This is a genomic window from Pseudomonas sp. 8(2025), from assembly GCF_052665325.1.
Genome location: NZ_JBQOIE010000007.1, coordinates 166,445 through 281,787, shown reverse-complemented (window position 1 = coordinate 281,787; position 115,343 = coordinate 166,445). Strand labels below are relative to the sequence as shown.

Here is a 115,343-nt window from a genome sequence, read left to right as displayed (position 1 = left end):
CATCGGCTGTTTCCCTGGATGACCCTGGCCCAGAACATCGCCCTGGCACTGAAGAACCACCCCTTGTCCGAAGCCGAGAAACAGCGCCGGGTGGCCGAGCACATCGCCCTGGTCAACCTGCAAGGCTTCGAGCAGGCCTACCCCCATCAGCTCTCCGGCGGCATGGCCCAGCGCGGCGCCATTGCCCGGGCGCTGATCAACCAGCCCAAGGTGCTGTTGCTGGACGAACCCCTGGGGGCGCTGGATGCCCTGACCCGGGTGCGCCTGCAGCACGAACTGCAACGTATCTGGGTGCAGCAGCGCTGCACGGTGATCATGGTCACCCATGACATTGAAGAAGCCCTGTACCTGGGGGACCGGGTAATCGTGATGGACGCGCATCCGGGGCGGATCAAGCATGAGATCCGCGTCGACCTGCCCCATCCCCGGGACCGCTCTTCACCCGTGTTGCAAGGCTACAAAGAGCAGTTGCTGGAGGAACTGGTGGGGCATTGATCGTCCAGGCACCCCGGCGCTGCGCCGGCTCCTACGCAGGTAGCGCCGCGATTACGCCGGGGCCGTAGGAGCTGGCTTGCCAGCGAAGGCGCCCGCAGGGGCGGTGCAAGGCTTGAGGGCCTATTCGCCGGCAAGCCGGCTCCTACGGGGGCTCCACCGGTGTCGCGCCGGGCCCACCGGCGGGCCTCAGGCGTGGGACCAGCGGCGATGCAGGCCACGGGCCAGGGCGTCGAGGGCAAAACCCAGCACGCCGATCAGCAGCACCATGGCCATCAGTTCCGAATAGGCCAGGCGGTCCCGGGTGTCGAGGATGAAGTAGCCCAGGCCGGCGCTGACCCCGAGCATTTCGCAGGGCACCAGGACGATCCACAAGATGCCGATGGACAGCCGTACCCCGGTCAGCACATGCCCCAGCACCCCGGGCAGGATCACCTTGCGCAGGGTCTCCCAGCGGGTGGCGCTGAGGCTGCGGCTCAGTTGCAGCCAGCGCGGGTCCAGCTGGCGCACGCCGGCCGCGGTGTTGAGCAGGATCGGCCACAGCGCGGCGAACGCCAGGAGGAAGTAGATCGGCTGGTCCCCTACCCCCATCAGCATCACCACCACCGGCATCCAGGACAGCGGCGAGATCATCCGCAGAAACTGGAACGCCGGGGTGGTGGCTGCCTCCAGGTGCCGGTAGCTGCCCACCAGCAGGCCCAGGGGCACGCCGATCAGCAAGGCCAGGAGCAAACCCACCAGGATCCGCTTGAGGCTCACCAGCACATGCTCGTACAGCTCGCCACGCCCCAGCAGTTCCAGCAGGCTGGCGAAGGTCGCCTCGGGGGAGAAACGCGCAGCCAGGCCGTTGCCATCGCCCAGCAGGTGCACCCCCAGCCACCAGCCCAGCAGCAGGCTCGACAGCCCGGCAAGCCCCAGGAGCCAATGGCTCAGGGAAGAAGGTTGCTTGCCCATCAAAGACCGAACTCCTCGCTGCGCTCGAAGCTGTCCGCCAGGCCGAAGGCCTTCAGCCCGCCCACCGAGGCGATGGCGTTGCGCACGAAGCGATCGTCCACCAGGTCCTTGGCGGTGTGTGCCGGGTCAAGGCCGGCCAGAAAGCCCTTGTCGCCCTCGATCAGGGTGTCCTTGAGACGCTTGACCAACTCTTCGGTGTAGCTGGGGAACGGATACGGCTGGAAGTCGATGCGCTGCTCGTCCCAGTGGCTGTGCTGGATCGCGCCGCTGGCCAGGTAGGCCTCGCGGTCGGCCGCCGCCGGCGCCAGCACCCGGTTGAGCACCTGGGGCGCATGGGGCGTGTAGCGGTTGGCGCCATCCTTGGACAGCAGTTGCGCGGCCTCGGCGCGGTGGTCGCGGGTCCACAGCTGGGCCTTGACGATGGCGTTGACCACCTTCTGCGACCATTCGGGACGGTTGTCCAGGTCATGCTCGTGCATGAACACCACGCAGCAGGCGTGGTTGCGCCACACATCCCCGGTAAAGCGCTGCACCCGGCCCACCTTGAGTTCCTCGGCCAGGGCATTGAACGGCTCGGCGACGATGTAGCCGGCAATCCGCTTGCTGGCCAGGGCTGGCGGCATGTCCGAAGGCGGCAGCACCACCAGGTTGACCTCGTTGGCCCCCAGGGCACTGCCGGCGGCCTTGCTCACCGGCACCAGGCCGTTGTCGCGAAACAGTTGCTGCACCACCACGTTATGGATCGAATACCAGAACGGGATCGCCACCGACTGCCCCGCCAGTTGCTTGACCTCGGTAATGCCCGGGGCCACGGTCAGGCCGGAACCGCCGACGTGGTTCCAGGCCACCACCTTGGCCGGCACCCGGCTGCCGTAGCGGGCCCAGACGGTCATCGGCGACAGCAGGTGAATCACGTTGACCTGCCCGGAAATGAACGCCTCGATCACCTGGGCCCAACTGCGCAGCAGCACCGGGCGCTCGGCCTTGATGCCCTCGGCCTCGAACAGGCCGTTGTTGTGGGCCACCAGCAAGGGCGTGGCGTCGGTGATCGGCAGGTAGCCGATGCGCACCGGCGCGTCCGGTTCCTGGGCGGCGCGGGCCTGCAGGCTGTTGAGCAGCGGCAAGGCGCCGCCGGCAGTCAGCAGCGCACTGAGCTTGAGAAAGTCACGACGGGTATGAGTGAAGTCGTCCAGGCACATGGTCAATCTCCGACGGTGCAGGCAAAGGGGAAGTGTGGGGGTTGCGGCTCGCCCGCCGAAGGGTCTTGAGAATCTCGATGCGCAGCGCGCCCAGTTCCTCGATCCGCTCGGCGCGCGGCGCCGGCAGCTCGATGTGCCACTGGCCGAGGGTGCGCGCCGGGCTGTTACCCAGTAGCAGCACCCGATCGGACAGCAGCAGGGCTTCGTCGATGTCGTGGGTGATCAGCAGCGCCGCGGTGCGGTGCTGGCCGATCACCTTGAGCAGCAGTTGCTGCATGTCGGCGCGGGTCACCTCATCCAGCGCGCCGAAGGGTTCATCCAGCAGCAGCACCTGGGGCTGGCGCGCTAGGCAGCGGGCCAGTGCGGTGCGCTGGGCCATGCCGCCGGACAGTTGGGCCGGATAGCGCTGGCGGGCGTGTTCCAGGCCCACTGCGGCAATCGCCTGGTCGATGCGTTCCTTGCGCTGGCGCGGGCTCAGGTGCGGCTGGCGGGCAAAATCCAGGCCGAAGGCGACGTTGTGCTCCAGGTTCAGCCAGGGCAGCAGGCTGGGGTCCTGGAATGCCACCGCGACCCGCGGATGAGGGCCGTCGAGGGGCTCGCCCAACAGGCTGACCTGCCCGGCGTGGGGCTTCTGCAGGCCGGCCAGGACCCGCAGCAGGCTGGATTTGCCGACCCCGCTGGGGCCGAGAATGGACACCACCTCGCCGGCCTGCAGGTGCAGGTCGAAATCCTCCAGCACCGTGTGCCAGCCTTGCGCCGCGGGGTAGCCGAGGCTGATCGCCTGTGCGTTCAACAGGCCGTTCATGCTGCCGCATTCCGCGCCTGGCGTTGCAGTTCGGCGCGCAGTTGCACCAGGCTCGGGGTGACGATGGGCACGAAGGCCGACTCGCGCCAGCGCCGGGCAAAGCCGCTGCCGAACTCGCTGAGGTAGGCCTTGCCGCCGCTGGCCTGCAGCTCCAGTTGCACGGCGTTGGCGGTGGCTTCCGCCAGGGCGATGCGCACCCGGAACAGCGCCCCGGGCTGGCTCAGGAAGCGCCCGTCGAGCAGGCCGCTCTTGAGTTCGCCGACGGTCTGCTCCAGGTGCTGGCGTTGTTCCAGCAAGGGTTCGTGGAGGATCGAACGGGCGCCCTCGACATGCTTTTCCACCTCGCTCAGGGCCCGGCGCGCCAGGCCGATGGCCAGGGCGCATTGCAGGCCGAGAAAGGCCGGGCGCACCGCCGGCAGGAACACTCGGGCATCCTCGTGCAGCAGCCAGTCACGGGCCACCGCCACCTGGTTCAGTTCCAGGGCAGCGGTGTTGCTCGATTGCAGGGCCATCAGTTGCAGGTCATCGGAGCGCTGCAACCCGGGCAAGGCATCGGGGATCGCCAGGATGAACGGCGCGCCGCCCTCCTCGCGCTCGATGGCCGCCGCCACCACGAACCCGCTCTTGCGCAGGTTGGTGACCCAGTGCAAACGACCGTTGAGGCTCCAGCCCTGCTCCTGTTCCCGGGCCCGGACCTGCAAGGCCTCGATCCCCGAGAGAAACTTCATGGCATTGGACAGCCCGGTGGCACCGGCCAGCTCGCCGCTGAGCAACGAGGGCAGCAGGCGCTGGCGCAAACCGGCATTGGGGCTGTGCAGCAGGTATTCGATAAAGGCTCGCTGGCCCCAGCAGACAAAGGCCGCCGCCAGGGAATGGCTGGCCACGCTGGCCATGACTTCCAGAGCATCGGTCAGGTCGCCGCCGCTGCCGCCCTGAGCCGGGTCGATACCGACCCGCAGTACCTCGGCGCCCGCCAGCCGGGCGAGGACCTGCTGCGGGTCGCACTGGCCCTGGTCGAGTGCCTGGGCCTGGGCATCCAGCCATTCACTCAATTGCGCATCGAGCATGTGGTTTTCTCCTTGAAAGGGGGCGCCGCGCAACCGCCGGCGCCCTGGCTCATTGACCTTGCACTGACCAGCGATACTTGGCCAGCTCGGGGTTCAGTTCAGTGCCGGCGAACACGTTGGCGAAGTTGCACAGGGTGGCCAGGCTAATGCCCAGGATCACTTCCAGGGCATTGCCTTCGCTGTATCCTGCCGCCTTGAACTGGGCATAGCCGGCGTCGCTGACCTTGCCCCGGGTGGCGATCACCTCCCGGGCAAATGTCGCCAGGGCTTCCAGCCGGGCTTCGGGCAAGGTGCTCTGCTCGCGCAGGGCGCTGACCACCGGGTCCGCAAGTTTGGCCTTGTTCAGGGCCACCGAGGTATGACCTGCGACACAGAAATCGCAGCCATGGGTGGTGGCGGCCACCAATTGCACCACTTCACGCTCCGCCAGGCTCAACTCGGCCTTGCCGTTGAGGGCGGACACCGTGACGTAGGTTTCCAGGGCCGCCGGGGCATTGGCCAGGATGCCCAGCAGATTGGGGATAAAGCCCGAGTTCTTCAGCGCGTTCTCAAGAAAGGGCCGAGCGGCTTCTGGAGCCGTGTGCAAGGTGTGTAGAGTGACGCGGGACATGGAGTGGACTCCTGCTGTGTAGGTGTGCGTCAAGTCTGTTGGTTATAAGAATTCCGATCCATATTCTAAAGTAGCGATTACTTGCTTCTGAGTGTTTCCCTTAGATGATTTCGTCAAGCCCACTGGTTGATTGGTTATTAGAAGGCCTGGAACTCGATGCCAGCCTGTTTCACGTCGGACGCTACTGCGGAGGCTGGCACGCCAGCACCCAGGGCCTGGCCCGGGCCAGCTTCCACCTGATCGTCCAGGGCCATTGCTGGCTGCATATCGACGGCGCGCCCCAGGCCCTGCGCCTGGATGCCGGGGACGCGGTATTCCTGCTGCAGGACCTGGGCTACCGGCTGTCCAGTGCCCAGCAGGCTGAAGCGGCGCAGCAACTGCCGCGCACGCCCATGGTGCCCCTGGAGCCGGGAGCCCAGGACGGTGTGGGGCTGGTCTGCGGCTTTTTCCATTTCAAGCCCGGGCTGTCCTCGCTGATCATCGACAGCCTGCCGGGCTGGCTCATCCTGCGGGCCGGCGACCCGTCCCTGAGCGCCGCCCGGGCGCTGTTCCAGCTGATTCTCGAAGAATGCCAGCGCACCCCGGCGCCCTCCTCGGCGCTGCTGGAACGCCTGAGCCATCTGCTGTTTTTGTATGTGCTGCGCCAACAGGTCAACGCCAACCAGGACCTCGGCGGCCTGGTGGCCCTGGCCCGCCACCCGGGGTTTGCACCGCTGCTGGAGCAGTTGATCCAGCGCCCCGGAGAAGCCTGGCCCCTGGAAAGCATGGCGGCCCTGACCGGGCTTTCGCGCTCGGCGTTCTTCAAGCGCTTCAATGAACTGGCCGGGCAATCCCCGGGGCAGGTACTGCTGGCCCTGCGCATGCGCCACGCCTGCCAGTTGCTCAAGGCCAACCAGACAGTGGAGCAAGTGGGCGCCGCCGTGGGCTATCAGTCGATCGCCGCCTTCACCCGGGCCTTCACCAAGGCCGTGGGCCTGCAGCCCGGGGCCTATCGCAAGCAGCACGAAGGGCGCTGAAACGCGCCCCGAATGTACTCAGCGGCGATGGGCCAGGGCCCGCACCAGGCGGTCGCCGCAGCTCTGTACCCCCTGTACCAGCAGCACCAGGACCAGCACCGTGGCCACCATGATCTGGTTGTTGAACCGCTGATAGCCGTAGCGGATCGCCAGGTCCCCCAGGCCGCCACCGCCGATGACGCCGGCCATGGAGGAAAAACCGATCAGCATCACCAGGGTCAGGGTCAGCCCTGCCAGCAGGGCCGGCAAGGCTTCCGGCAGCAGCGCCTTGAAGATCACATGGCCGATGTGCCCGCCCATGGCCAGGATCGCCTCGACCCGACCGCGGTCCACTTCATCCAGGGCGTTCTCGACAATCCGCGCAAAAAACGGAAAGGCGCCGATGGTGATGGGCACCACCGCGGCAGTGCTGCCCAGGGTGGTGCCCACCACCAGCCGGGTCAGGGGGATCAGCGCAATCAGCAGCACCACGAAGGGCAGCGAGCGCCCCAGATTGACCAGCCCGCCCAATAGCCGGTTGAGCCTTGGCATGGGGTACAGGCCGCCCTTGCGGCTGATGAACAGCAGCACCCCCAGGGGCAGGCCGATCAACAGGGTGAACAGCGAGGCCAGCAGCACCATGTACAGGGTTTCACCCGTGGCGGTCAGCAGCAGCTGCGCCAGTTCCTGCCAATCGAGACTGCGGTTCACAGGCGTTCACTCCGAATTCCTCGCTGGGCCAGGGCCGTCAGCAGTTGTTGGAATTTGCCGGCGTCGGCGGGGGCGGCAGCGATGCGCAGGCGCCCTACCCGCCGGCCGCCTACCGCTTCGACACCACCGGCCAGGACCTTGAGCTCCAGCGCCTGCTGGCGGCTCAGTTGCTCCAGCAGCGGCGCCGCGCGCTGGTTGTCGAAAAAGGTCAGTTCGGCCTGGGGCTGGCTGCCGTTGAACGGCAGGTTGTAGCCCGGCAACAGCGCCCGGCCCAGGGCCGACTGCGGGTTGCCCAGCAGCTCGGCCACCGCCCCGCTCTCCATCAGCCGGCCGCCCGCCAGGGACGCGGCGTGGCTGCAAATGGCCTTGACCACTTCCAGCTCGTGGGTGATCAGCACAATGGTCAGCCCCAGCTCGCGGTTGATCTGCGCCAGCAATTGCAGGATCGACGCCGTGGTTTCCGGGTCCAGGGCGCTGGTGGCCTCATCCGACAGCAGGTAACGCGGCCCGGCGGCCAGGGCCCGGGCGATGCCCACCCGCTGCTTCTGGCCACCGGACAGTTGCGAAGGATAGGCCTGGGCCTTGTCGCCAAGACCCACCAGTTCCAGCAGTTCCAGAACCCGCGCGCGGCGCTGGCTTTTGCCCAGGCCGGCAATTTCCAGAGGCACCGCGACGTTGTCCTCAACCGTGCGCGAATGCAGCAGGTTGAAGCCCTGGAAGATCATGCCGATGCCCTGGCGCTGCCGGCGCAGCTCGCTCGCGGACAAGGCGCCAAGGTCCTGGCCGTCCATCAGGATGCGCCCGCTGCTGGGCCGTTCCAGCAGGTTCAGGCAGCGCAACAGGGTCGACTTGCCGGCGCCGCTGCGCCCGAGAATGCCGTACACCGCCCTGTCGGGAACCGTCAGCGAAACCCGATCCAGTGCCGCGGGCTGGCCTTCGCCGTAGACCTTGCAAAGCTGCTGGACCTCGATCATGGCTGGCGGTCCGTGACGGGAATCACCGAGCCCGAGTAGGTGCGGGTAATGAACGCCGCTACTTCCGGCGAGTTGAGGTCCTTGGCCAACTGACGGATGCGCGGGTCATCCTGCAGCTTGGGGGTGGTCACCAGGATGTTGGCGTAGGGATTGTGCTCGGCCTTTTCCAGGCCCAGGGCATCCTTGGCCGGCACCAGCCCGGCCTCCAGGGCGTAGTTGCCATTGATCACCGCCAGGTCCACGTCGTCCAGGGCCCGGGGGATCTGCGGCGATTCGATCTCCAGGATCTTCAGCTGTTTTGGGTTGTCGGCGATGTCCCTGGGGGTCGCCTGATCCCGGGCCGGGTCGGTGAAACCGGGCTTGAGGCGGATCAACTGGTAGCTCTGCAACAGGTACAGCGCGCGGCTGAGGTTGGTGACATTGTTGGGCACCGCGACGCTGGCGCCCTGGGGCAACTGCTCGAAGCGCTGGTGACGCTTGGAATAGATCCCCAGGGGCTCGATGTGCACGCTGGCAGCCACGGCGAAGGGCTGGCCCAGGGCCTGTTCCTGAGACTTGAGGTATGGCAGGTGCTGGAAGTAGTTGGCGTCCACATCGCCGTGGGCCAGCAGTTCGTTGGAGTTCACGCCATTGGGAATCTCGATGATCTTGAGCTGCAATTGCGGGTCGAGTTTTTGTACGTAGGCGAGGATCTCGGCATGGGGCACCGGGTCGGCGGCTACCCGCAACGGCTGCGCCGCAGTGGTCGGCAGGGCCGCCCCCAGGCTGGCCAGCAACGCCAGGGTCAAGACGGTGTTCTTCAGCATGGCAGTGTCCTTGAGCAGCGGATGAAGGTCAGGCACTCAGTGCCTTGGGCACCAGGGCATCGGGGTAGAAACGCCGGGCCACGTCCGGATGCGAACGCAGGCGGCCCTTGAGGTAGTTCCAGCCCACTTCGCGAAACAGCGGGTTGTCGGGGTCGCTGGCCGGGCCCCGGGCTTCGCGCAACAAGGCTTCGGGCAAGGGATACAGCGGCACCCGGGCATCGAGTTGGGCACCGAGGAAAAACGCGATGGACAGCCGCTGGCGATCCGCGGGCGGCGACTGCACCCGGTGCACGGTAGCGCGCAGATAGCCGTGGGTGGCCAGTTCCAGCAGCTCGCCGATGTTCACCACCAGGGTGTTGTCCCGGGGCGGCGCGTCGATCCAGCGGCCCTCCTCCACTTCCACCTGCAGGCCGGCCTGCTGGTCCTGCAGCAGAAAGCTGAGGAACCCGGAATCCTTGTGGGCTCCCACGCCCTGGTTGCTCTGCCCCGGCGCGCGGCCAGGGTAGCGGATCAGCTTGATGTGCTCGTTGGGCCGTTCGCCGTACAGCCCATCGAAGGCCTGTTCCGGCAGTGACAATGCCTGGGCAAAGCCGCGCAACAGGCGCAGGGACATGGCGGTCATTGCCTGCTGCCACTCCAGCAGCACGGGCTTGAACGCCGGCAGTTGCGCCGGCCATTGGTTGGGGCCCTGCAAGCGGGTCCAGGGCGGGCTGTGGGGATCCAGGGGCAAGGCCTGGCGCTCGGCCCCCAGGTCGAACTGTTCCCGCAGGTCCGGCTGGCCCCGGGTGATCTCCGAAGCCGCCTGGTTATAGCCGCGAAAGTGCGGCGAGTGGATCATGCCCACGGCCGCCTTGTCGGCCTCGGGCAAGGCAAAGAACGCCCGCGCCTGGTCCTGCACCCGGCGCAGCAGGCCGCTGTCGACTCCGTGCCCGGTCAGGTAGAAGAAACCCACGTCCCGCGCCGCCTGGCGCAAGCCGTCGAGAAAGATCCGACGCTGCTCCGGGTGGCCCTGCAATTGGCTCAGGTCCAGGACCGGCAGCGCGGTGATATCCAGCGAGTGCGGCATGCTTCACTCCCCTGTGAATGGACGATGTCCGCAGGTGCGGCTCAGAGCTTGGCGATGGAGACTTCGGTGGACTTGACGAAGGCGATCACTTCGCTGCCGACCTTGAGTTCCAGGTCGCGCACCGAGCGGGTGGTGATCACCGAAGTGACAATGCCCGAGGCGGTCTGCACGTCGATTTCCGAAACCACCTGGCCTTCGTGGATCTCCTTGATCACGCCCTTGAACTGGTTGCGTACGTTGATCGCTTGAATGGTCATGCTGAAAAGTCCTTTGCTGGCACCGGGCTCAGGAGTTGAGCGGCTGGGGCTAAACATGCGCCTTTGGCAAAAGCCTTAAAAGGAATAAATAATTAGATAGTTATCTCTTTTAGAAATATAAAAGACCCAGCCTCCCGCCCTCGCGCAGCCTTGACCCTGCCCGCCGGCTTTGCTTCCCTGTGCCCTGCACTGATCACTCTCGATAGATACCAGGAGGTAAGCATGCGCACGTTGATGCTGGCAGACACGCAGGTTCCGGTGATTGGCCAGGGCACTTGGCGGATGGGCGAGGACCGCCACCTGCGGGATCAGGAAGTCGCTGCCCTGCGCACCGGTATCGACCTGGGCCTGACCCTGATCGACACCGCGGAGATGTACGGCGAAGGCGGTGCCGAGGAAGTGGTCGGCCAGGCCATTGCCGGGCGTCGCGACCAGGTGTTCCTGGTAAGCAAGGTCTACCCCCACAACGCCAGTCGCAAAGGCCTGCCCCTGGCCTGCGAGCGCAGCCTGAAACGCCTGGGCAGCGACTTCATCGACCTGTACCTGCTGCACTGGCGCGGCCAGTATCCGTTGGCGGAAACCGTGGACGCCCTGGAGCGCCTGCGCGAAGCCGGCAAGATCCGCCGCTGGGGAGTCTCCAACTTCGATGTGGCCGACCTGGACGAACTCGACTCCCCGGCCTGCGCTACCAACCAGGTGCTGTACAACCTGGAGTCCCGGGGTATCGAGTTCGACCTGCTGCCCGCCTGCCAGCAACGGCGGATGCCGCTCATGGCCTATTGCCCGATCGGCCAGGGTGGCGCCTTGCTGGCCGAACCGGTGCTGCTGCAGGTCGCCCAGCGCCATGGGGTCACCGCGGCCCAGGTGGCACTGGCCTGGCTGCTGCGCCAGGACGGCGTGCTGGTGATTCCCAAGGCGGTGCGCCCGGCACACATCCGTCAGAATGCCCAGGCCGGCCAATTGCAATTGCCCGACGAGGACCTGCAGGCCCTGGATCAGGTGTTTGCTCCGCCACGGCGCAAGCAGCGCCTGGAAATGGTCTAGGCACAACATCGACGCAACGAGCATTTTTCAAACCGCGAAGGCTGCACGATAGTCATTGAAAAAATGAACAGGCGAGGAAAGTTGCGAGGTTCGACGGATAAGGAAGTGCCTGAACACTGTAAGTGCCACAAACCTACTTTGTACCCGGCGATTTAAGAATTGTCTGATCCCTGCTTGGCATGCCCCCAATTACAGTTGGCGCATGAGATTAAAAAGCTACCTGCATCAGATCAATCCCCTATTTTCCAGTCCTGAAGCAGCCCGCCGGCTGCTTCGTGTCGTGGCGCTGATTTTTCTGGTCGGCCTGTTCGGCGCGGTCTACAACTTTCTTCGCTCCAGCCTGCACAACGAACTCTCACAACGGCAAAGCTACATGAGCAGCGCCATTGCCGAGGCCCAGGCATTCTTCACCAGCCGCTCGGCCCTGTTGGAAAGCCTGAGCCTGGCGGCGGTCTACGACCCTGGGGAACATATCAGCCCCCCAGGCGCCAGCGGTGCCTCCCAAGAAGAGACGTACCTGCAACTGGGTGGACCGCAGGGCAACCAGTGGGGGATCTGGCTGACCCTGCGCATGCGCAACTACCTGCAAAACAAGCAACTGAACCTGCTCTACATTCCCGGCACCCGCGATCTGCAGGTGCAACGCCTGTTCAGCACCCGGCCACAGACCAGCGATCTGCCCGGCGGGTTGCTGGACAAGCTGATCGCTCTGAAGCCCGAGCAGATCCCTGTCGGCGAAGAACTTTGGCTGATGGACAACTCCGCGGCGGGCGCCCATCTGTACATCTTCACTCGCCTTGACGAACGCTTCGCCCACTCCGGCTGGCTTGGACTGGAGATGGACGGCAAGAGCGTCTCCGCCGCCCTCAGCGACCAGAGCGCCGGGGATTTCATGATGTTCAATTCCCAGGGCGGGCTGATTTTCAGCAGTGCGCCCAGTGCCCGACTGAGCGCCGACGTACGCCACGTCCAGGGCGGCAGTTTCTTCGGCTTTCTCGGCGGCCGCTGGTGGCCCGACCATCTGGTGATCCGCAAGCAGCTGGGGGCTACCGACTGGCAGCTGGTGTACTCCTTCGACCTGCAGAACCTGCTCAAGAGCCTCTGGCCGCAGTTGCTGGCGGCGCTGCTCATCAGCCTGACCGGCATGGCTCTGATCGGCCTGCTGACCCACTGGGTCGAAGTGCGCCTGATCGCCCCCGCCCTGCACCGGATCCAGGCCCTGGTCGAAAGCGAGGCCTTCAGCCGCGACGTGATCCAGATCGCCCCGGTGGCACTCTGTGTATTGCGCCGCAGCGATGGCCGGGTGGTGCTGGAAAACACCCTGTCCCAGCAATGGCTGGGCAACGGCAGCGAACGCGACCAGCTGTGTTCCGGGTGGATCGAGCAGGCCTTCGACCCGGCCCGCCCCAACAGCTCGGACTACTTTGAAACCGCCGACGGGCGCCATCTGTACCTCAGCTCCGCCCCCACTCGCTACAACGGTGAGGACGTGCTGTTCTGCGCCTTCAGCGATATCAGCGCTCGCAAGCAGATCGAGGCGGCGCTGGAAGAAGCCAAGCGCCTGGCCGATACCGCCAATGAAGCCAAGACCCTGTTCCTGGCCACCATGAGCCACGAGATCCGCACGCCACTGTATGGCGTGCTCGGCACCCTGGAGCTGCTGTCGCGGACCCAGCTGGACAACCAGCAGAAGGATTACCTGCAAGCCATAGAAGGCTCTTCCGGTACGCTGCTGCAGTTAATCTGCGACGTGCTCGACGTGTCCAAGATCGAAGCCGGGCAACTGGCCCTGGAGCTCAGCGAATTCTCCTCCCTGGATCTGGTGCACGAGATCATCCAGGGCTACGCGGCGGCCGCCCAGGCCAAGGGCCTGCAGTTCTATGCCTGTGTCGACCCGCAGTTGCCGGAGATCCTGCTCGGCGATGTCACCCGGATCCGCCAGATCCTCAGCAACCTGCTGAACAACGCGGTCAAGTTCACCGATACCGGGCGCATTGTCCTGCGGGTCCGCACCGAAAGCCGCGATGGCGAGCGCAGCAACATCCTCTGGCAGGTTTCCGACACCGGCCGGGGCATTGCCCAGGACGACCAGACACTGATCTTCGAGCCCTTCTACCAGACCGAAGGCAACACCAACGTGATCGCCGGCACCGGCCTGGGCTTGCCGATCTGCCAGCGCCTGACCCAATTGATGAACGGCAATATCCGCATGGTCAGCGAGCTCGGCCTGGGCAGCAGCTTCACCCTGACTCTGCCGCTGGAGGCCTCTGCCCTGCAGGGCGACACCCCGCTGATCAGCCCATTGCTGCCGGAGATGGTCTATGTCGTGTCCCCGGTGCGTGAACTGGCCGAATCGGTGGCGGGCTGGCTGCGCCGCTGGGGTGCCCGGGCCCAGTTCAGCCTGCCGAGCCCGTCCGACCGGGCCCGGGGCAACGTACTGATCGAACTACACCCCGGCAGCGTGGAGCAGCGCCTGGAACCCGACTGGCAGGGCCCCCTGGTGCTCGCCAGCGGCGATGGCCATAACGAACCGCGGATCGACGGCGGCAGTTGGCAGATCAACACCAACAACCTGCGGGCGATCCATCAGGCCGTCAGCCAGGCCCAGGGGGTCTGGGTGGCCCAGAGCGAGGATCACTCCGATCACCGCGAGCTGAAAAAGCTCAGCCTGCATGTCCTGGTGGCCGAAGACAACGTGATCAACCAGTTGATCCTCAAGGACCAACTGGAAGAACTGGGGTGCAGCGTGGAGCTGGCCTCGAACGGTGAAGAGGCCCTCTGCATCTGGAAGGCCGGTCGTTTCAACGTTGTGCTGACCGATGTGAACATGCCGAAACTCAACGGTTATGAACTGGCCCAGGAGCTTCGGCGTCAAGGCTGTTCGATCCCCATCATCGGGGCAACGGCCAATGCAATGCGCGGAGAAGAAGAGCTCTGTCTTGCAGCCGGGATGAACCACTGCCTGGTGAAGCCCTTTGCATTAAGAGCGTTGTTCAACTATCTGGCGCCCTATGAAAGAGCCCCCCATGAAGTCCTGTAGCATTTTGATCGTCGAAGATCAGCCGTTTCAGTACATGTACCTGCAACACTTGTTCAACGAGCTGGGGCCCTACCAGCTGGAGGTGGCAAGCAGCGGCAAAGAAGCGCTGGAACGCCTCAAGCAGCGGCACTTCGACCTGGTACTGACAGACCTGCTGATGCCCGGCATGGATGGCGTGCAGTTCATCCAGAGCCTGGCCACCCATCGCGTGCGCCCGGCCCTGGCCATCATGAGTGCGTCATCCCGGCGCATGCTGATGGGCGCCAGCCTGGTGGCCCGCAACCTGGGGCTGAAGGTCATCGGGTTGATTTCCAAACCCGTGAACCTGGCTGCACTGCGTGCACTCACCGCTCAGTTGCCAGGGCTCGCCAATGACAGCAGCCCCCCACAGATCGGGGTCGAATGCAGCCCAGAGACCCTGCGTGAAGCCCTGCGCAACGGGCAGATCCAGGCCTGGTTCCAACCCAAGAAAGCCTTGAACAACGGTCGCATCGTCGCCGCCGAAGCCCTGGTGCGCTGGATCCACCCACAACACGGCATGCTCCTGCCTTGCGACTTCCTGCCGGCACTCACCGTGGCCCGCCTCGAAGAAGAACTACTGTGGCTGATCCTGGAGCAGGCCCTTGAGGCCCAGGTGCACTGGCGCGAAGACGGCTATGACATCCCGGTGTCCATCAACCTGCCGACCCACCTGCTCAACAGCGCCGACCTGGCCGACCGCCTGTACGACTTCGTGATCCAGCACAACGGTGTGCCGGCCAGGATCTGCTTCGAACTCATGGAATGTTCGACCCCGGAGCACATCAGCAACTTCTACGCCGGAGCCTGCCGCCTGCGCATCAAGGGCTTCGGCCTGTCCCAGGACGACTTCGGCAAGGGCTACAGCTCCTACATGAACCTGGTATCGACACCCTTCACCGAATTGAAGATCGACCGGGGGCTGGTCCAGGGCTGTCACAACAATGAAGAAATAGCCCAGGCCCTGACCTGCATCATCGCCCTGGGCCGGCAACTGGGCCTGACGGTCGTCGCCGAAGGCGTGGAAAGCGCCCACGAACTGGCTCTGTTGCGCAAGATCGACTGCACCCAGGTGCAGGGCTTCCTGATTTCCCATGCGGTCTCCTCGCAACAGTTTCAGCAACTGCTGGCCCAAGACGGGCCGGCCACGGTGTATTAACCGATGAACCCATTGCCTGCCCGCGCAACAGTCACTCATCGCTGACGGTCCTGCCCCAGAGATAGGAATCTCGGCAGGGCCCTTATATGTGTTTGGAAAATCAGTGATGAAAGAAAGCAGCACCTTGCTGCAGAACCTGGCTCGCAGCTTGCCCCGATTGAACACGGGCATACTGTTGGGCCTGGCGCTGCTGCTGTTCGCCACCCTGTACTGGACCCTCGAGCGTCTGTTCGATGAACAGAACAGCAACGTGCGCTTACATTTCGCCCAACTGATGGAGAACATCCAGGAGCAGGAACTGTTTCTCAAACGCCTGGCCGCACGCCATTCGATCGACGCCTTGAGCCTCGATGCCCCTCATCACCTGACCCTGCAAGCCTTCCCGCCCACCGCAGGCCAGCAATCCCCCTTCGCAACGCCCTTCAGCCTGAGCTTGTCCCCCCAGCAGCCAGCGGCCGGCGAGCTGCCCAGGGTGTTCGCCCTGGGGCTACAGCTGTCGAGCTTCTACAGCGCCTTCTGGTCAGGCTCGCAGCATGTCGCTCCGCGAACCTTTGTGTTCAACACCTTCGGCCATTTCGACATCAGCCACCCCGAGGGAAACACCGCGCCCGACACCAAGGTGGCAGACCAGGTGCTGCACCAGCAGCTCGTGAAGAGCGACGGCTTTGCCGACCACCAGATCCATTGGCAACAGTACAGGCCGCCCGCGTCGGAAGCTCTACCGACCAGGTTCCTGGCGTACATCAACCTGCATGAGCCGGCTCCACCGCTGGATGTCCAGGGAGGCAACGACTGGAGCGTGGTCGCGTCACTGCTGAGCCTGGATGACCTCAATCACCTCGAGCACACCAGACACTGGTCGATCTACGACGACTTCACCCTCATCGAGCCTTCCGGCACCGCCCTCACCGGCGACCCGGCGCCTGCCGACGTGCTGGGTGAAGGCCTCAACTTCGGCCTACAGGGGATGATCGTCAAGGTGACCAGCCAGACTCCCCAGCTGTGGACCGGGCTCTATGCGATCAGCTACAGGAACTACCTCGACTACGCACTGTGGGCCATGCTGAGCCTGTTGGCCCTCGGGGTAGGCAGCATCGCCTGCGGCTGGGCCGCCAGCCGCTGGTACCGCAACAAGGTGGTGGTCCCGGCGCAACGGGCACAGCAATGCCTCAATGAAAGCGAAGACTTCAACCGTGTGGTCATCGACACCGTTCCCTCGGGGCTATGCGTGGTGAGCCGCGACAACCTCCAGGTAATCCTGCAGAACCGTCAGGCCGAGCAATGGCAAGGCACGGCGCAACTGCTGTCTCGGCTGGCACAGGACCGCAGCCTGATCGACGGCGGCGAAACCAGCCTCGACATCGACGGGCGCTACCTGCAGGTAGAGTTCGTCTCGACCCGCTACCAACGCCAGGATGTGCTGGTGTGTACCTTCAACGATGTCACCCGGCATGTGGAAGATGCCAAGGCGCTGGACCGGGCCAGGCGCTCGGCGGACGCCGCCAATGCCGCCAAGACCCTGTTCCTGGCCACCATGAGCCATGAAATCCGCACCCCGCTGTACGGCGTGCTCGGCACCCTGGAACTGCTCGGCCTGACCCGCCTGGACAGCCGCCAGAGCGACTACCTGCAGACCATCCAGCGCTCCTCCAGCACCCTGTTCCAGTTGATCAGCGATGTGCTCGACGTCTCCAGGATCGAGGCCGGGCAAATGAGCATCGATCCGCTGGAGTTCTGCCCGCTGGACATGCTGGAGGATGTCTTGCACGCTCACGCTGCCTCTGCCCAGCGGCGCGGCCTGCTGTTCTATGCCTGCATCGACCCCAACCTGCCGGATCTGCTGCTGGGGGACGCCGCGCGAATCAGCCAGATTCTCAACAACCTGCTGAGCAATGCGATCAAGTTCACCGAAAGCGGCCGGGTGGTATTGCGGGTCCGGTTGCTGGAGTTGCGCGACCAGCAAGCCCGTATCGAATGGCAAGTCACCGATACCGGGATCGGCATTTCAGCCCAGCAACAACCCCAGCTGTTCGTCCCCTTCTTCCAGGTACGCGACGCCTCCAACGAAGCCGGGGCCGGCCTCGGGCTGGCGATCTGCGAGCGCCTGTGCCAGATGATGGGTGGGCAGATGCAGGTGACCAGCGAGCCGGGGCTAGGCAGTAGTTTCTCTTTGCGCCTGACGCTGCGCTGCCTGCCAGGAGGGCTGCCGCCATTGCTGCCATGGCCCGAAGGTTCGCCAGTGCATGTCCGGGCTCCGGTGCCGGAGCTGCTGAAAAACACCTGTGACTGGCTCGGCCGCCTGGGAGTCCCGGCCCATCCGGCCCCCCCTGGCTGGAGCGACGAGCCGCAGACTGGCGTGCTCATCGACATGCTGCCCCGGGATGGCCTGGCCTCCTGGCCTGGCCCATGCGTCAGTGCCGTCTCCGGGGGCGGTAGTGGCCGCCTGCCGCAGGCCACCTCCTGGCAGGTCGACGCCCACGATATTCGCGCCATCGCCCAGGCCGCGGTGCTGGCCCACCAGGGCCTGCCCCTGTGCCAGGCACAGGCACAGCACAGAGCCGGCCGCATGGGCCAACTGAACCTGCGCATCCTGGTGGCCAAACATAGCCCGATCAATCAGGCAATCATCAAGGAGCAACTACAGGCCCTGGGCTGCCAGGTGACCCTGTCGGCCAATGGCAAGCAGGCCCTGGAACACTGGCAGCCACAGCGCTTCGACATCGTGATCACCGACGTCAATATGCCACTCATGAACGGCTACGAGTTGGCCAGGGAACTGCGTCGCCGCGACCCGCAACTGCCGATCATCGGTGTCACCGCCAATGCATTGCGCGAGGAAGGCATCCGCTGCCTCGCCGCCGGCATGAACACCTGGATAGTCAAACCCATGAACCTGCAGACCCTGCGGGGGCATCTGTCAAAGTTGTGCCCGACCAGCACCGCGACCGCACCACCCACCATTCCGCCGGCCGCACCGTCCCGGCCTTCCCCCGACACAGCGCAAGGCGACCGGATTCAAGTCACCGAGAAAATGCGCCCGCTGTTTCTCAGTACCATGCACGAGGATCTGCGGCGGCTGGCCGAGGCGCTGGACAGCGGCGCCGGCAAGACTGCCGCCGCACGACTGCACAGCATCGCCGGTGCCATGGGGGCGGTGCAGGCAGCCCCACTGGCCAAGGCGTGCGTCGAACTGGAGTGCCGATTGCTGGACGGTGCTCTGACTGCGGATTTGCAAGCCCAGGCCAGGCAACTGATGCAACGCTTGTCCAGACTCCTGTTGCCCCTTGAATAATGGCCTGCTGGGTTTAATGTACCGACGGTCCCTAGCTCCTTTACTAAATTGCGTATTGCACGGGTGTGTTTGCCATGGAAAAACTGAAAGTAGTCATCGCTGACGATCACCCTATCGTGTTGCTCGGTGTGCGTGAGCTGATGGAGCGTGATGAGCGCTTCGAGATCGTCGGCGAAACCCTGTCTTCCCAAGGCCTGATCCAGAAGCTGGAAAGCTGCCAGGTGGATGTGGTCATCACCGACTACAACATGCCCGGGGACTCGCCCTACGGTGATGGCCTGAAGCTGGTGGAATACCTCAAGCGCAACTTCCCGCACGTGCAGATCCTGATCCTGACCATGATTTCCAATCAGTTGATCCTCACCCGCCTGCGGGAGCTGGGTGTGGTCGGGGTGATCCAGAAGAGCCAGTTGCACGAGGAAATCCAGGTCGCCCTCAAGGCCATTGCCCAGAAAGCCGTGTATCGCAGCCTGGAGCCGGCCCCCAATTCGGTGCTGGAATCCAATGTCGCCATCGACGAGCGCATCTCCACCCTGTCGCCCAAGGAATTCGAGATTCTGCGCCTGTTCGTTTCCGGCAAGAGTGTCAGCGAGATCGCCCGCAGCCAGAACCGCAGCGCCAAGACCATCAGCGCGCAGAAGATCTCCGCCATGCGTAAACTGGAGGTGCAGAGCGACCAGGACCTCCTGACCTACTGCATTGGCCGCAATATATTCAACTGATTCCCAGCCCAAGGAACTGCCTGAAAATGGATTTGATTTCACCCGAAGCCGCCGACCTGCTGGAGCTGCAACGCTTGCAAGGGGCCTGGGAACAGATCGCGATGGAAGACAGCGGCGTGCTCAACCCACCGGACGAACACAGCGCCCCCGGCGCCCTGACCTTTATCGAAGGGCAGGATTTTCGCGTGGTGACCCCGGCCGGTGAACTGCTGCTGGCCGGCACCTTTACCCTCGACAGCAGCACCCATCCCAAGTCGATCACCTGGACCGACTCCATGGGCGCAGACGCCGGCCAGGCGCTGCCGGCCAGCTACCAGCTGAGCGACGACGAGTTCGTATTCATCGCCGCCGATGCCGGCCAACCCCGGCCAAGCTATTTCCGCACGGGCCCGGGCCAGACCCTGCGCCGCTTTGTCCGCGCTCGCCAGGCCTGAACCGGCGCCCCCCTCCTGCCCGGCCTAGCCGCCAGCGGGCGGCGCGTCCAGGGCCCACCAGCTCGGCAGCAGCTGGCGGACCCTGGGTTCGGCAAAGCGATCATCGATCAGCACCAGCACCCCACGGTCGGACTGGCCACGGATCACCCGTCCTGCCGCCTGCACCACTTTCTGCAGGCCCGGGTACAGGTAGGTGTAGTCATAGCCGGAGCCGAACAGCGCCGCCATGCGCTGCTTCATCTGCTCGTTCAGCGGGTTGAGCTGGGGCAGGCCGAGGGTGGCGACAAAGGCCCCGATGAGTTTAGACCCCGGCAGGTCGATGCCCTCGCCGAAAGCACCGCCGAGTACGGCGAAACCGATACCCTGCCCCTCTGGGCGAAACTGCTGGAGAAAGTCCTGGCGCGAAGCCTCGTCCATGCCTCGGGACTGGCACCAGAGCACAATGTCCGGGTGCTCGCGCGCCAGTAACCCGGCCACCTGTTGCAGGTAGTCGAAGCTGCTGAAGAACGCCAGGTAGTTGCCCGGGCGCGCCGCGAACTGCCGGGCCATCAGCTCGACAATCGGCGCCAGGGAAGCCTGCCGGTGGGCATAGCGGGTAGAAATGCGGCTGACAATCTGCACTTCCAGCTGCCCGGCGTCGAACGGCGATTCCACATCCAGCCACACGGTGTTGTCCGGCAGCCCCAGCAGGTCAGCGTAGTAACCTCGGGGATTGAGGGTGGCGGAGAACAGCACCGTGCTGCGGGCCGCCGCCAACCGGGGCCCCAGCAGCGCCGCCGGCACCACATTGCGCAGGCTCAGGCGCGACAGGCTGCGCTTGGCGCCCAGGGCGCGCTTGCTGATGTCGAAGATGAACTGCTGCTCATCGAACAGCTCCGCCACCCGGGCAAACTGCAGCAGTTCGAAATACAGGCCCTGCAAACCGCTGTCCAGGCCCCGGGGCTGTTCGTTGAAATAGTCCCCCAGGGCCGCTACGCACAGGGCCAGGGCCTTGAGCAGCGCGGCAGGTAGCTGTGCATAGGCCTGATACTCGGCCACCTGCTCCTTGTGCAAGGCATTCCACTCGCGATTGAGCCGCTGCAACGGGCTCTTCAAGGCCTGGGGCGCGCTGCTGCGCACGCTCGCCAATTGCTGCTGGTCCAGGCTCGCGCTGTACATGCCACGCCCGCGCTCCACCAGGTTGTGGGCCTCGTCCACCAGCACCGCCACCTGCCACTGGTTGGCCTGGGCCAGGCCGAAGAGCAAGGCGCTGAAGTCGAAGTAGTAGTTGTAGTCGGCCACCACCAGGTCACTCCAGCGAGCCATTTCCTGGCTCAGGTAGTAGGGGCAGACCTGATGCTCCAGGGCCACCTCGCGCAGCGCCTGACGATCCAGCAATGGCACCTGGCTGGCGGCCTGGCGTGCCGCCGGCAGGCGGTCGTAAAAGCCCTTGGCCAGCGGGCAGGACTCACCGTGACAGGCCTTGTCCAGGTGTTCGCAGGCCTTGTCCCGGGCCACCAGCTCCAGCACCCGCAACGCCAGCCCCGGCACCCCGGAGAACAGCACCCGGGCGGCATCCAGGGCCAGTTGCCGGCCCGGGGTCTTGGCGGTGAGAAACAGCAGTGTGTCCAACTGCTGCGCAGCCATGGCCTTGAGCATGGGAAAGATCGTGCCCAGGGTCTTGCCGATGCCGGTGGGGGCCTGGGCCAGCAGGCAGCGCCCGGTGCTCACCGCCTTGTACACCGACTCGGCGAGCGGGCGCTGGCCGCGACGAAACTCGGCGTGGGGAAAGCGCAGGTCCCGGGTGACCTGGTCCCGGGTCGCGCGATGGTGCATTTGCTGTTGCGCCCAGTGCAGGAACAGCGCGCACTGGCGATTGAAGAACTCTTCCAGCGCCTCGGCGCTGTGCTCTTGCACCAGCGCGGTTTCGCCTTCGCTGAGCACATCGAAATACACCAGCGAGACACGGATGCTCGGCAGTTGCAGGCTCTGGCACAGCAGCCAGCCATAGACCTTGGCCTGGGCCCAGTGCAATTGCCGATGGTTGTCGGGCATGCGCTCAAGGTCGCCACGGTAGGTCTTGATCTCCTCCAGCAGGTTCTGCGCCGGGTCGTAGCCGTCCGCCCTGCCCTTGACCAGCAGCTCGGCGTATCGCCCCTCCAGGGCCACTTCACTCTGGTAGCCGGGGTTGCGTCGCGAAGCCACGGTACGGTGCCCGGCAATGCCCTCCAGCGCCGTGGGCGATGGGGTGAAGCGCAGGTCCAGATCGCCGGCCTTGGCGCTGAATTCGCACAGGGCGCGCACCGCGATGCGATAACTCACGCGCAGGGGTCCTGCCACTGCACGTAGCACACCGCCACCGGCATCCGGTGTTCCTGGCAGAAATCCAGCCAGCGCAGCTGGTTGTCCTGCAAGCGATCCCCCGGGCCCTTGACCTCGATCATCCGGTAGCGCTTCTGCTCGGGCCAGAACTGGATCAGATCCGGCATGCCGGCGCGGTTGGCCTTGATGTCCAGCAGCAGGCGCTGGAACCAGTGTTTCAGGTGCTCGGCGGGCAGGCAGTCGAGGGCCTGGTCGAGCAACTCTTCGCTCAGCGCACCCCAGAACACGAAGGGCGACTGCAACCCCCACTTGGCCACGAAGCGCTGGCGGATGCTCTGCCGGTAACGGCCATCGTCGAGTTCTGCCAGGCAGGCCTGGAACAGTTCGCTGCGCCGCTGATGGAAGTCTTCGCTGAACAGGTCCACCGGCCCACGCTGGAACGGGTGGAAAAACGCACCGGGCAAGGGGGCAAAGATCGCCGGCCAGCACAACAGGCCGAACAACGAATTGATCAGGCTGTTCTCCACGTAGTGCACCGGCGCCTGGGGCTGGTGCAGATGGGCCTGGACATGCAGTTCCACCGCCAGGCCGTCGGCGTCACGCGCCAGGCACAGGTCCAGGCGCTGCACCTCGCGGTTGGCCGCCCGGGGCGCCGGCGGCCCGCCCAGCTTGCGCCGCAGCCGGGGCATGATCCGCAGCAGATGCTGGGCCTCGGCGGCGCTCTCGGGCGCGGCAGCGGCCTGCTCGGCCAGCGCCAGGGCGGCCTGGTATTCGGCGCTGCGCTCCAGCACCCGGATCAATCGCGATCGCGCGCCCGGGTAGGCGCACTCCTGGTAGATCTGCCGGGCCAGCGCCCACTGCGCCAGGCGCTCGCACTGCTGGCCGAGCTGAAACAGCAGCTTGGCCCGGCGTTTTTCCAGCCAGGGGTTGAGGGTCTGGAAGCGGGCAATGTGCGCCAGCACCTCGGGCAATTCGGCGCCGGCCTCGAACGCTTCCTGGCACTCATGCAGATAGAGGAAGCCGTCCACGTCTTCGCGGCTGCGCAGGCCACGGGCATCGGCACTGATCTCGACCTTCTCGTAGCTGTAGATGCCCAGGTCCGCGAGGACGAATTCCGACCAGTCCTGATACAGGTTGCCAAAGAACATCAGGCGCAGGCGATCGCACAGCGGCATCAGCGTCAGGCTCAGGAGCCGGTCTGACAGCGCCGGGCACCACTGGGCGAATGCCTGGGGCGCCAGGCCCTGCTGGGTTAGCTCTTCCAGCCACTGGTCTTTCCTGGCCTTGGCCGCAAGCCCGTTGAAGCACTGCAGGATCTCGGCCTTTTGCAGCAGGCCGAACAGTTCCTCCAGGCAGAGCGGCGCCTGCTCATCGACCCAGCCCAGCGCCAGCAACGGCTCCAGGGCCGCGGCGCTGTCGCCGATCTCCGGGTAGCTGAGCTTGCTCAGGCGAAAGTGCCGGCCCTTGCGCATCACCATGCGCACCAGCAAGGCCTGGGAAGGCTCGGCCAGTTGCGCGAAATCAAGGATGAAGCGCTGTTCATCGGCGCTCAGCACATCGGCATAGCGCAGCTGCAGCCAGTTCAATACCTGGCGGAAGTTGTGCAGGTAATAGAGGGGGTTTTCGAGGGGATTGGAAGTCACTGAACGCAAGCGCCACGGCTGATCGGATACTGGTTATGCATACAGATAACAGCCGGCGACCGGGTCTGGCAAACACTATTGGATAAATGGCACAGCGAAGTTTTTTACAATTCCCTGGCGAACTTTCGTCGTCTTCACTACACCAAGGGCCCATGGCTATAGTGTCCGGCGCCAATGCGCGTGCGCATCATTGATGAGAGGTCTGTATGAAAGTGAAGAACCTGGGATTGTTTCTGGCCGCTTGCGGCGCCATGGCCTTGGCCGGTTGCGCCTCGCCCACTGTGGTGACCCTGCAGAACGGCACCCAATACCTGACCCGGGACCAGCCCAAGACCAAGACCGCCGACGGCTTCTATGAATTCCAGGACATTTCCGGCAAGACCATCCGGGTCAAGGCGGACGATGTGGCCACCGTCCGCCAGGAAAAATGATCCGCTGCGGTTGAAGTCAGTGCGACCAGGGAAAGGGCCCCTGCCCTGGCTCGCAGAAAATCCCCAGGGGCTTGCCGCGCCTGGACAATTCGTTACGCACCTGCTGGCAACGCTCGCGCTCCCGGGCCTCGGCGTTGTCGATGCTGATGTTGCCGGTGGTATCCGGCCTCTTGTCGTCCCCCAGACGGACCTGGGCCCAGGGTTGTTCGGGTTGCACATGGAAGCGGCTCGGGGCCGGCTCCTCCTTCACTTCAGGCGCCGGCTGGCCGGCCGGCAACTGGTCCGGGGTCACCCCATAGCGCTTCAAAATCGAGCTGTGAGGCAATTCCTCGGCGGATGCCATGACCACCCACAGGGCCAGCACCACACCGCTCGCATACCTCTTGCTGTTACTCACCGTCAAAACTCTCCTGTCATTGCCGTAGCGTGAATGCCTGCCTGTACTAACGAGCTGACACGTTTCAGCTTTACCGTTATTGGAGTCGCAAATCGACTGGCAGGTCACTTCCCCCCGGCAATGAACGGTGCGAGGCCCATTGCAGGCCTCGCGCCGCGCCGGCATCAGGCGAGAACGATGCCGGAACCGTTGAGGTGCTCCAGACTGACCCCCACCAGGGTCACCGAGTCCTGGCCGAAGGTCAGCACCGTGTCGTTACCACTGCTGCTGGCATGAGCCCGATAGTCCTGGTCCGGCAGCACGCCGCTCACCCCCATGAACACCAGCTTGTCGCCACCCTGGTAGCCGAGGATGCGGTCCTGGCCGAAATGCCCGGTGAACAGAAAGGTATTGTTGCCGCCTCCGGCTTCCATCAGGTCGTTGCCGGCACCGCCAACGAACACGTCGTTGCCCTGGCCGCCGATCAAGTGGTCGTTGCCGTCCAGGCCGAACAGCCAGTCGCCGCCGGCATGGGCCTTGAGCACGTTGTCGCCCGCATCGCCCCTGACCGACGAGGCGTACTGGGTAAGCTGCCCGCCGGCCTTGAGGCCCTGGTCGGTGACCTGGTGGATCACATCGTCCTTGAACAGGCCCCAGAGAAAGCCCGGCTCCTTGCTCTGGATCGCGCCAATGTCGCGGGTCATGCTGATACCGCCATTGGCGTCACGCAGGTACAGGGTCCCGGCGCCGTCGCTGGCAAAGCTGTAGTTCTTGACCGACTGCTGCAGGTCCAGGGTGTTGCTGCCCTGGCCGCCGAGGATGATGTTGTAGCCGCCGCTGTCGCGGAACGTATCGTTGCCGGCCCGGCCTTCCAGGTAGTCGTTGCCGCTGCCGCCCTGGATCAGGTCGTTGCCGTCGCTGCCGATGATGAAGGTGCTGCCCTTGTGGGTCTCGGCATTGCGGTTGAGGTCCTGGACCCAGGTACTGGCCCGGGCCGGGTCCGACAGATTGGCTACCACGATGGTGGAGTCCTTGCTGGTGAAGTCGTAGAACTTCGACTCCAGCACCCGGGTCAGGCCGTCGCCGTAGCCGGTGGGCAGGTGGGAGAGCCAGGTGGGAATGTTGAGGATCGAGAACGGCAGCACATTCCACAGGGTCGAGGCGTAATGGTCGTTGAAGTTGACGATGTTGTTGGTCGCCGAGTCCTGGTGGGCGTCATGCACCCCGAGGGACGACAGGTTGAAGGTTGAGCCGTCCAGGGCGCGGAACACCGGGTCGTTCTCGTAGCCGATGTTCAGCACCTTGTCGCTGGCGCTCTGGGTCGGCGAGGCGTAGGCGATGTAGTTGGAGTCCTTGTAGAACCCCGACCAGCGTTCGCTGCTCAGGTCCGCCAGGCTGTTGACCCCCAGCCCGCCCAGGCTGTGGCCGCTGACCAGGACATCCTTGCCCGACAGGCCATTGGCCTGGGCGAAGGCCGCGACATCTCCCAGCAGCTTGCCGAATGCCTCGCCGGCATAGTTCTTCGCATAGTCCTTGGGGCCCAGGGCCGCCAGCAGGTCGTTGATCACATCACCGATGGTGTCACTGATCACCGATTCCCGTGGCCCGCTGGTGCCGCGAAAGGCAATGCCGATGGACTCCAGGTGGCCCTGGGCATCGTACTTGCCGAGGATTTCCACCTGGGCCGTGCCGTAGCCGGCCTTCTCGCCAAAGAAGGTTCCCCGGCCATCGACCTTGCCGTCGTAGCCCAGTTGCTGGGCGCTGATGGTGGACCAGCCGGCCTGGTGCAGGGCATCCAGCGCGGCCTTCTCGGAGTCGGGGTTCCAGGGAATGCCGGGGATTACCCCCTGGGAATTGCCGCTGCCGATCAGCGCCGTGACCAGGGTCGCCGGCAGGCCCAGGCCGAAGCCGTTGTGCTGGTAGCCCTCGGCAAAGCCGTTGTCGATGTTGTGGTAGGAGTACAGGGTGATCGCCAGCGCATCGGAAAACAGCGCCTTGGAGTCACTTGCAGTGAAGTTCTTGTAGTCAAACACACCCATGGTATTGCCTCTTCTGTTGTTGGAATTGTCAGAGCAAACGCATGCCGCCCAAGCCCCATGGCGGGACTCGGGCAACTCGGTGAAGGGCCGGGGGACTGCTGGCTACCCGGCCTTCAGAACTGCCAGTCCAGGGTCAAGCCGACCCCGTGACTCTTGTCCCGGGCCCCCAGCAACCCGTTGTAATCCAGGTTGACCCGAGTCCCTCGGCCCACGGCCATGCCGGCCCGGGCGCCAATGACCGCGGCGTCGCGATCCAGGGACAGGCTCTGCACCTTGAAGCCCTGCCCGCCCTCGACGAACCCCAGGTTCATCGTGGCGTCGGTGGGGCTCAGGTGGTGCTGCCAACCCAGGGTAGCCGACAGCTCCAGGCTTCGGGTCGAGCTCAGTTGCAGGCGTTGGCCAGCGCGCAGGCCCAGGGTCGTGAGCCAGGCCTCGCGGTGGTCAGCCGCGCCCCTCAAGGCCGCGTCGCCGCCCTTCTCCTTGAAGCTGTCGCTGGCCACATTGACATAAGCCAGGTTAGCGAAGGGTTCAAGCGCCAGGGGTTGCAGGTCCAGGCTCCAGGCGGCCTCGGTGAACAGCTGGGCGCTCTGGGCGTCACGCTTGGTCTTGAGCCGCTCGGATTCCCCGGCAAACTGCAACTCGCGCTTGACGTCGATGCGGTGCCAGCTGTAGGAACCGCCCACACTCAGGCGCACGGCATCCAGTTGTTGGCCGACATAGGCCCCCAGGTGGTAGCTGTCGACCTTGGCCGAGGAATGGGTACCGTCGCCCATGTTCAGGGAACTGTCGCTGTAGCCACCGAACAGCCCCAGGCGCCGGCCCTCGCCCACTTCACCATCCACTCCGGCCAGCAAGCCGCCGATGGAGGTGTTGTAGCCGGCCTGGGAATGCCCGCCGTCGGCCTTGCCCCAGGCGCCCAGGACCTTGAACCAGGCGCCTTCATCAAGGCTCTGGGTGCCGTTGCCGACAGCCCCGGCGTCCTGGCGCAGGCGCTCGCCCATGGTGTCGCGCAGGTGACGGCCCTGGTTGATCAGGACACTGGCCACCGCCGGGTGGATCTCCCCGGACAATTGCTGGAAGGCCTGCTGGGCACTGGCGGCAGTCGGCGCCAGCAGCAGGCTTTCGAACAGCGGGCTGCCGGCCCCCAGTTGCTCGGCGGCAGCCGCCACCGACACCTGGTTGTCGGTCAGGCCGACACTGGCGAACGAGCGCGCACTGCGCTGCACCGCCAACTGCACACCAGTGGCCGAGTAGTCCAGGCTGCCGGCAAGAAACAGGTAGCTGGGCAACACCGTGCCGAAGCTGCCCTGGACCCCGCCCGCCGCATCGAGGATGTCGAACTGGCGCCCCAGCACGCTGCCGCTGCCAGTGCTCGAAGGCTCCAGGACCATGGCCAGGTTGGCCCCGGCAATGGTCACCTGGCCGCTGCTGACGATCCGGTCGCTGGCGGTCGGCGACACCTCCACGGCGTAGGTCGAGCCCGGCTGGAAGGTCACGTCGCCGGCCACGTTCAGGGTGCCGATGGAGTTGCCCGGGGCCACCGTGGCCCCGGCGTTGGCCGTCAGCCTGCCGATCCGGCCATTGCCGCCGAGAGTTGCGCCCTGGTTCACCGTCACCGCCGACGTCAGGCTGCCGTTGACCGCCAGGCGGCCCTGGTTGACCAGGGTCGGGCCGGCGTAGCTGTTGTTGCCGCTGAGCACCAGGGTGCCGATGCCCTCCTTGGTCAGGCCGCCATGGCCGCTGATGTCGTTGCTCCAGATGTCGAAGCCGCAGTTGAACTGGGTACAGCGCCGCTGGGTGGGCTTGCCGGCGTCCAGCAGCGCTCCCACCCCCGGCAGGTTGGCTACCCACTGGGACGAGCCATAGGCGCCATCGATCCGCAGTTCCTGGGGGATGTCCTGCTCGGTGACCAGCATGCCCGGGCCGCGAATGCCCTTTTGCAGGTCGATCATGCCCCAGCCATACAGCTCGTCGATGCCCGGGGCGCCCATGTCCCGGGCGGTGGTGCGCAGCACCCCGGCGATCTGCGCCGCATCCATGTAGGGAAAGCGCTCCATCAGTACCGCTGCCGCACCGGCGGCATGGGGCGCGGCCATCGAGGTGCCGTTCTTGTTGGCGTAGCCGACCGTCATGTCTTCCAGGCTGGTGCCACCGATCACGGCGCTGTAGATCCGTGTACCCGGGGCCGAGACACAGAAGCTCGCGGTGTAGCCGCAGCGTGAGGAAAAGGTACTGATGGTGTAAGGCTCTGCGCTGCTGGTGTCCGGGTTCTGCTGCAAGGCCGCCACTGTCAGCCACTGCGGGGCGATTTCCGGGACGAAATAGCCCAGCCCGGCGATGGCGTCCGGGTTGTTCAGGTTGTAGTCGTTGCCGGCGGCGAAGATGGTCAGCACGCCACTGCGGGCCGCATTGATGGCACCGTCATAGGCACCGCCTTGCAAGGTGCCGAGCAAGGGCCGGATCTGGCTGAACTGGGCCTGGGCGTCACTCAGGCCGAAGTGCGGGAACGCCGGATCGCGCCCGCCCTTGGCGAATGCGTCGGTGATGCCGATGCCCCAGCTGTTGTTGATGATCCGCGCGCCACTGGCTACCAGGCCGTCCCAACCGGCCTTGTACACCGCCCCATCGTTGCCCAGGATGATGCCGTCCTCGGGGCCGGGGTCGCCGTTCTCGGCACTGATGATCTGGGCGTCGAAGGCCACCCCGTGCATGGCGCCGCCATCGCGGCTGCCGGCGGCGATACCGCCCACGTGAGTGCCGTGGGAACCGAGCTTGCCGTCCGAGCCCACCGAGGGCGTGCCGTCATAACGGAAGGCGTCTCCAGCCTTTACCGGAATGTAGGGATCGGTGTACTGGCGGATGCCGCTGGTCACCAGGGTGATGACCTTGTCGCTGCCGGCGAACTCGGGGTGCTGGGCATACACCGGCTGGTCGAAGATCCCCAGCTTGATGCCCTGGCCGGTGTAGCCGGCGGCATAGGCACTGTCGGCATGTATCGCCCCCAGGCCCCAGTCGGCCTTGAATTCGGCGCTGCGCCAACTGGCGGCGTCGCCGAGCTTGCCGGTTTCCACATAGGGCGCCGCCTGGGCACCAGTGGCCAGGGCCAGGCAACCGGCCAGGGCGCTGGCCAGCGGGCTGTACGCCCAGGGTAGCTGCCGGCAGCGAGGCCATCCGGAGCGGGGATTGCGAAGATGCGGTTGTCCAGGTTGAAACTGCTTCACTACGACCATCCTTAGTTGTATGGGCAATCGACCGGCGCGACGACGCTCTGCGCCGGGGTATGGCGACCGGCGCTTCAGAAGCGCCAGTCGAGGTTCAGCCCCACGTTGTGGAACTGTTCGGCATTGCCCAGCCGGCCCTGGTAATCCAGGCTCAGGTCCAGCTGGGCGGTGACTCCAAGGCGCGCCTGAAGCCCCAGCAGCGCCGCATCCCGGGACGCGCTTGCACTGTCCACGGCAAAGCCCGGGCCGCCGCTGGCGAATGCCAGGTGCTGGCTGGAAGTGTCATGCCCCAGGCGGTGCTGCCAGGCCAGGCTGCTGGACAGCTCCAGGGGCTGGCCGCGGCTCAGGCTGAGCCGCTTCAGGCCCCGGGCCCCCAGGCTGCCCAGCAGGGCCTCGGCGCTGTCGTCCCCGGCGCGCAGGGCCGCGGCGTCGCCCTTCTCGTGGAAGGCGTCACGCTGCAGGTGCAGGTAGGCCAGGTTGGCGAAGGGCTCCAACGTCAGGGCCGGTAGCTGCAGCCGATACGCCGCCTCGCTGAACAGCTGGTTGCTGCGACCGTCGATCCGGGCCTTCTGCTTGGCGCTGGCTTCGGCGTATTGCAGGTCGCGGCGCACCTGGGCGCTATGCCAGCTGTGGCTGGCCCCCAGGCTCAGGCGCAGGTCGCCCAGGTCGCGCCCGGCATAGGCGCCCAGGTGGTAGCTGTCGATCTGCGCGCTGGAGTGGCTGGCGCCGCCCATGCGCAGCGTGGTGTCGCTGTAGCCGGCGGCCAGGCCGACCCGCGTGTCCGCGTCCAGGTCGCGGTCCAGCCCCAGCAGCACCCCACCGCCCTTGCTCTGGTAGGAACTGTGGCCCGAGTCGCCGTCAGTGCGCGCCTGCCCACCCAGGCCCTTGATCCAGAAACTCGCCTCGCCCTCCCCGGCATTTGGCCCCGGGCGCTGCAAGCGCTGGCCAAAGGCCTCGCGCAGGTCGCGGCCCTGATTGAGCAGGGTCTGCTCCAGGGCCGGGTAGATCTCCCCGGACAACTGTTGCAACGCCCCTTGAGCCGAAGCCGGCGAGGCCGACAGCAGCAGGCTTTCGTAGACCGGGTCGGCCGTGCCCAACTGCTCCACCGCCGTGGCCACCGCGCGCTGGTTGGGGCTGGCGGCCACGCTGGCAAAGGTCGCGGCGCTGCGCACCAGGCCCAGTTGCACGCCGCTGGCGGAGTAATCGACCACCGCGCCGAGAAACAGGTAGTTGGGTTGCACCAGGGCGAACTGGCCATCGATACCGCCTGCGGCCTGCAAGATATCGAACTGGCGCCCGACCAGCCCCCGGACCTGCCCGGCGCTGAGCAGGTTGGCGTTGTGTTCCAGGCTCAGGCTGAGCTGGGCGCCCTCCAGATGCGCCCGGCCGCCGGCGACGATACGGTCGCTGGCGGTCGGCGACAGCTCCACGGCGTAGGTCGAACCTGGCTGGAAACTCACATCGCCGGCCACATTCAGGGTGCCGATGGAGTTGCCCGGGGCCACGCGCGCGCCGCGGGTCGCGGTCAGCGCCGCGACCTGCCCGCTGCCACCCAGGCTCGCGCCACTGTTGACCGTGACCGCGGATGCCAGGCTGCCATTGACCACCAGCAGCCCGCCATCGACCGTGGTCGGCCCGCGATAGCTACTGTCACCGCTGAGCAACAGCCAGCCGGCCCCGGACTTGACCAGGCTGCCCTGGTACAGGCGCTGCGCGGCCGCCGCATCCCGGGCCATGCCGACCGCGTAGTCGGTCAGTTCCTGCTGGCTGGCCTGGGCCCCCGGGCCCTGCTCCCAGCCACGATCCTTGAGGGTCTGTTGCCAGGCCTGGTGCTCGGCGGCATCCTCCGCCTGGCGCTGGGCCAGGGCCTGGTCGGAGATGCCGTTGCTCCACACATCGCCCTGCCCGGCCTCCAGGTTGACCTTGAATTCCCCCAGCAACTGCCCGGGCCCGTGCAATGCCCGGCCCAGGTCCGGCACGCCCCAGCCCACCAGGCTGCCTGGGGCCTGGGTCAGCGAGCCATCGAGCTGGCGGGCGGTGGTCAGCAGCACCTGCAGGGCCTGCTGGTTGTCCAGATAGGGGTAGCGCTCCATCACCAGGGCCAGGGCCCCGGTGGCATGGGGCGCGGCCATCGAAGTGCCGTTGTAGGTGGCGTAGCCGCCCCCGGGCACAGTGCTGGTGATGGCCGCGCCGGGCGTGGCCAGGCACCAGTACTTGGCGATCCCGCACTGGTTGTATTTCTGCTGGTTGTTCTTGTCCAGGCCCGAGACCGCCAGCCAGTGCCCTTCCAGCTCCGGCTGAAAATACGGCAGTGCCGATCGCACGCTGGCATTGGCATAGCCGCTGTTGCCGGCGCTGAAGACGTTGATCACCCCCTGGCGCGAGACCTGCGCCGCCGCGTCGAGCCAGGTGTCCTGGCCGAAGTGCTGGGCATAGGCGGCGTGCAGGCCCTGGAGGGTCTGGTAGCTGACGTCCTTGGGCTGGCTGCCCCAGCTGTTGTTGATGACCCGCACCCCGGCGTCGGCCAGGGCACCGTACACCGCCTGGAAATAGCGCGGGTCGGGGCCCGGGCCGAAGAGCATGCTGTCGTTGCCGTTGGTGTTGCCGACGTAGACCTGGGCATTGAAGGCCACCCCGTGCATGCCGTTGCCGTCGCGGGCGGCGCCCATGGTGCCGGTGACGTGAGTGCCGTGGGTGTCGTTGTTGGCGTTGAGCACCCCGGACACCTGGAACCCGCTGCCGTCCTGGTAGCTGCCGCTGGCGATCACCGGGTGAAAGCGCAGGGACGAGGCTTCGGCATGGGCCGCATCGAAGCCCGAATCCAGGGCACCGATCTTGACCCCGCTACCGGTAAGGCCGGCGGCGTAGGCCTGGTTCGCCTGCATCCGGTCCAGGCCCCAGTCCTGCAGGTATTCGGCGGAGCGCCAGCTGGCGGCATCACCGGGGCGACCGGTTTCCTGGTAGGCCGCCTGGGCCCCACCCGGCAAGTTCGCGGCAAACGCCAGGAACACCCCGGCCGCCAGCACATTGAGCTGATGAACATTCACATCCATGTTGATGACTTCTCTTGTTGTTGTTCTGGGATCGACTTTCCGTAACCGATCAGCAACCACGGCTTACTTCATGGGACTGGCTCCTTGAGGGTTCGCGCCCCACGCCCAGGGGCGCCTGCTGCGGGCAAAGCTGTCGCCGCCGCAGCCCTTTTCAGGGGGCTGCGGGGCCTCTAGCGCTGGATATCGGTGAGGGTCAGGCGAAGACCAGGCCCGAGCCCGAAAGGCTGTCCATGCCGACCCCCACCAGGGTCACCGAGAACTCGCCGACACTGAGCAGGGTGTCGTTGCCGTTCTGCGACAAATGCTGGCTGTAGTCGTAATGGGCGTCGACCCCGGGCACGCCCATGAACACCAGCTTGTCGGTGTTCTGGTAGCCGTGGATCAGGTCGAAGCCGAAGTTGCCGCTGAACAGGAAGGTATTGCCCCCGCCACCGCTGGAGTGCATGACGTCGTTGCCGGTGCCGCCGACGAAGGTCACGTTGGCCTTGTCGCTGCTCAGCAGGTCATCGCCGCCATGGCCGAACAGCCAGTCGCCATCGACGCTGGCTACCAGCGCATTGCCGTAGGCATCGCCGTTGAGGGAATGGTTGTAGGCGGTCCACTGGTTGCCGTTCTGCAAGCCGTCGGCGGTGACGCTGTGGCTCACGTCCTTGCCGAACAGTTGCCACCAGCTTCCGGTCTCGTGGCTGACCAGGGCGCCGACGTCCCGGGTCATGCTGATGCCGCCGTAGGCATCACGGATATACAGGGTGCCGTCGCCGTCATTGGCGATGGAAAAGTTCTTCAGCGGCTGTTGCAGTTCCAGCACGTTATGGCCCTGCCCGCCATGGATGATGTTGTAACCGCCGTCATCGCGGAAGCGATCATCGCCGGCCCCGCCATCCAGGTAGTCGTTGCCCTTGCCGCCGTGCAGCAGGTCGTTGCTCTGGGTGCCGATGATGAAGGTGCTACCGGTGTGTTTTTCCGCGTACAGGTTGAGGTCCTTGACCCAGACCTGATCGCGCTTGCCCTCGGACAGGTTGGAAATAACCACGGTGGAGTCGCGGCTGGTCAGGTCATAGAAATCCGAGTTGATCAGGCGGTTGAGGCCGCCGGCGTAGTCCACCGCACTGTGGGCCGACCAGGACTGCGGATTGAGGATGCTCTGGGGAATCAACTTGCCCAGGAACGATGAATAGTGATCGGTGAAGCTGACGATGTTGTTGGTCGCCGACTCCTGGGGCTTGTCGTGGGTGCCCAGGGACGAGGCGTTGAAATGAGTGCCGTCCAGGGCGCGGAACACCGGGTCGTTTTCATAGCCGATGTTCAGCACCTGCGAGCTGTTGGCGCTCTGGGTCGGCGAGGCGAAGGCCACGTAGCTGGCGTCCTGGTAGAAGCCGCCCCAGTGATCGCTGCTCATGGCCGCCAGGCTGTTGACCCCAAGGCCGCCCAGGCTGTGGCCGGTGACCAGCACATCGCTGCCGCTCAAGCCCTGGGCCGCGGCGAAGGCCGCGACCTTGCCCAACAGGTTGTCGAAGGCCAGGCGGCTGTAGTTGTCGGCAAAGCCGGAAACGAAGGCCGCCTGCAGGTCGTTGATACCGTCCTTGAGGCTGTCGGTGCCGCGAAAGCTGATGCCGATGGACAGCAACTGCCCGCTGGCGTCGTATTTGCCCAGCACCTCGACCTGGGCGTCGCTGACAATCGCCTGCTCGCCGGAAATCGTGCCCTGGGCGCTGACGTTGCCCTGGTAGCCCAGCTGGCTGGCGCTGATGGGGCGCCAGGCGGTGCCCGGCAGCGCCTCGCCGGTGGGTGTGGAGGCGTACAGCGCCAGAGTGATGGCTTCGCTGTAGAGGGCCTTGCCGTCACCGCCAAGGGCGGTCTTGTAATCGAAGATACTCATGCTCGTTCCTCTTTTTTATTGTCCCTGAGCCTGCGGTCGGCAAGGCCTCCTAAGGCTGCGCGCGCTGGCCGAAAGCCTCGTCGACCCTGGCCAGATCCTCTTCCCGCAGAGTGCCTGCGTAGTAGTGCAGCTTGGTCCAGGCCATCAAGTAGTCATAGCGCGCCTGGGCCAGGTCGCGGCGGGTGGTGTAGAGCTGCTGTTCGGCGTTCAGTGCATCGAGGTTGACCCGTTCGCCCCCCAGGATGCTCTGCTTGGTCGAGACCACCAGGGCCTCGGCCGAAGTCAGGGCTTTCTGGTAGGCCCGCAACTTGCTCACCCCCGATAGACAGGCACTGAATTGGCGGCGGAGTTCAATCAGGGTTTCCCGGGTCTTGCCGTCCAGTTCGTACTCGGCCTGTTCCATGGAGCGGCTGGCCTGGCGGGTCGAGGCCGAGACCCCGCCCCCGGCATACAGCGGCACGCTGACTTCGATACCGATGGTGTTGGTGTCGTAGCGCTGGTTGTAGGTGTTGCCGCTTTCCGATTCGTTCTGGCGCATGGTGGCGTAGGCGCTGAGCTTGGGCAGGTGCCCGGCGCGGTTGCGTTCCACCTCGTAGCGCGCGACCTCGACCCGCTGGCGCTGGGAAGCCAGCACCGGGTTGTTGCTCAGGGCCATCTCGTGCCAGGTGTCGTAGTTGGCCGGGGTCAGGGAGAAGGACTGGAAGTCTTCCTGCAAGGGGTCCAGATCCCGCACATCGAGGTTCGGCTCGCCGGTCAGGGCCGCCAGCTCGCGCAAGGCCGCGTCCTGCTCGTCCCGGGCTTCGATCTCTTCGGCGGTGGCCAATTCGTAGCGCGACTCGGCTTCGAGGATGTCGGTGCGGGTGCCCTCGCCCTGCTGGAACATGTGCCGGTTCTGCTGGAACTGCTGCTCGAAGGCCTTTTTCTTGGCCAGGGCGATGTCGATCTGGTCCTGGGCGAACAGCGCCTTGGTGTAGTAGCTCAGCACCCGCACCAGCAACTCCTGGCTCTTGCCGCGAAAGTTCTCGTCGGCAAACAGCGCCTGGGCCACGCCCTTGCGGTAATTGGCGTAGGCCTCGTAGTCGATCAGCGGCTGCTGCAGGGTCAGGGACGAACCGTAGCTGTCGTAGTTGCGTTTTTCGGTAATGGTGCCGCGCACCGTATCCAGGTAGCTGACCTTGGAGTTGTTATGGCCCTTGTTGTAGCTGTAGCCGACCTTGGGCAGCAGCCCGGCACGGCCGATGGCGCGGTTTTCAAGGCCCGCGTCGCGTTCCTTGATGGCGCCGAGGAACACCGGGTCGTTGCGCAGGGCCTGTTCGTAGATCTGGAACGGGCCCACCGCCTGGGCCGTCTGGCAGGCCAACAGCGCCAGAGCCGCCGCGAGAATGGAAAGCTTACTCATACGACGCGACATCCTTATTCTTCGGTCAGTGCAGAACCTGCCCGGTCGAGCAGTGGCTTGAACAGGTAATTGAGCAGGGAACGCTCGCCAGTGCGCACGAACATTTCCGCCGGCATGCCGGGCTTGATCACCAGGCCGTTGAGCTTCTCCATGGCCTGGTCGCTGACACTGCTGCGCAGCACGTAGTAGGGCATGCCGGTTTTCTCGTCGAGCATCTGGTCGGCGGAAATCAGGCTGACTTCGCCCGGCACCCGTGGCGTGCGGCTCTGGTTGAAGGCGGTGAACAGGATGTCCACCGGCAAGTGGGTGCCGACCTTGTCCACCAGGTTCACCGGCAGCCGCCCTTCCACCTCCAGGTGAGTGCCCTGGGGCACGATTTCCAGCAGGGTCTCGCCCTGGCGCACCACCGCGCCCTCGGTGTGCACCCCGAGGTTGACCGCGATGCCGTCGGCGGTGGCGATGATCTCGCTGTGCTGCAGGTCGAAACCGGCAGAGGTCAGTTGCTGCTCCAGGGTCTGGGTCTTGAGCTGGGCTTCGGCCAACTGGCTGCGCACCTCTTTCTGGTACTCCTCGCTGTGCTGTTGCAGCTTGAGCCGGGATTCGAGGATGCCCTGCTCCACTCGCCCGCTTTCCCCGGTGTTCTGCGCCAGTTCCTGCTGCACCTGGGACAGTTGGCGCTGATATTCCAGCAGGCGATTGCGCGGGATGTAGCCGTTGTCCGCCAAAGGTTGCAGGTTGCTCAGTTGCTGGCGCAGGGATTCGGCCTGGCTACCGAGGTCGGTGCGGGCCCGGCGCATGCCGGCCAGTTGCGCGGTGGCGCCTTCGATATTGGCACGGATGCCCGCCTGCTCCCGGGAGAATGCCTCGCGCCGGCTGCTGAACAACTGGCGCTGGCCCTCCAGCACCAGGGCCAGGCGCGGATCGTCGCTGTCGCTCAGGGGCGCGGGGAAATCCACCTGCTTGAGGTTGTCGCGCTCGCTGCGCCAGCGCGCCAGGCTGGCCATGGCCATGCGGTACTGGGCTTGCAGCGATTGCACGTCCGCCGCCACCTGGGTCTGGTCCAGGCGAAACAGCGGCTGGCCCTGCTTCACGCTTTCGCCCTCGCGCACCAGGATCCGGCTGACCACCCCGCTGCTCATGGACTGCACCGCCTTGCGCTTGCCGGACACCACCACCGTGCCTTGCACCGGAATGCCCTGGTCCAGGGGCGCCAGCGCCGCCCAGACGAAGAAACTGCCCGCCCCCACCAGGGCCAGGATCCAGCCCATGCGGGCGAAAAAGCCCGCGTCACGCTCGACCCGTTCCGGCGCGTAACCCTCTTCGATCATCATGTTGCTGTCCTTGCTCATGCGCCTGAATTCCGTGTCGGAGCCTGGTATTGCCGGCTCATGCTGAGGCCGCCGGGTGCCGCTGCAACGGGCTTGGGCGCCTCCTGGGCCTGGGCTTGCTGGCCGCCGGCCAGGGCCTTGAGCACTTCCTGGCTCGGGCCGAAGGCCTGCAAGCGGCCTTCGTTGAGTACCAGCAGTTTGTCGGCCAGGGCCAGCACCGAGGAACGGTGGGTCACCAGCACCACGCTGGTGCCCCGGGCCTTGAGCTGGGCAATGGCCGCCGCCAGGGCACTTTCGCCCACGGTATCGAGGTTGGAATTGGGTTCGTCCAGCACCACCAGGCTCGGGCTGCCATACAGCGCCCGGGCCAGGGCCACCCGCTGCTTCTGGCCACCGGACAGGCCGCTGCCGTCATCGCCGAGCACGGTGTCGTAGCCCTGGGGCAGGCGCAGGATCAGCTCATGCACCCCGGCCATCTGCGCGGCCTGGACCACCTGCTCCGGGTCGGCCTGGCGAAAGCGTGCGATGTTCTCGGCGATGCTGCCGGTAAACAGCTCGATATCCTGGGGCAGATAGCCGATGTAGGGCCCCAGTTCGTCGCGGTTCCAGCGATGGATATCGGCCCCGTCCAGGCGCACGGTGCCGCCCAGGGTTGGCCATACGCCCACCAGTACCCGGGCCAGGGTCGACTTGCCGGAACCGGAGGCCCCCAGCACGCCAAGCACTTCGCCGGCATTGATGCTGAAGTTCACCTGTTGCAGGGTCGCCATCCGCCGTCCGGGCGGGCCGGCGCTGACCTGCTCGAAGCTCACCTGCCCCTTGGGCGCCGGCAAGGACATCGCCGTATCGCTGGGCGGGAACTCGCGCAGCAGTGCATCCAGGCGGCCGTAGGCCAGCTTGGCCGAACTCCATTGTTTCCACACCGCGATCAACTGGTCGATGGGGCTCAGCACCCGGCCCATGAGGATCGAACCGGCAATCATCATCCCGGCGGTCATGTCGCCCTTGATCACCAGCAAGGCACCCAGGCCCAGCACCAGGGATTGCAGGCACAGGCGCAAGGTCTTGCTCAGGGAGCTGATCACCGAGCCGGTATCGCTGGCCTGGTTCTGCAGGCCGAGGAAGCGCGAGTGCACGGCGAACCAGCGTTTGCGCAAGGCGCCGAGCATGCCCATGGCCTGGATGGTTTCGGCGTTGTGCAGGTGGCTGGTGGCCAGCTGGGTGGAACGCTGCGAAAAACCGCTGGCCTCGGCCAGGTCCTTCTTGGTCATCGCTTCGTTGAGGTACGCCAGGGCAATCAGCAACAACGCGCCTACAGTGGCGAACACTCCGAGCCAGACGTTGAAGGCGTAGATCACCAGCAGGTAGATGGGGAACCAGGGTGCATCGAAGAAGGCGAACAGTGCCGGCCCGGTGAGGAACTGGCGAATATGGGTCAAATCCCCCAGGGACTGCCCCGCATGGCCCTCGCCCCGGGACAGGTTGCGCTCGAACGCGGCCTGGTAGACCCGCAGGTTGAAGCGGCGCTCCAGCTGGCTGCCGATGCGGATCACGATAAAGCTGCGCAGCACTTCCAGAAGACCGATAAAGACGAAGAAGCCCACCACCATCAATGACAGCATCACCAGGGTGGTTTCATTCTGCGACGACAGTACCCGGTCGTAGACCTGCAACATATAGATGGAAGGCACCAGCATCAGCACGTTAATCAACGCAGTGAAACAACCGACACTGATGAGGATGCCCTTATATTCGCCCAGTGCCTTGAACAGTGGTGCAGGATGATTGTTCTTCACCATTTCTAACATTTTCCCTGAGCTGTTAATCCGCGCCCGCTAGCGTGGAACCAATGTAGCCTACAACTAACAACCCGCACTACTTAGTTGCTGAATCCTGCGGACACGAATAATTCGGACAGCTGTATCCAACAGCAGCCCGAACATGTTCCTGCCGGCCAAGAGAGTGGCGATATAATGGCAGTCGTTTATTAGACGAACACACTCATCGCTTAATTAGCGGCGCGTTGTAACACAATCAGACCGTCGGCTTTCAGGCGGGCTTCGTAGAGGCCCTCTTTCTGGCGACTGAAGAAAATGATTTTCGAGCCTTCGCGGCCGGTAATGGCAATGCCATCGGGCTCCGGGAACCAGCCCACCGCGGCTTCCCCGAGCCATTTCGACAGGCAGTCGGCGCCGTCGCCCAGGGCGGCGTTGTGCAACAGGTCCAGGGTGCAACCTTCAGCGGGTGCGGCTGCCTGTTGCAGCTGCCAGTGTCCAACCAGTTCCGAGGGGTCCGCCAAGCGCAGGCTGCTTGCCATGGTGATTGCTCCATAAAAGATCATCAGTGTCGCCAGCAGCCATCGGGCCGCCCGGCAACAGGAAATATGCAGGGTCATAGGGTGCTCCGTTCGCCCGGTAGACTCGCTCAGGCCAGGGCCCAAAGCAAGAACGCAGAGCCGCTCGACTGCGCGGCCCTGTGCTCATTTCACTCAGGCGACGATGTCGCTGACCGCTGCCTGGCCCACGGTGCTGACCAGGAAGTCCGCCACGCCATGCCCGGAGAAGTCCACGGACAAGGTGCTCACACCCCCGGAGGTGGTGAGGATCGCGTCACCCGCCGCGCCGGTGAAGGCGTTGACAAAGTGCAGGCCGGCGCCCTTGGTGATCCCGGTCAGATCGATCTTGTCCAGGCCGCTGACAAAATCCATGATCTGGTCGGCCGCACCCGGCTTGGAGTCGGTGCTGGCGGCGAACACGAAGGTGTCCGAGCCCGAGCCGCCCCACAGCTGATCTGCACCGCCGGCGCCGTAGATGATGTCGTTGCCGGCACCACCCTTGAGCACGTTGGCGGCGTTGTTGCCAATCAACAGGTCGTTGCCCGAACCGCCGATGGCGTTCTCCACGGTCACGCCCTGAGCGATGGAAACGTTACCCACCATGCCGCCAACGTCGGAGAACGAGGCTTCATTGAGGTTGATCTTCTGGTTCTGGGTGAAACCGGAGAAGTCCAGGGTATCGTTGCCGCCACCGTCCCACACCGAGAACACCAGCTTGTCGGAAGACGAGCTGGCGCTGTAGAAATCACGCCCGGTGTTGGAGTTGAAGCCGTAGGTGGTATCGCCGGCACGGGTGCTGTAGTTGGCACCGTAGAGTTTCTGGATAGCCGCGATATCGTCCATCAGCGGGCCGGACGAATAGGCTTCGACCCCGCCCTTACTGAAGTTCTGGCTGGTATTGCTTTCACTCCAGTAGCTCATGACGCTGTAGCCACGGGTGTCCTGACCGTAGCTGGCGTCCTTGTAGCTGGGGTTGCCTTCGCCGGCGTTGTAGTCGCCAGGGTGAGCCAGGCCCAGGGTGTGACCGATCTCATGGGTCAGGGTCTGACGGCCATAGTTGTTCAGGTCGGGGTTCTTGTTCTGGGTGTAGCTGCTGTTGATCAGGTACCACGAGGTGCCGTCGTAGCCGGCGCCGGTACCTGGCAGGTAGGCAAATGCCGCCGCGCCATCCTGGCCACCGCTGTAGTTGCCGAAGGTCATGTGGGCGTCGCCACCCGAGGCTTTCTCGGTAAACACGACGTTGGCCACGTCCGCCCAGGACTGCATGGCCAGGACTGCCTGGGCCTTCTGCTGGGCGCTGAACTGGCTGAACCCAGAGATGCCATGCTTGTACATGGTGCTCGAGGAAGCCGAGGTCAGGAAGGTATAGGTCAGATCGATCTTGCCGTTACCGTTCAGGTCCTTGTAGGCAGCGCCGTCACGCAGCAGTTGCGTGGCGGCCTGGTCGACCGAGAACGAAGGTTTGCCATTGACCGTGAGATTGCCGCCACGATCGTATTGGTGGCTGAAGCTATTGATCTGGTTATACGCCGAACTTGCTGCGGCCAAAGGCACCAGTTGTTGTTCGGCAGATGCAATAGCGTTCTCTGTTACTTTCGACATAAACACACTTCCTTGTAATCAATGGAACAGTTTTTGTCAGATAGCGACAATCCCTGGCGAGATCGTCCTATCACTCGCCCTAAGCAGGCGCAAGAAAACTGACACAATTTGAAATCAGGCGTCCACTACTTTTTTGACGTCAAATCTCACTGTTCCAGCGAACTCCAGCAAACAATGACTGTACAGTCGAAAGATTCTTTTCCAACTGATTAACGGCAGTCATTGTCCGACAATCTACAATTTAATTATTAAATATCCATATAAACAGTTATGTCGACCGCGTCGCACTTCTTAGTCCGTTAACTTCTGTTCCAACCAGTTAGTTCCAATGTTTCCAGCAACACTTGCGCAGTCAGGGCCGGCACTTGCACGCCGTCGGCGCTGGTCATGGGCACCCCCGCCAGCAGGGCGTTGATGATGGCTTCCTCCACCGCTTCGGCGGCTGCGCTGAACAAGGGCGAGATGTGATCGTTGTTGAGCATCGCCAGCGGTGTGCTGAAACCCAGGCCCTTGCGCCCGTAGTCCGCCGTCGGCAAGTCCCGGTTTCCCGTGGCAAAGGCCAGGAAGATATCGCCGCTGGAATCCTCGGTGCCTCCGCCGGTGCGGGCGATGCCGATGGATGCGCGCTGGGCCAGGCGCTGGCACTGGTGCGGCAACAGCGGCGCATCGGTGGCCAGTATCACCACGATCGAGCCCATGCCCGGGGTCCCGCGCTCGGCAAACGGCGAAGGGATATGCCCCAGCCGGCGCCCCACTGGATAGCCATCGACCCGCAGTTCCTCGCGCTTGCCGTGGTTGGCCTGGACCAGGGCGCCGACGGTGTAGCCGCCCTGCTCGGCCGTCAGCCGCCGCGACGCCGTACCGATGCCGCCCTTGAACTCATGGCAGATCATCCCGGTGCCGCCGCCGACCGCGCCCTCGGTCACCGGCCCGGACTCGGCGCAGGCCATGGCTTCGCGCACCTGCTGCACACCCACATGCTGGCCCCAGATGTCATTCAACAGGCCGTCGTAGGTTTCCATCACCACTGGCATGCACCAGTACACCGCCGGGTCTTGCAATGCCTCGCGCTCCAGGGCGATCAAGGCATCGCGCACCACGCCCACACTGTGGGTGTTGGTGATCGCCAGCGGCGTGGTCAGGGTGCCGGCCTCGCGAATCCACTCCAGGCCCGTGGCATCGCCATTGCCGTTGAGCACATGGCAACCGGCAAAGCACGGCTGCTGGCGGGCGTGGCCGGCCCGGGGCTGGACCAGGGTAACCCCAGTGCGCACCTGCTTGCCGTCCACACTGGCATTCAAGGTGCTGTGGCCGACCCGCACCCCGGGAACATCGGTGATCGCATTGAACGGGCCTGGCGTCCCCAGGCCCAGGTGGATGCCCAATTGACGTGCTCGCATAACCACTCCTTACAGTTTCTGAAACGCCGGGCTGTACCGGCCGTTGGTGCCATAGAGGATCACCGACAGCGCCAGCAGCCCGATGATGACCATGATGTCCCGCAGGGACGCTTCGAGGAACAGATTGACCAGCAGGTAACCCGCACCGAGCACCGCCAGCAAGGCCGGCAGCGGCCACAGTGGCATGCGGTAGGGATGCTCGCGGTCGCGCAGCAGTACCCGGCTCATCAGCGCGCTGAGGGCGACGATCAGGTACACCAGCATGATCAGCAGCACGCTGAAGGACGTCAGGTCCGCCAGGTTCGAGCTGAAGCTCAGCACCGCCGAGGGAATGGCCAGGAACAGGGTCGCCAGCCAGGGTGAATCCCAGCGCGGGTGAATGCGGGTGAACAGGCGATTGATAGTGGGCGTCCACAGCGCATCGCGGCCACTGCTGAACACCACCCGACCGATCTGGATGACGATGGCGACAATGGCATTGAACACCGAAAGGAAAATCCCGCCGCTGACCACCCGGGCCAGGGTCTCGTTGCCATGGCTGGTGAGCAGGTAACCGATGGGGTCGGGGCTGGCGAGCATCGCGCTCAAGGACGGCGCGCCGATCAGCAGCGCGGTGAGCGGCACCAGTTCGATGATCACCACCAGCACCAGGGACCACAGCACCGCCTTGTGCACCCCGCGGCCCTTGCATTTCATGTCTTCGGCCAGCAGCACCGCCGGGCCGTAGCCGTTGTAGGAAAACAGGCCGATGCCCACCGCGCCGATCACCAGTGCCCAGGGCGCCAGTTGCAAGGCGCCGTGATCGACGATCTGCGGTTTCAGCAGAATGCTCACCGGCTGCGAGGCATTGCCGAAGCCGAGCCAGACGATCACCAGCAAGGCCGCCACTTCCAGCAGCAGGCACGTGCCGGTGATCCAGGCATTGAGCTTGATATTGAGGATGCCCAGCAGGTAACTGCAGACCACGATCACCAGGGCCACGGTCTGGGAATCGAAGTTCGTGCCCAGGGCGTTGTTCAGGTAGGTGGCGGCACCAGTGGCCAGCACCGGCGGAATGAACAGCAGCATCACCAGCACCGTGAGGAAGGTGGCATAGCCGGCCATGCCGCCGAACACTCGCTTGGCGTATACATACTCGCCGCCGGCGCTGTTGTGGGCGCGGCCCAGCTCGGCGTAGCAAAAGGCGAACATCAGGGCCAGCAACCCGGCCATGACGAAGGCCAGGAACACCCCGCTACCGGCCTGATGGATGGCGAAGGGGGCGATCACGAACACTGAACTGGCGGGGGTCACACCGGACACGGTGATGGCCACCACATCGAACACACTCAAGGTAGGTTTCAGCGCACCGTCGGGCGCAGAGGGAGAGCTCATATCGTTATCCTCGTGTTTATTGTTGGTCTGAGGCAGAAACGAAATTCATCGGGCGGGTGCGTTCTGGGGCGCACTTGCCGGGAGCTACTCTAGGCAGATGCAGACCATCACCCAATTCCCCTATTGGAGTACTCCCCTTGACGACGGCGGTTAAATCGACGAAACCGGGCCACGACATTTCAGCGGATCAACGGAGCAACGCCTTTGAGTAACCTGTTCAGGGAAGTGGGCCTGCATGCCGGCCTGGGCCGCACCCTCACATTGATCGGCAATCCACGCTTCTGGAAACAGCTGATCCTGCTGCTGCACCAGGCTACGCCGTTCGACAACGCCCTGGCGATCTTCTACCCGCTGGACGGCCCGCCCCGGGCCCTGGAGGAATATGACGCCGAACCCAGCAGCAAGCCGGCGTCCATGCTCACCTACCTCAACGGCCTGTACCTGCTGGACCCCTTCTTCCAGGCCTGTCGCGAAGGCTACCCCAGCGGCCTGTACCGCCTGGAAGAAGTGGCCCCGGACCATTTTCGCCAGAGCGAATACTTTCTCAGCTACTTTCACGACAACGTCCTGGAAGACGAAGTGCAGTTGATTCTGCAACTGCCCGAGGCTGGCACCCTGTCGCTTTCCCTGGGCAGCCAGCGCGTCTTCAGCCACGACGAGATCGGCCTGCTCACCACCTTTTCAGCCTGGGTACTGCCGCTGATGGAGCAGCACTGGCAACACAGCCAGGCCCGTCCCCAAGGCCCTGCGCCCCAGGAAATGGCCAGCCAGATCCGCGACGCCCTGAGCCATTTCGGCAGCGCCGTACTTTCGGAGCGGGAGCTGGAGATAGCCCGCCTGATCCTCCGGGGATTTTCTTCAAAGGCCATGGCGGAACGGCTGAAGATCTCGCCGGACACCATCAAGGTCCACCGCCGCCACCTCTACGCCAAGCTGGATATCTCCAGCCAGCCGGAGCTGTTCTCGCTGTTTATCCAATCCCTGGGGCACGACCTGGAAAATCCGTGATTGCCGGTCTGCCAGCAGCCATCCGCCGCCCGTCATCCGCTATCTGCTATCTGCTATCTGCTATCTGCTATCTGCTATCTGCTATCGGTAGGAGCTGGCTTGCCAGCGAAGGCGCACTCAAGAGCGACGCATGCCTTGCGGTCCTTTTCGTCGGCAAGCCGGCTCCTACAGACGAAGGCGCACTCAAGAGTGGCGCATGCCTTGCGGCCTTCTTCGCCGGCAAGCCGGCTCCTACAGACGAAGGCGCAATCAAGAGCGACGCATGCCTTGCGGCCTTATTCGCCGGCAAGCCGGCTCCTACAGACGAAGGCGCACTCAAGAGCGGCGCATGCCTTGCGGTGCGGCCGCCGGCAACGACGGCGGCCGCAAGGGCCATGCCGTCAGGCGTTCAGGGACCGGGCGCGGAAATCCCGGGGCGATTGTTCGAAATGCTTCTTGAAGGTGCGGCTGAAATGCGCCGAATCGGTGAAGCCCCATTTGAAGGCAATGTCGGTGATGGATTCGTTGCGCAGGTGCGGATTGCTCAGGTCCGCGGCGCTGCGCTTGAGCCGCGAGCGCTGGATGAAGCGGCAAACGCTGTCCCCCTGCTCCTCGAACAACCGGTACAGCTGGCGCACCGAGATATTCAGCTGGCCGGCCAGTGATACCGGAGTCAGGCCCGGCTCATTGAGGGACTGGCTGATCAACTGCCGCGCCTGATCACGCAGGCATCCGCCATGCAGGCCCTCGTCAAAGCCGTCCAGGCTGTTGACGGTCTGGCGCAAGGTCGGACCGAGCAGAGCAATCAGGGCTTCCTGCAAGGCCTGCCCTTCCTGCTGGGCCGCACAACCCTGCAATTCGCCGGCGCAGATCTGCTCCACCAGCAAACGCATCAGGCGCCCGCTGGCGCAATTTTGCGACAGCTTGCCGAACTTGCGCTGCTGGGCCGGCAGGTGGCGGTAGACCTCCTCCCGGCACAGATGGAACGAAGCATGCTCGATCAGGCCATGGGGCACGATCTCGCAGGCTCCGGCGGAGTCCAGCAGCGCCATGTCCCCCGGGGCCAGTTCGACACTTTCGCCGCCCTGGCTCAAGCGCGCATGGCCGCTGCGCTGGATGATGAGGAAGCAATGGCGATCGTCCTCATGATCGACCTTAGTGCTCTGGCGGGAGATCAGCCCGGCGTTGGTGCGGATCTGCGCCACCTCCAGCCCGGCGTAATCCTGCATGCCCACTTCACCAATGAACAAGGCGGGATTGCGCGCCGGACGGGCATCGAATCGACCGCAGACGCCCTGCAGGGCGCCCACCCAGGAACTGAAACTATGCGAAGCAAGCACTGTGCACCTCCAGAAGCCGGTTCCAACCGCCTTTGTTGTTATGGCGATATCATTAACATGTTATCTATTTGCCAGGCAAGGCGCCTGACAGCATGGATAGTCTGTTATGGCTTAAGCAGGCTGTATGCCAGCGCTTACGGTTATGTCCCTCAGAAATCTCGCAGTAGCTTGTACAACTCAGTGAAGCTGCCCAGTAGCGCCGCCCGCTGTTCAGCGCTCAAGCGGATATAACGGCGGAACCCGGGCAGGCGGTTGACCACTTCGCTGGCGCCGAAATGCTCCAGGTGCACCTGCCAGCCCTGGGCATCGCGCCGCAATTCCAGGTGTTTGAAATCCAGGGGCAACAGGTGCTCCAGCAAGCGCTGGTCACTGCACAGGCGCTGTAGCAGCGGCGCCCATTCAGCGTCCTCCCCCGTGAGCAGCCGAGCTGCGACGCCCTGGCGGCGGATCGTGCCAGTGTGACGCAGACGGATCCGCGCCTGCCGGGCCGTGTCGCAAGGCACCGGCAGGCGCCACTCACAGGCCACGATATGCATCAGGAACTGCGCCTGGGCGCGCTCTTGCACCTCGAACCTCAAACCGTTTTGCGGGCAATGAAAACCGCCCTGCACCTGGCTCTGTGCAGTGAAATCGAGCCCCGCCAGATCCCGACGCAACTGCCCCAGGGTCAGCCCCGGGCGATAGCCCGATGGCGCGCGGTTCCACAGTTCAAAGAGGTTTTGCCGCCAGCTTGAAAGATTCATCAGGCGCGCTCTCCCGTAGGTTATGGGCGGTATCCGGGTTCAGGCCCAGCGCCTGTTCCAGCACCTCCTCCACCGGCACCGGGCGAAACGGATTGACCTTCTGCACCAGCAGGGTCCAGACCAGCGCATAGATCGCGGTCAGGCCCAGCATGCTGCCGAAAGGCACATAGATGTCCCGCGGATTCATGCCCGGCGGCGTGATGAACCACATGCCCAGCAGGATGCCCACCGAAGACAGGATCTGCGGCAGCGGAAACCACGGCGACTTGTAGGCCCGGGGCAGGTCCGGCCGGCGAATGCGCAGCATCACCACTGACAGGGTGACCAGCAGATAGGCAGTGCTCCAGGCACAGACCGCCGCCAGTACCAGGTGCATGATGCTGTCGGTGCTGCCCCCCAGCCACCAGGCATGCAGGCAGGGAATCAGCACGGCTACGGCAATGCACAGCAACGGCGTCTTGAAGCGCGGGTGCAGGTAAGTGAAGACCTTCGGCAACGCCCCATCCAGAGCCATGCCGTAAAGGATCCGCGGCAAGCCGGCCATCAGCGTGTTGATGGTGGCGGCGCCGGCGAACAGCAGGCCGATGCCCAGCCAGATACGGCCGAAGGGCCCCATGATCTGCTCGGCAAAATGCGGAATGGCCATGGGCGTATCCAGCAGGTGCACGCTGCCATCCTCGCTCAGGGCGATGTTTTCCACCTGGCGCTTCATCGCCGCGCCGTAGATGAACATGCACACCGCTACCCCCACCAGCCCCAGGGCCATGGCCCGGGGAATGGTCTTGGCGGCCTTGCGCACATCCGGCGTCAGGGGCGTGACGAATTCACAGCCGACGAACATGAACATGGCCATGCCCACCAGGGACAGGATGGTCGGCAGGTCGGTACCCACCATTGAGGCGCCGAACCAGCCATCGAGCTGCACCGCCGGTGCCTTGAGCACCCCGAGCACGCCAAAGATGATCAGGGTGGTCCACATGCCGAAGGTCAGGATCACCTCGGCACGGCTGAAGGCGGTGATGCCCACGGCGTTCAGCGCACCGAAGAACAGCACCAGCCCCACCCCCACCAGCCAGGCACTGCCGCTCTGCTCCAGCAGGGTGTTGAGGGACTCGAAGTTAACCAGGGCCATGACTCCACTGAGAATGGTCTCCGCGGTACCGGCGAACACGTGCACGATCAGGTAGGCGGACAAGGTCCCGGTGATGGCGAAAAAACGCCCCAGGCCACAGGCCAGGTAGTCATAGACCGAACCGTTGGTGGGCAGCAGGCAGGCCGCTTCGGCGAAGGTGGTGGATTGCGCCAGCATCATCACCAGGGCGATCACCATCGCCATGGCAAAGGCGCCGCCGCCGATACCAAAGCCCGTGGTGGCCGTGAGGATCACCGGGCTGGCCATGATCAAGCCCACGGCACTGGCCAGGGCCGTGGGAAAGCCGACTACACCTTGATCCAGGTGGCGGCTGAGTCTGTCGTTGAGCGACATGGTGGTAAACCTCGAAAGCATGGGTTGATGATTGTTGTTCTAGGCATTTCAAGGGCACGCCTGATGGCGGAGTGCTTGGCTGTCTGACGCAGCTGTCTTCATGTTCACACCCTGTAGGCGCTGGCTCGCCAGCGAAGGCGCCGGCAGGATCACCGCCCAATCCAGGGGCCTCTTCGTCGGCCAGCCGGCTCCTACAGTAAACCGGTTGGCCCTGCCCCCGCAGGGGCCGGCTGGCCGGCGAAGGCGTTCGGCTCAATAAGCGATGCACACCGACTTGTTCTCGGTGTAGGCCTCGATGGCCGCATGGCCCATCTCGCGACCGATGCCCGACTGCTTGTAGCCACCGAAGGGCATCGACGGGTCCAGCATGTTGTGGGTGTTGACCCAGACAGTGCCGGCCTTGATCTGCGGAATCAGCTGCATGACCCGCCCCAGGTCGTTGGACCAGATGCTCGCCCCCAGCCCGTACTGGTTGTCATTGGCCAGGCCCACCACTTCGTCCAGGGTGTCGAAGGGCGTGGCCACCACCACCGGGCCGAAGATTTCCTCGCGCACCAGTTGCTGGTCGGCGTGCACATCGGCCACCACCGTCGGGCGCACATAGAAGCCCCGCTCGCCATGGGCGACACCGCCACAGAGCAGCCGGGCGCCCTCTTCGACTCCGCGCTGGACCATCTGCAGCACGCGCTTCTGCTGCTTGGCGGAAATCAGCGGATTGATCTGTGCCTGCTCGTCCAGCCCCGGCCCGATGCTCAGGGACCCGGCAATGGCCACCAGGCGCTCCAGCACCTCGTTATAGATACGGCGCTGGATGTACAGCCGCGAACCCGCCGTGCACACCTGCCCCTGGTTGAAGAAGATCGCCCCGGCGGCGCCGGCGGCGGCGGTCTGCGGGTCGCAGTCGTCAAGCACGATCACCGGCGATTTGCCGCCCAGCTCCAGGGAAAAACGGGTCATGTTGTCCACCGCGGCATGGCCGATCAGCTTGCCCACCTGGGTCGAGCCGGTGAACGCCAGCTTGTCGATTCCCGAATGCGCGGCCAGGGCCGCGCCGGCCTGGGCGCCACTGCCGGTGACCACGTTGACCACCCCGGGGGCGATCCCCGCTTCCAGGCACAACTGGCCCAGGCGCAACGCGGTCAGCGGGGTTTCGTCCGCCGGCTTGAGCACCACGGTGCAGCCACAGGCCAGGGCCGGAACGATTTTCCAGATGGCCATCAGCAGCGGGAAGTTCCAGGGCACGATGGCCCCCACCACGCCCACCGGCTCCGGCACGGTGTAGGCCCGGTACTGCGCCCCGGGCACTGCGGCGATGGAAACATCCAGGCTCTTGCCCTCGATCTTGGTGGCCCAGCCAGCCATGTAGCGGGTGAACTCTGCGGCCGCTCCCACCTCCAGGGCCCGGGCCAGGTGGATCGACTGGCCGTTGTTGAGGGTTTCCAACTGCGCCAGTTCCTCGCCATTGGCTTCCAGCAGGTCCGCCAGCTTCAGCAGCAGGCGCTCGCGGTCGGCGGGGCGCTGCGCCTTCCAGCTACCCTCGAAGGCCCGACGTGCGGCGTTCACCGCCAGGTCGATATCGGCCTGGGCAGCTGCCGCGACCTCGGCCAATTGTTCGCCACTGGCGGGGTTGTACACCGCCATCCGCGCACCGCTGAGGGCCGGCTGGCTGTGACCGTCGATCAGCAGGCCATGCTGACTGTCTATGAATGCAGCGACACGTGGGTCGATGGCAACGCTCATCTTGAATCCTCGCAGGTAGACCTAGTTCGAGATGGACTTTGAGCGCAAAGGCGCACGCCGTCTTGACCCTGGCTGCCGCGAAACTTGGCCCTGGCTGCCAGCCCCGCCAGGGCCTTCGCTGGCAAGCCAGCCCCCGCAGGTGCGCGCCATTGGCCGGCGAACAGGCGCGCAAACCCGCCACTGGCAGCCTGGGTCAAGTGCCCTGGCACACAGAGGCAAGCCAGGGGCGCATAAATGACGCACTAATATCTCCACGCTGTCCGTGCGTTATCAGGAGACTCAACGTGAGCGAACCAAGCCGTTTCTGGCACCCCATGCTGCACCCCAACGAAATGAAGCAACGCGAGCCGATCCGCATCGTCCGTGGCGACGGCTGCTATGTGTATGACGACAAGGGCCACCAGCTGGTGGATGGCGTTGCCGGGTTGTGGAACGTCAACGTCGGCCACAACCGTAAGGAAGTGAAGGCGGCGATCACCGCGCAACTTGATGAACTGGAATACTTCCAGCTGTTCGACGGGGTCAGCCATCCCCGGGCCGAAGAACTGTCGCGGGTGGTGATGAACCTGCTGGAACCCGAGGACATGCGCCGGGTGGCCTTCAGCTCCGGCGGCTCGGACGCCATCGAAAGCGCTTTGAAGCTGGCCCGCCAGTACTGGAAGCTCGAAGGCCAGGCCGACCGCACCAAGTTCATTTCCCTGCGCCAGGGCTACCACGGCACCCACTTCGGCGGCGCCTCGGTCAACGGCAACACGGTGTTCCGCCGCAACTACGAGCCGCTGCTGCCGGGCTGCTACCACATCGATACCCCCTGGCTGTACCGCAACCCCTACAGCCAGGACCCGGAAGAGCTGGGCAAGATCTGCGCCGACCTGCTGGAGCGGGAAATCCAGTTCCAGAGCCCGGACACCGTCGCCGCCTTCATTGCCGAGCCGATCCAGGGCGCTGGCGGCGTGATAGTGCCACCGGCCAACTACTGGCCGCTGATCCGCGAAGTCTGCGACAAGTACGGCGTATTGCTGATCGCCGACGAAGTGGTCACCGGCTTCGGTCGCAGCGGCTCGATGTTCGGCAGCCGCCTGTGGGGCGTCAAGCCCGACATCATGTGCCTGGCCAAGGGCATCACCTCGGGCTACATCCCCCTGGGTGCCACGGTGGTCAACCGGCGCATCGAGGAAGCCTTCGAGAAGAACGCCAACTTCACCGGGGCCATCATGCATGGCTACACCTACTCCGGGCACCCGGTAGCCTGCGCCGCCGCCCTGGCGTGCCTGGACATCGTGGTCAAGGAGGACCTGCCGGCCAACGCCGCGAAAATGGGCGACTACATGCTCGACAAGCTGCAGCCCTTCGTCGAGCGCTTCGACACCGTCGGCGAAGTGCGCGGCAAGGGCCTGATGCTGGCCCTGGACCTGGTGGCGGACAAGACCACCCGCGAACCCATCGACCCCATGAGCGGCTACGCCAATCAGGTGGCACAGATCGCCCGGGACAACGGGGTCATGGTGCGCCCGGTGGGCACCAAGATCATTCTCTCGCCGCCCCTGGTGATCCAGCAGGCACAGGCCGATGCCATAGTCGACGCCCTGGCCGAAGGCTTGAGCAAGGCCCGCCGCTAACCCCGGCAGCAGGCTGCGATCGAGGCAATCACGATCGCAGCCTGCGGCGCTGGAGGCTTGCCAGGCACGCCCAGCAGGGTTTCACTGTGGCAGTCCGGGTTCCGGACAGGATCAATCCACGTCCTTGCGCCCCTTTCACCGAGCCACTGCCCCAGGTGCAGCCAGGAGCCATCCGATGAACGCACCCGCCTCCCTGCCCGGCCCCCATGAACTGGGCCACCGCTGCATCGCCGCTTTCACCCGGGTAGTACCCGCCAGCCTCTGCGCCTTCTACCGCATCGATGCCCAACTGCAGGCCCGGGATTTTTCGCTGTACCGCATGCCGGAGCAGATGCACCAGGCCTACCTGCAGCACTTTCGCCACTACGACCCCCTGCAACCTCGTCACTGCGCCGCGGCGGGGCGCCCGGTGCTGTCTCTGCACATGGGCATGGCCCACCAGGGCCATCACGAGAGCGAGGTTTATCAGGGGTTCCTGCAGCGCCATGGGGTACTGGATGTGGTGGAAATCCTGGCCTGCGATGGCGAACGACCGGTCGCCGGCCTGTCGCTGCTGCGCGACGTCGGGCTGGGGCACTTCAGCGTGGAGGAACTGGGCACCCTGCATGCCTTGCAAGGCCTGCTGGAGATTGCGGCCCTGGCGCCCTGGTCCCAGGTCGATGAGCGCCTGTCGGGCCTGACACCCCGGGAGCGGGAAATCGCCTGGCTGCTGCGCGACGGCGCAGACAACAAGACCATCGCCCGGCGCCTGGACCTGGGCCTGCCCACGGTCAAGACCCACTTGATCAACCTGTTCCGCAAGGTCGGCGCCAGTAACCGTACGGAGCTGGTCAGGGCGCTGTTCCTGTAAAGCCCGGGCACTTCAACCATAAGGTTGATGGGCAACCCGGGGCTGGCGGCCGAACATGCAGCTCTCCTTGCTGACAAGAGCCTTGCCATGAACCCGCAACCTGAATGGATCACCGTCGGAGCCCTCGCCGACGGCTTTGCCGAAGACAATCACATCCTCCCGGCGGTCGACGACCTGGCCGGTCGCCGCCTGACCCTGCACTTCGACAACCACTGGCAGATCGAACACCATTACGCCGCCCACACCCTGCGCTGGAACAACGTCGGGGAAGCGGCCGGCGCCGAGTTGCCCTATCGCGCAACCTGCCTGCGCCCCGGCATCTACCTGGTGGACTTCCTCAAGCACGAACAGGGGCAGATCCACTCGGTGAGCCTGGTCCTGGACCTTGAGCAGCAATGCTTCAGCGCCGTCATCGGGCAGATGCCCAGCCAGGCCGAATCCAGCGTCGACCTTTTCAGCCGGGCCCTGGCCGGTGGCGAGCTGACCTCGGTCAAGGCCCAGTTTCTCCACGGCGCCATCGACACGCCGGTCACCGCCAGCACGCCACGCCATGAACCCACCGATGAACTGGTGGGCCTGCGCAACCGGTACATCTACAGCGCCAGCGAGGCCTACGAGCACATCTACCTGAATGCCAACTTCTACAGCTGGCAATGCCTGCGGGGCGTCGAACAGGGGCTGGCGGATACCGACCGCTGCCACTACTACAAGATCGCCGAGCAGCTGTACCTGTTCGTCTGGCGAGAAAAGATCGTCCCGACCCTGGGCCTGGTGCTGATCGACCTCAAGGCCGGTCGCAGCGACGGCAAGATCTTCGGCTACCAGGGTGCCGACTTCAGCAGCGCCGCCAACTTTCCGGTGGGAGCCCTGGCAGAGGTGCTCAACCGTACCCGGCACCGCTGATACCCGCCCCCTGGCTCCAGGCTGCCGGCCCAGGCCGGCACCTGGGCCAGCCAGCCCTCTTCCTCACAGGACACTGCCATGACTCTGGGCCTCGATCTGCAACGCGTCGCCAGTTGCTACCAGACCGAACTGCAACTGTTTGCCGAGAAACACCCGCGCTCCGGCGCTTTCTACCAGGAAAACCTCCAGCATTGGCTGTACGGCGCGCCCTTGCACTGGATGCAGCAATGGCCCGGCTCCTACCCGATCATGGTGGCCGACGCCCAGGGCGCGACCCTCACCGATTGCGACGGTCATCACTACGTGGACTTTGCCCTGGGTGACACCGGAGCGATGTTCGGCCACGCCCAACCGGCGGTCGCCGCTGCCATCGCCGAACAGGCACTGCATGGTTCGACCCTGATGCTGCCCACGGCCGACAGCCTGTGGGTCGGCAAGGAACTGACCCGGCGCTTTGGCCTGCCCTACTGGCAGGTCACCACCTCGGCCACCGACGCCAACCGTTTTGTCCTGCGCCTGTGCCGGATGATCACCGGGCGGCAGAAGGTCCTGGTATTCAACTGCAACTACCACGGCAGCGTCGACGAGTCCCAGGTGGAGTTCGACGCCCAGGGCCAGATGATCCCGCGGGACGGCGTGCACGCCAACGGCCTGCAGCACCAGGCCACCACGCGGCTGGTGGAGTTCAACGACCTGCCGGCCCTGGAAGCGGCCCTGGCCCATGGCGACGTGGCCGCGGTACTCACCGAACCCTTCATGACCAACGTCGGCATGGTGCCGCCAGCCCCGGGCTTTCATGATGGCCTGCGGGAGCTGACCCGGCGCTTCGAGGTGCCGCTGATCATCGACGAGACCCATACCCTGTCCTGCGGCCCCGGCGGCTATTGCGGCGAGCACGGGTTGCAGCCGGATTTCTTCGTTCTCGGCAAATCCATCGCCGGTGGCATTCCCACGGCGGTCTGGGGCGCCAGCCAGGCCATGGCCGAACGGATCTGGCAGGTGCTGCCGCATTTCCAGCCGGGCCAGGCGATCAACCATTTCGGCTTCGGCGGCACTCTGGCCGGCAACGCCCTGCAGATGGCGGCCATGCGCGCCACCTTCAGCGAAGTGATGAACGAGGCCAGCTACGCCCATATGTTCCATCTCGCCGAGCGCCTGCGGGCCGGGGTCGAAGCCATAATCCACAAGCACCGCCTGCCCTGGCATGTGACCCGCATCGGTGCCCGGGTCGAATACCTGTTCATGCAGCAGCCTCCGCGCAACGGCGGCGAGGCCCATCATGCCCGCCATGGGCTGATCGAAGCCTATCTGCACCTGTACCTGCTCAATCGCGGGGTGTTGCTGACGCCGTTCCACAACATGGCGCTGCTGTGCCCGACCGCCAGCGAGGCGCAGGTCGACCTGCACAACCTCCTGCTGGACCAGTGCCTGGCCCAGGTTCTGCCAGGAGCCGGCTCATGAGCCAGGATCTGCGTGGGCGCATCGCCCTGGTCACCGGTTCCGGCCAGGGCATCGGCCGGGCCATCGCCCAACTGTTCGCCGCCCAGGGGGCCAGGGTCATGCTGGCGACCCGCAGCGCGGCATCAGGCGATGAAACCCTGCGGCTGATTCGCCAAGCCGGCGGCACCGCCGAACTGCTGCCTGTGGACCTGGGCACCCGCAATGCCGCCGAACAGGCAGTGGCGGCAACCCTGGAGGCCTTCGGCGGCCTCGACCTGCTGCTGCACAATGCCGCGATCTTTCCGATGCAGAAGCTGGCCGAACTGGAGGATGAAACCTTGGACAGCACCCTGGCGGTGAACCTGAAAAGCTGCTTCTGGCTGACTCGGGCCGCCTTGCCCGCGTTGCGTCGGTCCCAGCAGCCGAGGATCGTCATCACCTCCTCGGTCACCGGCCCGCGCACGGCGATTCCCGGGCTCGCCCACTACGCGGCCTCCAAGGCCGGGGTCAATGGTTTTATCCGCGCTGCCGCGCTGGAGCTGGCGGAATATGCAATCACGGTCAACGGCGTGGAGCCCGGGCTGATTGCCACCCAGGCCATGGACAATCTCGGCGACGCTTCGACCCTGGCTTCGAGCATTCCCCTGAAGCGCCTGGGCAGTGCCGAGGATATTGCCTGGGCCATGCTGTTCCTGGCGTCACGGCAAGCGGGCTATATCACCGGCCAGACCCTGGTGGTGGATGGCGGCGCCCTGCTCCCGGAAAACACCCAGCTATAGAAACTGCCGCCCTCCACACCGGCACCTAAGAGGCGGACCGGCTGGCGCCCTCCAGGGAGAACGACGGGCGTAGGAGCTGGCCTGCCAGCGAAGGCGACCCCGAGCGCAACACAGGGCTTGAGGCCCTCTTCGCCGGCAAGCCGGCTCCTACGAAGGGGTCAGGTCAGCTGCCGCTGCGGATCTTGTTCCACAGGCGGGTGCGGATGCGGTCGATGTCCAGCGGCATGGCCTCCAGGGCAAACAGCTTGCCCATCATTTCCGGGCTCGGATAGACCTTGGTGTCGTTCTTGATGGCCGGGTCGATCAGGCTGTCGGCCTGCAGGTTGCCATTGGCGTAGTGCACGTAGTTGCTCACGCCGGCCATCACTTCGGGGCGCAGCAGGTAGTTCATGAAGGCATAGCCGGCCTGCTCATCCGGGGCATCCACTGGCATGGCCACCATGTCGAACCAGATCGGCGAGCCTTCCTTGGGAATCGAGTAGCCGATCTCCACCCCGTTCTTCGCCTCCCTGGCACGGCTTTCCGCTTGCAGGATGTCGCCGGAGAATCCCACCGCCACGCAGATATTGCCGTTGGCCAGGTCGCTGGTGTACTTCGACGAGTGGAAGTAGCTGACATAAGGCCGGACCTTCATCAGCAACGCCTCGGCCTGCTTGTAGTCAGCCGGGTTCTTGCTGTGGTGCGCCAGCCCGAGGTAATTGAGAGCGGTAGGGATCAGTTCCGGGCCGTTGTCGAGGATCGCCACCCCGCACTTCTGCAGCTTCTGCATGTACTCGGGCTTGAAGATCAGGTCCCAGGAATCCAGTGGGGCATCGTTGCCCAGCACTTCCTTGATCTTGGCCACGTTGTAGCCAATGCCGGTGCTGCCCCAGAGGTAGGGGAAGCCGTGCTGGTTGCCCGGGTCGTTGACCTCCAGGGCCTTGAGCAGCACCGGGTTGAGGTTCTTCCAGTTGGGCAGCTGGCTCTTGTCGAGCTTCTTCAGTGCCCCGCCCTGAATCTGCCGGGCCATGAAGTGGTTGGAAGGAAACACCACGTCATACCCGGATTTTCCGGTCATCAACTTGCCGTCCAGGGTCTCGTTGCTGTCATAGACGTCGTAGGTGAAACCAATCCCGGTTTCCTTCTGGAAGGCCTTGGTGGTGTCCGGGGCGATGTAGTCCGACCAGTTGTAGATCTTCACCGTATCGGCCTGGGCCAGGGACGTGGCCAGGAACAACGGGCTGAGCAATAGCAACGCGCAAGTCTTGCGGATCATGAGTCGATACCTGTGGCTGGTTTTGTTGTTGGCAGGCAATCAAGGGATCAGAAAATCAAGACGTAGGTCTTGCGCACCGTTTCCTGGATATCCCAGATCCCGGTGCTGTTGGCCGGCAACATCAGTGCATCGCCGGCTTCTATGTGTAGGGTTTCGCCGTTGTCCGGAGTGAAGGTGCAACGGCCCTGGATGAAGTGGCAGAACTCCTGGGCGACGATCTGCCGCCGCCAGCGCCCCGGGGTGCATTCCCAGATGCCGGTCTCGACCCCGTCGTTGCGTTCGACGGCGGTCACCGAGGTCACGGCCACCGGAGTGCCCAGGGGCACCGCCACTGGTGCCGATTCGGCCAGGATGGCGGTGGCGGTTTGCTTGAATTGGGTGATGCTCATGGTTCTACCTTTCGACGGGAAATCCGAACGGACAGCGTTCGGTACATAGAGGCCGGCTCAGTGCATGAAACCTTCCATGAAGCCGGCGATCCGGCTGGCCATCCTGCGCCGCCATGGAGCCGAGGCCGGGTTGGCCAGGGTCTGGTCCTCGTGCACGAAGCTGCGAATGATCGCGTTGTAGCCCAGCCAGCGGCACGGCTCCGGCTCCCAGGCCCGCAGGGCCTCCAGGCCGCACTCGGGCATGACCCAGGGCTGGTTTACCAGAGGGCTGTCGCGTTCCAGGATCAGGTCCGCCAGGGTCCGGCCGCCGAGGTTGCTGGCGCCGACGCCCTCGCCGCCATAGCCGCCGGACAGGGCGATGCCCTTGCGCCGGTCGCAGAGCATGTGCGGCTTGAAGTGCCGGGACATGCCCAGGTTGCCGCCCCAGGAATGGCTGATGCGCACGTTCTTGAGTTGCGGGAACAGCTCGCCGAACAGGTAGCGGCGCAGTTCCACTTCGTCACGGGTCAGGTCGAAGTCATGGCGCAGCTTGCTGGCGAACTGATAGCCGCCCCGGGCACCGAACACCAGCCGGTTGTCCATGGAGCGCTGGCCATAAGTCACCTGTCGGCTACTTTCGCTGAAGGCCTGGCCCTGGCTCAGGCCGATTTCTTCCCAGACGGACTCCGCCAGCGGCTCGGTGGCCACCAGCAGGCTTTGCACCGGCAACTGGTAGCGGCCCAGGGGCGGCAAGGTGACCGAATAGCCTTCCACTGCCGGCACTATCCAGCGGCTGCGCACCGAAGCCTGGGCCGTCTGCAGGCTGCCGGACTGCCAATGGGTCACCGGGCTGTTTTCATAGAGGGTCACCCCCAGGCGCTCAACCGCCCGGGCCAGGCCGCGCACCAGCTTGGCAGGCTGGATGGTGGCGCAATGCGGGGCAAAGATACCGCCATAGGGCTTGGCCAGGCGGATCTGCTGGGCCAGTTGCTCGGGGTTGAGCCAGCGGTAGTCGTCCTGGTTCAGGCCCTGGGCATAGAGCGTGTCCAGATAGTGGCGCAGGCTGGTTTCCTGCTCCGGGTAGCGGGCGGCGCAATACAGCACCCCGCCCTTGCGGTAATCGCAGTCGATGCCCTCACGTTCGATGACATTGGCCACTTCATCAGGGATGCCGTGCAACAGATCGAAGGAGGCCCGGCGCTGCTGCGGCGACAGAGCGGCCAGCAGCCGGTCTTCTCCCAGCAGGTTGCCCATCAGCCAGCCGCCATTGCGGCCCGAGGCACCAAAACCGGCGGTTTGCGCTTCGATCACCGCAATATTCAACTGCGGCGCCTGGCGCTTGAGGTAATAGGCGGTCCACAGCCCGGTATAGCCGGCGCCGATGATCGCCACGTCCAGGTCCAGGTCTTGCGCAAGCTGCGGCCGCGGCAATAGCGGCTCGTCGAGCTGGTCCATCCACAAACTGATACTGCGCCACGCTGGCATGCAAGCACTCCGCAACCCGAATTTCGAATGCGGCGATCCTAGTGCCTGGCCTCAGGGGCTGTCTTGCGCGCGTGCACGCAAAGAAATTTGCTTGGCGTAGGCCTTGGGCGACTGGCCGGTGTACTGGCGAAAACAGCTGTAGAAGGCCGACAGCGAGTTGAACCCTGCGGCAAACGCCAGCTCGTCGATGCGCAGCGGCGGCGTGGCCTGGTCCAGCGCTGCCAGCAGATGCTGCAGGCGCGCCTGGTTGACGTAGCGGTAGAAGCTCTGCCCCAGCACCTGGTTGAGCAGGTAGGAAATCTGGTTGCGGCTGTAACCGCATTCCCGGGACACCCGCTGCAGGTCCAGCTCGGGGTCCAGGTACGGCTGCTGGCGCTGGAAATACTGCTGCAGGTCCTCGGCCATGAAACTCAACTGGCGCGGCGACAGCCCCAGCCGGCTGGCCGCCGGGCGCAGTCTGGCGGAGGACTTGCTCGGTGCCGGCTCCCGGACCAGTGAGGCGTACTCGTTGACCCGCCAGATCAGCCCGTCGCGCACGGTGATCGCTTCACTGGAGCGAAATGACACCAGGCCCTGGCCGCCGCGCAGGGTCACCTGGTACTGGATAAACGCGGTGTTGCCATCCAGGCGGATGCGATCGCTGTGCTCCAGGGCCTCGTCGGGAGCCCGGGGCATGCTGGCCCGCACGTATTCGCGCAGTTCCTCCAGGCCCAGGGTACGGTTCTGGAAAAAGTCGTTGTACTGGATGTCCGGGTGGTACAGCGCCATTACTCCATCCAGGTCCCGGTGCTTCCAGCACAGGTGGTAGCGCATCACGGTTTCACCGGTGGCCTGGGTGTGCAGCGGCCCGTCATCGGGGGCAGACATAGGTTTCTCGAACAGGAAAAGGCGCAGCTTGCCGAACTTCGCCAAGGGCTTCAACGACCGGCCGCCGGCCAGATACGGCAGCCGCCGGGGGGTGCCTGGGAGATGACATGACTTGCATCAATAATCCGTGAGTGAACCGCCGGACGGTGGGCAAAAAAACTGCGAACCGTCACAAGCCAATGCTATTTTTAAAACCTCAACCGATCGGGTCATTGACGATCCGGTCGTTCCTACCGCGAGCACAAGGAAGCGCTCAATGAATCAAGGTGGGCCACCGATGAACAGAGTCTGGGCCAGTAAAGTCACCTTTCCCAACGCCTGCCAGCTGATGCGCTGGCATTTTCATCCCATGGGTTTCGAAGCCAGCATGGATGCGCCCGGCAGCATGATCGCCCGGCTCTTCGATCGCGCCAGCGGCGAAACCATGATCGCCATCGCCGGCATTCCCTGTGCCACGGTGATGAGCGCTGCGGATGTCGAACGAATAATCGAGGCGGTGGAAGATGAGCTGGAGGCCTTTTCCCCGTCCCTGGCACTCAAGGCCTGAAGCCCCGCTGCCTCACCCGAAGCCCGCCTCGCCAGCGGGCTTTTTTCATGTCGCCTGGCGCAAGTCCTGGAAGTACGGCTTGTCTCGCGGTACCCGGTCCGAAGCCTTGGGCGCATTGCCCGAGGGGCCTTCCTGGCGGTCCACATACCAGTAGCAATGCTTGGCCGCCCGAGTGATGCCCACATAGGCCAGCCGCAGGATCTCGTCCTTCTGTGCGCTGTCGTAGGGCTCGGCATCGCCGTCCTTGCCCAACCCGGCCATGCGATAGACCTGGTTCTTGTACGGCGAACTGCTCAGGTGCTGGCAGTCGCCCAGCAGGAATACCGCATCCGCCTGCAGTCCCTTGGCGCTGTGATAGGTCAGCTGTTTCAGGCGCCGCGACCCTGAAGGCAGACTAGAATCAACATTAACTATTTGCGAAATAACGTTTTCAATCAATAACTTATCACTACTTTTTCGAAACAACATCAAGATCGAATCACCCTGCTCATAGTGCTCAGCCAGACGCTGGGCCAGGCCCTGGTCATCGCGATCGAGCACCTGCACCGGCCACAGCTCTGTAGCTTCGCCGCTGGCCTTGGCCTTCTTTCCGGCAATGGCCGGCGCCGCGCGGACAATATGCTCCGCGGCATCGATCACATGCTGATGGCTGCGGTAGTTCTCGCTGAGCATGACCCGGGTGGTGCCCGGGGACGGGAACTCCTTGTTGAACTCGATGAAGTACTTGGGCGAACTGCCCCGCCAGCCGTAGATCGACTGCCAGTCGTCACCGACGCAGAGCAGCGAGGAATGCTGGGCGGCGCGCCCGATGTGCAAGGCGGCGCCTCGGCTGCGGATCGCCGCAAGGCTGGCCCTGATCCAGGAAACGATCTGCGGCGAAACATCCTGGAACTCGTCGATCATCAGGTGTGACATCGGGCGCAGGCAGGCATCGCTGAGCAGCTTGAAGTTCTCCGGCGAGCGCTCGCTGAACAGGGCGAACATGCGGTTGTAGCTCATGATGGGCGGCGACTGATCCAGCAGATGGTCCTCCAAGGCTCGCCAGAACAGGCTCAGGGCCTCGAAGAAAAACCGGTCCGGATCGTCCTGCGCAAAACTCATGCCCGCGACGGCATCGCCCACTTCCAAGCCCAGGTTCTCGATAAAGCCTGCGGCGGCGACAAAGCAATCGAGCAGCGGCGCCGACGCCAGCTCGCCCTTGACCTTGTAATCGAAACCCGGACCGCCATTGACCTGGGCCGAAAAGGCGCCGGCAGAACGCTTTGAAGCTTCGTAACTATCAAGCCAAATCAATGGTTTACGGCAAAAAGCTTGAAACAGGGTGCGCTTTACAGCCCACTCCGCCCGCACCGTCAGCTTGGCCCCGGGCCGGGTCAGCTGCGGGCTCTCGCGCGGGTCGAAACCCAGCACCACCCAGGCGTCCAGCTCCGCACAATAGCCATGGCTGTGAAAGGTCGCACCGTTGATTTCGAACCGCTGGCGCTGCGGCTCGATGCCCTTGATCGGCCAGGCGCCCGCGCGAAACCACAGGTCCTCCACGGTGTCGCAGAGTTCTTCATCGCGCTTGGCCGCCAGTTCGGTCACCGCCATGCGCTTTTGCACGTCCGGGTGATCGCGCTCCAGTTCCTTGAGCTGCAGGGCGTGGCGTACCAATGGCTGCAACGCCAGGCGAAAGCGCGGGTCATCGCGGTACAGTGCCTGGTAGCAGGCATTCAGGTGCCGACGCTGGGCGTCGTTGATGCGCAGATCGAATGGGTTGCTGTCCACCTCGTCTTCGCCGCCCTGGAGCCGATCGCTGAGGTTCTCGAAGGCCTGCAGGCGCTCGAAGCCCGGCAGGCTGCGGACCATGGGCAGAATCCGCGAGTGGAAGGTTCGCACCAGCTCCCGGGCTTCCCTGGCGCCCAGTTGCCGCCCCCACAGGGCAAAGACTTGCGTGAGCTTGGTGATGAAGTCCTTGCGCGACTCCCGGGTGAAGGTCACCACGGTCATGGCGTCCAGTTCGAAGCCCAGATAGTGATGCAACAGCAGCAGGCGCAGCACCAGCGAGGTTGACTTGCCGGCGCCGGCCCCGGCGATCACCGCGGTGGCGGGTGTGTCGCTGAAAATCATCTTCCACTGCGCGGCGCTGGGTTGCGCCGCGGCGGGCAGCAGGCGGGCGACATCGGCGTTGAAGCGCTTTTTCAGCTCGGGGCTCAACGGCAGGCGCCAGTCATCGAACAGCCGGTCATCCACCCCGGGCGGGCGGTGCTCGGTGTTGCGGCTGTCGCGGATCAACAGCACCTGGCGGCCTTCCTCCAGCCCCTCGAGCCGGCCTTCCTGGTAGCCGTATTCCACGCCGGCAGTGTGGCCACTGCGAAAGCCATCGGCCTGACCATGCAGCCAGGAAGCCCGATGCTGGGCCCGCAGGCGGTTCAGGCCATGGCCGAAGAAGCGCGCCGCGAGGCGTTTCAACAAGGGCATCTGGGCCAGGGGCAAAAGCTCGGGGGGCAGATCGGGGGTGTGTTGCGACACGCGGACTCCAGGGTGTGAGGCTGAGCAGTAATCTTCGGCGGATTGTTCCACGGTATCCAGCCAATTGCTTGCAGGTCATTAACTTAAGCGATGAACCGAAGGTTTAACACCAACTTTGCGACAAAATAATCATCTAATTTTACGATTGGATTACGGCATTTTTTGCGCTTTTTATCGATCTATACCTAATGGAAGATGCTCGCCATCAACCAACGGTTATCGTTTTCTGGCCCGGGTACAACGTGCCATGACGAGCCCTTAATGAGGAGAAGATCATGCTTGAACTCAGACCTTTCAGCTCCCTGGGCGGCGCGCACCACGGCTGGCTGGATGCCCACCACCATTTTTCCTTCGCCGAGTACCATGACCCCAAGCGCATGCACTGGGGCAACCTGCGGGTCTGGAACGATGATGTGATCGCCCCTGGCACCGGCTTCCCCCAGCACCCGCACCGGGACATGGAAATCATCACCTACGTTCGCGAAGGGGCCATCAGCCACCAGGACAACCTGGGCAACAAGGGCCGCACCGAAGCCGGTGATGTGCAGGTGATGAGCGCCGGCACCGGGATCGCCCACAGCGAGTACAACCTGGAAGCCACGCCAACCAAGATCTTCCAGATCTGGATCATCCCCAACCAGGCAGGCTCCGCGCCTTCCTGGGGTGCCAAGCCTTTTCCCAAGGGCCAGCGTGAAGGTTTCGTGACCCTGGCCAGTGGCAAGGCTGGCGATGAGGAAAGCCTGCGGATTCGCGCCGATGCGCGGCTGGTGGCGGCCAACCTGAAGGCCGGGGAAACAGCCGAGTATCACCTGGACGACGGGCGCCGGGCTTACCTGGTTCCGGCGACTGGCGCGATTGAAGTCAACGGCTTGCGCGCCGAAGCTCGAGACGGCGTCGCGGTTGAGAATGAGCCGGTGCTGCGGGTGACGGCCCTGCAGGACAGCGAGATCGTGCTGGTGGATCTGGCGTGAAATACAGCGGCCAATAAAAAGGGGCGACCGTGATGGTCGCCCCTTTTTTTGCCTGACGGGCCCGGAGCGCCGGTCAGTTGCCGCTGATGGCGGTGTCCACCAGGGTCTGGGCTTCCTGCACCAGCTGCTTGAGGTGGTCGTCGCCGATGAAGCTTTCAGCGTAGATCTTGTAGATGTCTTCAGTACCCGACGGGCGTGCGGCGAACCAGCCGTTCTCCGTCATGACTTTCAGGCCGCCAATGGCCTGGTCGTTGCCCGGTGCATGGCTGAGGATCTGCTGGATCGGCTCGCCGGCCAGTTGGGTCGAAGTCACCTGCTGTGGCGACAGCTTGCTGAGCAGGGCCTTCTGCTGCGGGTTGGCCTTGGCATCGACGCGGACCGAGAACGGCTCACCCAGCTCGTCGCACAGGGCACGGTAGGCCTGGCTCGGATCGCGACCGGTACGCGCGGTCATTTCCGCCGCCAGCAGGGACGGGATCAGGCCGTCCTTGTCGGTGCTCCAGACGCCACCGTCGCGGCGCAGGAAAGAGGCACCGGCGCTTTCTTCGCCGCCAAAGCCCAGTGAGCCGTCGAACAGGCCATCGGCAAACCACTTGAAGCCCACCGGCACTTCATACAGACGGCGGCCCAGGCGTGCAGCGACCCGGTCGATCAGGCCGCTGCTGACCACGGTCTTGCCCACCGCGGCATCAGCGCGCCATTGCGGGCGATTCTGGAACAGGTAATCGATGGACACCGCCAAGTAGTTGTTCGGCGCCAGCAGGCCGCCGCTCGGGGTGACGATGCCGTGGCGATCGTGATCGGGGTCGCAGGCGAAGGCCACGTCGAAGCGTTCCTTGAGGCCGATCAGGCCCTGCATGGCGTAGCTGGAGGACGGGTCCATGCGGATCTGCCCGTCCCAATCCACCGACATGAAGCGGAAAGTGGCGTCCACTTGCTTGTTCACCACCTCCAGGTCCAGGCGGTAGTGCTCGGCGATCGCCGACCAGTAGCGCACCCCTGCTCCGCCCAGCGGATCCACGCCCAGGCGCAGCTTGGCGTTGCGGATGGCGTCCAGGTCGATGACGTTGATCAGGTCGGCGACGTAGGTGTTGAGGTAATCGTGGCGATGGGTGGTGTCGGCCTTCAGCGCCTGTTCGTAACTGATGCGCTTGACCCCGGCCAGCTTGGCTGCCAGCAATTCATTGGCCTTGGCTTCGATCCACTTGGTGATGTGGGTGTCGGCCGGGCCGCCGTTGGTGGGGTTGTACTTGTAGCCGCCGCTTTGTGGCGGGTTATGGGACGGGGTGATGACGATGCCGTCCGCCAGGCCCGATGTACGCCCACGGTTGTAGCAGAGGATGGCGTGGGACACCGCTGGGGTCGGGGTGTACTCGTCGCCGGCAGCAATCATCACGGTCACGCCATTGGCCGCCAGCACTTCCAGGGCGCTGGCCCCGGCCGGGGTCGACAGGGCATGGGTGTCGATGCCGACAAACAGCGGGCCGTCGATGCCCTGGGATTCGCGGTACAGGCAAATGGCCTGGCTGATGGCCAGCACATGCCATTCGTTGAAACTCAGATCGAACGAGCTGCCACGGTGCCCGGAGGTGCCGAAGGCCACACGCTGGGTAGACACCGATGCATCAGGCTGACCGGTGTAATAAGCCGTAACCAGTCGCGGGATGTCGACCAACAATTCAGCCGGTGCCGGTTTGCCCGCAAAAGGACTGAGAGTCATGCAAAACCTCTGGAAAAGGATGGTTCGGAAATGGGCCGCAGTTTACTGGCAGTTTGACCGCAGCGCGATGGAATCTATCCCGGCGCCCCGGCCCTTTTATGCGGCAGCCGGCTTGCCGGTAAAAAGGATTCCTAGGGAGAAAACGAAAAAGCCGGCGCAAGGGCCGGCAAATCGAGGCAATAAAAAACGCCAGGCTTTGCCTGGCGTTGGGATCAGACCGGTTCGACCTGAAGCGCGACCCGTTCGCGGCATGGGCATTCATCCATGTAGCGGTGCGCCTCGACAAACTCGTTGAACGCGAATACCCGGGTCTTCAGGGGGAGCAGCACCCGGTCCGCGGTGAGCTGGTTGATGTCGCGCAACGCACGCTGCAGCGCGACCTGATCCTGAACAATTCCCAACTCCGGCTTGCCAGTGAAGTTGCCGATGCAATGGACGAAGAACTGGATGTTCTTCTGGAACGCCGCGCAGGCCGGGAACGGCGTCTGGTTGCCGCCTTGCAGGCCATAGAGCACCAGGCTGCCACGGGGCGCCAGGACGTCGCCGAGCATGGACATCTGCGGGCCGCCCAGGCCGTCGAACACCACGTCGACGCCGCGGTTGTCGGTGAGCTTGTTGATCTGCATCAGCAGGTCCTGTTCCTCGGTGACAATCACCTTCTCGGCACCCAGGGACAGCAGGTATTCACGCTCTTCAGCGGTCTTGGTGGCGGCAATCACCCGCACACCCAGGGCCTTGCCCAACTGGACAAAGGACGGCCCGGCGCAATGGCTGGCATCGGTGACCAGGGCAAACTGCCCCGGCTTGACCCGCGCCAGGTCGGCGTAGGCGAAATAGGCGATCAGCAGCGGCGTGTAATGAACAGCAGCCTCGATCGGGCTGAGAACATCGGGATAACGGGTCAGGGCCGAACGCGGCAGGACGATCAGCTCGCCATACACCGGGTAATCGTTGGGGCTTTCGGCGGGAAAACTCGCCACCTTGTCACCTACCGCCAGGTCGTCGACGCCCTCGCCCACGGCCGTGACCACACCGGCCATTTCGTGCCCGAGGCCCGAGGGCAGGCGCGCATGGGACGACGCCAGGTTCTGCCGCCAGAGCACGTCATACCAGCTGATACCGATGGCTTCGACTCGTACCTGCACTTCGCCTGGCGCAGGCAACGAGGCCGCATGCTCTTCGCATTTGAGCACCTCGGCCGGTCCAAACTTGTGAAAACGAATCGTGCGGGACATCGCAAACCTCGTCAAATTAACCTCTAATGCCGCGAACTTTATCCGGGCTTTGCAAGCAAGACTATCAGTGCCTATTAATAGTCGACATGCCTGGCATTGATTTCGTGCCCTTGAAAATCGGGGCGTACAGCGTGCTCGAACCTTGCCCGGCTACAAACAAACAACATTTAGCCGATGCAGAGTACCAGCCTTTCCCCGTAAGATTCACGCCGGCCATTGTTCCGATATGGTCGCTCCCGTCAAGCTCGCTGACTCTGCCAGGACTCCAGATGAATCGTAATGACCTGCGTCGTGTCGACCTGAATCTGTTGATCGTATTCGAAACACTGATGCACGAACGCAGTGTGACCCGCGCCGCCGAGAAGCTGTTCCTCGGCCAGCCGGCCATCAGTGCAGCCCTGTCGCGCCTGCGCAACCTGTTCGACGATCCGCTGTTCGTGCGTACCGGGCGCAGCATGGAGCCCTCGGCCCGGGCAGTGGAAATCTTCGCCCTGCTCTCGCCGGCCCTGGATTCGATCTCCACCGCCGTCAGCCGCGCCGCCGAATTCGACCCGGCCACCAGCACCGCCGTGTTCCGTATCGGTCTTTCCGACGACGTGGAATTCGCCCTGCTGCCGATGCTGCTCAAACGCCTGCGCGCCGAAGCCCCGGGCATCGTGCTGGTGGTGCGCCGCGCCAACTACCTGCTGATGCCCGCGCTGCTGGCCTCCGGCGAAATCTCCATCGGCGTCAGCTACACCGCCGACCTGCCGGCCAACGCCAAGCGCAAGGTCCTGCGCCGCAGCCTGCCCAAACTGCTGCGGGCCGACACCGTGCCCGGCCCCCTGACCCTGGACGACTTCTGCGCCCGCCCCCACGCCCTGGTGTCGTTCGCCGGGGACCTGAGCGGGTTCATCGATGAGGAGCTGGAGAAGCTCGGACGCAAGCGCCACGTCGTGCTCGCCGTACCGCAATTCAACGGCCTGAGCACCCTGCTGGCCGGCACCGACATCCTTGCCACCGTGCCCGACTACACCGCCGACGCCCTCACCGCCGCCGGCGGCGTACGCGCCGAAGACCCGCCGCTGCCAGTACGCAGCTTCGAACTGCACATGGCCTGGCGCGGTTCACAGGACAACGACCCGGGCGAGCGCTGGTTGCGTTCAAGAATTCAGATGTTCTTTGGCGATCCAGACAGTCTTTGATCAAGTGCCACAGGCATCCATAGATTCTTCTGAAAAGAGTCCTTTAGCGACTAATTCGGTCTGTAGTTTTCCGTCAGGTTCCGCTGGCTTGCGAAGTATTCGGGGGCATAAGTGGGGGCAAACCCTGGCTGCTTGAAAGGGATGCCCCCAAGGAAGAAGTCAGCGGCTAGCCCTTGGCTATGAAACATGAGTTGACGAACGTTGCCGTGTGCCGCAAGGCCTGACGGATATCCGGCTTGGCTAGCCCATGCCTGTTGGCAAATTGCTCGACGGCCGCGGTATCAAATCGAGTGGTCTGGATAAAGTCCAAGGCTTCGGGTTTTGTATTCATGAACCGCGCCACGAGAGGAATGCTCAGCAGCCACTTCAGCAATCGGAGCGAGATGTGATGCCTGGGAGGCTTTAAGCCCAAAGGTTGCGCCACCTGGACCAGGAGTTCTCGCAAATTGGGAGTTTGCGCATCCAGCGCCAGCAGCTCCTCACCCGCCATGGCGGGATCAAAAGCACAAGCCGCCACCAGCTCAACCAGGTAATCCACGGTAACCAGTGGCAGCCAGTGCTGGGCGGTACCGGGCACTGCCGTCAGTTTTCCCAGCACAAGGTTGCGGATCAGCTCCACCAGTGGCTGGCCGTCAAGGATATGCCCCGTGCGGCTGTGGCCACAAACCGTCGCGGGGTGGACAACGGTGATCTCCCCGCCCTTGGCGGACATGAGCTCCAAGGTCGCAAAATGCGCCTCCAGCTTGCTCGCCTCGTAACCACCGACATGGCGGTAGACGGCGGGCCAGTTCGTCCGCCGCGGATAACGAGGATCGATGCCGATGCGTTGCAGATTCTCATGGTTTTTCAGCATGTAGCCGCCGATCATCACTAACCGGCTGTTTTGCTCTGCCGCCAACAGCGCCACCCGCTTTGCCCCTTCGACATTCACCGCACGAGACTGCTCCAATGACAGCCCCCAGGCGAAGTGTGCGCCCAGGTGGAATACGACTCTGGCGTGCCTTAGCACTTCCCGGTCAGCAGGACTCAGCCCTAGGTTATCCCGCTCCAGATCGCCGGCCACGGCAAATACCCGGCTTGCGTCTCCTCCCAAATTGACGACTTGCTCCCGCAATTCAGCCAGTCGCTCTGGGCGACGCATCAACACCCCGACGGTGTGGCCTTTTGCGCTCAGGCATGCCAGCAAATGTTGACCGATGAAGCCGGTACCCCCGGTGACAAAGCACTCCACGCTCATTTCCCTGTTCCTTGTTCAAGGTAAGGAACCAAACGTAAACTATCGACCCAACTCTATGGTCAAGCGGTGTTTTCATGAAAATTGGCGAAATCGAGGCCCGGAGCGGCGCCAGCCGCCATACGCTGCGTTACTACGAGCAAATCGGCCTGATCTCACCGCAGCGGCGAACTAACAACTACCGCGTTTACACAGCACAAACGCTGCAGGACCTGGACTTTATCCAGCGCGCGCAAAGCATGGGCTTTTCCCTGGGGGAGATAGGCGAGATTCTGGAGGCGCAGCGCAACCAGATGATCGATTGTGCGGACGGCGCCAAGCTCATTGAAAGAAAAATGGCAGAGATCGAACAGAAAATCGCCAACCTCCAAAGCATTTATCGGTACCTGGATCAAGAGCGTGCAAACCTCGAAGCCAGTGCCGCCAGGCAACTTGAGCTTCAGCAACTCAACAGTTCTTCCATCTGATTGGAAATGCACTACGAACTGAGCTGGCAGACCATGGACCTCGACGCACGGGGCTACGATGGCCAGCCAGCCGGCACCTGCGACAACAGCCAATGTTGCGTCAGCCGCAATAACTAATTGCACGCCAGGGAATTGATAGCAGCCTAACGAAAGGTGCATGCTAGAGGGCTTGCTTGGCGCTTATATCATTCCGAATGATAGTTACCTTCGCTTCATTCGATTCGTGAGATACAACCCTGCCGAGCATCATCCGCCCATCTCAAATACAGTGGCGGATGCACCATGGACCAGTCAGTCAAACTCCTACGTTTTCCACTCGCCGTTCTCGCCGTGCTGGTGATGAGCGCGTGCGGCAAAGCCCCTGAGACCGCCTCCGCCCCGCCCGCTGCCAAAGTCAGCGTGGCCAAGGTGCTGGAACAGCCGGTCAACGAATGGGATGAATTCACCGGGCGCCTGGAAGCCCCGGAAACCGTGGAGATCCGACCTCGGGTCTCGGGCCAGATCGATCAGGTGGCCTTCACCGAAGGCGCCCTGGTGAAGAAAGGCGATCTGCTGTTCCAGATCGACCCACGGCCTTTCCAGGCTGAAGTACGCCGCCTCGAAGCCCAGCTGCAACAGGCTCGGGCCACCGCGACCCGCAGTGCCAACGAAGCCCAGCGCGGCCAGCGCCTGCTGACCAGCAACGCGATTTCCGCCGAGCTGGCCGACACCCGCACCAGCGCCGCCCAGGAAGCCCGGGCCGGGGTCGATGCGATCCAGGCCCAGTTGGACGTGGCCAAGCTCAACCTGAGCTTCACCCGGGTAGTGGCGCCCATCAGCGGCCGGGTCAGCCGCGCGCAGATCACCGCCGGCAACCTGGTGACCGCCGATGTCACCCCGCTCACCAGCCTGGTCTCCACCGACAAGGTCTACGCCTACTTCGACGCCGACGAGCGCGTGTACCTCAAGTACACCCAGCTCGCCCGCCAGGGCCAGCGCGGCCAGACCACCCCGGTGTACCTGGGCCTGTCCAATGAAGAAGGCCACCCGCACCTGGGGCAGATGAACTTCGTCGACAACCAGGTCAACCCCAAGACCGGCACCATCCGTGGCCGCGCGGTGTTCGACAACAGCGACGGCAGCTACACCCCGGGCCTCTATGCGCGCCTGAAACTGGTGGGCAGTGGCACCTACTCGGCGATGCTGATCAACGACGAAGCCGTGGGCACCGACCTGGGCAAGAAGTTCGTGCTGGTGATGGACGCCGACAACAAGCCGGCCTACCGCGCCGTGGAACTGGGGCCGAAGATCGAAGGCCTGCGCATCGTGCGCAACGGTCTGAGCAAGGACGACACCATCATCGTCAAGGGCTTGCAGCGGGCACGTCCCGGCGCACCGGTCACGCCTGAAGTGATCCCCATGGCCAGCAAGGAAACCCTCGCCGCCCTGGCCCAACAACGCCAAGCACTGGAAGCCAGCAACCTGCCGCAGGTCACCCCTGCCAAGGCGGCTCCGGCTGTGAAACTCGCCGCTGCGACACCGCGCGGTTAAGGGACGACTCTCAAGATGAATTTTTCCCAGTTCTTCATTTCAAGGCCGATCTTCGCCGCGGTGCTGTCGCTGCTGATCCTGATCGCCGGCGCCATCTCGCTGTTCCAGTTGCCCATCAGCGAATACCCGGAAGTGGTGCCGCCCACCGTAGTGGTGCGCGCCAACTTCCCGGGGGCCAACCCGAAAGTCATCGGTGAAACCGTGGCCGCGCCCCTGGAACAGGCGATCACCGGGGTCGAGAACATGCTCTACATGTCCTCGCAATCCACCGCTGACGGCAAGATCACCCTGACCATCACCTTCGCCCTGGGCACCGACCTGGACAACGCCCAGGTGCAGGTCCAGAACCGCGTGACCCGCACCCAGCCCAAGCTGCCCGAAGAAGTGACGCGCATCGGCATCACCGTGGACAAGGCCTCTCCGGACCTGACCATGGTGGTCCACCTGACCTCGCCGGACAAACGCTACGACATGCTCTACCTGTCCAACTACGCCCTGCTCAACATCAAGGATGAGCTGGCGCGCCTGGGTGGCGTGGGGGATGTGCAGCTGTTCGGCATGGGCGACTACTCGCTGCGGGTCTGGCTGGATCCGAACAAGACCGCTTCGCGCAACCTGACCGCCACCGACGTGGTCACCGCCATCCGTGAACAGAACCGCCAGGTCGCCGCCGGTGCCCTGGGCGCGCCGCCTGCGCCCAGCGCCACCAGCTTCCAGCTGTCGGTCAACACCCAGGGCCGCCTGGTCACCGAGGAAGAGTTCGAGAACATCATCATCCGCTCCGGTGAGGACGGTGAGATCACCCGCCTGAAGGACATCGCCCGCATCGAGCTGGGGTCGAGCCAGTACGCTTTGCGTTCCCTGCTCAACAACCAGCCGGCGGTGGCGATCCCGATCTTCCAGCGCCCGGGCTCCAACGCCATCGAGATCTCCAACGAAGTGCGGGCCAAGATGGCCGAACTCAAGCAGAGCTTCCCGCAGGGCATGGACTTCAGCATCGTCTACGACCCGACCATCTTCGTCCGCGGCTCCATCGAAGCGGTGGTGCACACCCTGTTCGAAGCCCTGATCCTGGTAGTGCTGGTGGTGATCCTGTTCCTGCAGACCTGGCGTGCCTCGATCATCCCGCTGGTGGCCGTACCGGTGTCGCTGATCGGCACCTTCGCGGTGATGCACCTGTTCGGTTTCTCGCTCAATGCCCTGTCGCTGTTCGGCCTGGTGCTGGCCATCGGCATCGTGGTGGACGACGCCATCGTGGTGGTGGAGAACGTCGAACGTAACATCGGCCTGGGCCTGAACCCGGTGGAAGCCACCAAGCGTGCCATGCGTGAAGTGACCGGCCCGATCATCGCCACCGCCCTGGTGCTGTGTGCGGTGTTCGTACCGGCGGCCTTCATCAGTGGCCTGACCGGGCAGTTCTACAAGCAGTTCGCCCTGACCATTGCCATCTCCACGGTGATCTCGGCCTTCAACTCCCTGACCCTGTCGCCGGCCCTGGCCGCGGTACTGCTCAAGGAACACCATGCGCCCAAGGACCGCTTCTCGAAGATCCTCGACAAGCTGCTGGGGGGCTGGCTGTTCAAACCCTTCAACCGCTTCTTCGATCGCGCCAGCCATGGTTACGTCGGCACCGTGCGCCGGGTCATCCGCGGCAGCGGCATCGCCCTGTTCCTCTATGCAGGCCTGATGGTGCTGACCTGGTTCGGCTTCGCCCACACCCCGACCGGTTTCGTCCCGGCCCAGGACAAGCAGTACCTGGTGGCCTTCGCCCAACTGCCGGACGCCGCGAGCCTGGACCGCACCGAAGACGTGATCAAGCGCATGTCCGACATCGCCCTGAAGCAGCCCGGCGTGGAAAGCGCGGTGGCCTTCCCCGGCCTTTCAATCAACGGTTTCACCAACAGCCCGAACAACGGCATCGTCTTCGTCACCTTGAAGCCCTTCGATGAGCGCAAGGACCCGAGCATGTCCGCCGGTGCCATCGCCGGTGCCCTGAACGGCAAGTACGCGGATATCCAGGACGCCTACATGGCGATCTTCCCACCGCCGCCGGTACAGGGCCTGGGAACCATCGGCGGCTTCCGCCTGCAGGTGGAGGACCGCAGCGGCCTGGGCTACGACGAGCTGTACAAGGAAGTGCAGAACGTCATCACCAAGAGCCGCAGCGTGCCGGAACTGGCCGGGCTGTTCACCAGCTACCAGGTCAACGTGCCCCAGGTGGATGCTGCCATCGACCGGGAAAAGGCCAAGACCCACGGCGTGGCGATCTCCGACATCTTCGACACCCTGCAGATCTACCTGGGTTCGCTGTATGCCAACGACTTCAACCGCTTTGGCCGCACCTACCAGGTCAACGTCCAGGCCGAGCAGCAGTTCCGTCTCGAGCCCGAGCAGATCGGCCAGCTGAAAGTGCGCAACAACAAGGGCGAGATGATCCCCCTGGCCACCTTCATCAAGGTCAGCGACACCGCAGGTCCCGACCGCGTGATGCACTACAACGGCTTCGTCACCGCGGAAATCAACGGCGCAGCGGCCCCGGGCTACAGCTCCGGGCAAGCGGAAGCGGCGATCGAGAAACTGCTCAAGGAAGAACTGCCCAACGGCATGACCTACGAATGGACCGAGCTGACCTACCAGCAGATCCTGGCCGGTAACACCGCGCTGTTCGTCTTCCCGCTCTGCGTGCTGCTGGCCTTCCTGGTGCTGGCCGCTCAGTACGAAAGCTGGAGCCTGCCACTGGCGGTGATCCTGATCGTGCCCATGACCCTGCTGTCGGCCATTACCGGGGTGATCGTCTCCGGGGGCGACAACAACATCTTCACCCAGATCGGCCTGATCGTTCTGGTGGGCCTGGCCTGCAAGAACGCGATCCTGATCGTCGAGTTCGCCAAGGACAAGCAAGAGGAAGGCCTCGACCCGCTGGCCGCGGTGCTGGAAGCCTGCCGCCTGCGTCTGCGGCCGATCCTGATGACCTCCTTCGCCTTCATCATGGGCGTGGTGCCCCTGGTGATCTCCAGCGGCGCCGGTGCGGAAATGCGTCATGCCATGGGTGTCGCGGTGTTCTCCGGGATGCTCGGGGTGACCTTCTTCGGCCTGCTGCTGACTCCGGTGTTCTATGTACTGATCCGCAATTACGTGGAGCGCAGCGAGGCGCGCAAAGCCGCCCGCGCTCTGCAACTGGAGGCGCAACAATGAGTTCCAAAGTCTTCCTGCCGAGCCTGCTGGTGCTGGCCCTGAGTGCCTGCGCCGTCGGTCCGGACTACCAGAGCCCAACCACCGAGGCGGCGCACATCAGCGCCGCCACCGATGGCGCTGCGGGCCAGAAGAACTTCGACCGCGCACGCTTCGAAGGCATCTGGTGGCAGCAGTTCGATGACCCGACTCTCAACCAGCTGGTGAGCAAATCGTTGCAGGGCAACCGTGAACTGCGGGTGGCCTTCGCCCGCCTGCGGGCCGCCCGGGCGATTCGCGATGACGCCAGCAATGACGCCATGCCCACCATCACCAGCCGCGCCAGCAGCGACCTGGCCAAGGGGCAGATCCCCGGCCAGACCACCAAGCGAGTGAACAGCGAGCGCTACGACCTGGGCCTGGACATGGCCTGGGAGCTGGACCTGTTCGGCCGCATCCAGCGCAACCTGGAAGCCACCGACGCCGACCAGCAGGCCGCCGAGGCCGACCTCTACCAACTGCAGGTGACCATGATCGCCGAGCTGGTGGACGCCTACGGCCAGTTGCGCGGCGCACAGCTGCGGGAAAAGATCGCCCTGGCCAACCTGGACAACCAGCAGGAGTCGCGCAAGATCACTGAAAGCCTGCGCGACGCCGGGGTCGGCGACCAGCTCGATGTGGTCCGCGCCGACGCCCGCCTGGCTTCGGTGGAAGCCAGCGTGCCGCAGTTGCAGGCCGAGCAGACCCGCCAGCGCAACCGCATCGCCACCCTGCTGGGTGAACGCCCGGACAAGCTCAGCGTCGACCTGTCGCCGGCGCAGCTGCCGGCCATTGCCAAGGCCCTGCCGATTGGCGACCCGGGCGAGCTGCTGCAACGCCGGCCGGACATTCTCAGCGCCGAACGCAAGCTGGCAGCGGCCACCGCGCGCATCGGCGTGGCCAAGGCCGACCTGTTCCCACGGGTCAGCCTCAGCGGCTTCCTCGGCTTCACTGCCGGGCGCGGTTCGCAGATCGGCTCCTCGGCGGCCAATGCCTGGGCCCTGGGCCCGAGCATCACCTGGGCGGCCTTCGACCTGGGCAGTGTGCGAGCCCGCCTGCGCGGCGCCGACGCCAATGCCGACGGCGCCCTGGCCAGCTACGAGCAGCAGGTGCTGCTGGCCCTGGAGGAATCGGAAAACGCCTTCAGCGACTACGGCAAGCGCCAGCAACGGCTGATCTCCCTGATTCGCCAGAGCGAATCCAGCCGCGCCGCCGCGGACCTGGCCGAGATCCGCTACCGCGAAGGCACCGTGGACTTCCTGGTGCTGCTCGATGCCCAGCGTGAACGCCTGGCCGCCGAAGACTCCCAGGCCCAGGCCGAAGTCGACCTGTACCGCGGCATCGTCGCCATCTACAAGGCCCTGGGTGGTGGCTGGCAACCGGAGACGGTAGCCAGCAAGTAAGGATTTGCAACGAGCTCCTTTGGTTGGCCGCAACCAACCAATGTTTGGCCCCGTGGATCATTCGGTCGCGGGGCTTTTTTTTGCCCGGCTCAAGGGCCTCTTCGCCGGCAAGCCGGCTCCTACAGGAGCCCGCGCAACGCTTGGCCCCAAACGCATGGCCCCGAATACATGGCCCCGGTAGGCGCTGGCTTGCCAGCGAATGCGCCCGCCAGAACACCGCCCACCCCAAGCCCATTGATAGAGGCCGCCGATCATGCGGTTGGCCATTGCGATTGGACAGCCCCACAGCACGCTCCTACTCTTCACTCGCCGCGTAATCGCCCTGGCCTCAGCCCCCCATGATTGTCCGCCCCAAGCCGAACCTGATCGGCATCCTCTTCGCCCTCAAGGGCTCGATTGCCAAGCGCATTGCCCTGCGCTGCGTGCTGGTCACACTGCTGGCCTCGGTGATCGTGCTGGTGGAAACCCTGCAACCGAGCTATTTCTCCAAGGTCAACGCCACGCCCTTCACCCTGCTGGGGCTGTCGCTGTCGATCTTCATGAGTTTTCGCAACAACGCCTGCTACGACCGCTGGTGGGAAGGCCGCAAGCAATTGGGGCAGTTGATCATCGAGGTGCGTTCGCTGATCCGTGAAAGCCTGATCATCGACGGCCACCCCGAGCGCGAGGGCATGCTGCGCGACCTGTGCGGCTTTGCCCACAGCCTGATCGCCCGCCTGCGCCATGAAGACGAGGCCGCCGCCCTGCGCCCCTGGGCCCAGGCCAGCCTCGACCCCGGCCACCCGAACCTCACCGACGCGCAGTTGCAACGCATCGGCCAGCGCTGCTCGCAGTGGGCCCAGCAGGGGCTGATCAGCGAATGGCGCTACACCCAACTGGAAACCCGGCTGGTCAGCCTGAGCCTGGTGCAGGCCGCCTGCGAGCGGATCCAGAACACCCCGCTGCCCTTCCCCTACACCCTGCTGCTGCACCGCACCATCTACCTGTTCTGCATCCTCCTGCCGTTCGCCATGGCCGAGCCCCTGGGCTGGCTGACGCCGATCTTCACCGCCATTGTCAGCTACACCTTCCTTGGCCTGGACGAGATCGGCGACGACCTCGAAGACCCTTTCGGCTATGACGACAACGACCTGCCGTGCAGCGCTCTATTGCGCGGCCTGGAGCGCGAAGTCCTGGCGGCACTGGGGCAAACCGAGCTGCCGCCGCTGCTGGAGCCGCAGGAGTACGTGCTGACCTGAACCGGGGTTTGACTCAAGCCGGTTCCTGACCGAAGCTTGCGCCTTCCAAAAGTCGCCAGCTTCCGGATTCCTGCATGTCCCAGCCCCGCCGCTACCTGCTGATCAGCCTGCTTACCGTCGTCGTCCTGGCCCTGGCCTGGAGCTTTCTGCGCAGTAGCCCGCCGCAGGTTCCCGAGGCCATCAAGCATGGCTACAGCGCGGCACTGGAAAAAGCCCGCAACGGCCAGCCTGGCGCGGCGCGCGTGCTCTACCAGCAGCTGGGCCGGCCCGACCTCGACGACCAGCAGCGCATCCGCTTGCTGGCAGTGCTGGCCAACTACCCCAGCCCCCAGGCATTGAAACTGGCGGACGCCGACCTCTATCACCCTTCTGCCGAGGTGCGCAAAGCGGCGATCAAGAGCGTGCTCGGCCTGGTGCCCAGCGGCCAGCGCAGCCTGCTGCTGGGGCCATTGCTGGACGATCACGAACAGAGCGTGCGCTTCGCCGCGGTGGACGCCCTGCTGGGCCTGAGCCCCGACGACCAGGGCCTGTACTTCGGCCCGTTGCAGCAGGTGATCGACGAATACACCCAAGTGCTCAAGACCCGCGGCGACAACGTCGAGGCCCAGTACCAGCTGGCTCGCCTGTACCTGCACAATGCCGACCTGATCAAGGCCCAGCAGACCCTGGAACAGGCCCTGCGCCTGGCCCCGGACAACCTGCAGGCAGTGGTGCTGCAGATCGAAGTGCTGGACAAGCAGGGCCAGAGCGATGCCGCCCGCCAATTGCTGGCCAAGCAGTTGCAGGCACAGCAGGATTCGGCCTACCTGCAACATGCCCTGGGGCTCTGGCTGCTGAACCATGGCCAGGGCGAGTTCGCCCTGCTCGGCTTGTCCCGGGCGGTGGAACTGGAGCCTAACAACGCCGCCTACCGCTACGACCTGGCCACCACCCTGCACAGCGAACAGGAGCTGGAAGCGGCGCAGAAGCAACTGGAGGAAATCGTCCAGCGCCAGCCCTACAACCGCAAGGCGCGGGTGCTGCTGATCAGCTACTGGAAGGAAAGCGGCCAGTTGCAGAACGTCCAGGTCCTGCTGGCCCAGCTGGAACAGCAGAACCCCGACGACCCGGCCCTGCAGCAGGGCCTGTAGCCGCCCCCCGGGCCTTGCCTCGCGATCCCCAGCCGAACCTTTGGCGCCCTTGAGCCCCCGCGCCTGCTGCGTCGGAATGCCGCCCAAGCCGTTCGCAGCCTGCGCCAGCGGCTACAAGAGCCAGCACAAAACCTGTAGCCGCTGCCGAGCCTGCGAGGCTGCGAAAAGGCCCGCAGGGCCTTGCCTGGCAATCCCCAGCCGAACCTTTGGCACCCTTGCCCCCCCTGCTGTGCTCAGCAGCGGCTCCACGGCGACAAAAGGTTGAACCGTACCAGCGGCAGGCGGTCAAGTGATTTATCAGCGATATCAAGGTGCTCGACGCCGTCGCCGATCACTTGGACCTATTTGCGAGGGCATTGTTTGTCGACCTCATCTGCGTTGCTCAGCGAAAAAGCCGCCACCGGCATCGAAGGCCTGGACGATATCCTCTCCGGCGGATTGTCACGTAGCCATGTGTTCCTGCTGGAAGGCGAACCCGGTACCGGCAAGACCACCGTGGCCTTGCATTTTCTGCGGGCCGGCGCCGCCGCCGGCGAGCGCTGCCTGTACATCACCCTCTCGGAAACCGAGCGCGAGTTGCGCCAGGGCGCGCAATCCCACGGCTGGCAACTGGACGAGAACATCCACATCTTCGAGCTGATCCCGCCGGAAAGCCTGCTCAACGCCGAGCACCAGCAAAGCCTGCTGTACTCCTCGGACCTGGAGCTGGGGGAAGCCACGCGGCAGATCTTCGAAGTGGTGGAGCGGGTCAAGCCGACCCGGGTGGTGCTCGACAGCCTTTCGGAAATCCGCCTGCTGGCGCAAAGCTCCCTGCGCTACCGTCGGCAGATCCTGGCGATCAAGCACTACTTCGTGCGCTATGACGCCACCGTCCTGCTGCTGGACGACCTGACCACCGAATCCCTGGACAAGACCGTGCACAGCGTGGCCCACGGGGTGATCCGCCTGGAAGAACTGACCCCCAGCTACGGCGCCGAACGCCGGCGCATCCGGGTGGTGAAATACCGCGGCCAGAAGTACCGCGGCGGCTTCCATGACTTCACCATCATGGGCGACGGGGTCCAGGTGTTTCCACGCCTGGTGGCCGCCGAGCACCGCGGTCAATACCAGCGCCTGACCCTGACCAGCGGCATCACCGAGATGGACGCGCTGCTGGGGGGCGGCATCGAGACCGGCTCCAGCACCCTGATCCTCGGCCCCGCCGGCACCGGAAAATCGCTGATCTCGATGATCTTCGCCGCGGCCGCCGTAGCCAGGGGAGAGAAAGCCGCGCTGTTCATCTTCGACGAGGAACTGGGGCTGCTGTTCGAGCGCATGCGCAACATGGGCATCGACCTCAAGGCGCTGCAGGCCAGCGGCAACCTGATCATCGAACAGGTGGACGCCGCCGAGCTCTCGCCGGGGGAGCTGTCCCACCGGGTGCGACGCTGCGTCGACCAGGAGCGGATCAAGACCGTGGTGATCGACAGCATCAACGGCTACCAGGCAGCGATGCCCGAGGAAAATGCCCTGGTGCTGCACATGCACGAATTGCTGCTGTACCTCAACCGCCAGGGCGCCGCCACCTTCATGACCGTGGCCCAGCATGGTCTGGTGGGCGACATGCAGGCCCCGGTGGACATCACCTACCTGGCCGACACCGTGGTCCTGCTGCGTTACTTCGAGGCCCTGGGCAAGGTGCGCCGGGCCATTTCCATCATCAAGAAACGCACCGGCAGCCACGAGTCGACCATTCGTGAATACCGCATTAGCGCTCGTGGCCTGACCATCGGCGAGCCCCTGGAAGCCTTCCAGGGCGTGCTGCGGGGCGTACCCACTTACCTGGGCGAGAGCAAACCCCTGCTCAGGGATGAGGGCCAATGAGCCCCGACCTGGACTTTTCCGAACGGGCTCTGGTGCTCACGCCCCACGGGCGTGACAGCCAACTGGCGCAGATGATGCTCAAGGAGGCCGGCTTCAGCAGCCTGATCACCCCGCACCTGCCCGCCCTGTGCGAGCAGCTGGAGCACGGCGCCGGGCTGGCGATCATCGCCGCCGAAGCCTTGCGCGGGGTCGACCTGGAGCCCCTGCTGCGCCACCTGGAACAGCAACCGGCGTGGTCGGACCTGCCCATCGTGCTGCTGACCCAGCACGGCGGCCCCGAGCAGAACCCGGCATCGCGCTTCAGCGAGCCCCTGGGCAACGTCAGCTTTCTGGAACGGCCCTTCCACCCGGCGACCCTGATCAGCCTGGTCAGCGCCGCCCTGCGGGGCAGGCGCCGGCAGTACGACGCCCGCGACCGGCTGATCGACCTGAGCCAGAGCGAACTGCGCCTGCAACGCACCCTGGAGACCCTGGAACAGCAGGTGGAAGAACGCACCGCACAACTGCGGCACAACGAAGAAGCCCTGCGCCAGTCACAGAAGATGGAGGCCGTGGGGCAACTCACCGGCGGCATCGCCCACGACTTCAACAACATGCTCACCGGCATCATCGGCAGCCTGGAGCTGTTGCGCCGGCGCCTGGCCCGGGGCCGCACCGAGGACCTGGAAAGCCTGATCGACCTGGGGGTGACCTCGGCCAACCGCGCCGCCGGCCTGACCCACCGCCTGCTGGCCTTCTCCCGGCGCCAGTCGCTGGACTCCAAGCCGGTGGAGATGAACGCCCTGGTGACCTCCATGGGCGAGCTGCTGCAACGCAGCCTCAGCGAAAGCATCGAGCTGGACATGCGCCTGGACCCGCAGCTATGGGTGGCCGAAGCCGACCCCAACCAACTGGAAAGCGCCCTGCTCAACCTGGTGCTCAACGCCCGGGACGCCATGCCCAACGGCGGCCGGCTGCTGGTGGAAACCCTCAACCAGCGCCTGGCCCCGGACTTCGCCCAGGCCCACGACAACCTCAAGCCGGGGGACTACGTGCTGCTGCGAGTCAGCGACAACGGCTGCGGCATGCCCGAGGCGATCATCAACCGCGTGTTCGATCCATTCTTCACCACCAAGCCCATCGGCCAGGGCACAGGGCTGGGGCTGTCGATGATCTACGGCTTCAGCAAGCAGTCCCGCGGCCATGTGACCCTCAACAGCACCCTGGGCCGAGGTACCGAGGTCAGCCTGTACCTGCCGCGTTTTGTCGGCGACCTGGAGCAGGCCGAACACCCTCTGGTGCAACAACCGCCCAATGCGCAGAACGGTGAAACCGTGCTGATCGTCGAGGACGACCCGGCGGTGCGGGTGCTGGTCTGTGCGGTGCTCAGCGAACTGGGCTACGCCTTTGTCGAAGCCGGCGATGCCCGCAGCGCCATGCCGATCCTCGACTCGGCGCAGCGCATCGACCTGCTGATCAGCGATGTCGGGCTGCCGGGCATGAATGGCCGGCAACTGGCGGAAATCGGGCGGCAGATCCGCCCGGAGCTCAAGGTCCTGTTCATCACCGGCTACGCCGAGCACGCGGCGGCCCGTGGTGGCTTTCTCGAACCCGGCATGCAACTGATCACCAAGCCGTTCACCTTCGACCTGCTGACCGCCAAGGTGCGGGAAATGATCCGCGACTGATAGCCGGGCTTCAGGCCAGCAATTGCTGGATCTGTTCCTGCAGGCTGTTGAGGTCGAAGGGCTTGGCCAGGATCGGCGCCTTGCGGGTGATGGGGCTGCCGCATTCGAGGATTTCGTTGGGGTAGCCGCTGATGAAAATCACCTTCAGATCCGGACGCAGCTTCACGGCGGGCTCGGCGATCATCACCCCGGTGATCCCGCCCGGCAGGCGGTAATCGGTGATCATCACGTCCAGGTGCGGCTTGCTGGCGAGAATCTCGAACGCCTGCTCGCCATTCTCGGCCTGCAGCACCCGGTATCCCAGGCCCGACAGGTAGTCGGCCAGAAGCATCAGGATCACTGGTTCATCTTCGACGATCAGTACGACGTCTTGTGCATCTTCACTCATGGAAAACCTTTGCTCGGTCAATTGCTGCTGTTACGACCATTGGGTCACGCAGAGGTTGCGTGCGCGTTACGCTTTTAATGATTCACCGGCCAACGGGCCTCTACAGGGGCAGGCTGACGCGAAACAGCGCGCCCTCGCCGATCCGGCTCTCGACACTGATGGCACCACCATGGGCGGTGACGATCTGCTCGGAAATGAACAGCCCCAGGCCCAGCCCCGCCGCCACGTGGTTGGCACTGACCCGTTCGAACTGCTGAAAAATGCGCTTCTGGTTGTCTTCGCTGATACCGATGCCGTGGTCACGCACCTCGACCCGAGCCTCGCCGTCCTGGGCATAGACCCGCACTTCGATCGGGCTCTTGGCGCCGTAGCGCAGGGCGTTGGTCAGCAGGTTGGAAACCACCTGTTCGATGCGGAACTCGTCCCAGTTGCCCTCCAGGGGCTGCTCGGCCTGCAGGCTCAGGGACGACTGCGCCGCTTCCACCTGAGGCGCGAAGTTTTCCACCAGCCCGCGCACCAGCTGCGCCAGATCGAACCGCGAGGGGCGGATCGACAGCTTGCCGGTACGGATGCGCGAGATGTCCAGCATGTCCTCGATCAGGCGGATCAGGCTTTTGATCTGGCGCTCGTCGCGGTCGACCATGGCGTGCATCTTGTCCAGGCTGAAGGCCGCGGCGTTCTCCCGGGCCAGGTGCATCTTGCGCAGCTGGGTCTCGAGAATCAGGCCATTGAGCGGCGTGCGCACTTCGTGGGCGACGATGGACATGAAGTCATCGCGCATGCGCACCGCCTGCTCCAGCTCGTTCTGGGTGGCCTGGAGCTTCTGGAGCAGCGCTTCCTGCTCGCGCCGGCTCTGCTCCAGGGCCTCCACCTGCTGCTTCATGGCCTTGCTCTGGCGGTACAGGTCGACGAATACGTTGACCTTGCTCTTCACCGCGTGGATGTCCAGGGGCTTGTGCAGAAAGTCCACCGCCCCGCTCTCGTAGCCCTTGAAGGCGTAGTTGAGCTCGCGCCCGGCGGCGCTGACGAAGACGATGGGAATGTTCTTGGTCTTCTCGGTGCCGCGCATCAGCTCGGCCAGCTCGAAGCCGTTCATGCCGGGCATCTGCACATCGAGGATAGCCATGGCGAACTCATGCTGGAGCAGCAGCGACAAGGCTTCGTCAGCCGACAGCGCCTTGTACACCGTACGGTCCTCGCGCTTGATCAGCGCCTCCAGGGCCAGCAGGTTCTCCGGCAGATCGTCGACGATCAGCAGCTTGGCTTGAATATTACTTAACATGGGTTCCTTCCAGCTCGGCAAGCAGACGGCTGATGCCGCGCAAAGGGAGAATGTAGTCCGGTTGATGCAGGGCCAGGGCGGCGTCCGGCATGGTCGAGACATGGGCCTCATTGGGGTCCTGGACGATGGTCAGGCCACCCTGGCGCTTGACCTCGGCCAGGCCGCGGGCGCCATCCTGGTTGGCCCCGGTCAGGAGTACCGCGGCCAGGTTCCGGCCATAGGCATCGGCGGCGGACTCGAACAGGTAGTCGATGGCCGGGCGTGAGTGATGCAGGCGTTCTTCCTGGCTCAGGGACAGGCTGCGGTCCTGCTCCACCGACAGGTGATAGCCGGGCGCGGCGAAGTACAGGGTGCCAGGCACGATCTGCTCCTTGTCGTCGGCTTCCTTCACCGCCAGCGCCAGACGCCGGTCGAAGACTTCGGCCAGCTGGCTGCGGCGCTCGTCGGGCAGGTGCAGGACCACGATCACCGGCAGGCGGAAACCCTGGGCGAAACCGCTGAACAGCTTCAGCAAGGCTTCGACCCCACCCGCAGAGGCCCCTACCACGATCGCCTCGATCTGCGGCCAGAAACCCTGGCTGACAATCTCCTGGCTCATGTCTTGCGATAGATCCGTTCTTGTTTGACCAAGGGCTCGAAGTGCTTGCCATAGGCGGAGAAGTCCAGGGTTTCCTTGCTGCCCAGCACCAGGAAACCACGATGGCAGAGGGACTCGTGAAACAGTCCGAAGGCACGATCCTGCAATTTTTTATTGAAATAAATCAATACGTTACGACAAGAAATTAATTGAGTTTCAGAGAATACACTGTCGGTCGCCAGGCTGTGATCGGCGAAGGTCACGTTCTCGCGCAGGCTCTTGTCGAAGATCGCGTAGTCGTAGGCCGCGGTGTAGTAGTCGGCAAAGGAGCGCTGGCCGCCGGCCTGCTGGTAGTTGTGGGTGTAGGCCCGCACGTTCTCCAGGGAAAAGATGCCTTGCTTGGCCTTCTCCAGGGAGCTGGGGTTGATGTCGGTGGCATAGATGATGGTGCGCTCCAGCAGCCCCTCTTCGCGCAGCAGGATGGCCATGGAGTAGACCTCCTCCCCGGTGCTGCAGCCGGCGATCCAGATCTTGATCGAAGGATAGGTCTTGAGCAGCGGCACCACCTCCTGGCGGATCGCCAGAAAGTGCGACGGGTCGCGAAACATCTCGCTCACCGGAATGGTCAGGAACTGCAGCAACTGCATGAACGCGGTTGGGTCGTGCAGCACCCGCTCCTGCAACGCAGAAATGGTCTTGCATTCGAACTGGCGCAAAGCGTGGTTGACCCGGCGCTTGATCGAGGCACCCGAGTAGTCGCGGAAGTCGTAGCTGTACTTGAGGTAAATAGCTTCGATCAGCAAACGCAGTTCGATCTCGGTATTCCGCTCCACTAAATTCTTTCCATCTTGGGTAGCCACACACGGATAAGGGAAAACAGCCGGTCCAGGTCAATGGGCTTGGCCAGGTAATCGTTGGAGCCGGCCTGCAGGCAGCGCTCCTGGTCATCCTTCATGGCCTTGGCGGTGACCGCGATGATCGGCAGCTTGCGCCAGCGCGGATCCTTGCGGATCTGCACCGTGGCTTCGAAACCGTCCATCTCCGGCATCATCACGTCCATCAGCACCAGGTCGATATCCTCGACCTCATTGAGCCTGGCAATGGCTTCATGGCCGTTACGGCCGATCACCACTACCGCGCCCTTGTGTTCCAGGGCGCTGGTCAGGGCAAAGATGTTGCGCACGTCATCATCCACCAGGAGGATCTTGCGGCCCTCGAAGACCTTGTCGCGGCTGCGGGCGGTCTTGAGCATCTTCTGCCGTTCATGGGACAGCTGGGATTCGACTTTGTGCAGAAAAAGCGTCACTTCATCCAGCAGGCGCTCCGGCGAGCGCGCGCCCTTGATGATGATCGAGCGCGAATACTTGCGCAGCTCGGCCTCTTCATCCCGGGTCAGGTTGCGCCCGGTGTAGACGATCACCGGCGGGAAGGAGCAGATATCCTCGGTGGACATGCGCTTGAGCAGGTCGTTGCCGAGCATGTCCGGCAGCTTGAGGTCGATGACCATGCAGTCGTAGACGTTCTCGCGCAGCAGGTCCAGGGCATCCTGGGCCAGGCCCACGGCGGTGATCTCGATGTCATCGTCGCCGATCAACCGGGCAATGCTGTCGCGTTGCAGGTCGTCGTCCTCCACCAGCAGCACGCGCTTGACCTTCTGCGTCAGCTTGGCTTCCAGGCGGGCGAAGACATCCTTGAGCTCCTCGCGGGTGGTGGGCTTGACCGCATAACCCACGGCGCCCATGTGCATGGCCGCTTCCACCCGGTCTTCTACCGAAATCACGTGCACCGGGATGTGCCGGGTCTGGGCGTTCTCCTTGAGGCGCTGCAACACGGTCAGGCCCGAGTGGTCCGGCAGGCGCATGTCCAGCAGGATGGCGTCCGGGATGAACTGGGCAGCCAGGCTGTAGCCTTCGTCGGCGCCGTGGGCCACCAGGCAGTGGTAACCCAGCTCGTGGGCCAGGTCGAAGAGGATGTGGGCAAAGTTCGCCTCGTCTTCCACCACCAGGATGCAACGACTGCTGAACGGCGCCTTGTCGCGGTCATCGGCGAAGCGCGGAATGTCCGCCCCCGGGGCCTCGACCACCGGCTGCGGCAGGCTGGCAGGCTGAGGCGCGGCCACGGGCGCGACTGGGGCCGGCGGCGCCACCAGCGGCTCGGCGGCCTCCTGGTACTGCTCCGGCAGCACCAGGGTGAAGATACTGCCGCGGCCGGGTTCGCTGCTGACGCTGATGGAGCCGCCGAGCAGGGTCGCCAGATCCCGGGAGATCGACAGCCCCAGGCCGGTGCCGCCATAACGCCGGTTGGTGGTGCCGTCGGCCTGGCGGAAGGCCTCGAAGATGCTTTGCTGCTGATCCTGGGCAATGCCGATCCCCGAATCCTGCACGGCAAAGGCGATACCGGCCCCCGGCTGAGCGGACACCGTGAGGCTCACCTGGCCCTTCTCGGTGAACTTGACCGCATTGGACAGCAGGTTCTTGAGAATCTGCTCGACCCGCTGGCGGTCGGTGAACAGCATCTGCGGCGCTCCCGGTTGCAGCTCCACCTTGAATTCCAGGCCCTTGTCCTGGGTCAGCGGCTGGAACAGGCTGCGCAGCCCGTCCACCAGGCGCGGCACGCTGGCGTTCTCCGGGCGCACTTCGAGCTTGCCGGCCTCGACCTTGGAGATGTCGAGGATGTCGTTGATCAGGTTCAGCAGGTCATTGCCCGCGGAATAGATCGACTCGGCGAACTTGACCTGCTCGGGGCTGAGGTTTTCCTGGGGGTTTTCCGCCAGCAGCTTGGCCAGGATCAGCGAACTGTTGAGCGGCGTGCGCAGCTCGTGGGACATGTTGGCAAGGAACTCGGACTTGTACTTGCTGGAGCGCTGCAACTCTTCGGCGCGCTCCTCGAGCTGGGTCTGAGCCTCGTTGAGCTCGTTGTTCTTGCGGTCCATGGCGTCGCGCTGATCGGCCAGGATCTGCGCCTGCTCCGCCAGTTGCTCGTTGGTCTGCTCCAGCTCCACCTGCTGGGTTTCCAGGTGCACCTGGGATTCCTTGAGGATCCGCGACTGCTCTTCCAGTTCCTCGTTGGCGGTCTTGAGCTCTTCTTGCTGCACTTGCAGCTCTTCGTTGAGCTGCTGGGTTTCGGCCAGCACTTCCTGCAGGCGCTGGCGATAACGCGCGGCCTCGATGGAGGTGCCGATATTGCCGGCAATCAGTTCCAGCAGCTCGACGTCGCGCTCGCTCAAGGCCCGCAGGAAGCCCAGCTCGATCACCCCGTTGACCCGGTCGTCGTCACGGGTCGGCACCACCAGCACGCTGCGCGGCGAACCATCGCCCAGGCCGGAGCTGACCTTGAAGTAATCGGCAGGCACCTCGTCCAGACGGATCAGGCGCTTGTGCTGCGCGGCCTGCCCCACCAGCCCTTCGTCACTGTACAGCGACTGTTCCTGGGCTTCCTGTTCCCGGGAGAAACCATAGGACGCCACGCGCCTGAGGCCACCGTGCTCCTCGCGTACATAGAGCGCCGCCACCGGTGTGCCCAGGTACTGGGCGCAGAATTGCAGGATGTTGCGCCCCAGCAGGTTCAGGCTCAGCTGGCCGAGCATCTGCTCGGCCAGTTCGGTCTGGCCGTTGCGCAGCCAGGCCTGCTGTTCCAGGCGCCGGGCGCTCTTTTCCTGGGCTTCGAGGTTGTCGCTGTAGCTCTTGGACAGTGCCAGCAGGTCACGACGGCCGATGTAGGCCAGTAGCGCGCTGATGCCCACCACGAACAGCAGGTACAGCACCACGCTGAAAATGGTGGTGCGCGTAACGTTTTCGTTACGCTCCAGGCGCAACTGCTGCTCCATGGCCACCGCGTCGTCGTATTCCTTGCGGATCTCGTCAGTCAGGCGCTTGCCACGCCCGGCCTGCACCGCCCCGCGGTAATCACCGCTCTGGCGGCGCAGGTCGATCATGCCCTGGGCAAAGCTGTTCCACTCCACCTGCAGGGCTTCCAGGCGCTTGAGCCGGTCCACCTGCTGCGGGTTGTCCGCCACCAACTCCTGCAAGCTGCGCAGTTCGCTGACAATGCGCGGCTTGGCCACTTCGTAGGGGTCCAGAAAGTGCTCGTCGCCAGTGATCAGGAAGCCGCGCATGCCGGTTTCCAGGTCGATGGTCAGGCGCGCCGACTCGTTGAGGTTGTTGATCACTCGATCAGTGTGCTGCACCCACTGGATCACCGAGAGCAGGTAGGTGATCAGGGATACGAAAAAAAACGCGCTGAGTACACCGACACCCAGCGGCAGGCTGATGTTGCGGGTCAGCAGCTTGCGGAAACTCTGTTCATCAACCGAGGACGGACGAATCATTTGATGGGCCTTGGCGCTGGTGAAAAAAAACGAAGTTTGCCCCACATTCAGCCAGGACAGCTATTTTTTATAACCAAGGTAGCGCTCGCTTGCGATTTGTCCTGCCGTGGGACAAAGGAAGCGGTTATTCTTGCCGACGCTTGTACAAGGGGATTTTTTTGTACAGCTTCGGGAACTTGTGGCAAGCCGGCACTTACTGATGCACAGGGCTGCCTGCCGCACTGCCCCGCCGAATTCATTTCTTGAGAGTGTCCCTATGCCCGCCAGCGCCTCCACCATCCTAGTCGTCGAAGACGATGCCATCGTGCGCATGCTGATTGTCGATGTCCTTGAAGAACTGGAGTTCAGCGTGCTGGAGGCCGACGGCAGCGAAGCGGCCCTGAGCCTGCTGGAGGACGCCGGGCAACATATCGACCTGCTGATGACCGATGTCGGCCTGCCCGGGATGAACGGCCGCGAGCTGGCGGAGCGTGCCCGCACCCTGCGGCCGCAGTTGCCGGTGCTGTTCGCCAGTGGTTACGCCGAGTCCATCGAGGTGCCGGCCGGCATGTCGGTCATCGGCAAGCCGTTCTCCATCGACCAGCTGCGCGACAAGGTGCGCAGCATTCTCGGCTGAGGCCAGGCAGCCTGCTCGGGCGCTGGCGCGCTGTGGTTTAATGGCGGCCTTTTTTACCCCCCGCCTGCCAGGAATGCCCGCTCATGAGCCCCACCGCCGCAACCAAAGTCCTGATCATTGGTTACGTCTGGCCCGAACCCCGCTCCTCCGCCGCCGGCGGGCACATGATGCAGATCCTCCAGAGCTTCCTCGAACAGGGCTGGGAGCTGACCTTCAGCAGCCCGGCCAACGAGGGCGAACACAAGGAAGACCTGACGGCCCTGGGCATTCGTGAATGCCCGATCGAACTCAACAACGCCAGCTTTGACCGTTTCGTCGCCGAGCTGGCACCGGATATCGTGCTGTTCGACCAGTTCATGATGGAGGAACAGTTCGGCTGGCGGGTGGAGCAGCATTGCCCGAATGCCCTGCGGGTGCTGGAGACCTCCGACCTGCAATGCCTGCGTCATGCCCGGCACCAGCGCCTCAAGGATGTTCTCAAGGAGGGCACCGAGGAAGACGACTTCAGCCCGCTGTTCGCCCAGGCGCCGGAGCAGGAATTCCAGCACATGGCCGTCACCGACCTGGCCAAGCGCGAGATCGCCGCCATCTATCGCTGCGACCTGAGCCTGATGATCTCCGAGGTGGAAATCGAGCTGCTGGTGCAACAGTTCCACTTGCCGCCGGCCCTGCTGCACTGGTGCCCGCTGATGCTCGAGCAACTGCCGCAGGGCTTTGCTCCCTTCGAGCAGCGGGCACACTTGCTGAGCATCGGCAACTTTCGCCATGCGCCGAACTGGGACGCCGTGCTGTGGATGAAGAACCGCGTATGGCCGCTGATCCGCCAGCAATTGCCCGGCGCGCAATTGCACCTGTACGGCGCCTACACCCCGCCCAAGGCCGCGGCGCTGCACAACCCGGCCCAGGGCTTTCACATCATGAACTGGGCCGAGGATGCGCTGCAGGTGATGAGTGCAGCGCGGATCTGCCTGGCGCCCCTGCGTTTCGGCGCCGGGATCAAGGGCAAGCTGCTCGATGCCATGCTTTGCGGCACGCCCAGTGTCACCACCCCGGTGGGCAGCGAATCCATGTCCCAGGACGGCCTGCCATGGCCGGGGGCGGTGGCTGAATCCGCCAGTGGCCTGGCGGCGGCCGCGGTGCGCCTCTATCAGGACCGGCAGCTGTGGGAGCAGGCCCAGGCGGATGGCCGGCAGTTGCTCGAAGCGCGCTACCGCCAGCAAGTCCACGGCCCGGCGCTGATCCAGCGCCTGCAACACTGCCGCCAGCACCTGGAGCAACAGCGCCGGGACAACTTCACTGGCGCCATGCTGCGTCACCACCATCACAAGAGCACCCAGTACATGGCGCAGTGGATCGAAGCGAAAAACCGCCCGGCCTCCTGACCCTTCTTCGCTGGCGCACTGCCGGCGGTGCGCTTGCCGGCGAACAGGCCCTGGGATTTGCGCCGAACGTGAGGCCGCCTTCGCTGGCAAGCCAGCTCCTGCAGCTGGCGTGATGTCGGCGGTGTTCTTGCAGGAGCCGGCTTGCCGGCGAACAGGGCGCCAACCCTGAGAACGCCCTCTCTGGTGCGCGAGCGGGCCACGAGGCATTATCAGCCGGGCCTACAACAAGAACAGGCCCGCGCCATGAGCCGACCCGGCAAGATCACCGACCCCTCCTATGAGTTGATGGACGACCACAACGGCCTGTCCATCATCTATCGCCAGCACGGCTTCCCCTGCCCTCTGGTGCGCTGGCATTTCCACAAGGAATACGAGCTGCACCTGATAGTCGCCAGCTCCGGCAAGGTGTTCATCGGCGACTACATCGGCAACTTCTACCCGCAGACGCTGTTTCTCACTGGCCCCAACCTGCCCCACAACTGGATCAGCCAGGTGGCCGAGGACGAAGTGGTGGCCAAGCGCGACATGCTGGTGAACTTCACCGATGAGCTGTTCGACAGTGGCAGCCAGGTGTTCGCCGAGCTGAAGAACCTCAGCCCGCTGCTGGAGCGGGCGCAGTACGGCATCGAGTTCCGCTGCCCGCAAACCATCGCCCAGGCCCTGCCGCTGATGCAGCGCATCGCCGACTCCAGCGGCATCACCCGCCTTGGCTACTTCCTCATCCTCATGGAGCTGCTGGCGGCCTGCGACGACTACCAGTTGCTGTCCGGCGCCACCAGCGTGCAACTGGCGGACGAACACAGCGTCGACCGCACCAACCGCGCGGTGGACTACATCTTTGCCCACTACGCCCGGGAGTTGCCCTTGGAGGAAGTGGCCGACTACCTGGGCATGAAGCCCAGCTATTTTTCCCGGGTGTTCAAGCAGGCCACGGGGCGCTGCTTCGTCGAGTTCGTCAACCGGCTGCGCATCAGCAAGTCCTGTGAACTGCTGGCCGACGGCGACAAACCGGTGACCGACGTGTGCTTCGAGTCGGGCTTCAACAACATTTCCAACTTCAACCGGCGCTTCCAGCAGCTCAAGGGCATGACCCCCTCCCACTACCGCCGCCTGGCGGTGCAACGCCTGACCGAACAGAACCTCGGCTGAGTACCCACGCTCGGCGCAGGGCTCAAGGGCCTCTTCGCCGGCAAGCCGGCTCCTACAAGAGCCCCCCAATATCACGCCAGCTGTAGGAGCTGGCTTGCCAGCGAAAGCGCCCCCACGCCCGGCGCAGGGAACAATCGCCCCCCCCAGAGCCAACAAACCGGTCTAGGCTTGGTAAACGAGACCCGTTCAGCTTCCGTTCAGCAGTTGTCAATAATCTTCATTTAGCAATGAGTATCATTATGTTACAAATTACCCCCTAGCCTATTTGCCCACCGGTGCTGAATGCTCGTTCCATTTCTGATCATGTTGCGCGAAGGGATTGAAGCCGCGCTTATCGTTGGCATCATCGCCAGCTACCTGAAACAGACTGGCCGTGGCCAGTGGATGCCCGCCGTGTGGATCGGGGTTTTCCTCGCCGCGGCCCTGGCCCTGCTGGTGGGCGGCGGCCTGGAACTGATGAGCGCCGAATTCCCGCAGAAGCAGCAGGAACTCTTCGAAGGCATCGTCGGCCTGGTGGCCGTCGGCATCCTCAGTTCCATGGTGTTCTGGATGCGCAAGGTGGCGCGTTCGATCAAACATTCCCTGCATGTCTCCCTGGACCACGCCCTGGCCGGCTCCAAGCACCAGGTCACGGCGCTGATCGCCATGGTGTTCTTCGCCGTGGCCCGCGAAGGCCTGGAAACCGTGTTCTTCCTGCTGGCGGTGTTCCAGCAGAGCGAAGGCCCGGGCGCGCCCATAGGCGCCCTGCTGGGCCTGATCTCAGCGATCATCGTCGGCTTCCTGATCTACACCGGCAGCATGCGCCTGAACCTTGGCGCCTTCTTTCGCTGGACCGGGCTGTTCATCCTGGTGGTGGCCGCCGGCATCCTCGCCAATTCGGTGCAGGCCCTGCATGAAGCCGGGGTCTGGAACCACCTGCAGACCGTACTATTCGACTTCAGCGCCAGCCTGCCCATGGATGGCCCGGTGGGTTCGGTACTGGCCGGCATGTTCGGCTACCAGGACGCGCCCACCATCAGCACCCTCGGCGCCTATGCGCTGTACCTGGCCGTGACCCTGGTGCTGTTCTTCCTGCCCGGCGGCGCCCCAGCCAAGGCGCCCGGCTCAACGTCTTCCGTTTCCAGTCAGTAAGGCTCCCCATGACCCAGCAAGCCTCTCCCCAGGCCTCGCCTCCCCGCGCTCTGCGCTGGGCGGTTGCCGGTTCGGTGATCGTCATGATCGCCGCCGGCGGGCTGTTCTACTACGCCTCGCAACTGGCCGCCAGCAAGCGCCAGGCCCACCAGGGCGAGATCACCGTGACCATCCACCCCAAGAATTGTGAACCCAACGCGCTGACAGTCCCGGCCGGGCGCGCCAGCTTCCGCATCGTCAACCGTTCGGATCGCGCCGTGGAGTGGGAAATTCTCGACGGCGTGCTGGTGGTGGAGGAACGGGAAAACATCGCCCCGGGCCTGAGCCAGGTGATCAACGCCAACCTGCAGCCAGGGGACTACGCCATCACCTGCGGGCTTTTGAGCAACCCCCGCGGCACCCTGCACGTGACCCCGACCGCCGAGTCCGACGCCCAGGCCAAGGCGCGGCCGTCGATGGTGGCCTTTATCGGCCCGCTGTCGGAGTTCCGGGTCTACCTCAGCACCCAGGGCAGTGTCCTGGTCAAGGCAGTGAACGCCTTGCAGCAGGCCATAGACGCCGGCGACCTGAAACAGGCCCAGGCGCTTTACCTGCCGGCCCGCGCAGCCTATCAGCGCCTGGCCCCGGCGGCTCAGCGCCTGGCCGAGCTGGACAACACCATCAACGCCCGTGCCGATTATTTCGAACAGCGCGAACAGGATCCGGGCTTCAGCGGTTTCCACCGCCTGGAATACGGCCTGTTCCAGAAAAATGACCTGGCAGGCCTGGCTCCCGTAGCTCAGCGCCTGTCCAGCGACGTGGTCAGCCTCAAGGAACAGTTGCTGGCCCAGACCCTGCCACCGGAGCAATTGGTGAGCATCATCGCGCGCAACATGCGCAGCCTGGCCGACCTGCGGGCCAGCAGCGGTGAAGAGGAACGCTACAGCCACAGCGACCTCAACGGCTTTGCCGCCAACCTGGAAACCACGCGCAAGGTCATCGACCTGCTACGGCCGCTGCTGGCCAAGTCCGCGGCCCAATTGCTACCCCAGGTGGACAGCGCCGCCGATGCCCTGGCCACTCGCCTGGCCAGCCTGCGCGACGGCTTCGGCTATGTGGCCTACGACCAGGTCGACGCCCGGCAGCGCAAAGAGATCGCCGACAAAGCCAAGGCCCTGGCCGACGCCCTCGACGCTATTGATCCCGCACTTGGCCTTTCCGGCCTGTAACAAGACGAGTTTTCAATGAACGATTCAGATCAGTCCAATCCGTCTTTTTCCGCCCAGCGTCGGCGCGTGCTGCTGGGCATGGGCGCCGCCGGCGTGGCCCTGGCCGGCAGTAGCCTGAGTTGCCCGGCCATGGCCGCCGCGCCCGCCCAGGTCACCGAAGCCCCCAGCAGCGACAAGACCCAGGACCGCCACGACTTCCATGGCCAGCATCAGAGCGGCATCGTCACCCCGCGCCCGGCTGCGGGCATGCTGGTGTCCTTCGATGTGCTGGCCAGCGACCGCGACGACCTGGAACGGCTGTTTCGCACCCTCGACCAACGCATTGCCTTTCTCATGCGCGGTGGCCCGGTGGCCCAGGTGGACCCGAAGCTGCCGCCCTTGGATTCCGGCATCCTCGGCCCGGTGGTGACCCCGGACAACCTGACCATCACCGTCTCGGTGGGCGAATCGCTGTTCGACGAGCGCTTCGGCCTGGAGGCGGCCAAACCCAAGCGCCTGATCCGCATGGTGGGCTTCCCCAACGATGCCCTGGAGCCCGCCTGCTGCCACGGCGACCTGAGCCTGCAGTTCTGCTCCAACACCGCCGACACCAACATCCACGCCCTGCGCGACATCGTGAAGAACCTGCCCGACCTGCTGCTGGTGCGCTGGAAACAGGAAGGCAGCGTACCGCCCCAGGCCCCGGCCAAGCCCGGCGAGCCGGCGCAGAGTGCGCGCAATTTCCTGGGCTTTCGCGATGGCTCGGCCAACCCCGACTCCAACGACCCGAAGGCCATGCAGCAGATCGTCTGGGTCCAGCCCGGCAGTGACGAACCGGCCTGGGCGGCCCATGGCAGCTACCAGGCAGTGCGGATCATCCGCAACTTCGTCGAACGCTGGGACCGCACCCCGCTGCAAGAGCAGGAAAGCATCATCGGCCGGATCAAGACCAGTGGCGCGCCCATGGACGGCCAGAAGGAAAGCCAGGTGCCCGACTACGCCCGGGACCTCCATGGCAAGGTCACCAAGCTCGACGCCCACATCCGCCTGGCCAACCCGCGCACTGCCCAGAGCCAGCAGAACCTGATCCTGCGCCGGCCGTTCAACTACTCCAACGGGGTCAACAAGAACGGCCAGCTGGACATGGGCCTGCTGTTCATCTGCTACCAGGCCGACCTGGAGAAAGGCTTCATCGCCGTACAGACCCGTCTGAACGGCGAACCCCTGGAGGAGTACCTCAAGCCCACTGGTGGCGGTTACTTCTTCACCTTGCCGGGGGTCACCGGCGAAGAGGATTTCATCGGGCGTTCGCTGCTCGATGCCACCCGACCTAAAAGCACTGCCTGACACCCCTAACACAACAACCCCCACGGAAAAGTCCCATGAAAAAGTCGCCTCTCGCTGTGTTGCTGACCCTTGGCTTGCTCCACGCGCCGCTTTCGGCGTTCGCCGCAACTGCGCCCCTGGAGCTGGTGGGGCCGATCTCCGACTACAAGATCTACGTCACCGAGCAGCTCGACGAACTGGCCAGCCACACCCAGCAGTTCACCGATGCGGTGAAAAAGGGCGACCTGGCCGCCGCCAAGAAGCTCTACGCGCCGACCCGGGTCTACTACGAGTCGATCGAACCGATCGCCGAGCTCTTCAGTGACCTGGACGCGTCCATCGACTCCCGGGTCGACGACCACGAGAAAGGCGTCAAGGCCGAAGACTTCACCGGCTTCCACCGCCTGGAATACTCGCTGTTCTCGGAAAACAGCACCGAAGGCCTGGGCGAGCTGGCCGACGGCCTGAACAAGGACGTCAAGGACCTGCAGACCCGCGTCGCCGGCCTGACCTTCCCGCCGGAAAAAGTCGTGGGTGGCGCCGCCGCGCTGCTGGAAGAAGTGGCCGCAACCAAGATCTCCGGTGAAGAAGACCGCTACAGCCATACCGACCTCTACGACTTCCAGGGCAACATCGACGGGGCGAAGAAAATCGTCGACCTGTTCCGTCCGCAGATCGAGAAGCAGGACAAGGCCTTTGTCGCCAAGGTGGACAAGAACTTCGCCACGGTGAACAAGATCCTGGCCAAGTACAAAACCCCTGACGGCGGCTTCATGACCTACGACAAGGTCAAGGAAAACGACCGCAAGGCCCTGGTAGGCCCGGTCAATACCCTGGCCGAAGACCTCTCCACCCTGCGCGGCAAACTGGGCCTGAACTGAGCCCGGAACCCAACACGCCATCCTCCCTGTAGGAGCTGGCTTGCCAGCGAAAGCGGCCCTGGGTACAACCCCCGCCTCAAGGCCCCTTCGCCGGCAAGCCGGCTCCTACACAGGCAGAACAGCTCCCCGCCCCCCCGTAGGAGCTGGCTTGCCAGCGAAAGCGGCCCAGGGCACAACGCCCGGCTCAAGGCCCTCTTCGCCGGCAAGCCGGCTCCTACACAGGCAGAACAGCACCCCGCTACCCCCGTAGGAGCTGGCTTGCCAGCGAAAGCGGCCCTGGGCACAACGCCCGCCTCAAGGCTCTCTTCGCCGGCAACATCATCACGAATGCAGATAAGCCTGGGCTGTGACACGTTATCCCGTTAACGTTCACGGCCCATCGACTTTCATGGAAGACCCTTCATGCCTCGCTCCACAGCCGCCAGCGCGCCGCTGACCGTCAGACCCTTCTCGCTGGTTCCACTGATGGCCGCCTATATGGCCTGCACCATGTCGATGATGGCCTTCGTCTCGCTGATCGGCCCGATCTCCCGGGCCCTGCACCTGGAAACCTGGCATGCCGGCGCGGCCGTCACCGTTTCCGGGGTGATCTGGATGCTCCTGGCACGCCCCTGGGGCCAGGCCAGTGACCGCTTCGGCCGGCGCCGGGTGCTGCTGCTGGGCACCGCCGGCTTCACCCTCGCCTACTGGGCCTTGTGCCTGTTCATCGACCTGTCGCTGCAGTCGCTGCCCAGCGTCGCCATGGCCTTTCTCGGCCTGATGCTCGGCCGCGGCTTGATCGGCGCCTTCTACGCGGCGATCCCGGTGGGCGGCTTCGCCCTGATCGCCGATAACGTCGAGCCTCAGCACCGCGCCCGTGCCATGGCCACCCTGGGCGCCGCCAACGCCGTGGGCCTGGTGCTGGGCCCGGCGGTGGCCGCGCTGCTGGCGCGCTACAGCCTGAGCCTGCCGTTCTACGCCATGGCGGTGCTGCCGTTGCTGGCATTCCTGGTGCTGCGCTACCAACTGCCGCGCCAGGAACTGCACCTGGCCCAGGCCCCGACCCGGGTACGCCTGGGCGACCCGCGACTGCGCCGGCCCATGGTGGTGGCCTTTGTCGCCATGCTCTGTGTGTCGGTGGCCCAGATCACCGTCAGCTTCTATGCCCTGGACCGGCTGCACATGAGCCCCGCCGATGCCGCCCAGACGGCCGGGGTGGCCCTGGCCATGGTCGGCGTGGCGCTGATCTGCGCGCAGTTGGTGGTGCGCAAGCTGGAATGGCCGCCGCTGCGGATGATCCGCTACGGCGCCCTGCTGTCCGCGCTGGGTTATGCCGGCAGCATGCTGGTGGACAGCGCCTGGGGCTTGTGGCTGGCGTTCTTTGTATCGGCGGCAGGCATGGGTGGGGTGTTTCCGTCGTTCTCGGCCCTGGCGGCGAATGCCGTAGAGGCCTCGGAACAGGGCGCGACTGCCGGCAGCATCGGCGCCGCCCAGGGCCTGGGCGTGGTCATCGGGCCCATGGCCGGCAGCCTGATCTACGCTATCGAACCGCGCCTGCCCTACCTGCTGGCGGCGGTGCTGCTGGTACTGATCGCCATCTGGCCCGCCCCGCAGCCCAAAGACCTGTAGCCGCTGCTGCAGGCTGCGAACGGCTGCGAAGCAGACGCCGCTCTTGAGGTTGCTGAAGGCCCTGCGGACCTTTGCGCAGCCTCGCAGGCTCGGCAGCGGCTACAGGTACTGCGCTGTTTTTGTAGCCGCTGCCGCAGGCTGCGAACGGCTGCGAAGCAGACGCCGCTCTTGAGATTACTGAAGGTCCTGTGGACCTCGGCAGCGGCTACGGGTTAAAGCATGCGGTAGAGCAAGCGCTCGATGCGCACGCGGCTGACCCGGCGCAGGAACTTGCCCACGGCCTCGGGGTAGTCCACCAGGCTGTCCAGGTACTGAAAGTGCTCGATACGGCGGGTGTGGCGATAGATCTCGGCCTGTTCGGCGTTGCGCGCCTGCAGCAGCTCGCCCTTGGGGTCGTCCAGCAACAGGGCGTTTTCCAGGTCCAGGCGGAAGGCCCGCGGGTTGAGGTTGTTGCCGGTGAGCAAGGTATAGCGCTCATCGACCCACATGCCCTTGAGGTGGTAGGTGTTGTCACCGTCACGCCACAGGTGCAGGTTCAACTGGCCGTTGTCGATCACTTTCTGATGCCGCTTGGCAAAACGCCGCAGGCTGATTTCATACAGATAAGGCAGCGCGGCGATCACCTTGAACGGCTCGCTGGGCGGGATATAGAAGTCGTTGGCGGTCTTGTCGCCGACGATAATGTCGATCTTCACCCCGCGCTCCAGGGCCCGGTTGATCTCCCGGGTCACCGGCAGCGGCAGGTTGAAATACGGGGTGCAGATGGTCAGCTGGCGCTGGGCGCCGGCAATCAGCTCGCAGATCACCCGGTTCAACGGGTTGCCCTTGCCCACCCCGAGCAACGGGCTGACCGACAGCCCGCTCTTGTCCAGGCCACCGGCAGTGGTGTCGTAGGTGGCGTGCTTGAGGCGGCTGCGCAGATCGCCGATGTCGTTGCGCAGGCTGCGGGTGGTGGGCAGGTTCGGCAGGTCCAGGCGGTGCACTGCCCGCGACTCCACCAGGCCGTGCTGCACCAGGTGGTGCATGGAGTCGGCCAGCGCCTGGTTGTGCAGCAGGTGGTAACGGTCGAAGCGGTACTTGTCGAACTTGTGCAGGTACACGTTGTTCAGGCTGGCGCCGCTGTAGAGCACGCAGTCGTCGATGACGAAACCCTTGAGGTGCAGCACCCCGAACAGCTCGCGGGTCTGAACCGGCACGCCGTAGATCGGCACTTCGCTGGCGTGAGTGCGGGTCATTTGCTGGTACCAGGCCGAGTTGCCCGGCTGCTTGCCGGCACCGATCAGGCCGCGCTGGGCCCGCAACCAGTCAACCACGACCACCACTTCCAGCTCGGGGCGGGCGGCCTTGGCGGCGTGCAGGGCATCGAGGATTTCCTGGCCGGCTTCATCCTGTTGCAGGTACAGCGCGACGATATAGATGCGCCGGCGGGCCTGGGCAATCTGCTCCAGCAGCGTGCGGCGAAACTGCGCAGCGCCGGTCAGCGTGGTGAAAGCCTCGGCGGCCAGTGGGAAGCTGCGCAGCTTGGGCAGCAGGGAACGTTTGAAAAGCGACGGCATTAGGGCTCGCAGTGGCTCAAATCCAAAGAGCGCAAGAGCTTACACCATGGACCGGCCGGAGTCCCCTGCCTGGCATGTATAACGCCCTCCCTCAGCAAAGCACCCGCCCGCTGTGCGCAGGAGCCGGCTTGCCGGCGAATGGGCCCCCAAGCCCTGTGCAAGGCGCAATGACACCTTCGCTGGCAAGCCAGCGCCTACAAGGGTAATGGCCAGTTTCGAAGAAAATTCAAGAATGCCATTGACCAAGGAGAACGATCGTTCTACTGTTCGCAACATGAACGAAAACATGCACTCTGAAACCCGAGACATCATCCTCGATGTCACCGAGAAACTGATCTACCAGAACGGCATTGCCGCCACCGGCATGGATCTTCTGGTGAAGACCGCCGGCGTCTCGCGCAAGAGCGTCTACCGCTATTTCACCAACAAGGACGAGTTGGTGGTGGCCGCCCTGGAGCGTCGCGATCAGCGCTGGATGCACTGGTTCTGCAGCGCGGTGAACCAGGCCGCGACCCCGGCCCTGCGCCTGTTGGCGCTGTTCGACGTGCTCAAGGACTGGTTCGCAACCCCCGGTTTTCGCGGCTGCGCCTTTATCAACACCAGTGGCGAAACCGGCGACCCGCAAGACCCGGTGCGCCAAGTAGCAAAACGGCACAAGCAGAACCTGCTCGACTACGTGACCGAGCTTTGCCAGGAACATGGCGTGCAACATCCTGAGGAACTGGCAGCGCAACTGCTGATCCTGATCGATGGCGCCATTACCGTTGCCCTTGTGATGGGCAATCACAGTGCTGCTGATAATGCGCAATGCATGGCGCGAAAGTTATTGGACCTCTGATTGTTTTAAACAAGAGCAGCCTCTTTGTTTGAACAGCAACTTTCATTGGAGACAGATCATGTCGTCTAACGCTCAAGTGCGCCCGCCCCTTCCGCCTTTCACTCGCGAGTCGGCGATTGAAAAGATCCGCCTGGCCGAAGATGGCTGGAACTCCCGGGACCCGGAGCGGGTATCCCTGGCCTATACCCTGGATACCCAATGGCGCAACCGCGCCGAGTTCGCCCACAACCGCGAAGAGGCCAAGGCGTTCCTGACCCGCAAATGGGCCAAGGAACTGGATTACCGCCTGATCAAGGAACTGTGGGCCTTTACCGACAACCGTATTGCCGTGCGCTACGCCTACGAATGGCACGACGACTCGGGCAACTGGTTCCGTTCCTACGGCAACGAAAACTGGGAGTTTGACGAACAGGGTTTGATGGCCCGGCGCTTTGCCTGCATCAACGACATGCCGATCAAGGCCCAGGAGCGCAAGTTCCACTGGCCCCTGGGCCGCCGGCCCGACGATCACCCGGGCCTGAGCGAACTGGGCCTGTAATCACCACCGCCTCTGCCCTTGTAGGAGCTGGCTTGCCAGCGAAAGCGCCCTCTAGCCCGGCACAAGGCTCCGAGGCCCGTTCGCCGGCAAGCCGGCTCCTACGAAAAAACACACCGCCTCTGCCCCCGTAGGAGCTGGCTTGCCAGCGAAAGCGCCCTCAAGCCCGGCACAAGGCTGCGAGGCCCATTCGCCGGCAAGGGGCGGCTTCAGGCGGCGGCTTCCTGTTGCTTGGACCGCACCCGGGCCTCCAGCTCGCGTACCAGGGGCAGCACGCGCTGGCCGAAATACTCCACCTCTTCCTGGAAATGCAGGAACCCGGCCAGTACCAGGTCCACACCCACCGCCTTCAACTCCACGATGCGCTGGGCAATCTGCTGTGGCGTGCCGATCAGGTTGGTCTTGAACCCGTCGTTGTACTGCACCAGGTCCTCGAAACTCGACTTGGCCCAGTTGCCCTCGCCTTCGGGGGACGCCTTGCCGGCCTGCCGGGCGGCGTCACCGAAGGCATTCACCGCCTCCGGGTCGGCCTGATCGATGATTTGCTGCAACACCGCCCGCGCCTCCTCCTCGGTGTCCCGGGCGATCACGAAGGCGTTCACTCCGATCTTCACCGAGTGCTGGTTGGCCGCGGCCTTGGCGCGGATGTCATCGACCTGGGCCTTGATCCCCTCGACACTGTTGCCGTTGGTGAAGTACCAGTCCGAAACCCGGGCCGCCATGTCCCGGGCAGCCCGCGAGCTGCCGCCCTGGAAGATCTCCGGCTGGCCCAGGGGCTTGGGCTTGAGGCTGTAGTGGTCGAAGCGATAGAAATCGCCCCTGAAGGTGAAGGCATCCTGGCTCCAGACCCCGCGCAGGCAGCGAATGAATTCCTCGGACCGGCGATAGCGCTCGTCGTGCTCCAGCCAATGCTCGCCAATGGCCTGGAACTCACCCTTGAACCAACCGCTGACGATGTTCACCGCAATACGGCCATTGGTCAGTTGGTCGATGGTCGCCAGTTGCTTGGCCGCCAGGGCCGGCTGCCAGGGCCCGGGCAGGATCGCCGCAATCACCTTGAGCTTGTCGGTAGCCGCCAGCAGTGCGTGGCTGAAAGCCACCGACTCGTGCTGGTACTCGGCGCCATAGCCGGCGGTGAAGCGGATCTGGGTCAGGGCGTATTCGAAGCCGGCCTGCTCGGCGATCTGCGCCAGCTTGCGGTTGTAGTCGATGCCCCAATGGGTGCGTTGCTCGATCTTGCTGACCACCAGCCCACCGCTGACGTTGGGCACCCAGTAGGCAAATTTCACGGCTTGCTGACTCATGGTTCGGTCCTCGGGACTTGGGAAAGTACCTCGGAGCAGAGCAGCAAGCGTGCCAGGGCCTGGAAGCCCTCGGCGCGTAGGCCGCCAGACGCCGTGTGGAGCCTCAAGCACGCCTTCTCCCGGGCAATGGCTGAGGCTCGCTGCCTGCGGCGGCGCGGGGCCGGCCAACCCTGGAAACGGGCTGTTTTGTTGATGAACTGTTGGCGGAGCAACAGTTGCAGGCGCTCTGCCGGAGCCCTTGCCCCGGCAAACCGGCGTTTGCGGCTTCGGCATGGTGTGTGCAATCGGCCTGGACCCTGCAGCGCTTTTTTCTGCCGAACCCAGGAGCTACACCATGACTGAACACCAGGTAATCAATCCGCTGTCCGTGGGGGTCGACTACGAGACCCTGGCCGCAGGCTTTCGCCCGATCTTCCAGCGCATCGCCAGTGGCGCGGTGGAACGGGAACAGCAACGCAAACTGCCCTACGAGCCCATCCAGTGGCTCAAGGAATCCGGATTCGGCGCGGTACGGGTGCCGCTGGAATATGGCGGTGGCGGCGCTTCCCTGCCCCAGCTGTTCCAGCTGCTGATCGAGCTGGCCGAGGCCGACGCCAACGTGCCCCAGGCCCTGCGCGGGCACTTTGCCTTTGTCGAGGATCGGCTCAATGCCACGCCCGGGCCGGGCCGGGACCTGTGGTTCAAGCGCTTTGTCGAAGGCGATATCGTCGGCTGCGCCTGGACCGAAATCGGCGCCGTGGACATCGGCCAGGTCATCACCAAAGTCTCTCCGGATGGCGAAAAATGGCGCCTCAACGGCGAAAAGTTCTACAGCACCGGAAGCATTTTCTCCGACTGGATCGATGTCTATGCCCAGCGCACGGACACCGGTGGCGACGTGATTGCCGCGGTGCGCACCCGCCAGCCGGGCATCGAGCAGAGCGACGATTGGGACGGCTTCGGCCAGCGCACCACCGGCAGCGGCACCTCGCGCTTCCAGGACGCTGAAGTGGACGCCGAGAACATCATCGACTTCGCAACCCGCTTCAAATACCAGACCGCTTTCTACCAGCTGGTGCTGCTGGCGACCCTGGCCGGCATCGGCCGCGCGGCGCTACGTGATGTGGCCCACGAAGTGCGGGTGCGCAAGCGCATCTACAGCCACGGCAACGCGCCCCAGGCCAGCGCCGATGCCCAGGTGCAGCAGGTGGTGGGCGAGATCGCGGCCCTGGTGTATGCCGCCGAAGCCGCCGCCCTGCGTGCTGCAGCCCCTGCGCAACAGGCCTACCTGGCGCGCTTTGCCGGGGATCCGGCCCAGGAGCGCGCGGCCAATGTGGCGGCGGAAATCGAATCGGCCACGGCCCAGGTGGTGGTCACCGAACTGGTCCAGCGCGCCACCAGCGAGCTGTTCAATGCCCTGGGGGCTTCGGACATTCGCCAGGGCAAGGCCCTGGACCGGCACTGGCGCAATGCGCGCACCGTGTCTTCGCACAACCCGGTGATCTACAAGGCGCGGATCGTCGGCGACTGGAAGATCAACGGCAGCGAGCCCCCCTTTGTCTGGCAGATTGGCAACGGCCCCCAGCGCTGACCTCAGGCACCGCCCCCCGTAGGAGCTGGCTTGCCAGCGAAGGCGTCATCCAGGCGAGCGCTCGGCCCAGCGGCCTCTTCGCCGCCAAGCCGGCTCCTGCAGCGAAATCTCGGCGCACCGCCCCGTAGGAGCTGGCTTGCCAGCGAAGGCGTCATCCAGGCGGGCGCTCGGTTCAGGGAGAGGCATCCGACCAAGGTCGAGGCGGTCGCGCGGCGGGCTGGGTTGCAGGTAATATGGCGGACTTTCGCGCAGCCCCCTTTGCGCTTCTCGCCGAAATAAGCCGACCCCATGCCCTTCGAACTCAGCGTAGACCTGACCACCCTCGCCATTCTCGCCCTCGTGGCCTTCATCGCCGGTTTCATCGACGCCATTGCCGGCGGCGGCGGCCTGCTCACCACCCCGGCCCTGCTCACCGCCGGCCTGCCGCCGCACCTGGTGCTGGGCACCAACAAACTCAGCTCGACCTTCGGCTCGGCCACCGCCAGCTTCACCTTCTATCGGCGCAAGCTGTTCCACCCCAGGCAATGGACCCACGCCATTGTCGGCACCCTGGTGGGCGCCCTGACCGGGGCCATCGTCGCTCACTACCTGCCGGCGGAATGGCTGAACAAGATGCTGCCGGTGATCGTCTTCGCCTGCGGCCTGTACCTGCTGTTCGGCGGCACGCCCAAGGCGCCACTGGACAGCGACGCACCGATCAAGAAGAAGTGGCAATCGAGCCAGGGCTTCAGCCTGGGCTTCTATGACGGCGTGGCCGGCCCCGGCACCGGGGCGTTCTGGACCGTGAGCAGCCTGCTGCTCTACCCCATCGACCTGGTCAAGGCCAGCGGCGTGGCCCGCAGCATGAACTTCGTCAGCAACATCGCGGCGCTGTCGGTGTTCGTGTTTTCCGGGCAGGTGGACTGGATCATCGGCCTGTGCATGGGCCTGTCGGTGATGGTCGGGGCCTTCTTCGGCGCACGCACCGCCATCAGCGGTGGTGCCAAGTTCATTCGCCCGGTGTTCATCACCGTGGTCCTTGGGCTGACCGTGCGCCTAGCCTGGCAGCACTGGTTCAGCGTGGCCTAGGCGGCGCGCCACATAGAGATCGATCAGGTAGCGGGCAATCGAGCGCGAGGCCGGCAACGGCGGTAGCGCATGGACGCTGAACCACTGGGCGTCCTCGATCTCGTCTTCCTGGGGAATGATCTCGCCGCCGGCGTATTCGGCGTGAAAGCCCAGCATCATCGAATGGGGGAACGGCCAGCATTGGCTGCCCACGTACTGGATGTTCCTGACTTCGATGCTCACCTCTTCGCGCACCTCGCGAATCAGGCAGTCCTCCGCCGACTCGCCCGGCTCGGCAAAGCCTGCCAGGGTGCTGTAGACCCCGGTGACGAAGCGCGGCGAACGAGCCAGGAGGATTTCGTCACCGCGGGTGATCAGCACGATCATGCTCGGTGAAATGCGCGGGTAGCTGCGCAGGTCGCAAGGCTGGCAATACATCGCCCGCTCCCCCGGCACCTGGGCCATGGGCCGCCCGCAACTGCCGCAGTACCGGTGCTCCCGGGCCCAGGTGCCGATCTGCGCGGCATAGCCCAGGACCTTGTACAGGGTGTGATCGCCCTCCAGCATGAAGGCCCGCAGGCCTTTCCAGCCGCAGCCCGGCACTTCGGCCCGGGCGCTCAGTTCCAGCAGGTACACCGGCTCGCCATCGAGATGGCCGATGCCGTGTTCCGCCAGCAGCGGCAGGTCCTGGCCCTTGAGCCAGTGCCGGGGGAACAGCGCGCCGTTGTCGTCATAGAGAAAGCCGTCCGGGCCGCGGGCCACGGCCCAGCCGCCGGGAAGGTCGGTGTCGAGTACTGCGGTGGTCCAGCGTTCAATCATCGTCAATCAATCCAGAAATTCGGGTTTCTGTTTGCTCATGTGGGCGGCGATGGCCACGCGCAAGTCGTTGGACTGCAACATGGCAGCGTTCCAGGTGGCGACATATTCCAGGCCGTCATCAATACGGTGGTCACGCATGTAGCTGAGCATTTCCTTGGTGCCGCTGACCGCGATCGGCGACTTGGCGGCGATCTCCCGGGCAATTCCCATGACCCCGTCCAGCAGGTTTGCGGCATCGCTGTAGGTCCGGTTGACCAGGCCAATGCTGCGTGCTTCCTCGGCACCGAAGGTGCGCCCAGTGTAGGCCAGCTCGCGCAGGATGCCGTCGCCGATGATACGTGGCAAACGTTGCAGTGTGCCGACATCCGCAGCCATGCCGATATCGATTTCCTTGATCGAGAATTGCGCATCGTCCGCGGCGTAACGCATGTCGCAGGCGCTGATCAGGTCGATGGCGCCCCCCAGGCAATAGCCCTGGATCGCCGCCAGCACCGGCTTGCGGCAGTTGTCCACGGCGTTGAACGAGGCCTGCAGCTGGAAGATCTTGCGCCGCAGCAGGCGCGCGTTGCGGCCCACATCCTTGCCCAGTTCGTTGGCCACCCCGGCCAGCATCATCAGGTCGATGCCCGAAGAAAAATGCTTGCCGGCACCGCTGAGCACCACCACGCGCACTGCGTCGGTGTCGTCGATCCAGCGGAAGATCTCGACGATCTCGCTCCAGAACGCGGCGTTCATGGCGTTGATCTTTTCCGGGCGGTTGATCTGCACATGGGCGATGTTGTCAGCGAGTTCGACGCGAAAGGCTTGGTATTCGGACATGGCAGTGATCCTTTACTGGGCAGAAAATGAGGGCCGAACTATAGCAAGTGGCGGCGGCGGGCCGTAAGGCAGCGCATCGGCCAAAAGCGGGACTGGCCACCGCCCCTGCGGGAGCCGGCTTGCCGACGAAGAGGCCCCTGAGCCGAGAGCCCCTGCGGATAACGCCTTCGCTGGCAAGCCAGCGCCTACATGGGGGCGATGTGGGGGTGATGAGCTCAGCCTTGCCTGATGCAATAGAAGGCGGCGGTCGTGTAAGGCACGGTGACCTGGGCCTTGCCCCGCAGCTGCGGCTCGCTGTCGATCAGGGCGGCGATCTGCCGGTCCACGGCCTCGCGCTCGGCCTGGGGCAAGGCGGCGATGAAGCTGGTGGAGCGCACACGGTTGAAGATCACGTCCTCCGGCGTGCCGCTGTGGCCCTGGGTGAAATGCTGTTCCTGCAGGGGCCCGAAACCCGGGTGGGGAAAGGCCTGGCGCCAGGCACCGGTGTAATAGCGCGGGGTATCGGCCTGCAAGGCATTGACGATGGCGTCCAGGCGCGCCACCCAGGGCACCCGGGCATCCCGCAGGTTCCACACCAGGGCCAGCTTGCCGCCGGGCTTGAGCACGCGATGGATTTCCTCCAGTGCCGCGCGGTGGGCAAACCAGTGAAAGGCCTGGGCACAGACCAGCACATCCACCGAGGCATCCTTGAGCGGCAGCGCCTCGGCGCTGCCCTCCAGTACCTGGGCCTCGGGCTGGGCCGCCGCCAGCCTGGCGCGCATTTGCTCGACCGGCTCCACCGCGATCACCTGGGCCCCCGTGGCCAGCAAGCGGCCGGTGAACTTGCCGGTGCCGGCGCCCAGGTCCACCACCACCCTGCCCGGCCCGAGGCCCAGCGTCTCCCGCAGCCAGGGCTCAAGGGCTGGCGGATAGTCCGGCCGGCCCCGCACATAGGTATCGGCGGCCTGTTGGTAGCCGTCGGCCGCAGCATGATGAATCGCCTGATCGTTCATGGATGAACCTCCTCATTGCGGGTGAGTACGAACAGGATAAACCGTGCCCGACAACAGACAGCATGAAACTCCTGTCAGTTGCACCCCCGTTGCAGGAGCAGGCTACAGGAGCTGGCTTGCCAGCGAAGGCGTTATCCGCAGGGGCGCTCGGCTCAGGGGCCTCTTCGCCGCCAAGCCGGCTCCTCCAACGAATCCGCGCCGCACCGCCTGGTAGGCGGCCTTGAGACAAGCGCTGGGCTCTGCGGCCCTTTCACCGCCAAGCCGGCTCCTACGGATTCAGGCCCTGGGCGGGGGCGGCAGGCTCAGGCGAAAACGCGCGCCGCCCAGGGGCGAGGCTTCCACGGTCAGGGTGCCGTCCTGGGCTTCCAGGGCCCGGCGGCTGATCGCCAGGCCCAGGCCGAAGCCGCCGGTGGCGCGGTCGCGGCTGCGGTCCAGGCGGTAGAACGGCTCGAACACCCGCTCGCGCTCGTCGTCGGGAATGCCGATGCCGTCATCGTCGACCCAGATCTCGCAGCCGTCGTCGCTGACCAGCACCCCCACCTGGATGCGTTTCTCGCAATAACGGGTGGCATTGCGCAGCAGGTTCTGCAAGGCCCGGGCGGTCAGCCGCGGGTCCAGGGTGAAACGTTCCAGGGCACCGTGCAGCAGGACGTCGATGACGATATCCGACTCCAGCTCATCGTCGACACTGCCCAGGATGCTGTCGATGAACTCGTCCAGGGACACCTCGATCTGCTCCGGCAGGCACGCCGGGTTCTGCAGGCGGCTGTAGGACAGCAGCTCCAGTACCAGTTCATCCAGTTCGCGAATGTGCGCCACCAGCCCTTGCAGGCGCTCGCGGCTGGCCGCCGGCAAATCGTCGGAGAGCGCCAGGGCCAGGCCGAAATCCAGCCGGGTCAGGGGCGTGCGCAGTTCGTGGGACACCGCGTTGAGCAGGTCACGCTGCTGGTTCAGGAGTTTTTCGATATCCCCGGCCATGGTGTCGAAGACATTGGCCAGGCTGCCGATGTTGGAACTGGCGGGCAGCTGGGTGCGCTCGCCCAGATGGCCCTTGCCGAAGCGTTCGGCGGTGCGCTTGAGGCGCTCCAGGTCACGCCAGTGCGGGCGCACCCAGAGCAGCAGGCAGGCCAGCAGCACGGCGACGATCAGGACATTGATGCTCCAGTACAGCAGGTTGACGTCCAGCGGGTCCGGCGGCACCACCAGCTTCACCGCCAGTTGCTCATCCAGCGGCGACACCGCCAGGGTGCGCCAGCCCCAATCGCCCAGGCGCACCACTTTCTCGCCGCGTTGCAGGCGCTCGCGCTCGTAATCGCTGAAATCCGGGTCGTCGATGCGCACCAGGGCCACCTGCAGCGGGTGGAACTCCTCGTCCATCTCCTTAACCAGGGTCGGCCACTGCTGCGCCGGCAAGGCGCGGAACTGCTTGACGATCAGGCTCTGCAGGCCCCGGGACTGGTCCAGGTTGTAGTCCAGGAAACGCTCGTGGAAAACCTTGATCACCAGGTCCGGGATCAGGTAGATCGCGGCGCTGAAGGCAATGATGGTGATCAGGTACAGACGGACCAGGATGCGCAGCATGGAATCAGCATTCCCACTCGGAACGGCTGAACAGGTAACCCTTGCCCCACACGGTCTTGATCTTGCGCGCCTCGCCGGCGTGATCGTCGAACTTGCGCCGCAGCTTGGAGATCGCCACGTCCACCGAACGATCGGTGCCGTTGAACTCGATGCCCCGCAGGCGCTGCAGGATCTGGTCGCGGCTCAGCACTTCACCGGCATGCCGGGCCAGCACCACCAGCAGGTTGTACTCGCCGCTGGACAGCTCCACCAACTGCTCGCGCCAGGTCACGGTGCGCTCCGACAGGTCGATGCACAGGTTGCCCATGAGGATCTGGTCGCTGGCGCTCTGCGGCTCGCTGAGGCTGCTACGGCGCAACAGGGTACGGACCCGGGCCAGTAGCACTCGCGGTTCGCAAGGTTTTGTCACATAGTCGTCGGCGCCCATTTCCAGACCCAGCACCTGATCATGGCTATCATCCCGCGCGGTCAGCATCAGGATCGGCAGGGTCGCCGAGTCGGCGCGCAACAGGCGGCAGACTTGCAGGCCATCCAGGCCCGGCAGCATCAGGTCGAGGATCACCAGGTCCGGCGGGCTGGCCTTGGCCCGCTCCCGCACCTGGTCACCACGGCTGATCACGCTGACCTGATAGCCATTGCGTTCCAGGTAGCTGGCGATCAGTTCGGACAGCGCGGTGTCGTCTTCGACAAGAAGAATATTGGGCATGGAGAGCGATCTTTATTGAAGAAATACAGAATACCGGCGTTCTTTATAAGGCACCGGGCAAAACCAGCAAGGCGCCAAGGATATACAACCCTGGCCGCACCGGTGCGCAGGCTTCACACTTTTTCACACAGCACCTACACAGCTTCACAGCGGGCCTTGACCCATGCCCTTAGCATGCCGAGGTCATTATTGGGGTATCAGCATGTCGAATAAACTCTTTGCGCCATTCTGCCTGGTCGTTCTGGCAGCGGCGCTGAGCGCGTGTGGCAAGACCGAAGGCGAGCAGACGCCGCCACCGGCCAAGGTACGGATCGAAACCGTACAGAGCCAGGCCCTGTCCATCACCAGCGAACTGAGCGGGCGCATCGCCGCGCCACGGATCGCCGAAGTCCGCGCCCGGGTAGCCGGGGTGGTGCTGCAACGGACCTTCCGCGAAGGCTCCGACGTCAAGCAGGGCGAGGTCTTGTTCCGCATCGACCCGGCCCCGTTCAAGGCTGACCTGGACAGCGCCCAGGCCAGCCTGCGCAAGGCCGAGGCCACCGCCTTCCAGGCGCAGTTGCAGGAGCAGCGCTATTCCAAGCTGGTCGCCGACCAGGCCATCAGCGGCCAGGAATACGACAATGCCCGGGCTGCGGCACGCCAGGCCAGCGCCGACGTCGCCGCCAACCAGGCCGCGGTGCAGCGGGCCAAGCTCAACCTCGGCTATGCCACCGTCACCGCGCCGATTTCCGGCCGGGTCGGCCGCGCCCTGGTCACCGAAGGCGCCCTGGTGGGCCAGAACGAGACCACGCCGCTGGCGCTGATCCAGCAACTGGACCCGATCCACGCCGACCTGACCCAGTCCACCCGTGAACTCAACGACCTGCGCCGGGCCTTCCGCGCCGGCCAGTTGCAGCAGGTGGGCAAGGACCAGGCCAAGGCGACCCTGATCCAGGACGACGGCAGCCTCTACCCGCTGCCGGGCAAGCTGTTGTTCGCCGATATCAGCGTTGACCCGAGTACCGGGCAGATCATCCTGCGCAGCGAGTTCCCCAACCCGGACCTCGACCTGCTGCCCGGCAGTTTCGTGCGCGTGCGCCTGGAACAGGCGGTCAACCAGCAAGGCATCAGCGTGCCGCAGCGGGCCATCCAGCGCGACAGCGCCGGCATCGCCCAGGTGCTGCTGGTGGATGCGCAAAACAACGTGGTGCAGCACCCGGTGCAACTGGGTGGAGTGCAGAACGATCGCTGGATCGTCACCGAGGGCCTCAAGCCCGGTGACCGGGTGATTGTCGAAGGCCTGCAACACGCCCGCCCCGGCGAGCCGGTGGAAATCGACGCCAGCCCCCTTGCGCACGTCCAGAACCCTGGCCAGTAGGTAGTACACATGCCGCAATTCTTTATTGACCGCCCGGTATTCGCCTGGGTGGTCGCCTTCTTCATCCTGTTGGCCGGCGCCCTGGCGATCCCCCAACTGCCGGTGGCGCAATACCCCACCGTGGCCCCGCCGCAGATCGAGATCTACGCCGCCTACCCGGGCGCCTCGGCGCAGACCCTGGACGAATCGGTGGTCAGCCTGATCGAGCAGGAGCTCAATGGTGCCGACCACCTGCTGTACTTCTCGTCCCAGAGCAGCCTCGGCAGCGCCACCATCACCGCCACCTTCCAGCCGGGTACCAACCCGGAACTGGCCCAGGTGGACGTGCAGAACCGTCTCAAGGCAGTGGAACCGCGCCTGCCCCAGGCGGTGACCCAGCAGGGCCTGCAGGTGGAGAAAGTCTCCGCCGGCTTCCTCTTGCTGATCACCCTGACCTCCAGTGACGGCCGCCTGAACGATGTCGCCCTCAGCGACTACCTGGCGCGCAACGTGATGAACGAGATCCGCCGCCTCGATGGCGTCGGCAAGGCCCAGTTGTACGGTGCCGAGCGGGCCATGCGGATCTGGCTCGACCCGCAGAAACTGATCGGTTTCAACCTGACCCCGGCCGACGTCAACGCCGCGGTGGCGGCGCAGAACGCCCAGGTTCCGGCCGGCAGCATCGGCGACCTGCCCAACCCCGCCAGCCAGGAAATCACCGCGACCATCCTGGTCAAGGGCCAGCTGTCCAGCCCTGAAGAGTTTGCCGATATCGTCCTGCGGGCCAACCCCGACGGCTCCACGGTACGCATCGGCGATGTGGCCCGGGTGGAAGTCGGCAGCCAGGAATACCAGTACGGCACCCGCCTGAACGGCAAGCCGTCCACCGCGGTGGGCGTGCAGTTGTCCCCCGGGGCCAACGCGTTGAATACCGCGACCCTGATCCGCGCCAAGATGGACGAGCTGTCGCGCTATTTCCCGGCCGGCGTGGAATACAAGATCCCCTACGACACCTCGCCCTTCGTCAAGGTCTCGATCACCAAGGTGCTCTACACCCTGGCCGAAGCCATGGTGCTGGTGTTCCTGGTGATGTTCCTGTTCCTGCAGAACATCCGCTACACCCTGATCCCCACCCTGGTGGTGCCCGTGGCCCTGATGGGCACCTTCGCCACCATGCTGGCCCTGGGGTTCTCGATCAACGTGCTGACCATGTTCGGCATGGTGCTGGCCATCGGCATCCTGGTGGACGATGCCATCGTGGTGGTGGAGAACGTCGAGCGGATCATGGCCACCGAAGGCCTGTCGCCCAAGGAAGCCACGCGCAAGGCGATGCAGCAGATCACCGGGGCCATCATCGGCATCACCCTGGTGCTGGTAGCGGTGTTCATCCCCATGGCCTTCATGCCCGGCTCGGTGGGGGTGATCTACCAGCAGTTCTCGCTGTCCATGGCCACCTCGATCCTGTTCTCGGCGTTCCTCGCCCTGACCCTGACCCCGGCCCTGTGCGCCACCCTGCTCAAGCCCATCGCGGCGGGCGAACACCATGAACGCACGGGGTTCTTCGGCTGGTTCAACCGGCGCTTCGAACGCCTGAGCGACAGCTATCAGGGCGGCGTGACCTATGCGCTCAAGCGTACCGGCCGCTACCTGCTGATCTACCTGGCGCTGCTGGCGATCATGGCGCTGCTGTTCAGCCGCCTGCCCTCCTCCTTCCTGCCCGTGGAGGACCAGGGCTACACCATCACCGACATCCAGCTGCCACCTGGTGCCAGCCAGAACCGCACGATCAAGGTGGTGGAGCAGATCGAAGCGCACAACGCCAGCGAACCGGGAGTCGGCGACAGCACCATCATTCTCGGCTTCAGCTTCTCGGGTAACGGGCAGAACGCCGCGCTGGCCTTCACCACGCTCAAGGACTGGTCGCAACGGGGCAGCGAGGATTCGGCGATGTCCATCGCCGACCGCGCCAACGCCGCCCTCGGCGCGATCAAGGATGCCGTGGTGTACGCCGTGCTGCCGCCGCCGATCGATGGCCTGGGCACCTCCAGCGGCTTTGAGTTCCGCCTGCAGGACCGTGGCGGCGTCGGCCACGCGGCCCTGATGCAGGCTCGGGACGAGCTGCTCAAGGCCACGGAAAAGAGCCCGATCCTGGCCAACGTCCGGGAAAGTGCCCTGGCCGAAGCGCCGCAGGTGCAACTGGAGGTCGACCGCAAGCAGGCCAACGCCCTGGGCGTGTCCTTTGCCGATATCGGCAGCCTGCTATCCACCGCCCTGGGGTCGTCCTACGTCAACGACTTCCCCAACCAGGGGCGGATGCAGCGGGTGGTGATCCAGGCCGAAGGCGACCAGCGCAGCCAGGTCGAAGACTTGCTGCGCCTGAACGTGCGCAACAGCGCCGGCAAGATGGTGCCGCTGTCGGCCTTCGTCCGCGCCAGCTGGAGCCTGGGCCCTGCGCAACTGACCCGCTACAACGGCTACCCGGCCATTGCCGTCTCCGGCGAGCCGGCCCCTGGCCACAGTACCGGTGAAGCCATGCAGGAAATCGAACGGCTGGTGGCGCAGTTGCCCACCGGGCTGGGCCTGGAATGGACCGGCCTGTCACTCCAGGAACGGCTGTCCGGCAGCCAGGCGCCGATGCTGCTGGGCCTGTCGCTGCTGATCGTGTTCCTGTGCCTGGCGGCGCTCTACGAGAGCTGGTCGATTCCCACCTCGGTGCTGCTGGTGGTGCCCCTGGGGGTACTGGGCGCAGTGCTGGCGGTGAGCCTGCGCGGCATGCCCAACGACGTGTTCTTCAAGGTCGGCCTGATCACCATCATCGGCCTGTCAGCGAAGAACGCGATCCTGATCATCGAGTTCGCCAAGAGCCTGTACGACGAAGGCCATGATCTGATCGATGCCACGGTGCAGGCTGCACGCCTGCGCCTGCGCCCCATCGTCATGACCTCGCTGGCGTTCATCCTCGGCGTGGTGCCCCTGGCCATCGCCACCGGCGCCAGCTCCGCCAGCCAGCAGGCGATCGGTACCGGGGTGATCGGCGGCATGATCACCGCGACCCTGGCAGTGATCTTCGTGCCGGTGTTCTTCGTGGTGGTGATGAAACTGGTGAAACGCGGTTCGTCCAAGGACTGACATCGCTGCATGGGGTCCCGGTTCCGGGGCCCCTTCTTCTCTTGCCCCCCTCTTCTCGTCTCAGGCCGCCATGGCCGGGCATACCCGTGCCTGTGGGCAATCCAGGGCGAAAGGCCCGGGAAAGGCCGCAGCGGATTTGCCCGGTGGATTGCCCGCCAGCAGCGCCGGAGCCTTGGCCGCCTGGCTGTGATGGGCGATCTGGTGATTGCATTCGATGGCCCGCGCCAATGCTCCGGCCGAGCCCTGGCCCAGCCCCAGCAGGCTGGTGCCATTGGTGAAGAACGCGAGGAAGGCGGTGATCATCAGACGGCGCCCTTTCATGGCCGTCTCCCCGCTTCGGCATGGAGTACCGGGCCCTGGCCGCTTGCCGCGCCGGAATCAATCAACGCAGCGCTCGGCAGGCCCGCAGCCAGGCTGGCCCAGAGCATCAGAAGCAGATAAAGCCCCAGCGCCAGGTAGGCGCCGTGCTTGGCGGAACTGAGGATCGAACGGGCCATGGTGATCTCCTGAGGCGTTTTCGTGCCCAGAGGATCTATCAATCAAACGCCAGTAAAAAGACGTTTATATCCATAGCCATCATCAATTTTCTTGATGCTTTAAACCGGCGTCTCAGTCCTGCAACAGGCTGGTCAGACGCTCGCGGGAAGTCTCCGGCTCGCCTTCGACAGGCTGGGCAGAGGACAGGATGGGGGTGGAGTAGAGCAACAGCAGAACCACGGTCAGACGCATCACCATGCTATCGATCCTTGCTCGGGAAAGAGTCAATAATTCAGCGTCAAATTTAAACACATGGCTATATGACACTACCAAGCAAAATTTGCCTGGCGGGAAGAATAAGTCGCAAACAGGTGATGCAGGAGCGACATCACTGCTTCAGTGACTTCGCTCCTGCATACCTTGGGTTTGCTGCTTGCGGGGTGATCCAGAGCGCTCATTGCTGGGCTTTGTGATCCAGGGCGGCGTAGAAGTTGGCGCTTTGTTGCAGGTACTTCTGGGTGTAGGTGTTGGTGCTGGATTTCTTCTGGCTGATTTCCACGCTGGCGCTGGCAGGCAGTGCCACGGTGGCGGAAATGGCGGAGGCTGCGATCACGGAGAAGAGATTGAAGTTCATCGGTATAACCCTCGTATTCAGTTGGCTTGCTTGCCCGTGTGGGCCGTGAAGCAAACTTACTCCCGAGGGTTGGCGGGAAAAAATTCTTTGCGGCAGTAGCCATTATCAGCGTCGTTAATAGAAGGAGTCAGGCCCCGGACGCCGGGGCCTGCGGTCTATTGACGCACCAGGAATTTGATATCGCTGGGGGAATCGAACGGCAGTTTCTGCACGGTCTTGCCCAGGAAACCGGTCTTGGCGTCGCGCTCGATCACCACGATCTCGTTGCTTTTCTGGTTGCCGATCAGCACATAGCGGTTGCTCGGGTCGAGGCTGAACTCCCGTGGGTGATCGCCTTCCACCGAACGC

General features: G+C 64.5%; 93 protein-coding genes (2 of these 93 running past the window's edge). 40 read left to right on the top strand and 53 right to left on the bottom strand.

What is annotated here, in order from left to right:
* Positions 1–495 carry the 3' portion of an ABC transporter ATP-binding protein gene (locus ACUXVH_RS16060; RefSeq protein WP_445495360.1) on the top strand. It extends 303 nt beyond the left edge of the window, so the window shows 495 of its 798 coding nt (coding positions 304–798); its start codon lies off the left edge, out of view; it ends in the stop codon at positions 493–495.
* Between the two features lie 186 nt (positions 496–681).
* Here the strand turns inward: ACUXVH_RS16060 and ACUXVH_RS16055 are convergent, their stop codons facing one another.
* The 5 genes from ACUXVH_RS16055 to ACUXVH_RS16035 are packed head-to-tail and all read right to left on the bottom strand — an operon-like array spanning position 682 to position 5,127.
* A complete protein-coding gene (locus tag ACUXVH_RS16055) occupies positions 682–1,446 on the bottom strand; it encodes an ABC transporter permease (protein ID WP_011061467.1) in 765 nt (254 codons plus the stop codon).
* Positions 1,446–2,645, bottom strand: coding sequence for an ABC transporter substrate-binding protein (locus ACUXVH_RS16050; RefSeq protein WP_011061468.1), 1,200 nt, complete (start codon positions 2,643–2,645; stop codon positions 1,446–1,448). Before ACUXVH_RS16050 ends, ACUXVH_RS16055 begins: the two co-directional genes overlap by 1 nt.
* On the bottom strand, positions 2,611–3,450 hold the full coding sequence (locus ACUXVH_RS16045) for an ABC transporter ATP-binding protein (protein ID WP_311166013.1): 840 nt from the start codon (positions 3,448–3,450) through the stop codon (positions 2,611–2,613). Before ACUXVH_RS16045 ends, ACUXVH_RS16050 begins: the two co-directional genes overlap by 35 nt.
* Positions 3,447–4,517: an acyl-CoA dehydrogenase family protein gene (locus tag ACUXVH_RS16040; protein WP_011061470.1), complete on the bottom strand. Its 1,071-nt coding sequence runs from the start codon at positions 4,515–4,517 to the stop codon at positions 3,447–3,449. The genes ACUXVH_RS16045 and ACUXVH_RS16040 overlap by 4 nt, the downstream gene beginning before the upstream one ends.
* 49 nt (positions 4,518–4,566) lie before the next feature.
* A complete protein-coding gene (locus tag ACUXVH_RS16035; protein ID WP_445495356.1) occupies positions 4,567–5,127 on the bottom strand; it encodes a carboxymuconolactone decarboxylase family protein in 561 nt (186 codons plus the stop codon).
* Between the two features lie 104 nt (positions 5,128–5,231).
* Between ACUXVH_RS16035 and ACUXVH_RS16030 the strand changes: the two genes are divergently transcribed.
* Positions 5,232–6,143 carry an AraC family transcriptional regulator gene (locus ACUXVH_RS16030; RefSeq protein ID WP_011061472.1) on the top strand — a complete coding sequence of 304 codons (912 nt, stop codon included), beginning with the start codon at positions 5,232–5,234 and terminating at the stop codon, positions 6,141–6,143.
* 18 nt (positions 6,144–6,161) lie between these two features.
* Here the strand turns inward: ACUXVH_RS16030 and ACUXVH_RS16025 are convergent, their stop codons facing one another.
* The 5 genes from ACUXVH_RS16025 to ACUXVH_RS16005 form a co-directional block, all read right to left on the bottom strand.
* Positions 6,162–6,764 carry a methionine ABC transporter permease gene (locus tag ACUXVH_RS16025; RefSeq protein WP_169891845.1) on the bottom strand — a complete coding sequence of 201 codons (603 nt, stop codon included), beginning with the start codon at positions 6,762–6,764 and terminating at the stop codon, positions 6,162–6,164.
* A gap of 65 nt (positions 6,765–6,829) precedes the next feature.
* On the bottom strand, positions 6,830–7,807 hold the full coding sequence (locus ACUXVH_RS16020) for a methionine ABC transporter ATP-binding protein (RefSeq protein WP_011061473.1): 978 nt from the start codon (positions 7,805–7,807) through the stop codon (positions 6,830–6,832).
* Positions 7,804–8,613, bottom strand: a complete 810-nt coding sequence (locus ACUXVH_RS16015; protein WP_011061474.1) for a MetQ/NlpA family ABC transporter substrate-binding protein — start codon at positions 8,611–8,613, stop codon at positions 7,804–7,806. The genes ACUXVH_RS16020 and ACUXVH_RS16015 overlap by 4 nt, the downstream gene beginning before the upstream one ends.
* 28 nt (positions 8,614–8,641) lie before the next feature.
* On the bottom strand, positions 8,642–9,679 hold the full coding sequence (locus tag ACUXVH_RS16010; RefSeq protein WP_011061475.1) for an isopenicillin N synthase family dioxygenase: 1,038 nt from the start codon (positions 9,677–9,679) through the stop codon (positions 8,642–8,644).
* Positions 9,680–9,720: 41 nt separating this feature from the next.
* Positions 9,721–9,936 (bottom strand): TOBE domain-containing protein, encoded by a 216-nt coding sequence (locus ACUXVH_RS16005; protein WP_011061476.1) that lies wholly within the window; start codon positions 9,934–9,936, stop codon positions 9,721–9,723.
* A 222-nt stretch (positions 9,937–10,158) separates the two neighbouring features.
* Between ACUXVH_RS16005 and ACUXVH_RS16000 the strand changes: the two genes are divergently transcribed.
* The 6 genes from ACUXVH_RS16000 (at position 10,159) to ACUXVH_RS15975 (ending at position 19,645) form a co-directional block, all read left to right on the top strand.
* Positions 10,159–10,980, top strand: coding sequence for an aldo/keto reductase (locus ACUXVH_RS16000; RefSeq protein WP_011061477.1), 822 nt, complete (start codon positions 10,159–10,161; stop codon positions 10,978–10,980).
* Between the two features lie 202 nt (positions 10,981–11,182).
* Positions 11,183–14,020, top strand: coding sequence for an ATP-binding protein (locus tag ACUXVH_RS15995; protein WP_445495351.1), 2,838 nt, complete (start codon positions 11,183–11,185; stop codon positions 14,018–14,020).
* The gene (locus ACUXVH_RS15990; RefSeq protein ID WP_011061479.1) at positions 14,007–15,197 is read left to right on the top strand and encodes an EAL domain-containing response regulator; all 1,191 of its coding nucleotides are present in this window, start codon (positions 14,007–14,009) and stop codon (positions 15,195–15,197) included. Before ACUXVH_RS15995 ends, ACUXVH_RS15990 begins: the two co-directional genes overlap by 14 nt.
* 106 nt (positions 15,198–15,303) lie before the next feature.
* Positions 15,304–18,489 (top strand): response regulator, encoded by a 3,186-nt coding sequence (locus tag ACUXVH_RS15985; protein ID WP_445495349.1) that lies wholly within the window; start codon positions 15,304–15,306, stop codon positions 18,487–18,489.
* Positions 18,490–18,563: 74 nt separating this feature from the next.
* Complete coding sequence (locus ACUXVH_RS15980) at positions 18,564–19,211, top strand: response regulator (RefSeq protein WP_065364724.1); 648 nt, start codon at positions 18,564–18,566, stop codon at positions 19,209–19,211.
* Positions 19,212–19,237: 26 nt separating this feature from the next.
* Positions 19,238–19,645 (top strand): TIGR03067 domain-containing protein, encoded by a 408-nt coding sequence (locus tag ACUXVH_RS15975; protein ID WP_445495346.1) that lies wholly within the window; start codon positions 19,238–19,240, stop codon positions 19,643–19,645.
* A 24-nt stretch (positions 19,646–19,669) separates the two neighbouring features.
* On the opposite strand, the gene ACUXVH_RS15970 is transcribed toward ACUXVH_RS15975, so the two are convergent.
* Complete coding sequence (locus ACUXVH_RS15970; RefSeq protein WP_065364143.1) at positions 19,670–21,946, bottom strand: ATP-dependent DNA helicase; 2,277 nt, start codon at positions 21,944–21,946, stop codon at positions 19,670–19,672.
* Positions 21,943–23,589: a VRR-NUC domain-containing protein gene (locus tag ACUXVH_RS15965; RefSeq protein WP_065364144.1), complete on the bottom strand. Its 1,647-nt coding sequence runs from the start codon at positions 23,587–23,589 to the stop codon at positions 21,943–21,945. Before ACUXVH_RS15965 ends, ACUXVH_RS15970 begins: the two co-directional genes overlap by 4 nt.
* 206 nt (positions 23,590–23,795) lie before the next feature.
* On the opposite strand from ACUXVH_RS15965, the gene ACUXVH_RS15960 reads away from it, so the two are divergent.
* Positions 23,796–24,020 (top strand): YgdI/YgdR family lipoprotein, encoded by a 225-nt coding sequence (locus ACUXVH_RS15960; RefSeq protein ID WP_011061484.1) that lies wholly within the window; start codon positions 23,796–23,798, stop codon positions 24,018–24,020.
* A 16-nt stretch (positions 24,021–24,036) separates the two neighbouring features.
* Here ACUXVH_RS15960 and ACUXVH_RS15955 read toward each other — a convergent pair whose 3' ends face one another.
* The 12 genes from ACUXVH_RS15955 to ACUXVH_RS15900 form a co-directional block, all read right to left on the bottom strand.
* Complete coding sequence (locus ACUXVH_RS15955) at positions 24,037–24,417, bottom strand: hypothetical protein (protein WP_041118378.1); 381 nt, start codon at positions 24,415–24,417, stop codon at positions 24,037–24,039.
* 164 nt (positions 24,418–24,581) lie between these two features.
* Positions 24,582–26,435 (bottom strand): polyurethane esterase A, encoded by a 1,854-nt coding sequence (gene pueA / locus ACUXVH_RS15950; RefSeq protein WP_065364145.1) that lies wholly within the window; start codon positions 26,433–26,435, stop codon positions 24,582–24,584.
* A gap of 113 nt (positions 26,436–26,548) precedes the next feature.
* On the bottom strand, positions 26,549–29,665 hold the full coding sequence (locus ACUXVH_RS15945; RefSeq protein ID WP_445495342.1) for an autotransporter domain-containing protein: 3,117 nt from the start codon (positions 29,663–29,665) through the stop codon (positions 26,549–26,551).
* 65 nt (positions 29,666–29,730) lie between these two features.
* Positions 29,731–32,709, bottom strand: a complete 2,979-nt coding sequence (gene eprS, locus ACUXVH_RS15940; RefSeq protein WP_401332605.1) for an autotransporter serine peptidase EprS — start codon at positions 32,707–32,709, stop codon at positions 29,731–29,733.
* Between the two features lie 193 nt (positions 32,710–32,902).
* On the bottom strand, positions 32,903–34,588 hold the full coding sequence (gene pueB, locus ACUXVH_RS15935; protein ID WP_011061489.1) for a polyurethane esterase B: 1,686 nt from the start codon (positions 34,586–34,588) through the stop codon (positions 32,903–32,905).
* 49 nt (positions 34,589–34,637) lie between these two features.
* Positions 34,638–35,987: a TolC family outer membrane protein gene (locus ACUXVH_RS15930; RefSeq protein WP_370059185.1), complete on the bottom strand. Its 1,350-nt coding sequence runs from the start codon at positions 35,985–35,987 to the stop codon at positions 34,638–34,640.
* A 14-nt stretch (positions 35,988–36,001) separates the two neighbouring features.
* Entirely contained in the window at positions 36,002–37,318 is a 1,317-nt protein-coding gene (locus ACUXVH_RS15925) for an HlyD family type I secretion periplasmic adaptor subunit (protein ID WP_370059505.1), read from the bottom strand.
* Between the two features lie 14 nt (positions 37,319–37,332).
* On the bottom strand, positions 37,333–39,114 hold the full coding sequence (locus tag ACUXVH_RS15920) for a type I secretion system permease/ATPase (RefSeq protein ID WP_011061492.1): 1,782 nt from the start codon (positions 39,112–39,114) through the stop codon (positions 37,333–37,335).
* 209 nt (positions 39,115–39,323) lie between these two features.
* Entirely contained in the window at positions 39,324–39,710 is a 387-nt protein-coding gene (locus tag ACUXVH_RS15915; RefSeq protein WP_011061493.1) for an AprI/Inh family metalloprotease inhibitor, read from the bottom strand.
* Positions 39,711–39,803: 93 nt separating this feature from the next.
* The gene (locus ACUXVH_RS15910; protein ID WP_011061494.1) at positions 39,804–41,252 is read right to left on the bottom strand and encodes a serralysin family metalloprotease; all 1,449 of its coding nucleotides are present in this window, start codon (positions 41,250–41,252) and stop codon (positions 39,804–39,806) included.
* Between the two features lie 299 nt (positions 41,253–41,551).
* A complete protein-coding gene (locus ACUXVH_RS15905) occupies positions 41,552–42,652 on the bottom strand; it encodes a DmpA family aminopeptidase (protein ID WP_065364150.1) in 1,101 nt (366 codons plus the stop codon).
* Positions 42,653–42,661: 9 nt separating this feature from the next.
* Positions 42,662–44,026, bottom strand: coding sequence for an APC family permease (locus ACUXVH_RS15900; RefSeq protein ID WP_065364151.1), 1,365 nt, complete (start codon positions 44,024–44,026; stop codon positions 42,662–42,664).
* A 204-nt stretch (positions 44,027–44,230) separates the two neighbouring features.
* On the opposite strand from ACUXVH_RS15900, the gene ACUXVH_RS15895 reads away from it, so the two are divergent.
* Positions 44,231–45,034, top strand: a complete 804-nt coding sequence (locus tag ACUXVH_RS15895; protein ID WP_015635760.1) for a helix-turn-helix transcriptional regulator — start codon at positions 44,231–44,233, stop codon at positions 45,032–45,034.
* 380 nt (positions 45,035–45,414) lie between these two features.
* Here the strand turns inward: ACUXVH_RS15895 and feaR are convergent, their stop codons facing one another.
* From feaR to ACUXVH_RS15875, 4 genes are all read right to left on the bottom strand, one after another.
* Positions 45,415–46,353 carry a transcriptional regulator FeaR gene (feaR, locus tag ACUXVH_RS15890; protein ID WP_019095317.1) on the bottom strand — a complete coding sequence of 313 codons (939 nt, stop codon included), beginning with the start codon at positions 46,351–46,353 and terminating at the stop codon, positions 45,415–45,417.
* Between the two features lie 149 nt (positions 46,354–46,502).
* Positions 46,503–47,096, bottom strand: coding sequence for a DUF3156 family protein (locus tag ACUXVH_RS15885; RefSeq protein WP_065364152.1), 594 nt, complete (start codon positions 47,094–47,096; stop codon positions 46,503–46,505).
* Positions 47,062–48,582, bottom strand: coding sequence for an APC family permease (locus tag ACUXVH_RS15880; RefSeq protein WP_015635763.1), 1,521 nt, complete (start codon positions 48,580–48,582; stop codon positions 47,062–47,064). The genes ACUXVH_RS15885 and ACUXVH_RS15880 overlap by 35 nt, the downstream gene beginning before the upstream one ends.
* Positions 48,583–48,834: 252 nt before the next feature.
* Positions 48,835–50,322, bottom strand: coding sequence for an aldehyde dehydrogenase family protein (locus ACUXVH_RS15875; protein ID WP_011061501.1), 1,488 nt, complete (start codon positions 50,320–50,322; stop codon positions 48,835–48,837).
* A gap of 284 nt (positions 50,323–50,606) precedes the next feature.
* On the opposite strand from ACUXVH_RS15875, the gene ACUXVH_RS15870 reads away from it, so the two are divergent.
* From ACUXVH_RS15870 to ACUXVH_RS15850, 5 genes are all read left to right on the top strand, one after another.
* Positions 50,607–51,941: an aspartate aminotransferase family protein gene (locus ACUXVH_RS15870; RefSeq protein ID WP_019095320.1), complete on the top strand. Its 1,335-nt coding sequence runs from the start codon at positions 50,607–50,609 to the stop codon at positions 51,939–51,941.
* A gap of 175 nt (positions 51,942–52,116) precedes the next feature.
* Positions 52,117–52,791 (top strand): helix-turn-helix transcriptional regulator, encoded by a 675-nt coding sequence (locus ACUXVH_RS15865; RefSeq protein WP_011061504.1) that lies wholly within the window; start codon positions 52,117–52,119, stop codon positions 52,789–52,791.
* 87 nt (positions 52,792–52,878) lie between these two features.
* Entirely contained in the window at positions 52,879–53,694 is an 816-nt protein-coding gene (locus ACUXVH_RS15860; protein WP_065364153.1) for a molybdenum cofactor biosynthesis F family protein, read from the top strand.
* Between the two features lie 78 nt (positions 53,695–53,772).
* Positions 53,773–55,155 (top strand): aspartate aminotransferase family protein, encoded by a 1,383-nt coding sequence (locus ACUXVH_RS15855; protein ID WP_065364154.1) that lies wholly within the window; start codon positions 53,773–53,775, stop codon positions 55,153–55,155.
* Positions 55,152–55,913: an SDR family oxidoreductase gene (locus tag ACUXVH_RS15850; protein WP_019095324.1), complete on the top strand. Its 762-nt coding sequence runs from the start codon at positions 55,152–55,154 to the stop codon at positions 55,911–55,913. Before ACUXVH_RS15855 ends, ACUXVH_RS15850 begins: the two co-directional genes overlap by 4 nt.
* A 163-nt stretch (positions 55,914–56,076) precedes the next feature.
* Here ACUXVH_RS15850 and ACUXVH_RS15845 read toward each other — a convergent pair whose 3' ends face one another.
* From ACUXVH_RS15845 to ACUXVH_RS15830, 4 genes are read right to left on the bottom strand one after another with little or no spacing between them, the layout of a single operon-like run.
* The gene (locus ACUXVH_RS15845) at positions 56,077–57,168 is read right to left on the bottom strand and encodes a polyamine ABC transporter substrate-binding protein (RefSeq protein ID WP_015635769.1); all 1,092 of its coding nucleotides are present in this window, start codon (positions 57,166–57,168) and stop codon (positions 56,077–56,079) included.
* Positions 57,169–57,215: 47 nt separating this feature from the next.
* On the bottom strand, positions 57,216–57,557 hold the full coding sequence (locus ACUXVH_RS15840; protein ID WP_011061509.1) for a cupin domain-containing protein: 342 nt from the start codon (positions 57,555–57,557) through the stop codon (positions 57,216–57,218).
* Positions 57,558–57,614: 57 nt separating this feature from the next.
* Complete coding sequence (locus ACUXVH_RS15835; RefSeq protein ID WP_065364155.1) at positions 57,615–59,021, bottom strand: NAD(P)/FAD-dependent oxidoreductase; 1,407 nt, start codon at positions 59,019–59,021, stop codon at positions 57,615–57,617.
* Positions 59,022–59,072: 51 nt separating this feature from the next.
* Positions 59,073–59,888 carry a helix-turn-helix transcriptional regulator gene (locus ACUXVH_RS15830; protein WP_065364725.1) on the bottom strand — a complete coding sequence of 272 codons (816 nt, stop codon included), beginning with the start codon at positions 59,886–59,888 and terminating at the stop codon, positions 59,073–59,075.
* A 277-nt stretch (positions 59,889–60,165) separates the two neighbouring features.
* On the opposite strand from ACUXVH_RS15830, the gene ACUXVH_RS15825 reads away from it, so the two are divergent.
* Positions 60,166–60,435 carry a DUF1652 domain-containing protein gene (locus ACUXVH_RS15825; RefSeq protein ID WP_011061512.1) on the top strand — a complete coding sequence of 90 codons (270 nt, stop codon included), beginning with the start codon at positions 60,166–60,168 and terminating at the stop codon, positions 60,433–60,435.
* A 45-nt stretch (positions 60,436–60,480) separates the two neighbouring features.
* Here ACUXVH_RS15825 and ACUXVH_RS15820 read toward each other — a convergent pair whose 3' ends face one another.
* Positions 60,481–62,946, bottom strand: coding sequence for a UvrD-helicase domain-containing protein (locus ACUXVH_RS15820; RefSeq protein WP_065364156.1), 2,466 nt, complete (start codon positions 62,944–62,946; stop codon positions 60,481–60,483).
* Positions 62,947–63,221: 275 nt separating this feature from the next.
* Here ACUXVH_RS15820 and ACUXVH_RS15815 point away from each other — a divergent pair, with 275 nt between their 5' ends.
* Positions 63,222–63,917, top strand: coding sequence for a pirin family protein (locus ACUXVH_RS15815; protein ID WP_011061514.1), 696 nt, complete (start codon positions 63,222–63,224; stop codon positions 63,915–63,917).
* Positions 63,918–63,990: 73 nt separating this feature from the next.
* Here the strand turns inward: ACUXVH_RS15815 and pgm are convergent, their stop codons facing one another.
* Positions 63,991–65,637 (bottom strand): phosphoglucomutase (alpha-D-glucose-1,6-bisphosphate-dependent), encoded by a 1,647-nt coding sequence (gene pgm, locus ACUXVH_RS15810; protein WP_011061515.1) that lies wholly within the window; start codon positions 65,635–65,637, stop codon positions 63,991–63,993.
* Positions 65,638–65,849: 212 nt separating this feature from the next.
* Positions 65,850–66,872: a zinc-dependent alcohol dehydrogenase family protein gene (locus ACUXVH_RS15805; RefSeq protein ID WP_011061516.1), complete on the bottom strand. Its 1,023-nt coding sequence runs from the start codon at positions 66,870–66,872 to the stop codon at positions 65,850–65,852.
* Positions 66,873–67,141: 269 nt separating this feature from the next.
* Here ACUXVH_RS15805 and ACUXVH_RS15800 point away from each other — a divergent pair, with 269 nt between their 5' ends.
* A complete protein-coding gene (locus ACUXVH_RS15800) occupies positions 67,142–68,056 on the top strand; it encodes a LysR family transcriptional regulator (RefSeq protein ID WP_011061517.1) in 915 nt (304 codons plus the stop codon).
* 166 nt (positions 68,057–68,222) lie between these two features.
* Here ACUXVH_RS15800 and ACUXVH_RS15795 read toward each other — a convergent pair whose 3' ends face one another.
* Entirely contained in the window at positions 68,223–69,293 is a 1,071-nt protein-coding gene (locus tag ACUXVH_RS15795; RefSeq protein ID WP_065364157.1) for an SDR family oxidoreductase, read from the bottom strand.
* Positions 69,294–69,367: 74 nt separating this feature from the next.
* Here ACUXVH_RS15795 and ACUXVH_RS15790 point away from each other — a divergent pair, with 74 nt between their 5' ends.
* The 8 genes from ACUXVH_RS15790 (at position 69,368) to ACUXVH_RS15755 (ending at position 81,798) form a co-directional block, all read left to right on the top strand.
* Positions 69,368–69,757 carry a MerR family transcriptional regulator gene (locus ACUXVH_RS15790; protein WP_019095332.1) on the top strand — a complete coding sequence of 130 codons (390 nt, stop codon included), beginning with the start codon at positions 69,368–69,370 and terminating at the stop codon, positions 69,755–69,757.
* 282 nt (positions 69,758–70,039) lie between these two features.
* A complete protein-coding gene (gene mexE, locus ACUXVH_RS15785) occupies positions 70,040–71,287 on the top strand; it encodes a multidrug efflux RND transporter periplasmic adaptor subunit MexE (RefSeq protein WP_011061523.1) in 1,248 nt (415 codons plus the stop codon).
* Between the two features lie 15 nt (positions 71,288–71,302).
* A complete protein-coding gene (locus ACUXVH_RS15780; protein WP_065364158.1) occupies positions 71,303–74,482 on the top strand; it encodes an efflux RND transporter permease subunit in 3,180 nt (1,059 codons plus the stop codon).
* Positions 74,479–75,900, top strand: coding sequence for an efflux transporter outer membrane subunit (locus ACUXVH_RS15775; RefSeq protein ID WP_019095825.1), 1,422 nt, complete (start codon positions 74,479–74,481; stop codon positions 75,898–75,900). Before ACUXVH_RS15780 ends, ACUXVH_RS15775 begins: the two co-directional genes overlap by 4 nt.
* 338 nt (positions 75,901–76,238) lie before the next feature.
* Positions 76,239–77,138, top strand: a complete 900-nt coding sequence (locus ACUXVH_RS15770; RefSeq protein WP_011061526.1) for a bestrophin family protein — start codon at positions 76,239–76,241, stop codon at positions 77,136–77,138.
* A gap of 74 nt (positions 77,139–77,212) precedes the next feature.
* Positions 77,213–78,268 carry a tetratricopeptide repeat protein gene (locus ACUXVH_RS15765; RefSeq protein WP_065364159.1) on the top strand — a complete coding sequence of 352 codons (1,056 nt, stop codon included), beginning with the start codon at positions 77,213–77,215 and terminating at the stop codon, positions 78,266–78,268.
* A gap of 360 nt (positions 78,269–78,628) precedes the next feature.
* Positions 78,629–80,131: an ATPase domain-containing protein gene (locus ACUXVH_RS15760; protein ID WP_011061528.1), complete on the top strand. Its 1,503-nt coding sequence runs from the start codon at positions 78,629–78,631 to the stop codon at positions 80,129–80,131.
* On the top strand, positions 80,128–81,798 hold the full coding sequence (locus tag ACUXVH_RS15755; RefSeq protein WP_065364160.1) for an ATP-binding protein: 1,671 nt from the start codon (positions 80,128–80,130) through the stop codon (positions 81,796–81,798). The genes ACUXVH_RS15760 and ACUXVH_RS15755 overlap by 4 nt, the downstream gene beginning before the upstream one ends.
* Positions 81,799–81,808: 10 nt before the next feature.
* On the opposite strand, the gene ACUXVH_RS15750 is transcribed toward ACUXVH_RS15755, so the two are convergent.
* The 5 genes from ACUXVH_RS15750 to ACUXVH_RS15730 form a co-directional block, all read right to left on the bottom strand.
* Positions 81,809–82,186, bottom strand: a complete 378-nt coding sequence (locus ACUXVH_RS15750) for a response regulator (protein ID WP_011061530.1) — start codon at positions 82,184–82,186, stop codon at positions 81,809–81,811.
* A gap of 100 nt (positions 82,187–82,286) precedes the next feature.
* Positions 82,287–83,468, bottom strand: a complete 1,182-nt coding sequence (locus tag ACUXVH_RS15745; RefSeq protein ID WP_011061531.1) for a hybrid sensor histidine kinase/response regulator — start codon at positions 83,466–83,468, stop codon at positions 82,287–82,289.
* Positions 83,458–84,066 (bottom strand): chemotaxis protein CheB, encoded by a 609-nt coding sequence (locus ACUXVH_RS15740; RefSeq protein ID WP_011061532.1) that lies wholly within the window; start codon positions 84,064–84,066, stop codon positions 83,458–83,460. Before ACUXVH_RS15740 ends, ACUXVH_RS15745 begins: the two co-directional genes overlap by 11 nt.
* Positions 84,063–84,878 carry a CheR family methyltransferase gene (locus tag ACUXVH_RS15735; RefSeq protein ID WP_011061533.1) on the bottom strand — a complete coding sequence of 272 codons (816 nt, stop codon included), beginning with the start codon at positions 84,876–84,878 and terminating at the stop codon, positions 84,063–84,065. Before ACUXVH_RS15735 ends, ACUXVH_RS15740 begins: the two co-directional genes overlap by 4 nt.
* Positions 84,878–88,372 carry a response regulator gene (locus tag ACUXVH_RS15730; protein WP_065364726.1) on the bottom strand — a complete coding sequence of 1,165 codons (3,495 nt, stop codon included), beginning with the start codon at positions 88,370–88,372 and terminating at the stop codon, positions 84,878–84,880. Before ACUXVH_RS15730 ends, ACUXVH_RS15735 begins: the two co-directional genes overlap by 1 nt.
* A 256-nt stretch (positions 88,373–88,628) precedes the next feature.
* Here ACUXVH_RS15730 and ACUXVH_RS15725 point away from each other — a divergent pair, with 256 nt between their 5' ends.
* The 8 genes from ACUXVH_RS15725 to ACUXVH_RS15690 all read left to right on the top strand — a co-directional run bounded on the left by ACUXVH_RS15725 (position 88,629) and on the right by ACUXVH_RS15690 (position 97,652).
* On the top strand, positions 88,629–88,988 hold the full coding sequence (locus tag ACUXVH_RS15725; protein WP_011061535.1) for a response regulator: 360 nt from the start codon (positions 88,629–88,631) through the stop codon (positions 88,986–88,988).
* Between the two features lie 83 nt (positions 88,989–89,071).
* Positions 89,072–90,370, top strand: coding sequence for a glycosyltransferase (locus ACUXVH_RS15720; RefSeq protein WP_065364161.1), 1,299 nt, complete (start codon positions 89,072–89,074; stop codon positions 90,368–90,370).
* Positions 90,371–90,613: 243 nt separating this feature from the next.
* Positions 90,614–91,519, top strand: coding sequence for an AraC family transcriptional regulator (locus ACUXVH_RS15715; protein WP_065364162.1), 906 nt, complete (start codon positions 90,614–90,616; stop codon positions 91,517–91,519).
* Positions 91,520–91,801: 282 nt separating this feature from the next.
* Positions 91,802–92,650 (top strand): iron uptake transporter permease EfeU, encoded by an 849-nt coding sequence (gene efeU / locus ACUXVH_RS15710; protein ID WP_015635789.1) that lies wholly within the window; start codon positions 91,802–91,804, stop codon positions 92,648–92,650.
* 8 nt (positions 92,651–92,658) lie between these two features.
* Positions 92,659–93,858, top strand: coding sequence for an iron uptake system protein EfeO (gene efeO / locus ACUXVH_RS15705; RefSeq protein ID WP_065364163.1), 1,200 nt, complete (start codon positions 92,659–92,661; stop codon positions 93,856–93,858).
* A 15-nt stretch (positions 93,859–93,873) separates the two neighbouring features.
* Positions 93,874–95,184, top strand: a complete 1,311-nt coding sequence (gene efeB, locus ACUXVH_RS15700; RefSeq protein WP_065364164.1) for an iron uptake transporter deferrochelatase/peroxidase subunit — start codon at positions 93,874–93,876, stop codon at positions 95,182–95,184.
* A 35-nt stretch (positions 95,185–95,219) separates the two neighbouring features.
* Entirely contained in the window at positions 95,220–96,044 is an 825-nt protein-coding gene (gene efeO / locus ACUXVH_RS15695; RefSeq protein ID WP_011061541.1) for an iron uptake system protein EfeO, read from the top strand.
* Between the two features lie 402 nt (positions 96,045–96,446).
* Entirely contained in the window at positions 96,447–97,652 is a 1,206-nt protein-coding gene (locus tag ACUXVH_RS15690) for an MFS transporter (RefSeq protein WP_011061542.1), read from the top strand.
* A gap of 212 nt (positions 97,653–97,864) precedes the next feature.
* Here the strand turns inward: ACUXVH_RS15690 and pssA are convergent, their stop codons facing one another.
* Positions 97,865–99,208, bottom strand: coding sequence for a CDP-diacylglycerol--serine O-phosphatidyltransferase (gene pssA / locus ACUXVH_RS15685; RefSeq protein WP_015635793.1), 1,344 nt, complete (start codon positions 99,206–99,208; stop codon positions 97,865–97,867).
* Between the two features lie 274 nt (positions 99,209–99,482).
* On the opposite strand from pssA, the gene ACUXVH_RS15680 reads away from it, so the two are divergent.
* Together ACUXVH_RS15680 and ACUXVH_RS15675 are read left to right on the top strand one after the other, a co-directional pair.
* A complete protein-coding gene (locus ACUXVH_RS15680) occupies positions 99,483–100,046 on the top strand; it encodes a TetR/AcrR family transcriptional regulator (RefSeq protein WP_065364165.1) in 564 nt (187 codons plus the stop codon).
* 58 nt (positions 100,047–100,104) lie between these two features.
* Positions 100,105–100,584 (top strand): nuclear transport factor 2 family protein, encoded by a 480-nt coding sequence (locus tag ACUXVH_RS15675; RefSeq protein ID WP_011061545.1) that lies wholly within the window; start codon positions 100,105–100,107, stop codon positions 100,582–100,584.
* A gap of 206 nt (positions 100,585–100,790) precedes the next feature.
* Here ACUXVH_RS15675 and sfnG read toward each other — a convergent pair whose 3' ends face one another.
* Complete coding sequence (gene sfnG, locus ACUXVH_RS15670; RefSeq protein WP_065364166.1) at positions 100,791–101,885, bottom strand: dimethylsulfone monooxygenase SfnG; 1,095 nt, start codon at positions 101,883–101,885, stop codon at positions 100,791–100,793.
* A 334-nt stretch (positions 101,886–102,219) separates the two neighbouring features.
* On the opposite strand from sfnG, the gene ACUXVH_RS15665 reads away from it, so the two are divergent.
* Together ACUXVH_RS15665 and ACUXVH_RS15660 are read left to right on the top strand one after the other, a co-directional pair.
* Positions 102,220–103,455 (top strand): acyl-CoA dehydrogenase family protein, encoded by a 1,236-nt coding sequence (locus ACUXVH_RS15665; RefSeq protein WP_011061547.1) that lies wholly within the window; start codon positions 102,220–102,222, stop codon positions 103,453–103,455.
* Between the two features lie 288 nt (positions 103,456–103,743).
* A complete protein-coding gene (locus ACUXVH_RS15660) occupies positions 103,744–104,523 on the top strand; it encodes a TSUP family transporter (RefSeq protein ID WP_011061548.1) in 780 nt (259 codons plus the stop codon).
* Here ACUXVH_RS15660 and nudC read toward each other — a convergent pair.
* The 5 genes from nudC to ACUXVH_RS15635 all read right to left on the bottom strand — a co-directional run bounded on the left by nudC (position 104,491) and on the right by ACUXVH_RS15635 (position 109,419).
* Entirely contained in the window at positions 104,491–105,321 is an 831-nt protein-coding gene (gene nudC / locus ACUXVH_RS15655; RefSeq protein WP_011061549.1) for an NAD(+) diphosphatase, read from the bottom strand. The two genes, ACUXVH_RS15660 and nudC, sit on opposite strands and share 33 nt — an antisense overlap.
* A gap of 6 nt (positions 105,322–105,327) precedes the next feature.
* On the bottom strand, positions 105,328–106,140 hold the full coding sequence (locus ACUXVH_RS15650; RefSeq protein WP_065364167.1) for a crotonase/enoyl-CoA hydratase family protein: 813 nt from the start codon (positions 106,138–106,140) through the stop codon (positions 105,328–105,330).
* Between the two features lie 215 nt (positions 106,141–106,355).
* The gene (locus ACUXVH_RS15645; RefSeq protein WP_065364168.1) at positions 106,356–107,132 is read right to left on the bottom strand and encodes a class I SAM-dependent methyltransferase; all 777 of its coding nucleotides are present in this window, start codon (positions 107,130–107,132) and stop codon (positions 106,356–106,358) included.
* A gap of 276 nt (positions 107,133–107,408) precedes the next feature.
* Positions 107,409–108,713, bottom strand: coding sequence for an ATP-binding protein (locus tag ACUXVH_RS15640; protein ID WP_011061551.1), 1,305 nt, complete (start codon positions 108,711–108,713; stop codon positions 107,409–107,411).
* A gap of 4 nt (positions 108,714–108,717) precedes the next feature.
* A complete protein-coding gene (locus ACUXVH_RS15635) occupies positions 108,718–109,419 on the bottom strand; it encodes a response regulator transcription factor (protein WP_011061552.1) in 702 nt (233 codons plus the stop codon).
* A gap of 202 nt (positions 109,420–109,621) precedes the next feature.
* Here ACUXVH_RS15635 and ACUXVH_RS15630 point away from each other — a divergent pair, with 202 nt between their 5' ends.
* Together ACUXVH_RS15630 and ACUXVH_RS15625 are read left to right on the top strand one after the other, a co-directional pair.
* Positions 109,622–110,776 (top strand): efflux RND transporter periplasmic adaptor subunit, encoded by a 1,155-nt coding sequence (locus ACUXVH_RS15630; protein ID WP_011061553.1) that lies wholly within the window; start codon positions 109,622–109,624, stop codon positions 110,774–110,776.
* A gap of 9 nt (positions 110,777–110,785) precedes the next feature.
* A complete protein-coding gene (locus tag ACUXVH_RS15625) occupies positions 110,786–113,884 on the top strand; it encodes an efflux RND transporter permease subunit (RefSeq protein WP_019095826.1) in 3,099 nt (1,032 codons plus the stop codon).
* Between the two features lie 60 nt (positions 113,885–113,944).
* On the opposite strand, the gene ACUXVH_RS15620 is transcribed toward ACUXVH_RS15625, so the two are convergent.
* From ACUXVH_RS15620 to ACUXVH_RS15600, 5 genes are all read right to left on the bottom strand, one after another.
* The gene (locus tag ACUXVH_RS15620; RefSeq protein WP_041118453.1) at positions 113,945–114,205 is read right to left on the bottom strand and encodes a hypothetical protein; all 261 of its coding nucleotides are present in this window, start codon (positions 114,203–114,205) and stop codon (positions 113,945–113,947) included.
* Entirely contained in the window at positions 114,202–114,381 is a 180-nt protein-coding gene (locus tag ACUXVH_RS15615; RefSeq protein WP_041118455.1) for a hypothetical protein, read from the bottom strand. The genes ACUXVH_RS15620 and ACUXVH_RS15615 overlap by 4 nt, the downstream gene beginning before the upstream one ends.
* Positions 114,382–114,493: 112 nt before the next feature.
* Complete coding sequence (locus tag ACUXVH_RS15610; protein WP_015635802.1) at positions 114,494–114,619, bottom strand: hypothetical protein; 126 nt, start codon at positions 114,617–114,619, stop codon at positions 114,494–114,496.
* A gap of 196 nt (positions 114,620–114,815) precedes the next feature.
* Positions 114,816–114,995, bottom strand: coding sequence for a hypothetical protein (locus ACUXVH_RS15605; RefSeq protein WP_015635803.1), 180 nt, complete (start codon positions 114,993–114,995; stop codon positions 114,816–114,818).
* Between the two features lie 155 nt (positions 114,996–115,150).
* Positions 115,151–115,343 carry the final stretch of a lactonase family protein gene (locus ACUXVH_RS15600; protein ID WP_065364169.1) on the bottom strand. 986 nt of this gene lie beyond the right edge of the window, so only the last 193 of its 1,179 coding nucleotides appear in the window; its start codon lies off the right edge, out of view; it ends in the stop codon at positions 115,151–115,153.

Excerpts from the sequence above, each read along its gene's own strand:
- ACUXVH_RS15720 (WP_065364161.1), top strand. The coding sequence starts at position 89,072 with ATGAGCCCCACCGCCGCAACCAAAGTCCTGATCATTGGTTACGTCTGG.
- ACUXVH_RS15975 (WP_445495346.1), top strand. The coding sequence starts at position 19,238 with ATGGATTTGATTTCACCCGAAGCCGCCGACCTGCTGGAGCTGCAACGC.
- ACUXVH_RS15765 (WP_065364159.1), top strand. The coding sequence starts at position 77,213 with ATGTCCCAGCCCCGCCGCTACCTGCTGATCAGCCTGCTTACCGTCGTC.
- ACUXVH_RS15675 (WP_011061545.1), top strand. The coding sequence starts at position 100,105 with ATGTCGTCTAACGCTCAAGTGCGCCCGCCCCTTCCGCCTTTCACTCGC.
- ACUXVH_RS15660 (WP_011061548.1), top strand. The coding sequence starts at position 103,744 with ATGCCCTTCGAACTCAGCGTAGACCTGACCACCCTCGCCATTCTCGCC.
- ACUXVH_RS15920 (WP_011061492.1), bottom strand. The coding sequence starts at position 39,114 with ATGGTGAAGAACAATCATCCTGCACCACTGTTCAAGGCACTGGGCGAA.
- ACUXVH_RS15885 (WP_065364152.1), bottom strand. The coding sequence starts at position 47,096 with ATGAATCTTTCAAGCTGGCGGCAAAACCTCTTTGAACTGTGGAACCGC.
- ACUXVH_RS16030 (WP_011061472.1), top strand. The coding sequence starts at position 5,232 with ATGATTTCGTCAAGCCCACTGGTTGATTGGTTATTAGAAGGCCTGGAA.
- ACUXVH_RS15915 (WP_011061493.1), bottom strand. The coding sequence starts at position 39,710 with ATGACCCTGCATATTTCCTGTTGCCGGGCGGCCCGATGGCTGCTGGCG.
- ACUXVH_RS16045 (WP_311166013.1), bottom strand. The coding sequence starts at position 3,450 with ATGAACGGCCTGTTGAACGCACAGGCGATCAGCCTCGGCTACCCCGCG.
- ACUXVH_RS15925 (WP_370059505.1), bottom strand. The coding sequence starts at position 37,318 with ATGATGATCGAAGAGGGTTACGCGCCGGAACGGGTCGAGCGTGACGCG.
- ACUXVH_RS15690 (WP_011061542.1), top strand. The coding sequence starts at position 96,447 with ATGCCTCGCTCCACAGCCGCCAGCGCGCCGCTGACCGTCAGACCCTTC.
- ACUXVH_RS15790 (WP_019095332.1), top strand. The coding sequence starts at position 69,368 with ATGAAAATTGGCGAAATCGAGGCCCGGAGCGGCGCCAGCCGCCATACG.
- ACUXVH_RS15755 (WP_065364160.1), top strand. The coding sequence starts at position 80,128 with ATGAGCCCCGACCTGGACTTTTCCGAACGGGCTCTGGTGCTCACGCCC.
- ACUXVH_RS15905 (WP_065364150.1), bottom strand. The coding sequence starts at position 42,652 with ATGCGAGCACGTCAATTGGGCATCCACCTGGGCCTGGGGACGCCAGGC.
- ACUXVH_RS15610 (WP_015635802.1), bottom strand. The coding sequence starts at position 114,619 with ATGGTGATGCGTCTGACCGTGGTTCTGCTGTTGCTCTACTCCACCCCC.
- ACUXVH_RS16020 (WP_011061473.1), bottom strand. The coding sequence starts at position 7,807 with ATGATCGAGGTCCAGCAGCTTTGCAAGGTCTACGGCGAAGGCCAGCCC.
- efeB (WP_065364164.1), top strand. The coding sequence starts at position 93,874 with ATGAACGATTCAGATCAGTCCAATCCGTCTTTTTCCGCCCAGCGTCGG.
- ACUXVH_RS15865 (WP_011061504.1), top strand. The coding sequence starts at position 52,117 with ATGAACGCACCCGCCTCCCTGCCCGGCCCCCATGAACTGGGCCACCGC.
- ACUXVH_RS15880 (WP_015635763.1), bottom strand. The coding sequence starts at position 48,582 with ATGTCGCTCAACGACAGACTCAGCCGCCACCTGGATCAAGGTGTAGTC.
- ACUXVH_RS15665 (WP_011061547.1), top strand. The coding sequence starts at position 102,220 with ATGACTGAACACCAGGTAATCAATCCGCTGTCCGTGGGGGTCGACTAC.
- ACUXVH_RS15985 (WP_445495349.1), top strand. The coding sequence starts at position 15,304 with ATGAAAGAAAGCAGCACCTTGCTGCAGAACCTGGCTCGCAGCTTGCCC.
- pgm (WP_011061515.1), bottom strand. The coding sequence starts at position 65,637 with ATGACTCTCAGTCCTTTTGCGGGCAAACCGGCACCGGCTGAATTGTTG.
- ACUXVH_RS15680 (WP_065364165.1), top strand. The coding sequence starts at position 99,483 with ATGAACGAAAACATGCACTCTGAAACCCGAGACATCATCCTCGATGTC.
- ACUXVH_RS15990 (WP_011061479.1), top strand. The coding sequence starts at position 14,007 with ATGAAGTCCTGTAGCATTTTGATCGTCGAAGATCAGCCGTTTCAGTAC.
- ACUXVH_RS15625 (WP_019095826.1), top strand. The coding sequence starts at position 110,786 with ATGCCGCAATTCTTTATTGACCGCCCGGTATTCGCCTGGGTGGTCGCC.
- ACUXVH_RS16010 (WP_011061475.1), bottom strand. The coding sequence starts at position 9,679 with ATGCCGCACTCGCTGGATATCACCGCGCTGCCGGTCCTGGACCTGAGC.
- ACUXVH_RS15855 (WP_065364154.1), top strand. The coding sequence starts at position 53,773 with ATGACTCTGGGCCTCGATCTGCAACGCGTCGCCAGTTGCTACCAGACC.
- sfnG (WP_065364166.1), bottom strand. The coding sequence starts at position 101,885 with ATGAGTCAGCAAGCCGTGAAATTTGCCTACTGGGTGCCCAACGTCAGC.
- pssA (WP_015635793.1), bottom strand. The coding sequence starts at position 99,208 with ATGCCGTCGCTTTTCAAACGTTCCCTGCTGCCCAAGCTGCGCAGCTTC.
- nudC (WP_011061549.1), bottom strand. The coding sequence starts at position 105,321 with ATGATTGAACGCTGGACCACCGCAGTACTCGACACCGACCTTCCCGGC.
- ACUXVH_RS15825 (WP_011061512.1), top strand. The coding sequence starts at position 60,166 with ATGAACAGAGTCTGGGCCAGTAAAGTCACCTTTCCCAACGCCTGCCAG.
- pueA (WP_065364145.1), bottom strand. The coding sequence starts at position 26,435 with ATGGGTGTGTTTGACTACAAGAACTTCACTGCAAGTGACTCCAAGGCG.
- mexE (WP_011061523.1), top strand. The coding sequence starts at position 70,040 with ATGGACCAGTCAGTCAAACTCCTACGTTTTCCACTCGCCGTTCTCGCC.
- ACUXVH_RS15770 (WP_011061526.1), top strand. The coding sequence starts at position 76,239 with ATGATTGTCCGCCCCAAGCCGAACCTGATCGGCATCCTCTTCGCCCTC.
- efeO (WP_011061541.1), top strand. The coding sequence starts at position 95,220 with ATGAAAAAGTCGCCTCTCGCTGTGTTGCTGACCCTTGGCTTGCTCCAC.
- ACUXVH_RS15630 (WP_011061553.1), top strand. The coding sequence starts at position 109,622 with ATGTCGAATAAACTCTTTGCGCCATTCTGCCTGGTCGTTCTGGCAGCG.
- ACUXVH_RS16000 (WP_011061477.1), top strand. The coding sequence starts at position 10,159 with ATGCGCACGTTGATGCTGGCAGACACGCAGGTTCCGGTGATTGGCCAG.
- ACUXVH_RS15930 (WP_370059185.1), bottom strand. The coding sequence starts at position 35,987 with ATGAGTAAGCTTTCCATTCTCGCGGCGGCTCTGGCGCTGTTGGCCTGC.
- ACUXVH_RS15715 (WP_065364162.1), top strand. The coding sequence starts at position 90,614 with ATGAGCCGACCCGGCAAGATCACCGACCCCTCCTATGAGTTGATGGAC.
- ACUXVH_RS15800 (WP_011061517.1), top strand. The coding sequence starts at position 67,142 with ATGAATCGTAATGACCTGCGTCGTGTCGACCTGAATCTGTTGATCGTA.
- ACUXVH_RS15900 (WP_065364151.1), bottom strand. The coding sequence starts at position 44,026 with ATGAGCTCTCCCTCTGCGCCCGACGGTGCGCTGAAACCTACCTTGAGT.
- ACUXVH_RS15840 (WP_011061509.1), bottom strand. The coding sequence starts at position 57,557 with ATGAGCATCACCCAATTCAAGCAAACCGCCACCGCCATCCTGGCCGAA.
- ACUXVH_RS15815 (WP_011061514.1), top strand. The coding sequence starts at position 63,222 with ATGCTTGAACTCAGACCTTTCAGCTCCCTGGGCGGCGCGCACCACGGC.
- ACUXVH_RS16055 (WP_011061467.1), bottom strand. The coding sequence starts at position 1,446 with ATGGGCAAGCAACCTTCTTCCCTGAGCCATTGGCTCCTGGGGCTTGCC.
- ACUXVH_RS15795 (WP_065364157.1), bottom strand. The coding sequence starts at position 69,293 with ATGAGCGTGGAGTGCTTTGTCACCGGGGGTACCGGCTTCATCGGTCAA.
- ACUXVH_RS15740 (WP_011061532.1), bottom strand. The coding sequence starts at position 84,066 with ATGAGCCAGGAGATTGTCAGCCAGGGTTTCTGGCCGCAGATCGAGGCG.
- ACUXVH_RS15830 (WP_065364725.1), bottom strand. The coding sequence starts at position 59,888 with ATGTCTGCCCCCGATGACGGGCCGCTGCACACCCAGGCCACCGGTGAA.
- ACUXVH_RS16040 (WP_011061470.1), bottom strand. The coding sequence starts at position 4,517 with ATGCTCGATGCGCAATTGAGTGAATGGCTGGATGCCCAGGCCCAGGCA.
- ACUXVH_RS16005 (WP_011061476.1), bottom strand. The coding sequence starts at position 9,936 with ATGACCATTCAAGCGATCAACGTACGCAACCAGTTCAAGGGCGTGATC.
- ACUXVH_RS15775 (WP_019095825.1), top strand. The coding sequence starts at position 74,479 with ATGAGTTCCAAAGTCTTCCTGCCGAGCCTGCTGGTGCTGGCCCTGAGT.
- ACUXVH_RS16025 (WP_169891845.1), bottom strand. The coding sequence starts at position 6,764 with ATGGTGCTGCTGGCCTCGCTGTTCACCCTGTTGATCGGCCTGCCCCTG.
- ACUXVH_RS16015 (WP_011061474.1), bottom strand. The coding sequence starts at position 8,613 with ATGCTGAAGAACACCGTCTTGACCCTGGCGTTGCTGGCCAGCCTGGGG.
- ACUXVH_RS15730 (WP_065364726.1), bottom strand. The coding sequence starts at position 88,372 with ATGATTCGTCCGTCCTCGGTTGATGAACAGAGTTTCCGCAAGCTGCTG.
- eprS (WP_401332605.1), bottom strand. The coding sequence starts at position 32,709 with ATGGATGTGAATGTTCATCAGCTCAATGTGCTGGCGGCCGGGGTGTTC.
- efeU (WP_015635789.1), top strand. The coding sequence starts at position 91,802 with ATGCTCGTTCCATTTCTGATCATGTTGCGCGAAGGGATTGAAGCCGCG.
- ACUXVH_RS15605 (WP_015635803.1), bottom strand. The coding sequence starts at position 114,995 with ATGAACTTCAATCTCTTCTCCGTGATCGCAGCCTCCGCCATTTCCGCC.
- ACUXVH_RS15960 (WP_011061484.1), top strand. The coding sequence starts at position 23,796 with ATGAAAGTGAAGAACCTGGGATTGTTTCTGGCCGCTTGCGGCGCCATG.
- pueB (WP_011061489.1), bottom strand. The coding sequence starts at position 34,588 with ATGAGTATCTTCGATTACAAGACCGCCCTTGGCGGTGACGGCAAGGCC.
- ACUXVH_RS15635 (WP_011061552.1), bottom strand. The coding sequence starts at position 109,419 with ATGCCCAATATTCTTCTTGTCGAAGACGACACCGCGCTGTCCGAACTG.
- ACUXVH_RS15750 (WP_011061530.1), bottom strand. The coding sequence starts at position 82,186 with ATGAGTGAAGATGCACAAGACGTCGTACTGATCGTCGAAGATGAACCA.
- ACUXVH_RS15640 (WP_011061551.1), bottom strand. The coding sequence starts at position 108,713 with ATGCTGCGCATCCTGGTCCGTCTGTACCTGATCACCATCATTGCCTTC.
- ACUXVH_RS15875 (WP_011061501.1), bottom strand. The coding sequence starts at position 50,322 with ATGAGCGTTGCCATCGACCCACGTGTCGCTGCATTCATAGACAGTCAG.
- ACUXVH_RS15725 (WP_011061535.1), top strand. The coding sequence starts at position 88,629 with ATGCCCGCCAGCGCCTCCACCATCCTAGTCGTCGAAGACGATGCCATC.
- ACUXVH_RS15780 (WP_065364158.1), top strand. The coding sequence starts at position 71,303 with ATGAATTTTTCCCAGTTCTTCATTTCAAGGCCGATCTTCGCCGCGGTG.
- ACUXVH_RS15980 (WP_065364724.1), top strand. The coding sequence starts at position 18,564 with ATGGAAAAACTGAAAGTAGTCATCGCTGACGATCACCCTATCGTGTTG.
- efeO (WP_065364163.1), top strand. The coding sequence starts at position 92,659 with ATGACCCAGCAAGCCTCTCCCCAGGCCTCGCCTCCCCGCGCTCTGCGC.
- ACUXVH_RS15860 (WP_065364153.1), top strand. The coding sequence starts at position 52,879 with ATGAACCCGCAACCTGAATGGATCACCGTCGGAGCCCTCGCCGACGGC.
- ACUXVH_RS15850 (WP_019095324.1), top strand. The coding sequence starts at position 55,152 with ATGAGCCAGGATCTGCGTGGGCGCATCGCCCTGGTCACCGGTTCCGGC.
- ACUXVH_RS15945 (WP_445495342.1), bottom strand. The coding sequence starts at position 29,665 with ATGGTCGTAGTGAAGCAGTTTCAACCTGGACAACCGCATCTTCGCAAT.
- ACUXVH_RS15650 (WP_065364167.1), bottom strand. The coding sequence starts at position 106,140 with ATGTCCGAATACCAAGCCTTTCGCGTCGAACTCGCTGACAACATCGCC.
- ACUXVH_RS15995 (WP_445495351.1), top strand. The coding sequence starts at position 11,183 with ATGAGATTAAAAAGCTACCTGCATCAGATCAATCCCCTATTTTCCAGT.
- ACUXVH_RS15615 (WP_041118455.1), bottom strand. The coding sequence starts at position 114,381 with ATGGCCCGTTCGATCCTCAGTTCCGCCAAGCACGGCGCCTACCTGGCG.
- ACUXVH_RS16035 (WP_445495356.1), bottom strand. The coding sequence starts at position 5,127 with ATGTCCCGCGTCACTCTACACACCTTGCACACGGCTCCAGAAGCCGCT.
- ACUXVH_RS15745 (WP_011061531.1), bottom strand. The coding sequence starts at position 83,468 with ATGTTAAGTAATATTCAAGCCAAGCTGCTGATCGTCGACGATCTGCCG.
- ACUXVH_RS15805 (WP_011061516.1), bottom strand. The coding sequence starts at position 66,872 with ATGTCCCGCACGATTCGTTTTCACAAGTTTGGACCGGCCGAGGTGCTC.
- ACUXVH_RS15910 (WP_011061494.1), bottom strand. The coding sequence starts at position 41,252 with ATGTCGAAAGTAACAGAGAACGCTATTGCATCTGCCGAACAACAACTG.
- ACUXVH_RS15645 (WP_065364168.1), bottom strand. The coding sequence starts at position 107,132 with ATGAACGATCAGGCGATTCATCATGCTGCGGCCGACGGCTACCAACAG.
- ACUXVH_RS15835 (WP_065364155.1), bottom strand. The coding sequence starts at position 59,021 with ATGCCAGCGTGGCGCAGTATCAGTTTGTGGATGGACCAGCTCGACGAG.
- ACUXVH_RS15845 (WP_015635769.1), bottom strand. The coding sequence starts at position 57,168 with ATGATCCGCAAGACTTGCGCGTTGCTATTGCTCAGCCCGTTGTTCCTG.
- ACUXVH_RS15620 (WP_041118453.1), bottom strand. The coding sequence starts at position 114,205 with ATGAAAGGGCGCCGTCTGATGATCACCGCCTTCCTCGCGTTCTTCACC.
- ACUXVH_RS16050 (WP_011061468.1), bottom strand. The coding sequence starts at position 2,645 with ATGTGCCTGGACGACTTCACTCATACCCGTCGTGACTTTCTCAAGCTC.